The organism is Pseudomonas sp. P2S-1, from assembly GCF_057197725.1.
In genome coordinates this window covers 5,085,441-5,199,866 of record NZ_CM170068.1, presented here as the reverse complement: position 1 = coordinate 5,199,866, position 114,426 = coordinate 5,085,441, and the positions used below count along the sequence as shown (strand labels likewise).

At 64.5% G+C, this 114,426-nt stretch carries 97 protein-coding genes and 2 tRNA genes (1 of these 99 cut by a window edge); 44 read left to right on the top strand and 55 right to left on the bottom strand.

What is annotated here, in order from left to right:
* From AC2CQI_RS23295 to AC2CQI_RS23245, 11 genes are all read left to right on the top strand, one after another.
* Positions 1 to 199, top strand: partial view of a copper chaperone PCu(A)C gene (locus tag AC2CQI_RS23295; protein ID WP_484578009.1) — the 3' portion only. Its footprint begins 275 nt before the window's first position; the window shows 199 of its 474 coding nt (coding positions 276-474); its start codon lies off the left edge, out of view; its stop codon occupies positions 197 to 199.
* A 19-nt stretch (positions 200 to 218) separates the two neighbouring features.
* Complete coding sequence (locus AC2CQI_RS23290) at positions 219 to 650, top strand: DUF2946 domain-containing protein (protein WP_075804705.1); 432 nt, start codon at positions 219 to 221, stop codon at positions 648 to 650.
* An 82-nt stretch (positions 651 to 732) separates the two neighbouring features.
* On the top strand, positions 733 to 2,811 hold the full coding sequence (locus AC2CQI_RS23285) for a TonB-dependent copper receptor (protein WP_484578008.1): 2,079 nt from the start codon (positions 733 to 735) through the stop codon (positions 2,809 to 2,811).
* Positions 2,812 to 2,860: 49 nt separating this feature from the next.
* Entirely contained in the window at positions 2,861 to 4,228 is a 1,368-nt protein-coding gene (locus tag AC2CQI_RS23280; RefSeq protein WP_484578007.1) for a PepSY-associated TM helix domain-containing protein, read from the top strand.
* A gap of 297 nt (positions 4,229 to 4,525) precedes the next feature.
* A complete protein-coding gene (gene cycA / locus AC2CQI_RS23275) occupies positions 4,526 to 5,938 on the top strand; it encodes a D-serine/D-alanine/glycine transporter (protein ID WP_075804708.1) in 1,413 nt (470 codons plus the stop codon).
* Positions 5,939 to 6,152: 214 nt separating this feature from the next.
* Complete coding sequence (urtA, locus tag AC2CQI_RS23270) at positions 6,153 to 7,418, top strand: urea ABC transporter substrate-binding protein (protein ID WP_075804709.1); 1,266 nt, start codon at positions 6,153 to 6,155, stop codon at positions 7,416 to 7,418.
* 149 nt (positions 7,419 to 7,567) lie between these two features.
* Positions 7,568 to 9,067, top strand: a complete 1,500-nt coding sequence (urtB, locus tag AC2CQI_RS23265; RefSeq protein WP_484578006.1) for an urea ABC transporter permease subunit UrtB — start codon at positions 7,568 to 7,570, stop codon at positions 9,065 to 9,067.
* Positions 9,067 to 10,146, top strand: a complete 1,080-nt coding sequence (gene urtC / locus AC2CQI_RS23260; protein WP_484578005.1) for an urea ABC transporter permease subunit UrtC — start codon at positions 9,067 to 9,069, stop codon at positions 10,144 to 10,146. Before urtB ends, urtC begins: the two co-directional genes overlap by 1 nt.
* Positions 10,143 to 10,994: an urea ABC transporter ATP-binding protein UrtD gene (urtD, locus tag AC2CQI_RS23255; RefSeq protein ID WP_484578004.1), complete on the top strand. Its 852-nt coding sequence runs from the start codon at positions 10,143 to 10,145 to the stop codon at positions 10,992 to 10,994. The genes urtC and urtD overlap by 4 nt, the downstream gene beginning before the upstream one ends.
* Positions 10,995 to 11,004: 10 nt before the next feature.
* Complete coding sequence (gene urtE / locus AC2CQI_RS23250) at positions 11,005 to 11,703, top strand: urea ABC transporter ATP-binding subunit UrtE (protein ID WP_075804713.1); 699 nt, start codon at positions 11,005 to 11,007, stop codon at positions 11,701 to 11,703.
* Positions 11,704 to 11,737: 34 nt separating this feature from the next.
* A complete protein-coding gene (locus AC2CQI_RS23245) occupies positions 11,738 to 12,259 on the top strand; it encodes a GNAT family N-acetyltransferase (RefSeq protein ID WP_484578003.1) in 522 nt (173 codons plus the stop codon).
* A 103-nt stretch (positions 12,260 to 12,362) separates the two neighbouring features.
* On the opposite strand, the gene AC2CQI_RS23240 is transcribed toward AC2CQI_RS23245, so the two are convergent.
* Complete coding sequence (locus AC2CQI_RS23240; protein WP_075804715.1) at positions 12,363 to 12,665, bottom strand: chaperone modulator CbpM; 303 nt, start codon at positions 12,663 to 12,665, stop codon at positions 12,363 to 12,365.
* Between the two features lie 2 nt (positions 12,666 to 12,667).
* On the bottom strand, positions 12,668 to 13,636 hold the full coding sequence (gene cbpA, locus AC2CQI_RS23235) for a curved DNA-binding protein (RefSeq protein WP_075804716.1): 969 nt from the start codon (positions 13,634 to 13,636) through the stop codon (positions 12,668 to 12,670).
* A gap of 159 nt (positions 13,637 to 13,795) precedes the next feature.
* Here cbpA and AC2CQI_RS23230 point away from each other — a divergent pair, with 159 nt between their 5' ends.
* Positions 13,796 to 15,064, top strand: coding sequence for an Hsp70 family protein (locus tag AC2CQI_RS23230; protein WP_075804717.1), 1,269 nt, complete (start codon positions 13,796 to 13,798; stop codon positions 15,062 to 15,064).
* 109 nt (positions 15,065 to 15,173) lie between these two features.
* Here the strand turns inward: AC2CQI_RS23230 and AC2CQI_RS23225 are convergent, their stop codons facing one another.
* The 3 genes from AC2CQI_RS23225 to AC2CQI_RS23215 all read right to left on the bottom strand — a co-directional run bounded on the left by AC2CQI_RS23225 (position 15,174) and on the right by AC2CQI_RS23215 (position 17,563).
* Positions 15,174 to 16,181 (bottom strand): AI-2E family transporter, encoded by a 1,008-nt coding sequence (locus AC2CQI_RS23225; protein WP_075804718.1) that lies wholly within the window; start codon positions 16,179 to 16,181, stop codon positions 15,174 to 15,176.
* A gap of 127 nt (positions 16,182 to 16,308) precedes the next feature.
* The gene (locus tag AC2CQI_RS23220) at positions 16,309 to 16,593 is read right to left on the bottom strand and encodes a PsiF family protein (protein WP_075804719.1); all 285 of its coding nucleotides are present in this window, start codon (positions 16,591 to 16,593) and stop codon (positions 16,309 to 16,311) included.
* A 79-nt stretch (positions 16,594 to 16,672) separates the two neighbouring features.
* Positions 16,673 to 17,563, bottom strand: coding sequence for an esterase/lipase family protein (locus tag AC2CQI_RS23215; RefSeq protein ID WP_484578002.1), 891 nt, complete (start codon positions 17,561 to 17,563; stop codon positions 16,673 to 16,675).
* Positions 17,564 to 17,697: 134 nt separating this feature from the next.
* Here AC2CQI_RS23215 and osmE point away from each other — a divergent pair, with 134 nt between their 5' ends.
* Both osmE and AC2CQI_RS23205 read left to right on the top strand, forming a co-directional pair.
* Positions 17,698 to 18,036, top strand: a complete 339-nt coding sequence (gene osmE, locus AC2CQI_RS23210; protein ID WP_484578001.1) for an osmotically-inducible lipoprotein OsmE — start codon at positions 17,698 to 17,700, stop codon at positions 18,034 to 18,036.
* A gap of 91 nt (positions 18,037 to 18,127) precedes the next feature.
* The gene (locus tag AC2CQI_RS23205) at positions 18,128 to 18,658 is read left to right on the top strand and encodes a ferritin-like domain-containing protein (protein WP_075804722.1); all 531 of its coding nucleotides are present in this window, start codon (positions 18,128 to 18,130) and stop codon (positions 18,656 to 18,658) included.
* 165 nt (positions 18,659 to 18,823) lie between these two features.
* Here AC2CQI_RS23205 and AC2CQI_RS23200 read toward each other — a convergent pair whose 3' ends face one another.
* Entirely contained in the window at positions 18,824 to 20,893 is a 2,070-nt protein-coding gene (locus AC2CQI_RS23200; RefSeq protein ID WP_484578000.1) for an AsmA family protein, read from the bottom strand.
* Positions 20,894 to 21,159: 266 nt separating this feature from the next.
* On the opposite strand from AC2CQI_RS23200, the gene AC2CQI_RS23195 reads away from it, so the two are divergent.
* From AC2CQI_RS23195 to AC2CQI_RS23185, 3 genes are all read left to right on the top strand, one after another.
* Entirely contained in the window at positions 21,160 to 21,618 is a 459-nt protein-coding gene (locus tag AC2CQI_RS23195; protein WP_484577999.1) for a phage infection protein, read from the top strand.
* Between the two features lie 132 nt (positions 21,619 to 21,750).
* On the top strand, positions 21,751 to 22,383 hold the full coding sequence (locus AC2CQI_RS23190) for a TetR family transcriptional regulator (RefSeq protein ID WP_484577998.1): 633 nt from the start codon (positions 21,751 to 21,753) through the stop codon (positions 22,381 to 22,383).
* Between the two features lie 68 nt (positions 22,384 to 22,451).
* On the top strand, positions 22,452 to 23,552 hold the full coding sequence (locus AC2CQI_RS23185; protein ID WP_484577997.1) for an AGE family epimerase/isomerase: 1,101 nt from the start codon (positions 22,452 to 22,454) through the stop codon (positions 23,550 to 23,552).
* 104 nt (positions 23,553 to 23,656) lie between these two features.
* On the opposite strand, the gene AC2CQI_RS23180 is transcribed toward AC2CQI_RS23185, so the two are convergent.
* The 7 genes from AC2CQI_RS23180 to AC2CQI_RS23150 all read right to left on the bottom strand — a co-directional run bounded on the left by AC2CQI_RS23180 (position 23,657) and on the right by AC2CQI_RS23150 (position 30,725).
* Positions 23,657 to 24,418: an SDR family oxidoreductase gene (locus tag AC2CQI_RS23180; RefSeq protein ID WP_075804727.1), complete on the bottom strand. Its 762-nt coding sequence runs from the start codon at positions 24,416 to 24,418 to the stop codon at positions 23,657 to 23,659.
* 655 nt (positions 24,419 to 25,073) lie between these two features.
* Positions 25,074 to 25,403 carry a hypothetical protein gene (locus AC2CQI_RS23175; protein ID WP_075804728.1) on the bottom strand — a complete coding sequence of 110 codons (330 nt, stop codon included), beginning with the start codon at positions 25,401 to 25,403 and terminating at the stop codon, positions 25,074 to 25,076.
* Between the two features lie 230 nt (positions 25,404 to 25,633).
* The gene (locus AC2CQI_RS23170) at positions 25,634 to 26,350 is read right to left on the bottom strand and encodes an ABC transporter ATP-binding protein (RefSeq protein ID WP_075804729.1); all 717 of its coding nucleotides are present in this window, start codon (positions 26,348 to 26,350) and stop codon (positions 25,634 to 25,636) included.
* The gene (locus tag AC2CQI_RS23165; protein ID WP_484577996.1) at positions 26,347 to 27,222 is read right to left on the bottom strand and encodes an ATP-binding cassette domain-containing protein; all 876 of its coding nucleotides are present in this window, start codon (positions 27,220 to 27,222) and stop codon (positions 26,347 to 26,349) included. Before AC2CQI_RS23165 ends, AC2CQI_RS23170 begins: the two co-directional genes overlap by 4 nt.
* Entirely contained in the window at positions 27,219 to 28,508 is a 1,290-nt protein-coding gene (gene livM, locus AC2CQI_RS23160; RefSeq protein ID WP_075804731.1) for a high-affinity branched-chain amino acid ABC transporter permease LivM, read from the bottom strand. Before livM ends, AC2CQI_RS23165 begins: the two co-directional genes overlap by 4 nt.
* 2 nt (positions 28,509 to 28,510) lie before the next feature.
* On the bottom strand, positions 28,511 to 29,425 hold the full coding sequence (locus AC2CQI_RS23155; protein ID WP_009398626.1) for an ABC transporter permease subunit: 915 nt from the start codon (positions 29,423 to 29,425) through the stop codon (positions 28,511 to 28,513).
* 163 nt (positions 29,426 to 29,588) lie between these two features.
* On the bottom strand, positions 29,589 to 30,725 hold the full coding sequence (locus tag AC2CQI_RS23150) for a branched-chain amino acid ABC transporter substrate-binding protein (RefSeq protein ID WP_075804732.1): 1,137 nt from the start codon (positions 30,723 to 30,725) through the stop codon (positions 29,589 to 29,591).
* A gap of 463 nt (positions 30,726 to 31,188) precedes the next feature.
* On the opposite strand from AC2CQI_RS23150, the gene pncB reads away from it, so the two are divergent.
* Positions 31,189 to 32,394, top strand: coding sequence for a nicotinate phosphoribosyltransferase (gene pncB / locus AC2CQI_RS23145; RefSeq protein ID WP_484577995.1), 1,206 nt, complete (start codon positions 31,189 to 31,191; stop codon positions 32,392 to 32,394).
* 3 nt (positions 32,395 to 32,397) lie between these two features.
* Positions 32,398 to 33,225 carry an ammonia-dependent NAD(+) synthetase gene (gene nadE / locus AC2CQI_RS23140; RefSeq protein ID WP_484577994.1) on the top strand — a complete coding sequence of 276 codons (828 nt, stop codon included), beginning with the start codon at positions 32,398 to 32,400 and terminating at the stop codon, positions 33,223 to 33,225.
* 86 nt (positions 33,226 to 33,311) lie between these two features.
* On the opposite strand, the gene azu is transcribed toward nadE, so the two are convergent.
* Positions 33,312 to 33,758: an azurin gene (azu, locus tag AC2CQI_RS23135; RefSeq protein ID WP_075804735.1), complete on the bottom strand. Its 447-nt coding sequence runs from the start codon at positions 33,756 to 33,758 to the stop codon at positions 33,312 to 33,314.
* 351 nt (positions 33,759 to 34,109) lie between these two features.
* Between azu and AC2CQI_RS23130 the strand changes: the two genes are divergently transcribed.
* Positions 34,110 to 34,697 (top strand): cytokinin riboside 5'-monophosphate phosphoribohydrolase, encoded by a 588-nt coding sequence (locus AC2CQI_RS23130; RefSeq protein ID WP_484577993.1) that lies wholly within the window; start codon positions 34,110 to 34,112, stop codon positions 34,695 to 34,697.
* Here the strand turns inward: AC2CQI_RS23130 and AC2CQI_RS23125 are convergent.
* The 10 genes from AC2CQI_RS23125 to rnr all read right to left on the bottom strand — a co-directional run bounded on the left by AC2CQI_RS23125 (position 34,682) and on the right by rnr (position 48,030).
* Positions 34,682 to 35,587, bottom strand: coding sequence for a transglutaminase family protein (locus AC2CQI_RS23125; RefSeq protein ID WP_484577992.1), 906 nt, complete (start codon positions 35,585 to 35,587; stop codon positions 34,682 to 34,684). The genes AC2CQI_RS23130 and AC2CQI_RS23125 overlap by 16 nt on opposite strands.
* Entirely contained in the window at positions 35,587 to 38,052 is a 2,466-nt protein-coding gene (locus AC2CQI_RS23120) for a circularly permuted type 2 ATP-grasp protein (RefSeq protein WP_484577991.1), read from the bottom strand. Before AC2CQI_RS23120 ends, AC2CQI_RS23125 begins: the two co-directional genes overlap by 1 nt.
* Positions 38,053 to 38,295: 243 nt before the next feature.
* Positions 38,296 to 40,602: a YgiQ family radical SAM protein gene (locus AC2CQI_RS23115; protein ID WP_484577990.1), complete on the bottom strand. Its 2,307-nt coding sequence runs from the start codon at positions 40,600 to 40,602 to the stop codon at positions 38,296 to 38,298.
* 106 nt (positions 40,603 to 40,708) lie between these two features.
* Positions 40,709 to 42,106: a replicative DNA helicase gene (dnaB, locus tag AC2CQI_RS23110; protein WP_075804739.1), complete on the bottom strand. Its 1,398-nt coding sequence runs from the start codon at positions 42,104 to 42,106 to the stop codon at positions 40,709 to 40,711.
* Positions 42,107 to 42,216: 110 nt separating this feature from the next.
* On the bottom strand, positions 42,217 to 42,663 hold the full coding sequence (gene rplI / locus AC2CQI_RS23105) for a 50S ribosomal protein L9 (protein ID WP_075804740.1): 447 nt from the start codon (positions 42,661 to 42,663) through the stop codon (positions 42,217 to 42,219).
* A 21-nt stretch (positions 42,664 to 42,684) separates the two neighbouring features.
* Positions 42,685 to 43,581, bottom strand: a complete 897-nt coding sequence (locus AC2CQI_RS23100) for a hypothetical protein (protein ID WP_484577989.1) — start codon at positions 43,579 to 43,581, stop codon at positions 42,685 to 42,687.
* A gap of 36 nt (positions 43,582 to 43,617) precedes the next feature.
* Complete coding sequence (rpsR, locus tag AC2CQI_RS23095; RefSeq protein WP_009403887.1) at positions 43,618 to 43,848, bottom strand: 30S ribosomal protein S18; 231 nt, start codon at positions 43,846 to 43,848, stop codon at positions 43,618 to 43,620.
* 28 nt (positions 43,849 to 43,876) lie between these two features.
* Positions 43,877 to 44,302 carry a 30S ribosomal protein S6 gene (gene rpsF / locus AC2CQI_RS23090; protein WP_009403888.1) on the bottom strand — a complete coding sequence of 142 codons (426 nt, stop codon included), beginning with the start codon at positions 44,300 to 44,302 and terminating at the stop codon, positions 43,877 to 43,879.
* A gap of 354 nt (positions 44,303 to 44,656) precedes the next feature.
* Positions 44,657 to 45,403 (bottom strand): 23S rRNA (guanosine(2251)-2'-O)-methyltransferase RlmB, encoded by a 747-nt coding sequence (gene rlmB / locus AC2CQI_RS23085; protein ID WP_484577988.1) that lies wholly within the window; start codon positions 45,401 to 45,403, stop codon positions 44,657 to 44,659.
* Positions 45,400 to 48,030, bottom strand: a complete 2,631-nt coding sequence (gene rnr, locus AC2CQI_RS23080) for a ribonuclease R (protein WP_484577987.1) — start codon at positions 48,028 to 48,030, stop codon at positions 45,400 to 45,402. The genes rlmB and rnr overlap by 4 nt, the downstream gene beginning before the upstream one ends.
* Before the next feature lie 275 nt (positions 48,031 to 48,305).
* Between rnr and AC2CQI_RS23075 the strand changes: the two genes are divergently transcribed.
* A tRNA-Leu gene (locus AC2CQI_RS23075) sits at positions 48,306 to 48,392 on the top strand.
* Positions 48,393 to 48,474: 82 nt separating this feature from the next.
* Positions 48,475 to 48,561: transfer RNA gene (locus AC2CQI_RS23070), tRNA-Leu, on the top strand.
* Between the two features lie 73 nt (positions 48,562 to 48,634).
* Here the strand turns inward: AC2CQI_RS23070 and AC2CQI_RS23065 are convergent.
* From AC2CQI_RS23065 to AC2CQI_RS23055, 3 genes are all read right to left on the bottom strand, one after another.
* On the bottom strand, positions 48,635 to 50,128 hold the full coding sequence (locus tag AC2CQI_RS23065; protein WP_484577986.1) for a surface lipoprotein assembly modifier: 1,494 nt from the start codon (positions 50,126 to 50,128) through the stop codon (positions 48,635 to 48,637).
* A gap of 78 nt (positions 50,129 to 50,206) precedes the next feature.
* Positions 50,207 to 51,031 carry a Slam-dependent surface lipoprotein gene (locus tag AC2CQI_RS23060; RefSeq protein ID WP_484577985.1) on the bottom strand — a complete coding sequence of 275 codons (825 nt, stop codon included), beginning with the start codon at positions 51,029 to 51,031 and terminating at the stop codon, positions 50,207 to 50,209.
* Positions 51,032 to 51,088: 57 nt separating this feature from the next.
* Positions 51,089 to 54,202 carry a TonB-dependent receptor domain-containing protein gene (locus AC2CQI_RS23055; protein WP_484577984.1) on the bottom strand — a complete coding sequence of 1,038 codons (3,114 nt, stop codon included), beginning with the start codon at positions 54,200 to 54,202 and terminating at the stop codon, positions 51,089 to 51,091.
* Positions 54,203 to 54,452: 250 nt separating this feature from the next.
* Here AC2CQI_RS23055 and AC2CQI_RS23050 point away from each other — a divergent pair, with 250 nt between their 5' ends.
* The gene (locus tag AC2CQI_RS23050) at positions 54,453 to 56,399 is read left to right on the top strand and encodes a M66 family metalloprotease (protein WP_484577983.1); all 1,947 of its coding nucleotides are present in this window, start codon (positions 54,453 to 54,455) and stop codon (positions 56,397 to 56,399) included.
* 39 nt (positions 56,400 to 56,438) lie between these two features.
* On the opposite strand, the gene AC2CQI_RS23045 is transcribed toward AC2CQI_RS23050, so the two are convergent.
* Positions 56,439 to 57,401: a helix-turn-helix domain-containing protein gene (locus AC2CQI_RS23045; protein WP_484577982.1), complete on the bottom strand. Its 963-nt coding sequence runs from the start codon at positions 57,399 to 57,401 to the stop codon at positions 56,439 to 56,441.
* 159 nt (positions 57,402 to 57,560) lie between these two features.
* On the opposite strand from AC2CQI_RS23045, the gene AC2CQI_RS23040 reads away from it, so the two are divergent.
* The 14 genes from AC2CQI_RS23040 to AC2CQI_RS22975 all read left to right on the top strand — a co-directional run bounded on the left by AC2CQI_RS23040 (position 57,561) and on the right by AC2CQI_RS22975 (position 77,401).
* Entirely contained in the window at positions 57,561 to 58,610 is a 1,050-nt protein-coding gene (locus tag AC2CQI_RS23040; protein WP_484577981.1) for a class I SAM-dependent methyltransferase, read from the top strand.
* A 4-nt stretch (positions 58,611 to 58,614) separates the two neighbouring features.
* Positions 58,615 to 59,895 carry an MFS transporter gene (locus AC2CQI_RS23035; RefSeq protein ID WP_484577980.1) on the top strand — a complete coding sequence of 427 codons (1,281 nt, stop codon included), beginning with the start codon at positions 58,615 to 58,617 and terminating at the stop codon, positions 59,893 to 59,895.
* Positions 59,892 to 62,264: a decarboxylase gene (locus tag AC2CQI_RS23030; RefSeq protein WP_484577979.1), complete on the top strand. Its 2,373-nt coding sequence runs from the start codon at positions 59,892 to 59,894 to the stop codon at positions 62,262 to 62,264. The genes AC2CQI_RS23035 and AC2CQI_RS23030 overlap by 4 nt, the downstream gene beginning before the upstream one ends.
* Complete coding sequence (pigE, locus tag AC2CQI_RS23025; protein WP_484577978.1) at positions 62,264 to 64,783, top strand: prodigiosin MAP biosynthesis aminotransferase PigE; 2,520 nt, start codon at positions 62,264 to 62,266, stop codon at positions 64,781 to 64,783. Before AC2CQI_RS23030 ends, pigE begins: the two co-directional genes overlap by 1 nt.
* Positions 64,784 to 64,958: 175 nt before the next feature.
* Positions 64,959 to 66,131, top strand: a complete 1,173-nt coding sequence (moeB, locus tag AC2CQI_RS23020) for a molybdopterin-synthase adenylyltransferase MoeB (RefSeq protein ID WP_484577977.1) — start codon at positions 64,959 to 64,961, stop codon at positions 66,129 to 66,131.
* A gap of 10 nt (positions 66,132 to 66,141) precedes the next feature.
* Positions 66,142 to 66,552 (top strand): M67 family metallopeptidase, encoded by a 411-nt coding sequence (locus tag AC2CQI_RS23015; RefSeq protein ID WP_075804752.1) that lies wholly within the window; start codon positions 66,142 to 66,144, stop codon positions 66,550 to 66,552.
* Between the two features lie 23 nt (positions 66,553 to 66,575).
* Positions 66,576 to 66,848 (top strand): MoaD/ThiS family protein, encoded by a 273-nt coding sequence (locus AC2CQI_RS23010; RefSeq protein WP_075804753.1) that lies wholly within the window; start codon positions 66,576 to 66,578, stop codon positions 66,846 to 66,848.
* An 83-nt stretch (positions 66,849 to 66,931) separates the two neighbouring features.
* Complete coding sequence (locus tag AC2CQI_RS23005) at positions 66,932 to 68,722, top strand: CoA transferase (RefSeq protein ID WP_484577976.1); 1,791 nt, start codon at positions 66,932 to 66,934, stop codon at positions 68,720 to 68,722.
* Positions 68,719 to 70,368 carry a class I adenylate-forming enzyme family protein gene (locus tag AC2CQI_RS23000; RefSeq protein ID WP_484577975.1) on the top strand — a complete coding sequence of 550 codons (1,650 nt, stop codon included), beginning with the start codon at positions 68,719 to 68,721 and terminating at the stop codon, positions 70,366 to 70,368. The genes AC2CQI_RS23005 and AC2CQI_RS23000 overlap by 4 nt, the downstream gene beginning before the upstream one ends.
* Positions 70,369 to 70,371: 3 nt before the next feature.
* On the top strand, positions 70,372 to 71,535 hold the full coding sequence (locus tag AC2CQI_RS22995; protein WP_484577974.1) for an acyl-CoA dehydrogenase family protein: 1,164 nt from the start codon (positions 70,372 to 70,374) through the stop codon (positions 71,533 to 71,535).
* Positions 71,532 to 72,710 (top strand): MFS transporter, encoded by a 1,179-nt coding sequence (locus AC2CQI_RS22990; protein WP_484577973.1) that lies wholly within the window; start codon positions 71,532 to 71,534, stop codon positions 72,708 to 72,710. Before AC2CQI_RS22995 ends, AC2CQI_RS22990 begins: the two co-directional genes overlap by 4 nt.
* A complete protein-coding gene (locus tag AC2CQI_RS22985) occupies positions 72,694 to 73,725 on the top strand; it encodes a glucuronyl hydrolase (protein WP_484577972.1) in 1,032 nt (343 codons plus the stop codon). The genes AC2CQI_RS22990 and AC2CQI_RS22985 overlap by 17 nt, the downstream gene beginning before the upstream one ends.
* Positions 73,726 to 74,822: 1,097 nt before the next feature.
* Positions 74,823 to 75,836 (top strand): extracellular solute-binding protein, encoded by a 1,014-nt coding sequence (locus AC2CQI_RS22980; protein ID WP_075804759.1) that lies wholly within the window; start codon positions 74,823 to 74,825, stop codon positions 75,834 to 75,836.
* Positions 75,836 to 77,401: an ABC transporter permease gene (locus tag AC2CQI_RS22975; RefSeq protein ID WP_484577971.1), complete on the top strand. Its 1,566-nt coding sequence runs from the start codon at positions 75,836 to 75,838 to the stop codon at positions 77,399 to 77,401. Before AC2CQI_RS22980 ends, AC2CQI_RS22975 begins: the two co-directional genes overlap by 1 nt.
* On the opposite strand, the gene AC2CQI_RS22970 is transcribed toward AC2CQI_RS22975, so the two are convergent.
* The 12 genes from AC2CQI_RS22970 to AC2CQI_RS22915 form a co-directional block, all read right to left on the bottom strand.
* The gene (locus tag AC2CQI_RS22970; protein WP_484577970.1) at positions 77,402 to 79,336 is read right to left on the bottom strand and encodes a methyl-accepting chemotaxis protein; all 1,935 of its coding nucleotides are present in this window, start codon (positions 79,334 to 79,336) and stop codon (positions 77,402 to 77,404) included.
* A 141-nt stretch (positions 79,337 to 79,477) separates the two neighbouring features.
* The gene (locus AC2CQI_RS22965; RefSeq protein WP_075804762.1) at positions 79,478 to 80,770 is read right to left on the bottom strand and encodes an adenylosuccinate synthase; all 1,293 of its coding nucleotides are present in this window, start codon (positions 80,768 to 80,770) and stop codon (positions 79,478 to 79,480) included.
* Between the two features lie 56 nt (positions 80,771 to 80,826).
* The gene (locus AC2CQI_RS22960) at positions 80,827 to 82,014 is read right to left on the bottom strand and encodes an ATP phosphoribosyltransferase regulatory subunit (protein ID WP_075804763.1); all 1,188 of its coding nucleotides are present in this window, start codon (positions 82,012 to 82,014) and stop codon (positions 80,827 to 80,829) included.
* Positions 82,015 to 82,292: 278 nt separating this feature from the next.
* Positions 82,293 to 83,162 (bottom strand): protease modulator HflC, encoded by an 870-nt coding sequence (hflC, locus tag AC2CQI_RS22955; RefSeq protein ID WP_075804764.1) that lies wholly within the window; start codon positions 83,160 to 83,162, stop codon positions 82,293 to 82,295.
* Complete coding sequence (gene hflK, locus AC2CQI_RS22950) at positions 83,162 to 84,334, bottom strand: FtsH protease activity modulator HflK (protein WP_075804765.1); 1,173 nt, start codon at positions 84,332 to 84,334, stop codon at positions 83,162 to 83,164. The genes hflC and hflK overlap by 1 nt, the downstream gene beginning before the upstream one ends.
* A gap of 97 nt (positions 84,335 to 84,431) precedes the next feature.
* Positions 84,432 to 85,733: a ribosome rescue GTPase HflX gene (gene hflX, locus AC2CQI_RS22945; RefSeq protein WP_075804766.1), complete on the bottom strand. Its 1,302-nt coding sequence runs from the start codon at positions 85,731 to 85,733 to the stop codon at positions 84,432 to 84,434.
* A gap of 12 nt (positions 85,734 to 85,745) precedes the next feature.
* The gene (gene hfq / locus AC2CQI_RS22940) at positions 85,746 to 86,006 is read right to left on the bottom strand and encodes an RNA chaperone Hfq (protein ID WP_065758756.1); all 261 of its coding nucleotides are present in this window, start codon (positions 86,004 to 86,006) and stop codon (positions 85,746 to 85,748) included.
* A 93-nt stretch (positions 86,007 to 86,099) separates the two neighbouring features.
* On the bottom strand, positions 86,100 to 87,074 hold the full coding sequence (miaA, locus tag AC2CQI_RS22935; protein WP_484577969.1) for a tRNA (adenosine(37)-N6)-dimethylallyltransferase MiaA: 975 nt from the start codon (positions 87,072 to 87,074) through the stop codon (positions 86,100 to 86,102).
* 4 nt (positions 87,075 to 87,078) lie between these two features.
* Positions 87,079 to 88,965, bottom strand: a complete 1,887-nt coding sequence (gene mutL / locus AC2CQI_RS22930) for a DNA mismatch repair endonuclease MutL (protein WP_484577968.1) — start codon at positions 88,963 to 88,965, stop codon at positions 87,079 to 87,081.
* Complete coding sequence (locus tag AC2CQI_RS22925) at positions 88,962 to 90,407, bottom strand: N-acetylmuramoyl-L-alanine amidase (RefSeq protein ID WP_178392028.1); 1,446 nt, start codon at positions 90,405 to 90,407, stop codon at positions 88,962 to 88,964. The genes mutL and AC2CQI_RS22925 overlap by 4 nt, the downstream gene beginning before the upstream one ends.
* Positions 90,408 to 90,409: 2 nt before the next feature.
* Positions 90,410 to 90,880 carry a tRNA (adenosine(37)-N6)-threonylcarbamoyltransferase complex ATPase subunit type 1 TsaE gene (tsaE, locus tag AC2CQI_RS22920; RefSeq protein ID WP_484577967.1) on the bottom strand — a complete coding sequence of 157 codons (471 nt, stop codon included), beginning with the start codon at positions 90,878 to 90,880 and terminating at the stop codon, positions 90,410 to 90,412.
* The gene (locus AC2CQI_RS22915; protein WP_484577966.1) at positions 90,868 to 91,728 is read right to left on the bottom strand and encodes an NAD(P)H-hydrate dehydratase; all 861 of its coding nucleotides are present in this window, start codon (positions 91,726 to 91,728) and stop codon (positions 90,868 to 90,870) included. The genes tsaE and AC2CQI_RS22915 overlap by 13 nt, the downstream gene beginning before the upstream one ends.
* Before the next feature lie 64 nt (positions 91,729 to 91,792).
* Between AC2CQI_RS22915 and queG the strand changes: the two genes are divergently transcribed.
* Entirely contained in the window at positions 91,793 to 92,872 is a 1,080-nt protein-coding gene (gene queG, locus AC2CQI_RS22910; protein WP_484577965.1) for a tRNA epoxyqueuosine(34) reductase QueG, read from the top strand.
* Here queG and AC2CQI_RS22905 read toward each other — a convergent pair.
* A complete protein-coding gene (locus tag AC2CQI_RS22905; protein WP_075804772.1) occupies positions 92,854 to 93,465 on the bottom strand; it encodes a trimeric intracellular cation channel family protein in 612 nt (203 codons plus the stop codon). The genes queG and AC2CQI_RS22905 overlap by 19 nt on opposite strands.
* Before the next feature lie 181 nt (positions 93,466 to 93,646).
* Complete coding sequence (orn, locus tag AC2CQI_RS22900) at positions 93,647 to 94,189, bottom strand: oligoribonuclease (protein ID WP_484577964.1); 543 nt, start codon at positions 94,187 to 94,189, stop codon at positions 93,647 to 93,649.
* Between the two features lie 96 nt (positions 94,190 to 94,285).
* On the opposite strand from orn, the gene rsgA reads away from it, so the two are divergent.
* Positions 94,286 to 95,317 (top strand): small ribosomal subunit biogenesis GTPase RsgA, encoded by a 1,032-nt coding sequence (gene rsgA, locus AC2CQI_RS22895; RefSeq protein ID WP_484577963.1) that lies wholly within the window; start codon positions 94,286 to 94,288, stop codon positions 95,315 to 95,317.
* A 128-nt stretch (positions 95,318 to 95,445) separates the two neighbouring features.
* A complete protein-coding gene (locus AC2CQI_RS22890; protein WP_075804775.1) occupies positions 95,446 to 95,916 on the top strand; it encodes a toll/interleukin-1 receptor domain-containing protein in 471 nt (156 codons plus the stop codon).
* 141 nt (positions 95,917 to 96,057) lie between these two features.
* On the opposite strand, the gene motB is transcribed toward AC2CQI_RS22890, so the two are convergent.
* The gene (gene motB / locus AC2CQI_RS22885; RefSeq protein WP_484577962.1) at positions 96,058 to 97,083 is read right to left on the bottom strand and encodes a flagellar motor protein MotB; all 1,026 of its coding nucleotides are present in this window, start codon (positions 97,081 to 97,083) and stop codon (positions 96,058 to 96,060) included.
* A 3-nt stretch (positions 97,084 to 97,086) separates the two neighbouring features.
* A complete protein-coding gene (gene motA / locus AC2CQI_RS22880) occupies positions 97,087 to 97,938 on the bottom strand; it encodes a flagellar motor stator protein MotA (RefSeq protein WP_075804777.1) in 852 nt (283 codons plus the stop codon).
* 131 nt (positions 97,939 to 98,069) lie between these two features.
* Here motA and AC2CQI_RS22875 point away from each other — a divergent pair, with 131 nt between their 5' ends.
* Genes AC2CQI_RS22875 through asd form a run of 3 tightly spaced genes read left to right on the top strand, consistent with a single transcriptional unit; the run spans position 98,070 to position 101,343 of the window.
* Positions 98,070 to 99,608, top strand: a complete 1,539-nt coding sequence (locus AC2CQI_RS22875) for an HDOD domain-containing protein (RefSeq protein ID WP_484577961.1) — start codon at positions 98,070 to 98,072, stop codon at positions 99,606 to 99,608.
* Positions 99,609 to 99,654: 46 nt separating this feature from the next.
* The gene (locus AC2CQI_RS22870; protein ID WP_484577960.1) at positions 99,655 to 100,464 is read left to right on the top strand and encodes a rhodanese-like domain-containing protein; all 810 of its coding nucleotides are present in this window, start codon (positions 99,655 to 99,657) and stop codon (positions 100,462 to 100,464) included.
* Between the two features lie 9 nt (positions 100,465 to 100,473).
* Positions 100,474 to 101,343: an archaetidylserine decarboxylase gene (asd, locus tag AC2CQI_RS22865; protein WP_484577959.1), complete on the top strand. Its 870-nt coding sequence runs from the start codon at positions 100,474 to 100,476 to the stop codon at positions 101,341 to 101,343.
* 93 nt (positions 101,344 to 101,436) lie between these two features.
* On the opposite strand, the gene AC2CQI_RS22860 is transcribed toward asd, so the two are convergent.
* On the bottom strand, positions 101,437 to 101,844 hold the full coding sequence (locus AC2CQI_RS22860; protein WP_178392029.1) for a lectin OAA family protein: 408 nt from the start codon (positions 101,842 to 101,844) through the stop codon (positions 101,437 to 101,439).
* Positions 101,845 to 101,995: 151 nt separating this feature from the next.
* Complete coding sequence (serB, locus tag AC2CQI_RS22855) at positions 101,996 to 103,207, bottom strand: phosphoserine phosphatase SerB (RefSeq protein ID WP_075804782.1); 1,212 nt, start codon at positions 103,205 to 103,207, stop codon at positions 101,996 to 101,998.
* A 135-nt stretch (positions 103,208 to 103,342) separates the two neighbouring features.
* Here serB and AC2CQI_RS22850 point away from each other — a divergent pair, with 135 nt between their 5' ends.
* Positions 103,343 to 104,851, top strand: a complete 1,509-nt coding sequence (locus AC2CQI_RS22850) for a histidine kinase (protein WP_484577958.1) — start codon at positions 103,343 to 103,345, stop codon at positions 104,849 to 104,851.
* Between the two features lie 194 nt (positions 104,852 to 105,045).
* Here the strand turns inward: AC2CQI_RS22850 and AC2CQI_RS22845 are convergent, their stop codons facing one another.
* From AC2CQI_RS22845 to AC2CQI_RS22805, 9 genes are all read right to left on the bottom strand, one after another.
* Complete coding sequence (locus tag AC2CQI_RS22845) at positions 105,046 to 105,759, bottom strand: PqiC family protein (RefSeq protein ID WP_484577957.1); 714 nt, start codon at positions 105,757 to 105,759, stop codon at positions 105,046 to 105,048.
* A 171-nt stretch (positions 105,760 to 105,930) separates the two neighbouring features.
* On the bottom strand, positions 105,931 to 108,189 hold the full coding sequence (gene parC, locus AC2CQI_RS22840) for a DNA topoisomerase IV subunit A (RefSeq protein ID WP_484577956.1): 2,259 nt from the start codon (positions 108,187 to 108,189) through the stop codon (positions 105,931 to 105,933).
* Between the two features lie 10 nt (positions 108,190 to 108,199).
* Positions 108,200 to 108,718, bottom strand: coding sequence for a retropepsin-like aspartic protease family protein (locus AC2CQI_RS22835; RefSeq protein ID WP_484577955.1), 519 nt, complete (start codon positions 108,716 to 108,718; stop codon positions 108,200 to 108,202).
* A complete protein-coding gene (locus AC2CQI_RS22830) occupies positions 108,715 to 109,701 on the bottom strand; it encodes an esterase-like activity of phytase family protein (RefSeq protein ID WP_075804787.1) in 987 nt (328 codons plus the stop codon). Before AC2CQI_RS22830 ends, AC2CQI_RS22835 begins: the two co-directional genes overlap by 4 nt.
* Positions 109,698 to 111,602, bottom strand: coding sequence for a DNA topoisomerase IV subunit B (parE, locus tag AC2CQI_RS22825; RefSeq protein ID WP_075804788.1), 1,905 nt, complete (start codon positions 111,600 to 111,602; stop codon positions 109,698 to 109,700). Before parE ends, AC2CQI_RS22830 begins: the two co-directional genes overlap by 4 nt.
* A 36-nt stretch (positions 111,603 to 111,638) precedes the next feature.
* Positions 111,639 to 112,247 (bottom strand): YqiA/YcfP family alpha/beta fold hydrolase, encoded by a 609-nt coding sequence (locus AC2CQI_RS22820; protein ID WP_484577954.1) that lies wholly within the window; start codon positions 112,245 to 112,247, stop codon positions 111,639 to 111,641.
* A gap of 105 nt (positions 112,248 to 112,352) precedes the next feature.
* A complete protein-coding gene (gene cpdA / locus AC2CQI_RS22815; RefSeq protein WP_484577953.1) occupies positions 112,353 to 113,165 on the bottom strand; it encodes a 3',5'-cyclic-AMP phosphodiesterase in 813 nt (270 codons plus the stop codon).
* 85 nt (positions 113,166 to 113,250) lie between these two features.
* Positions 113,251 to 113,703 (bottom strand): DUF1249 domain-containing protein, encoded by a 453-nt coding sequence (locus AC2CQI_RS22810; RefSeq protein ID WP_075804791.1) that lies wholly within the window; start codon positions 113,701 to 113,703, stop codon positions 113,251 to 113,253.
* On the bottom strand, positions 113,694 to 114,311 hold the full coding sequence (locus AC2CQI_RS22805) for an NUDIX domain-containing protein (protein WP_075804792.1): 618 nt from the start codon (positions 114,309 to 114,311) through the stop codon (positions 113,694 to 113,696). The genes AC2CQI_RS22810 and AC2CQI_RS22805 overlap by 10 nt, the downstream gene beginning before the upstream one ends.
* Positions 114,312 to 114,426: the final 115 nt, after the last annotated feature.

Here is a 114,426-nt window from a genome sequence, read left to right as displayed (position 1 = left end):
CGCCGTGCCGGCCCACGGCCAAGTGACCTTCAGCCCCAGCGCTTACCACGTGATGATCATGCAGCCCAAGGACCGCAGCCTGCTGACCGACGGCAAGCGCTTCCCGCTGACCCTGCACTTCGAGAAGGCCGGTGACGTCACCGTGGAAGTCGCGGTGCAGAAGCAGCCACCTGAAGGGACCTCCGCCCACCAGCACTGATCGCTGAACGCTGCTCGCCATGAGCCTCGCCCGGACCGAACGGCACCGGCCACCGCGCCCTGATACCAGGAGCAAACGCGCTGGCTGGCTGAGCCTGTTCGCCATGCTGATGATGTTCATCGGACCGCTGGTTTCCCAGTCGATGCCGATGCAGCACGGCTCTTCCATGCCCATGGACATGGACATGGCCGCGGGCATGCACATGGACGGCGGGCACCACGGCGACGGCCACCACGGCGGCGATGCCTCGCTGCATGTGATGTGGGAGAAGTGCGGCTATTGCAGCCTGTTCTTCCACTGCCCGGCCCTGCCGCAGCAACTCAGCCCGCTCAACAGCGAAATCCTCGCGACCAGCAACCGCCTGGTCATCCAGCCCCGCCACGGCCACCCGCGCCAGGCCTTCTTCCCCGGCGCCCGCAGCCGCGCCCCGCCTTCCCCATCGATCGCCTGACCACCTGACAACAACGTGCTTCGCGGACGGCAGCCTGCCGTGCCCGCGTGCACCTTCATGACCGATCGATGTTGGAAACCCTATGTCCAGCTCCACCCCTGTCTATCGTTTGTCCCTGCGCGGGACCATTGCACTGCTTTGCGGCAGCCTGCTGGCCCCGGTCGCCCTGGCCGCGGAACCCGGCCACGAAGGCCATGAGCATGACCCAGCCGAACTCAGCCCGACGGTGATCACCGCCGTCGCGCCCAGCTCGCCACTGACCATCGTCACCAACCCCAAGGACCCGCGCCAGCCGATCCCGGCCAGTGATGGCGCCGATTACCTGAAAACCATCCCCGGTTTCTCGGCGATCCGCTCCGGCGGCACCAACGGCGACCCGGTGCTGCGCGGCATGTTCGGCTCGCGCCTGAACATCCTCACCAATGGCGGCGTGATGCTCGGCGCCTGCCCGAACCGCATGGACGCGCCGACCTCCTATATCTCCCCGGAAACCTACGACCGCCTCACCGTGATCAAGGGCCCGCAAACCGTGCAATGGGGCCCGGGCGCATCGGCCGGGACCATCCTTTTCGAGCGCGAGCCGGAGAAGTTCGGCGAGTTCGGCACACGGGTCAACGCCAGCCTGCTGGCCGGTTCCAACGGGCGCTTCGACAAGGTGCTGGATGCGGCGGCAGGTGGCCAGGAAGGCTATATGCGCTTCGTCGGCAACCAGTCGCGTTCCGATGATTACAAGGACGGCAACGGCGACACCGTGCCGTCGAAGTGGGACAAGTGGAACGGCGATGTCGCCATCGGCTGGACCCCGGACAGCGACACCCTGCTGGAACTCACCGCTGGCCGTGGCGACGGCGAGGCTCGTTACGCCGGGCGCGGCATGGACGGCTCGCAGTTCAAGCGCGAAAGCCTCGGCCTGCGCTTCGAGAAATCCAATATCGGCGAGGTCTTCGACAAGCTCGAGGCTCAGGTCTACTACAACTACGCCGACCACGTGATGGACAACTACAGCCTGCGCACGCCGTCCGGCACCGGGATGATGGCCGGCCCCATGGCCAGCAACGTCGACCGCCGCACCCTGGGGGCGCGAATCAAGGGCACCTGGCGCTGGGAAGATGTGACCCTGGTCAGCGGCATCGACGCGCAAACCAATGAACACCGCCAGCGCATGGGCATGGGCGTCAACACCTACGGCAACCAGCCCTGGACCAAGGACGCCGACTTCCACAACTACGGCGTGTTCGGCGAACTGACCTGGGAGCTGGACAGCCAGGACCGCCTCATCAGCGGTGCTCGCCTGGATCGCGCCTCGGCCAAGGATTTTCGCCAGCGCATCGGCTCGGGCATGATGAGCATGCCCAACCCCACCGCCGGCGAGACCCGCGCCGACACCCTGCCCAGCGGCTTCGTGCGCTACGAGCACGACCTGGTCGACATCCCCGCTACCACCTACGTCGGCCTGGGTCACGCCCAGCGCTTCCCGGACTACTGGGAGCTGTTCTCGCCGAGCTCAGGCCCGCTGGGCTCGGTCAACGCCTTCGACTCGATCAAGCCGGAGAAGACCACCCAGCTGGACTTCGGCATCCAGTACAAGACCGAGACCCTGGAAGCCTGGGCCTCGGGCTACGTCGGCCAGGTTCGCGACTACATTCTTTATGACTACCGTGGCGGCGCCAATGTGTCCCGCGCCGACAATATCGACGCGCGGATCATGGGTGGCGAGATGGGCGTGGCCTACCAGCTGACCTCCAACTGGAAGGCCGACGCCACCCTCGCCTATGCCTGGGGCAAGAACAGCAGCGACGGTTCGGCCTTGCCGCAGATGCCGCCGCTGGAAAGCCGCCTCGGCCTGACCTACAGCGAAAGCGACTGGAGCGCCGGCGCCTTGTGGCGCCTGGTCTCGGCGCAGAACCGGGTGTCGGAGAACTACGGCAACATCGTCGGCAAGGACTTCGACAAGTCCGCCGGCTTCGGCGTGTTCTCGCTCAACGGCGCGTACCGCGTGAGCAAGCACCTCAAGCTCAGTGCCGGCGTCGACAACCTGTTCGACAAGGCCTACGCCGAGCACCTGAACCTGGCGGGCAACGCCGGCTTCGGCTACTCCGGCACGGAAACGGTGAACGAGCCGGGACGCACCTTCTGGACCAAGGTCGACCTGAGTTTCTGATCCAGCCCGGGCGCGGCCGCGTGCCGCGCCCCTCATTCGGGAGCGCTCCATGAGCAAGCCATCGTTTTCCTTCTACAACCTGGCGTGGCGCTGGCACTTCTATGCCGGGCTGTTCGTCGCGCCAGTCATGATCCTGCTGGCGGTCACCGGGATCATCTACCTGTTCAAGCCGCAGCTGGACCCGCTGATGTACCGCTCGCTGATGGTGGTCGAGGCCGGGCATCACAAGCACCCGGCGGACCACCTGATGCACCTGGTGCAGGAGGCGTATCCGGGCGGACAGGTCAGCCAGTACCTGCCGGCGCCGGCGGCGGACCGCAGCGCGCAGTTCGTGGTCAAGCGCGACGGGCAGGAGCTGAACGTGTTCGTCGACCCGTACAACGGCAAGTTGCTGGGCGACCAGGATGCCAAGAGCAACCTGCAAGCCGTGGCCCGGGCCCTGCACGGCGAATTGATGGTCGGCACCGTCGGTGACCGCGTGGTGGAACTGGCGGCGGGCTGGGGCATCGTCCTGGTGGTGTCCGGCCTGTATCTCTGGTGGCCGCGGGGCGGGCGTTTCGCCGGGGTGTTCTGGCCGCGGATGACTGCCCGCGGGCGGGTGCTGTGGCGGGATCTGCATGCGGTCAGTGGCTTCTGGGGATCGCTGGTCCTGTTGCTGATGCTGCTCAGCGGAATGACCTGGACCGGGTTCTGGGGCAAGCAGTACGCCGACCTGTGGAACCGCTTCCCGGCGGCGATGTGGAATGACGTGCCCACCTCCGACCAGGAAGCCCGCACGCTCAATACCGCTGCGCGGCAGACCGTGCCGTGGGCGGTGGAAAACACCCCGATGCCGCAGTCCAGCGGCGCCCACGCCGAGCACCAGGGCCATATGCACATGGACAGCGGCCCGGCGGCGCCGGAGGTCAGCCTTCAGAAAGTCGAGGACATCGCCACCGGGCGCAGCGTCGAACCGGGCTACAGCATCACCCTGCCGACCAGCGCCAGCGGCGTGTTCACCATCGCCGTGTTCGCCGATGATCCGCGTAACGATGCGACCCTGCATATCGACCAGTACACCGGGAAGGTCCTGGTGGATGTGCGCTGGCAGGACTACAGCACGGTAGCGCGGGCCACGGAGCTGGGGGTGATGCTGCATGAGGGCAAGATGTTCGGTTGGCTGAACCAGATGCTGATTCTGCTGATCTGCCTGATGGTGCTGCTCGGCTCGGTGAGCGGGCTGGTCATGTGGTGGAAGCGTCGGCCCGAGGGTGGCCTGGGTGTTCCGCCGTTGCGCCATGACCTGCCGCGCTGGAAGACGGCGACGGTGGTGATGATTGTGCTGGGCGTGGCGTTCCCGCTGGTGGGGCTGTCGATGCTGGTGGTGTGGGGGCTGGACCGGGTGTTCGGCAAGCGCCTGCTGGTAGCCAGGGCCTGATCTCTTGAAAGCGACACCGACCCTGTGGGAGCTGGCTTGCCAGCGATAGCTATGGTGAATTCACTGCTGCAATCGCTGGCAAGCCAGCTCCCACAGGGTGCGCGGCGCTCTTCAGTGCGGCGGCCTGTCCAGCACTATCCAAGCGAAAACTAAAGCCTCACATGTAGTCCCTTTCGCCTTTCCTGGCAGGCATCCCCCTAAAGTCGAGTCATCTTGTCGCGTCTACCCCGCAAGCGAGCGTGGTAGCCTAGCCGCCGCTTCACATACAAGAAGACTGCGATTTATGGAATGCATGCAATGAATCAAGACATTACTAAGGACGGGCAGGAACATCACCTGCAACGCAACCTGACCAATCGACACATCCAGTTGATTGCCATCGGCGGGGCCATCGGGACCGGTCTGTTCATGGGCTCGGGCAAGACCATCAGTCTGGCCGGGCCTTCGATCATCTTCGTCTACATGATCATCGGCTTCATGCTGTTCTTCGTCATGCGGGCGATGGGCGAGCTGCTGCTGTCGAACCTCAACTACAAATCCTTCATCGATTTCTCCGCCGACCTGCTCGGGCCCTGGGCCGGGTATTTCACCGGCTGGACCTACTGGTTCTGCTGGATCGTCACCGGCATCGCCGATGTGATCGCCATCGCCGGCTATTCGCAGTTCTGGTTCCCCGACCTGCCGCAGTGGGTGCCAGCGATCATGTGCGTCGGGGTGCTGCTGTCGCTGAACCTGATCACCGTGAAGCTGTTCGGCGAGATCGAGTTCTGGTTCGCGATGATCAAGATCGTCGCCATCGTCGGCCTGATCGGCACCGGCCTGTACATGATGACCACCGGCTTCCAGTCGCCCAATGGCGATACCGCCAGCCTGGGCAACCTGTGGAATGACGGGGGCATGTTCCCCCATGGCCTGATGGGCTTCTTCGCCGGCTTCCAGATCGCCGTGTTCGCCTTCGTCGGCATCGAGCTGGTCGGTACCACCGCTGCCGAAGCCAAGGACCCGGAACGCACCCTGCCGCGGGCGATCAACTCGATCCCGCTGCGCATCATCATGTTCTACGTGTTCGCCCTGATCGCGATCATGGCCGTCACCCCATGGCGCGACGTGGTGCCGAACAAGAGCCCGTTCGTGGAACTGTTCATCCTCGCCGGCCTGCCGGCAGCGGCCGCGGTGATCAACTTCGTGGTACTGACCTCGGCCGCCTCGTCGGCCAACAGCGGCGTGTTCTCCACCAGCCGCATGCTCTTCGGCCTGGCCCAGGAAGGCGATGCACCGAAGGCCTTCGAGAAGCTGTCGAACCGCGACGTACCCGCCAACGGCCTGTACTTCTCCTGCACCTGCCTGCTGCTGGGCGCGGCGCTGATGTACCTGATCCCGGACCTGATGGAGGCCTTCACCCTGGTCACCACGGTGTCGGCGGTGCTGTTCATGTTCGTCTGGTCGCTGATCCTGCTGTCGTGGCTGAACTACCGCAAGCAACGCCCCGAACTGCACGCCAGGTCGAAGTACAAGATGCCCGGCGGACGCTTCATGTGCTGGGCCTGCCTGGTGTTCTTCGCCTTCATCCTGGTGCTGCTGAGCTTCGAGACCGACACCCGCCAGGCGCTGATGGTCACCCCGATCTGGTTCCTGATCCTCACCGTGACCTACCAGTTCGTCCGTAGCCGCCGCCATCCACGCGGCCAGGTCAACGCTCCCCGCGGTTGATCCTTCCCTTGCTGGCTATTGCGCACCATCTGGGCGCAATGGCCTGCACCGTGCCACCGCCTTGGGCTCCAGGGCGGTGCATCTTGCCCGCACAATCCGCTGAAACCCTTGTTCCAGAGCCTGTACACAATCCGGCATAGCCCTTGCTATCGCTCTATCCGCGCAGTCGCCATTTGCCTTATCGCCAAATACGAACTCAACGGAGAGAGCACCCATGAAGCGTCGCAGTCTGATCAAGGCCTTTACCCTCAGTGCATCCATCGCCGCGATGGGCCTGAGCTGGACCATCCAGGCCGCCGAGACCATCAAGGTCGGCATCCTGCACTCCCTGTCCGGGACCATGGCGATTTCCGAGACCTCGCTGAAAGACATGGCGCTGATGACCATCGACCAGATCAACGCCAAGGGCGGGGTCAATGGCAAGCTGCTGGAGCCGGTGGTGGTCGACCCGGCCTCGAACTGGCCGCTGTTCGCCGAGAAGAGCCGCCAGTTGCTGACCCAGGACAAGGTCGCGGTGGTGTTCGGCTGCTGGACCTCGGTATCGCGCAAATCCGTGCTGCCGGTGTTCGAGGAGCTCAACGGCCTGCTGTTCTACCCGGTGCAGTACGAAGGTGAAGAGATGTCGCCGAACGTGTTCTACACCGGTGCGGCGCCGAACCAGCAGGCGATTCCGGCGGTGGAATACCTGATGAGCGAAGAAGGCGGCGCGGCCAAGCGCTACTTCCTGCTGGGCACCGACTACGTCTACCCGCGCACCACCAACAAGATCCTGCGCGCCTTCCTGCACTCCAAGGGCGTGGCCGACAAGGATATCGAAGAGGTCTACACGCCGTTCGGCCATGCCGATTACCAGACCATCGTCGCCAACATCAAGAAGTTCTCCGCCGGCGGCAAGACCGCGGTCATCTCCACGGTCAACGGCGACTCCAACGTGCCCTTCTACAAGGAACTCGCCAACCAGGGCCTGAAGGCTACCGACGTGCCGGTGGTGGCGTTCTCGGTGGGTGAAGAGGAACTGCGGGGCATCGACACCAAGCCGCTGGTGGGCCACCTGGCCGCGTGGAACTACTTCGAGTCGGTGGAGAACCCGGTGAACACCCAGTTCGTCTCCGACTGGAAGGCCTACGCCAAGGCGAAGAACCTGCCGGGCGCCGACAAGGCGGTGACCAACGACCCGATGGAAGCCACCTACGTCGGCATCCACATGTGGGCGCAGGCCGTGGAGAAGGCCGGCAGCACCGATGTCGACAAGGTCCGCGAAGCGCTGGCCGGGCAGAGCTTCAAGGCACCGTCGGGCTTCACCCTGACCATGGACAAGACCAACCACCACCTGCACAAGCCGGTGATGATCGGCGAGATCCAGGATGACGGGCAGTTCAACGTGGTCTGGGAAACCGAGCAGCCACTGCGGGCCCAGCCGTGGAGCCCGTTCATTCCGGGGAATGACAAGCGGCCGGATTATGCCGTGAAAGGCAACTGATCCAGCACCGTCGGGGACCGCTTTGCGGTCCTTCGCGGGCAAGCCACGCTCCTACGAGGGCACCGCGTACTCCTGTAGGAGCGTGGCTTGCCCGCGAAGGGCCGCAAAGCGGCCCCAAAATTCCGAACCATTCGAAGGGACCCCGCTCCATGCCCAAGGCCCTCTACCGATTGCTGCTTTCCCTGTGCCTGCTGCTGCCCTTCGCCGCGCACGCCAGCGAAGCCGAATACTTCGCCGCCGCCAAGCCCAACGATCAGGCCCGCCTGCTCCAGGACTGGGCGGCGCAACCGGATCCTGCCCGGCTGACCCTGCTCGTGTCCTTGCAGCAAGGCCGCCTCAGCCCCGACGACAGCCGCAAACTGCGCCTGAACAACCGCCTGCGCGGCCTGGTGGACAACGCCCTGGCCAGCCATCAACTGCTCAGCGCCGAGCCGGCCACCCGCCTGCAAGCCGCCCAGCAACTGCAAAAGAGCGCGCAACCGGCCCAGGTCGCCTTCCTCGACCGCCAGTACGCCCAGGAAAAGGACGACAACGTCCACGCCGCCCTCGGCCTGGCCCTGGCCAACCTGCAACTGGCCGCCAGCGAACCCTCGGTTCGCCTCGCCGCCGTGCGCCTGCTCGGCGAAACCGGCGACCCCATGGCCCGCACCCGCCTCGAAGCGCTGCTCGACCCGGCCGTGGAAAGCGACGCCGGGGTACGCACCGCAGCGGAAACCAGCCTGGCCCAGGTCAAGCGCAAACTGCTGGTCGGCGAGATCCTCGGCCAGGCCTTCAGCGGCCTGTCCCTCGGTTCGATCCTGCTGCTCGCCGCCCTGGGCCTGGCCATCACCTTCGGCCTGCTCGGGGTGATCAACATGGCCCACGGCGAAATGCTGATGCTCGGTGCCTACACCACCTACGTGGTGCAGATCATGGTCCAGCGCTACGCCCCCGGCGCCCTGGAGTTCTATCCGCTATTGGCCCTGCCGGTGGCCTTCGCGGTGAGTGCCGGGGTCGGCATGGCCCTGGAGCGCACGGTGATCCGCCATCTCTATGGCCGCCCCCTGGAAACCCTGCTCGCCACCTGGGGCATCAGCCTGATCCTGATCCAGGCCATCCGCCTGGTGTTCGGTGCGCAGAACGTCGAGGTGGCCAACCCGGCCTGGCTGTCCGGCGGCATCCAGGTGCTGCCGAACCTGGTCCTGCCGTGGAGCCGCATCGTGATCATCGGCTTCGCCCTGTTCGTGGTGCTGCTGACCTGGCTGCTGCTCAACCGCACGCGCCTGGGCCTGAACGTGCGCGCCGTGACCCAGAACCGCAACATGGCCGCCTGCTGCGGCGTGCCTACCGGCCGGGTCGACATGCTCGCCTTCGGCCTCGGCTCCGGTATCGCAGGCCTCGGCGGCGTGGCCCTGAGCCAGATCGGCAACGTCGGCCCGGACCTGGGCCAGAGCTACATCATCGACTCGTTCCTGGTGGTGGTGCTCGGCGGCGTCGGGCAACTGGCCGGGAGCCTCTGGGCCGCCTTCGGCCTGGGCATCGCCAACAAGCTGCTGGAACCGCAGATCGGTGCGGTGCTCGGCAAGATCCTCATCCTTGCGCTGATCATTCTGTTCATCCAGAAGCGTCCGCAAGGCCTGTTCGCCCTCAAGGGACGGGTAATCGACTGATGAACCAGCCACTGCTTGTCACCGCCGCGCAAAAGGCCGGACCGAAACTGTCCCTGGCCATCGGCGCCGTCGTCCTGCTGGTCCTGCTCGCCCTGCCGCTGCTTTCGCTGCTGCCGGACGGCCATGCCCTGCAGGTCTCGGCCTACACCCTGACCCTGGTCGGCAAGATCCTCTGCTACGCCATCGTCGCCCTGGCCCTCGACCTGGTCTGGGGCTACGCCGGCCTGCTGTCCCTCGGCCACGGCCTGTTCTTCGCCCTCGGCGGCTATGCCATGGGCATGTACCTGATGCGCGAAGCTGCGGGCGACGGCCTGCCGGCGTTCATGAGTTTCCTGTCGTGGAGCGAGCTGCCCTGGTACTGGGCCGGCACCCAGCATTTCGCCTGGGCCATGTGCCTGGTGGTCCTGGCCCCGGGGCTGCTGGCCCTGGTGTTCGGCTACTTCGCCTTCCGCTCGCGGATCAAGGGCGTGTATTTCTCGATCATGACCCAGGCCCTGACCTTCGCCGGGATGCTCCTGTTCTTCCGCAACGAGACCGGCTTCGGCGGCAACAACGGCTTCACCAACTTCCGCACCCTGCTGGGCTTCGACATCACTGCCCAGGGCACCCGGGCGGTGCTGTTCCTGCTGACCGTGGCGCTGCTGACGGGCAGCCTGTTGCTGGGCTGGCGCCTGGCGCAGAGCAAGTTCGGCCGGGTCCTGACCGCGCTGCGTGACGCCGAGAACCGCCTGATGTTCTGCGGCTACGACCCGCGTGGCTTCAAGCTGTTCATCTGGGTCTTGAGCGCCGTGCTCTGCGGCCTGGCCGGGGCGCTGTACGTGCCGCAGGTGGGCATCATCAACCCCAGCGAGATGTCGCCGACCAACTCCATCGAAGCCGCCGTATGGGTCGCCCTTGGCGGGCGCGGCACGCTGATCGGCCCGCTGCTCGGCGCCGGCCTGGTCAATGGCATGAAGAGCTGGTTCACCGTGGCGTTCCCGGAGTTCTGGCTGTTCTTCCTCGGCGCACTGTTCATCCTGGTCACCCTGTACCTGCCCAAGGGCGTGGTCGGCCTGCTGAAGAAAAGGGGCGAACAATGAGATTCCCGTCGATCCATCCCGAATTCATGCTGGAGCCGATCATCGACGAAGGCAGTGGCCGCGACGCCATCGGTCTCGGCCAGGTGGCTTCCCCGGGCCTCGATGCCCGCCACGGCACGGTGCTGACCCTGGAAGACATCAACGTCAGCTTCGACGGGTTCAAGGCCATCAACGGCCTGAACCTGTACATCGGCGTCGGCGAGCTGCGCTGCATCATCGGCCCCAATGGCGCCGGCAAGACCACCATGATGGACGTGATCACCGGCAAGACCCGCCCCACCAGCGGCAAGGCCTGGTTCGGCGACACCCTCGACCTGACCCGCATGAGCGAAGTGCAGATCGCCCAGGCCGGGATCGGCCGCAAGTTCCAGAAGCCCACGGTGTTCGAGGCGCTGACGGTGTTCGAGAACCTGGAGCTGGCGCAGAAGACCGACAAGTCGGTGTGGGCCTGCCTCGGTGCGCGGCTCAGCGGCGAGCAGCGCACGCGGATCGATGAAGTGCTGAACACCATTCGCCTGGAAGCCTCGCGCAATCGCCCGGCGGGGTTGCTGTCCCACGGGCAGAAGCAGTTTCTAGAAATCGGCATGCTGCTGATGCAGGACCCGCAATTGCTGTTGCTCGACGAGCCCGTGGCGGGCATGACCGATGCCGAGACCGAGTTCACCGCCGAACTGTTCAAGAGCCTGGCCGGCAAGCACTCGCTGATGGTGGTGGAGCATGACATGGGCTTCGTCGGCAGCATTGCCGACCATGTCACCGTGCTGCACCAGGGCAGTGTGCTGGCGGAAGGTTCGCTGGCGCAGGTGCAGGCGGATGATCGGGTGATCGAGGTTTATCTGGGGCGATGAGGAAAACACCATGCTGAAAATCGATTCCCTGCACCAGTACTACGGCGGCAGCCATATCCTCCGCGGCCTGTCCTTCGAGGCCAAGGTTGGCGAAGTCACCTGCCTGCTCGGCCGCAACGGCGTGGGCAAGACCACCCTGCTGCGCTGCCTGATGGGCCTGGTGCCAGCCCGGGAAGGCAGTGTCAGTTGGGAAGGCCAGTCCATTACCCAACTGAAACCGCATCAGCGGGTCCACGCCGGTATCGCCTATGTGCCCCAGGGCCGCGAGATCTTCCCGCGCCTGACCGTCGAGGAAAACCTGCTGATGGGCCTGTCGCGCTTCGGCGCCAGCGAGGCGAAGAAGGTGCCGGAGTTCATCTACGAGCTGTTCCCGGTGCTGTTGCAGATGAAGCACCGGCGTGGCGGCGACCTATCCGGCGGCCAGCAGCAACAGCTGGCCATCGGCCGGGCCCTGGCCAGCCGCCCGCGCCTGCTGATCCTCGACGAGCCCACCGAAGGCATCCAGCCCTCGGTGATCAAGGAAATCGGCGCGGTGATCAGCAAGCTCGCGGCCCGGGGCGATATGGCGATCCTGCTGGTGGAGCAGTTCTATGACTTCGCCGCCGAACTGGCCGACCAGTACCTGGTGATGTCCCGGGGCGAGATCGTCCAGCAGGGCCGTGGCGAAAACATGGAAGCCGAAGGTGTGCGCGGGCTGGTAACCATTTAATCTGGCGGCCTGCCCCAGCCTGTGGATAACCACCATGCCTCACATCCTCCGCGACGCCGTGCCTGCCGATCTGCCGGGCATCCGCGCTATTTACAACGACGCCGTGCTCAACACCACGGCGATCTGGAACGAACAGCCGGTGGACCTGGCCAACCGGCAGGTGTGGTTCGACGGGCGGCAGGCGCAAGGTTATCCGGTCATCGTTGCGGTGGACGACGCGGGAGACGTGGCCGGCTATGCCTCGTTCGGCGACTGGCGGGCCTTCGAAGGGTTTCGGCATACCGTGGAGCATTCGGTGTATATCCGGGCTGATCAGCGTGGGCATGGACTGGGGCCGAAGCTGATGGAGGCCCTGGTCGAGCGGGCTCGCCAGTGTGGCAAGCATGTGATGGTCGCGGCGATCGAGAGCGGGAATGCGGCTTCGATCAGGCTGCATGAGAGGTTGGGGTTCCGGGTGACCGGGGAGATGCCGCAGGTGGGGGTGAAGTTCGGGCGGTGGCTGGACCTGACCTTTATGCAGTTGGTGTTGAATCCGGGGGCTCAACCACCCAACTGATGGTGTTCTTCAGGGCCTCATCGCTGGCAAGCCAGCTCCCACAGGGATCGCGTGCACCGCAAAACCTGTGGGAGCTGGCTTGCCAGCGATGAGGCCCTGAAGGTCACTGCACAAACCGCCCCAGACGCTGGCGCAACATATCGTTCTCGCTCCGCAACTGCTGCACTTCCTCCAGCAGTTCAAGCGCCAGGGCCACTCCTTCCCATTCCAGCTCCAGCTCCGCATGCAGCCTCGCCGCACGCTTGGCCAGCACCGGCGAGCGGTCATCGAACAACCAGTCCTCCGGTGTTCGCCCTGACGGTTCAACGATGCCGTGTTCGACGATTTCCATCACGCAGTCCACCGTGAGATCGGCTTCCTGGCACAAGGTACGCATATCCAGCTGAACGATCAGGGTGCTACTCATGGTCACTTACTCCATTGAGCTCGCGGGTTGAACCCGGCCTTCTCCGACAGTTTGTTCCACAGTTCACGGGTGGCGGCATCCGACTGCGCCGGCATCACCACCTTCAGTTGTGCATACAGGTCACCACGCTGGCCCTGCTTGTTGGCCAGGCCCATGCCCTTGATCCGCAGGCGCTGGCCGCTCTGGCTGTCCGGGCGGATGGTCAGGTTGACCTTGCCGGTCAGGGTCGGCATTTCCACCTTGGTGCCCAGCGCCGCTTCCCACGGTGCCAGCGGCACGGTGATGATCAGGTCATGGCCTTCAACATCGAACAGCGGGTGCGGTGCGAAGCGGATGATCAGGTACAGGTCGCCATTCGCCCCGCCACCCACGCCCGGCGCGCCCTGGCCCTTGAGGCGGATGCGCTCGCCGTCGGTCACCCCGGCAGGGATCTTGACGTTGAGGGTCTTGGTGGTGTCGCCGGTGCGCTGGCCCATGGCGTTGTGCTGGGGCACCTGGAAGCTGATCTTCTTCGACTCGTTGGCCAGGGTTTCCTCGAGGAATACCGCCAGTTCCATTTCCACGTCCTGCCCCCGCCGACCGGCACTGCGCTGCTGTTGACCACGGCCAAACGGATTGCCGTTGCCACGACCGGCCGAGCCGAAGATCGAACTGAAGAAATCCGAGAAATCGCCACCACCGCCGAAGCCACCGCCACCGGCGCCGCCACGGCTTTCCCAGCCGGGCGGGGCCTGGAACGGCCGGCCGTGCTGGCCGCCGTACTTGCGGATCTCGTCGTACTCGGCGCGCTTTTCCGGGCTGCTCAGCACTTCGTAGGCCTCGTTGGCCTCCTTGAACTTGTCTTCGGCGTCACGCTCTTTGCTGACGTCCGGGTGATACTTGCGGGCCAGCTTGCGGTAGGCGGTCTTGATCGCCTTGTCGTCCGCCGTCGGCTCAACGCCCAGTATCTTGTAATAGTCTTTGAAATCCATCGAAGGAATCACCGTCGGTTAAATGCACTGCCTGTGAAGATTGGGGCCAAGCATAGCCTTTCAAGGCGCCCCGGGGTTGTCGCGCGGCAGATAATCGGTCTTGATTCTGCGCGCAACTGGCATAAACTGCGCGGCCGTTTTTCCCCCGGAACCGCCTCCATGACTCATGCATCCCCGGCCCGTGCCTGTGGTATCGACTTCGGCACGTCAAACTCCACCGTCGGTTGGCATCGCCCTGGCGAGGAGACGCTGATCGTCCTCGAAGACGGCAAGATCACCCTGCCTTCGGTGGTGTTCTTCAATATCGAGGAACGCCGCCCGGTCTACGGTCGCCTGGCCCTGCACGAGTACCTGGAGGGTTACGAGGGTCGTCTCATGAGATCGCTGAAGAGCCTGCTCGGTTCCAAGCTGATCAAGCACGACACCAGCGTGCTGGGCACCGCCCTGCCGTTCAAGGACCTGCTGGGGATGTTCATCGGCGAGCTGAAGAAGCGCGCCGAAGCCAATGCCGGCCGCGAGTTCGAGCAGGTGGTGCTGGGCCGTCCGGTGCATTTCGTCGACGATGACCAGGCCGCCGACCAGGAGGCCGAGGACACCCTGGCCGAGGTGGCGCGCAAGATCGGCTTCAAGGACGTGTCGTTCCAGTACGAGCCGATTGCTGCGGCCTACGACTACGAGTCGGGCATCGAGCGCGAGGAGCTGGTGCTGATCGTCGACATCGGCGGGGGTACCTCGGACTTCTCGCTGATCCGCCTGGCCCCCGAACGGCACATGCTCGACGACCGCCACAACGACATCCTCGCCACCGGCGGCGTGCATATCGGCGGGACCGACTTCGACAAGCAGCTCAGCCTGCAGGGCGTGATGCCGCTGTTCGGCTACGGCAGCCGCATGAAAAGCCAGGCGCTGATGCCCACCAGCTACCACCTCAACCTGGCCACCTGGCACACCATCAACTCGGTGTACTCGCAGAAATCCCAGCTGGCCCTGGGCAGCATGCGCTACGACATCGAGGACACCCTCGGCATCGACCGCCTGTTCAAGCTGATCGAACAGCGCGCCGGGCACTGGCTGGCGATGGAAGTGGAAGCGACCAAGATCGAGCTGACCCACGCCGAGAACCGCCTGGTGGACCTGGGCCGGGTCGAGAAGGACCTGCAGGTGGACCTGACCCGGGCGCTGTTCGAGCAATCGATCGACAACCTGCTGGAGCGGGTGCGTGGCAGCGTCGATGAGTTGCTGCTCAAGGCGGGCGTGGGGGTGGAGCAGGTGGATACGGTGTTCTTCACCGGTGGTTCCAGCGGCATCCCGGCGCTACGCCAGAGCGTGGCGGCGATGCTGCCGAATGCGCGGCATGTGGAAGGGAATATCTTCGGCAGCATCGGCAGCGGGCTGGCGATCGAGGCGCGCAAACGCTACGGCGCCTGACTCCAGGGCCCTATCGCTGGCAAGCCAGCTCCCACAGGTTTAGCGGTGCACGCAATACCTGTGGGAGCTGGCTTGCCAGCGATGAGGCCGGATCAGACACCACAAGGCTTCAGACCAGCTCCACCCGCTTCAACTCACTCTTCAGGTAGGCATAGTAGATCGGCCCCGCCACCACCCCCGGCAAGCCGAAGGCCGCCTCGAACACCAGCATCGCCAGCAACAGTTCCCACGACTTGGCACTGATCTGCCCGCCCACGATCCGCGCGTTGAGGAAGTACTCGACCTTGTGGATAACGATCAGATACCCCAACGCCGCCATCGCCACCCAGATCGACAGCGACAAGCCGACGATGGTGATCAGGGTGTTCGACATCAGGTTGCCGATCACCGGCAGCAAGCCGAGCAGGAAGGTCAGCACGATCAGCGTCTTGGTCAGCGGCAAATGCACGCCGAACAGCGGCAGCACCACGGCCAGGAAGATCCCGGTGAACGCGGTGTTGAGCAGGGAAATCTTGATCTGCGCAAAGACGATGTTGCGAAACGCCTGGACCAGCAGCGACAAGCGCTCGAACAACGCCGCCGCCAGCGGTTTGCGCCGCGAGATATCAGGAATCCGCTGCAAGGCGACGATGGCCCCGAGGATCATGCCGATCAGCAAGGTAACGAACATGTGCGCGGCGCCCTTGCCCACCAGTTGCAGCTCGCCGAGGTGGGTCTTCAACCAGTCGCCGATGGCCACCTTGAACTCGGCGGCGCTGGCCGGCAGGTAGGCGTCGACGAACGGTGGCAACTGGCTTCGAGCCTGGTCCACCAGGAGCATGAAGCGGTCCAGCGAGGCTCCGGGGTTTTCCGCCTCATGCAGGAGGAAGCTGATGGCCCCGGCGAAGATCAGGGTCAGGGTGCTGACCACCAGGGTGCCGAGCAAGGCCACCGCCAGCCACCGTGCCCGCGGCCCGGCAATCACGTGCTGGAGTTTCGGCGTAAGCATGTTGACCAGCTCGAACACCAGCAAGCCGGCGAGCAGGCTCGGCAGCAGCTTGAGCGGCAATACCAGCAACAAGGCGGTGAATACGATGATCCAACTGGCCAGCACGACCTGACGCTGGGTAAAAGTCATACAACCTCAGAGACAGCCAAAGACGACGGAGGCGGCAGTCTGCCAGCCTTCGGTGAACAGGCATAGGGGCGGGCGACGGCGGACGATCAGGCATTGCCCCAGAGCAAGACCTGATCGTCCCGTCAGATCATTTTTTCTTCAGGCAGTCGCTCATGAAGGTCTTGCGCTCATCGCCCTTGAGCGCCTTGGTGGTGGCGTCGGCGTTGCAGGTCTTCATCTTGTCCTGCTGGGTGGCGGCCGGCTTGGCCTTAAGGCAGGTACTCATGAACGCCTTGCGCTCATCGCCCTTGAGCGCCTTGGCGGTGGCGTCGGCGTTGCAGGTCTTCATCTTTTCCTGCTGGGCGGTGGCAGCGAAACCCTGTGACGCCATCAGCAGGCCCAGCAACAGCAACGGCACACGCAGCATCTTCATGGTGACTCTCCTGATCGCCGCGAGGGAGGCGCGGCTGTCAGTGGAGTTTAGACAAGATTTCTTACATCCCTTGGGAGCGCTAGCAGCCGGCGGCCTTGAGGCGTTCGGCGTGCTCGACGAACAGCTTCACCGGCTGCGCGCCTTTGCCCACCGCGCCCAGGGACTGGTTGACGATATCCAGGTGGTCAAGGGGATAGTCGTCGCCGATCACTTGGCCCAGGTGCGAGCTGAAACGTCCAACCATGCCGTCGCACTGGCCGTTCTCGCGCACGAACGTCCGGGCGAACAGGCGGCAGAAGCGGTTGCTGCCGTCCAGGCGGTTCAGGCCGCGGTCGGTGATGCCCGGCTTGAGCACGCCGGACCATGAGTAATAACGCACGCCGTTGACCTCGGCCGGCCCTTCCCCGCCCCAGGTCTCGGGCAGGCCCTGTGGATAACTCTGGTTGAAGCGGGCCACGCCGCTGGAGGTCAGGGACAGGTGCGAGGCGTGCACGTCGATGGGCAGTCTCTCGCCTTTCCAGCCGGTTTCCAGCACTTCCATCAGCCACGCCAGGCCATGCAGCACCGCCTTGAGCAAACGTCCGCGGGGTGAATCGCCGGGGTACTCGCGCTCGAAGAAGTCGGCCAGTTCCGAACCGTGGTTGGGGCCGGCGATGGAGGTGACCGAGGCCACCCATTCCGGACGTTTCGCTGCCACGTAGCGGGCCGTCAGGGCGCCCTGGCTGTGGCCAAGCAGATTGACCTTGTCGATTCCGGTGCGCTGGCGCAATTCCTCGACGATGCGCAGCAACTGCTCGCCGCGCACCTCGGTGCTGTGCAGCGGCGAAACCTGTACCGGGTAGACCTGCGCCCCGCCCCGGCGCAGGGCCCTGACGATGCCGAACCAGTAGGGATAGGCCAGCAGCCGGACAAAGCCGAGCATGCCCGGCACCAGCACCAGTGGATAACGCGTGGCAAGCGCTTGCGACATGGCGACTCCGGTTTCAGGAGGTAATCGCTGCACCCTACAGGCGAAACGATGGCAATCGCAATCGAACTCCCGTCGCCGCTTGCGGTTCCAAATTCTTATCGGGCCATGACGGCCTAACACGAGGATGTACGACCATGTACAAGCACGCCCTGGCAGCACTTCTGGCAAGCGCCACCCTGATCGGTTGCAGCAGCCACCCGGAAAACCCGGTGGACCACGTGACCTTCCGCGACCAGCCCCTGGTCAAGCAGGTGGAAAACGGCATGACCATGCAAAAGGTCATCGCTATCGGCGGCAGCCCGTCCACGGTCATCGACCTGCCTAACGGCGGCACCTGCAACAACTACATCCTCAACCGCGAAGGTCATCAACAGCCTTACTTCGTGCGCTTCGACGCCACCGGGCATGTCGACGACAAGGGCTTCAAGACCTGCGAACAGCGTGATCAGGATCGCCGAGAAGGCCGTGGCTGATAAAACTTTTGCCGCTTCGCCGCACTCGTACCTGATGTAGCGACCGCGCCCGAGAGCGCGGCGCGCCCATTTTCCAGCCTGGAGAAACGTGATGAGCACCGTAGAACTGACCGATGTACAAACCCTGCGCGAACGTGCCCGCCAGCATGTGGAACAAGGCGCCGTGACCGAGGGCTACACTGCCGACCGCCAGACCATCCTGCGCCTGCTCAACGAGTCGCTGGCCACCGAGTGGGTCTGCACCCTGCGCTACAAGCGCCACTACTACATGGCCAGCGGGATCAAGGCGAGCGTGGCGGCGGCGGAGTTCCTGGAGCATGCGAACCAGGAGCAGGAGCACGCCGACAAACTGGCCGAGCGTATTGTGCAATTGGGCGGCGAGCCGGATCTGAACCCGGACAACCTGAGCAAGAATTCCCATGCGCAGTACGTGGCCGGGAAGAATCTGAAGGAGATGGTGCTGGAGGACCTGGTGGCTGAGCGGATCGCCATCGACAGCTATCGGGAGATCGTGCGCTTTATCGGCGATAGCGACCCGACTACCCGGCGCATCTTCGAGGACATCCTGGCTCAGGAAGAAGAGCATGCGGATGATATGGCGGACTTGCTGCAAGGCCTCTGATTCTCTATCGCCCTTCAGGGCCTCATCGCTGGCAAGCCAGCTCCCACAGGGACCGCGTACACCGCGAGGCCTTGTGGGAGTCCTTGATGCTCCCACAGCCAGCCACAAAATTTGTGTCCGCCTCGAACCCTGTGGGAGCTGGCTTGCCAGCGATGAGGCCCTCAGTTATTTCACAGTCTTGGGCGCCTTGCCGGCCCGCATCTGCTCCAGCAACGGCGTACAACGGTTCGGCTCATCCCCGCTGCTCGGCGCCACCAGCGCCAGCAATCCCGCCGCCGGCCCGGCCACCACCCCCAGCGCCACCATCCCCGCCCCACGCAACGCCAATGGCACCGCCTGCACCCCGGCCGACGGCTTGGCGAACGAACCGCGCACATACAACGGCGAACGCAGCGAGAACAGGCGCAGGCCCTTGGATTCCGGATTGATCTTCAAATCCAGCTGTTCGGTAGCGAAGTTCGCCGTACCGGTCACATATATCACCGCATTCTCGGTATCGAACACGAACAGCCGCGTGGTCGCCAGACCATCCTTGATCCCGACATCGGTCGCCGCACAGTTGATCTTCACCTCGTTGTCGCCAAACAGCTTGCCGACCACATAGTTGCCCACGTTGAGCCCGGCGATTTCCATCAGGCTGCGGCTGACTGCGCCATCGTTGACCAGCAGCTTCAGATCGCCATTGGACGTGCCCAGCAACGCCGCAATCGAATTACCCCGGCCACTGAGGTCCGCATCGCCATTGAGCGCACCGAAGCTGGTCTTCATCGGTTCGAAGGTCGGGAACAGCTGCTTGAGCTTGAGATTGCGCGCAGTGAACTTCACCCGCCCCTGCATCGGCGTGCTGCGCCCGTCGAGGCGCACCTGCATGCCCAGCTTGCCGCCCGCCACACCGAAGGACAGCGGCTCCAGACGCAGCAGGCCATCCTCGAGGACCACGTGACTATCAAGATCGGTGAACGGCAGTTCCTCGGTCTGCACGATGCGCTTGCCAGTGAAGGTGACATCGGCATCCATCGCCCGCCAGCGCTCTGTGCGGAACTCTTCCACCGGCAGGACCTTCTCCCCAGGCTGCTTCGCGGCACCACCACGGGCTTTCTGCTGAGCATTGGAGTCGGCGCCGATCAGCGGTGCGAGGTCCTTGAACAGCAACTGGTTGGACACCAGCTTGCCGGTCAGCCTGGGCCGCGGCTGGCTGGCGGCGAAGGCCAGGTCGCCATGGATATCGCTGTCGCCGATCTTGCCGTTGAAGCCTTCGTAGCGGAACAGCGCCCCGCCCGGCTCGTGCAGCTTGGCGATCAGGTGGCCGTCGGTCTGGTACGGCGGGGTGTCCGGCAGGGTCACGCCGGTCAGCGGATAGAGGTTGCCGAGGCTGGCACCGGAGAGTTTCAGGCGCAGGTCGAGGGCGCCGAGATTGCGCGGATCGGTCAGGGTGCCGGCGACGATGGCGCGGGTCTTGGCGATGCTCACGTCCACCTGCACCGGGAACGGCTGGGTCGCATCCTGCAAGGCCAGCAGGCCGCCAATCTTGCCTTCGCCTGTCAGCGCCTCGCCCTTGTAGGTGCCCTTGGCCTTGAAGCCGAAGGCGTAGTCCTGGGCGTTGCCGTGTTCCTTGGCGGTCTTCTCGGCGGTGCTCTTGCCGACGATATCGCTGAACGGGATCGGCTTGCCCAGCGGGTCGACCTGCACCTGGACATTGGTCTTCAGGGTGGCGTCATCGAACGCCACCTGGCCCTTGTCGAAGCCGATGGCGCCGATATCCAGTACCCATTTCGATGGCTCGGCGTTTTCGTCCTTGGGCCCGAAATCGAAGGTCCAGTTGGCCCGGCCATCGGCCAGGCGCTTGAGGCTGGCGGTGGGCAGCTTGAGGTCGATGCGCGGGATGACGATGCGCTGGGCCAACAGCGGCAGCGGCGAGAGGCGGAAATCCACCTGCTGCAGCCCGACCATCTGCGGTTCCTTGAGCCACTCCGGGTTGCCCAGGGTCAGGTCCTGGGCAGTGAACACCGGCCACGGCACCCAGGCCCGCCAGCCACCTTCCTCGGGCTCGCGGCGCCAGTGCACGGAGAGGTCGCCATTGATGGCGAAAGGTCGGTGCAAGGCTTCGGAGACCTTGTCGTTGAGCAGCGGCTTGACCCGGTTCCAGTCGAAGGTGGCGATGAAGATCACCAGCACCACCAGGATCAGCGCAAGGCTGGCCAGGGTCCAGGTGATGATTTTGGCGGGGCGCGTCATTGCACGGTTCTCCAGTGACAGCTAGGCAGACAGCGTGCGTTGACCACGCACTTGTACTTGGGACTGACGAAACGCCAAGGGGTTTCGCCGGATACGCCGGCCAATTCCTACTGCGGCACTCAGGAAAGCCGCGACCTAGAGCGGCCGGTGGAATGTATCAATCCCGTTGATTGTTACCATTACCTTTATGAACTTTTCTATCCAATTTCCAAGAGTAGCATTGGCTCCGTACCCACTTACTTGTCCTCCCCCAGGAGATCCAAAACATGAAACGCCAATTGCTGCTCAGCCTTGCCCTCTCAGTCCTGGCCACCAGTGCCTTCGCCGTACCGGCCGCCGACCAACACCTGTCCGCCGAAGCCCGCGACAGCTCGGCCACGGTCTCCCAGCCGCTGAACACCCTGGCTGAAGGCGGTTCGGATCGTGTGATCGAACGCGCCAACCGTGTGGCCGAAGGTGGTGGTGACCGTGTGATCGAACGCAACAACCGCGTTGCCGAAGGCGGTGGTGACCGTGTGATCGAGCGCAACAACCGAGTTGCCGAAGGCGGTGGTGACCGTGTGATCGAGCGCAACAACCGAGTTGCCGAAGGCGGTGGTGACCGCGTGATCGAACGCAATAACCGCGTTGCCGAAGGCGGTGGTGACCGCGTGATCGAACGCAATAACCGTGTGGCCGAAGGCGGTGGTGACCGTGTAATCGAACGCAACAACCGGGTGAGCTGATGCCTATGCGCGAAAACAACAGCTACCCGCGCGCAGTCCTCTCCCCTCCGAGGCCCGGTCAACTGACCGGGCTTTGTTTTTCCGGCCCCGGCCTTTAGAGTGCAGGGCCCGTTTCACACGAACGAACCCGCCATGCTGCCGCGCGCCGAACAGAAGCAACAGACCCGCCACGCCCTGCTGGACGCCGCCCGTCAACTGATGGAGAGCGGTCGCGGATTCGGCAGCCTGAGCCTGCGTGAAGTGGCCCGCACGGCCGGCATCGTGCCCACCGGTTTCTACCGGCATTTCGATGACATGGACCAACTGGGCCTGGCCCTGGTCCGCGAAGTCAACGAAACCTTCCGCCAGACCATCCGCAGGGTCCGCCACAACGAAATCGAACTGGGCGGCATCACCGACGCCTCGGTACGTATCTTTCTCGACGTGGTCGCGGCCAACCGTGCGCAATTCCTGTTTCTTGCCCGCGAGCAATACGGCGGCTCGCAGCCGGTGCGCCAGGCCATCGCCCGCCTGCGCGAGGGCATCAGTTCCGACCTCGCCGCCGACCTGGGCAGCATGCGCCGTTGGCAGCACCTCGATGCACCGGCACTCGGCGTGATCGCCGACCTGGTGGTGAAAACCGTATTCGCCACCCTGCCGGAGCTGATCGATCCGCCGACCAACCTGGCCGAGGGCCAGCTCAGCGCCGAAGCCAAGATCATCCAGCAACTGCGCTTCATCTTCGTCGGCGCACGGCACTGGCAGGGCCTGGGCAACCCGGCCTGATCCCGGCGCCACGGGGAAATTTCCTGCTACCATGCGCGCCAACGCAATGACGGCGACGAACCTTTTCCATGTCCGAACTTTCCCCTGCCCAGACCTCCCTGCTCGCTGACGTCCAGCAACACTTCGACCGGCGCATCGTGCCGCTCTGGGAAGGCCCGGGCTGGAACCCGGACATGGCCCTGCCCTTCGAGGCCCTCGACCCCGCCCACCAGCCAATGCCGGTGCAGCGCTACCGGGCCATGGCCTGTGCCCGCCAGCTCTACCTGTTCAGCAGCCGCATCGACCAGCCCGGCGCCAGCGAACGCGCCGCCGCGCTGTTCCGCTCGCTGAACCGGCACTTCCACGATGCCGAGCATGGCGGCTGGTTCTACAGCGTCGATGCCCAGGGCAAGCCACTGGACCGGCGCAAGGACCTGTACACCCACGCCTTCATCGTCTTCGCCTGCGCCCACTACTGGGACAAGAGCCGCGACAGCCTGGTGGAATCGACCCTGAATGCCGCGCTCAGCGTGGTGGCCGAGCGCTTCGCCAATGACGACGGGTTGTACGAGGCAAGCCTTGGCGAAGACTGGTCGGACCTGGGCAGCGGCCCGTTGCAGAACCCGTTGATGCACCTGGCCGAAGCCTTCCTTGCCACCCTGGCCGTGCGTGAGGATGACGAGGTGCAGGCGGCTCTGCTGGCTCTGACCGAGGGCATGCAGGCGCAGTTCATCGACCCGCAGCATGGGGTGATGCTGGAGAAACCGCGCGGGGCTGTGGATAACTGGTTCGAGCCGGGGCATCAGTTCGAATGGTTCTGGCTGTTGGAGACTTCGCCGCTGCTCAAGGGCACGGCGTTGCATGCGTCGCTGGAGCGGGCCTTTGCCTTTGCCGAGGAGCGCGGGGTGAAGGACGGTGCGGTACTGGCGATGCTTGATGCCGATGGCCAGGTGCGTGATGCCACCCAGCGCATCTGGGCCCAGGCCGAGTACCTGCGGGCGCTGGCCTTGCGCGCGGATGGCGGGGAGAAGCTGGTGGGGCAGCTTGAGGTGCTGCGCCAGCGGTTCCTGCATGAGGGGGGGTGGTATGAGTGTCGGGATGCCAAGGGTGAGGTGAGTCGGGAGGATATGCCTTCTACTACGCCGTATCACCTGGTGACCTGTCTGCAAGGGCTGCAGCGCAGCAGCTGACGCCATCGCTGGCAAGCCAGCTCCCACAGGGTTCGCGCCGCCCGCGAGAACACCGCTGTACCTGTGGGAGCTGGCTTGCCAGCGATGAGGGCCTCAAGGGCGACTCAGTCCTTGCGGGTAATCGAGAACCCGGCCCAATCCTGGCTCACCGGCATCAACTCAAGGTTGTTGATGTTGATATGCGCCGGCTGGTTGAGAATCCAGAACACGGTCTCGGCGATGTCCTGCGGCTGGATCGCTTCGGCGCCCGCGTAGGTGGCGTCGTAACGGCTCTGGTCGCCGCCGAAACGCACCAGCGAGAACTCGCTCTCGCACAGCCCCGGCTCGATATTGGTCACCCGCACGCCAGTGCCGCGCAGGTCGCAGCGCAGGCTCAGGGAGAACTGGCCGACGAAGGCCTTGGTGCCGCCATACACATGGCTGCCCGGATACGGGTAGTTGCCCGCCACCGAACCGACGTTGAGGATGGTCGCACCCCGACCGTGGGCGATCAGCCGCGGCAGCAGCAGGCGGGTGCTGTACATCAGGCCCTTGATGTTGGTGTCGACCATGGTTTCCCAATCATCCAGGTCGCACTGCGGCGCCGGGTCCGCGCCCAGGGCCAGGCCAGCGTTGTTGATCAGCCCGCGCAGCTTGGCGAAGGCCGGTGGCAGGCTGGCGATCGCCTCCTCCATGGCCTTGCGGTCACGTACATCCACGACCAGGCCATGCACCTGGGTTTGTTGCGAAAGCTCTGCACACAGGGCGTCGAGGCGCTCCTGGCGGCGACCGGTCAGCACCAGCGACCAGCCGGCCTCGGCGAAACGGCGGGCGCAGGCTTCGCCGAAGCCGGAAGTGGCACCGGTGATGAATACGGTGGAAGTCATGAGGGTATCTCCTTGGATCACGGCAAGAGGACGGCAGGCCCTGAAGCATGCCCGGCCATCGACCATGCGGCAAGCCGTTCCTCCCCTGTGCAAAAAACGATCAATCGGCGCAAAGCCTTGTGGCATAAGGCTCCGCCGTGGGTATGCGCACCTTATCCACAGGCCCTTCCACACAGATTGGGGGCAACTGTATAACCTTGCCGCAGCGCTAACGGCCAAGTAATCCACAGGCTGGCGCGCCCTTTTTCACTTGACTCCGGTGTCAGCTTAAGCACCCTGCCCCGTTACCGTGCACGGTGGAAAACCGTGCTGATGGCGCAACGCCTTTAACCTCGCGGGCCAGCGGCGTCTTTCCAAGGCTTGTTCACAGAGTTATCCACAGGCTTTCATTGATGTTTTCAGGCTGTTTTAAATGCTGATCAGCAACTTGACAAATACCCCGACAGGGGCTTCCTAAGTTACTGATCAAAAAATGAACATCTCCTTGCAAGCCACGTGATTCAAGGCTTTCAGCCACTCATCACCAAGTTACCCACAATCGCTTCCACATTAATCGTGGACAACTTCAATTACATGGAAAACAACTGCTTACAGCGACTTTATGGCGCATAGCCATCAACTTGCCCAGGTACTTTTCCACATTCCTGTGGACAACCTATTGCACCTTGCGGTTGGTGTCTTCCAGGCGCCGTTGCAGTTCACCGATCTGCCGGGTCTGCTCGTCCACGGTGCGGCGCAGGTCCTGCAGGTCGCTGGCGTTCTGGTTGAGGGTGTCGCGCATCTTCTTCAGGTCGGCCACGCTGACCCCGGAGTCATGCAGGGAGTGGCTCATGCCGGATTCGCGGTGGATCGCGGCGAGGTTGTCGGAAGAGGACGCAGAGGACTCGATCTGGACCTTGGCCGCTTCCTCGGCGTGCACTGTCAGGCCGCCGAACAGCAGGCCGCAGGCGAGGATCGCGGGGGTGAGCAGGGAGCGTCGGGACATCGTAGGGGTTCCTTGTGCAGCGTCGAAACGGTACACGGGGTACGACTGCCCGGGTTTGCCTTGAGTTCCTGAAAATCCAGGACGACGCAGCGGCTTGTAGGAGCGTGGCTTGCCCGCGAAGGACCGCACAGCGGTCCCAAAAATGTTACTGGCCACACTATTTTGGGACCGCTACGCGGTCCTTCGCGGGCAAGCCACGCTCCTACAAAGGTTGAGCAATACACCAGGTATCAGTGCCCGCCGAGATAGGCGTTCCTCACCTCCTCATTGACCAGCAGCTCCTGCCCCGTACCACTCAGGCGGATCTGCCCGTTGACCATCACATAGGCCCGGTCCGACAGCTTCAGCGCATGGTTGGCGTTCTGCTCGACGAGGAAGATGGTCATGCCGCTCTTCGCCAGTTCGCGCAAGGTCGAGAAGATCTGCTTGACCACGATCGGCGCCAGCCCCAGCGAAGGTTCGTCCAGCAGCAAGAGCTTCGGCCGGCTCATCAACGCCCGGGCGATGGCGAGCATCTGCTGCTCGCCACCGGACATGGTCATCGCCCGCTGGCTACGCCGCTCCTTGAGCCGCGGGAACAGCTCGTACATGCGCTGCATGTCTTCGTCGGCATGTTTGTCGCCAATGGGGATGGTGCCCATCATCAGGTTTTCCTCGACGGTCATGTCGGGGAACACCCGCCGCCCTTCCGGCGACTGGGCGATGCCGTTGGAAGCGATGTAGTGCGACGACTTGTGGGTGATGTCGGTACCGCGATAGAGGATCTTGCCCCCCGCCGCCCGCGGCTGGCCGAAGATCGACATCAGCAGGGTCGACTTGCCGGCACCGTTGGAGCCGATCAGGCTGACCGTCTCGCCCTCGTTGATGTGCATCGAGACCTTTTTCAGGGCCTGGATCGGCCCGTAGAACACGTCCAGGTCCTGCAGTTCGAGAATGGGTGCACTCATACCAGCTCCTCTTCGTCAGCACCCAGGTAGGCGGCGATCACGGTCGGGTTGTTGCGGATGTCCTGCGGCTTGCCTTCGGCGATCACGTTGCCGTGGTCGAGCACGACGATATGGTCGGAAATGCTCATGACCATGCCCATGTCGTGTTCGATCAGCACCACGGTAATGTCGTGCTCGTCACGCAACACCCGGATCATCCGGCTCAGGGCCTCGGTTTCCTGCGGGTTGAGGCCGGCAGCCGGTTCGTCCAGGCAGATGATCTTCGGCCGCGTGCACATGGCCCGGGCGATTTCCAGGCGGCGCTGCTGGCCATAGGAAAGCTCACCGGCGAGGCGGTTGGCGCAGTCCACCAGGTCCACCACTTCCAGCCAGTAGAAGGCATGGTCGAGGGCGTCGCTTTCCGCCTTGCGATAGGCCGGAGTGTTGAGCACGCCAGCCAGCAGGTTGCGGTTGACCCACATGTGTTGGGCCACCAGGAGGTTTTCCACCACCGACATTTCCCGGAACAGGCGGATGTTCTGGAAGGTCCGCGCCAGACCGGCGCGGTTGACCAGGTGGGTGCCGCCGAACATCTTGTAGCGCACGCGGGTCATGAAGCGGCTCGGCGACACGAAGTCGCCCATCTGGAAGCGCTCGCCGAGCAACTGGATCACGTTGGTGTGCGAGCCGCGCACGTTCAGTTCGATCTTGCCGCCACTGGCCTTGTAGAAACCGGTGAGGCAGTTGAACACCGTGGTCTTGCCCGCACCGTTGGGGCCGATCAGGGCGAAGATGTCGTTGCGCTTGACCTTCAGGCTGACGTCGCTCAGCGCCTTGATCCCGCCGAACTGCATCATCAGGTTATCGACCGAGAGGATTACGTCGTCGCTCATGGCGCCACTCCTTTACGCGGGACCACACCGGCACGGCTGATACGGATCAGCCCGCGCGGTCGCCAGATCATCATCAGCACCATCAGCACGCCGAACAGCAGCACGCGGTATTCGGAGAAGCTGCGCAGCAGTTCCGGGGCCACGGTCAGGACGAACGCGGCGATCACCACGCCGACCGTCGAGCCCATTCCGCCGAGCACTACGATGGCAAGGATCAGCGCCGACTCGAAGAAGGTGAACGACGACGGGTTGACGAAGCCTTGGTAACTGGCGAAGAACACCCCGGCCAGACCGGCGGTGGACGCCCCCAGGGTGAAGGCCGAGAGCTTGACCAGCACATGGTTCAGGCCCATGGAACGGCAGGCGATCTCGTCTTCGCGCAGGGCTTCCCAGGCCCGGCCGACCGGCATGCGGGTCAGGCGGTGCTTGATGTACAGCACGGCCAGCACGACCATGAACAGCACGGCGTAGATGAAGATGAACTTGAGGTTGGCGTTGTATTCGAAGCCGAAGAACTCGTGGATCGGTACCCCGCCATCCTTGGCCCGGCGCCCGAACTCCAGGCCGAGGAAGGTCGGCGACGGTACCGGCATGCCGTTCGGACCGCCGGTGAACGACAGCCAGTTGTTCAGCACCAGGCGAATGATTTCACCGAAGCCCAGGGTCACGATCGCCAAATAGTCGCCGTGCATCCTCAGTACCGGGAAGCCCAATATGCAGCCCGCCAGCGCCGCGGCGATGGCCGCCAGCGGCAGCACGCTCCAGAAGCCCAGGCCGAGGTACTGGTAGCCCAGGGCCAGGCCATAGGCGCCGATGGCGTAGAAGGCCACGTAACCCAGGTCGAGCAGGCCGGCCAGGCCCACCACGATGTTCAACCCGAGCCCCAGCAGCACGTAGATCAGGCCGAGGATGACCACGGTCAGCAGGTACTTGTTGGCGAAAATCGGGAAGACGATGGCGATAACGATCAGCGCCGGGATGATGTAGCGCAGGCGCGACTTGTAGTCCGGCGCCAGCACATGCACCCCCGAGCCACCGCTTTCGAAGCCGTGGGCCATGCGCTTGCCGGCGTCGGTCTGGAGGAACAGGCTGATCAGCAGGCGCCCCACCATCACCCCTCCCACCAGCCAGGCCACGCGGCTCGGTTCGGCGTTGAAGCTGTAGCCGTCGAGGACCACGCCCACCACCGGACCGAAGACGATCAGGGCGAGCAGGCCGGCGACGACGGTGTCAATCAAGGTGCGTTTGATATCGAAACCGGAAGAAGCAGTCTTGGCAGTGGACATGTTCACACCTTAGCCACGAGCGGGCGACCCAGCAGGCCCTGGGGACGGAAGATCAGGATCAGCACCAGCAGGGAGAAGCTGAACACGTCCTTGTAGTCGGAGTTGACCAGGCCGGCGAACAGCGATTCCGAGATACCCAGCACGATCCCCCCGAGCATGGCCCCGGGCAACGAGCCGATGCCGCCGAGTACCGCGGCGGTGAACGCCTTGATGCCGATGATGAAGCCGGCATAGAAGTCGAAGGTGCCGTAGTTCATGGTGATCAGCACCCCGGCGAGGGCCGCCATCACCGCGCCGATGACGAACACGTAGGAGATCACCCGATCGGTGTTGATCCCCAGGATCGAGGCCATCTTGCGGTCCTGCTGGGTGGCCCGGCACATGCGGCCGAGCTTGGTGTACTTGATCACGTAGGTGAGCAGGGCCATGCCGGCGAAGGCGGCGATGAGGATGAAGATCTTGGTGTAGGTCAGTTGTACGAAGCCGGTACCGACGTCGAAGCGCCAGGCGCCTTCGAGCAGGGTCGGCACGCCTTGCTGGCGGGCGCCCTGGCTGATCTGCGCGTAGTTCTGCAGGATCAGCGAGATACCGATGGCGCTGATCAGCGGCGCCAGGCGGGTGGAGTTGCGCAGGGGTTTGTAGGCGATGCGTTCGATGGTGAAGCCGTAGACCCCGGTGACGACGATGGTGAACAACAGGGTTCCCAGCATCAGCAACGGAAAGGACTCGATACCGAAATAGGCCAGCAATGCCAGGCTGATTGCCGCCAGGTAGGCGGAAATCATATACACCTCGCCGTGCGCGAAGTTGATCATGCCGATGATGCCATAGACCATTGTGTAGCCGATGGCGATCAGACCATAGACGGACCCGAGGGTCAGCCCATTGATCAGTTGCTGCAGGAAAATTCCATCCATAACGCAATCTCACGTATTTGAGATTGCACAAGCGCCGACTACGGCGAACCGCGGATGACACGGCCCTCGCAGCGCAGGTTTGTGCAGATCTACGGGAAAAGACAGGTACGGCGCAGAACCGGAAACCGGCCCGGGCGTTGGCAGCCCGGGCCGGTCGCGCTTGTTATTTTTGTTTTTCGAGCTGGTGGTATTTGCCGTTGGCGTCCCACTGGTAGACCACGTAGTCGGAGACGGTCAGGTCGCCCTTGCTGTCCCACTTCTTCTCGCCCATCACGGTTTTCACCGGATTGGCCTTGAGCCACTTGGCGGCGTCTTCGCCCTTCTTCGACTTGGCGCCTTCGAAGCCGGCGGCCAGGGCCTGGATCGAGGCGTAGGCGTACAGGGTGTAGCCTTCCGGCTCGGTGCCGCCCTTGCGGAACTGCTCCACGACTTCCTTGCTGTCCGGCAGCAGGCGCGGGTCGGCGCCGAAGGTCATGTACACGCCGTTGGTGTATTGCGCGCCGCCGGCGGTGGCGACCAGTTCGTCGGTGACGATGCCGTCGTCGGACATGAACGCCACGTCTTTCAGACCCTGCTCACGCAGTTGGCGGACCAGCGGACCGGCTTCCGGGTGCAGGCCACCGAAGTAGACGACATCGGCACCGGCGGCGCGGATCTTGGTGACCACGGCGCTGAAGTCCTTCTCGCCACGGGTCAGGCCTTCGTACAGCACCGGGGTCACGCCGCGCTTGGTCAGCTGTGCCTTGGTGGCGTCGGCAAGGCCCTGGCCGTAGGTGTCCTTGTCGTGCAGGACCACGACTTTCTTGCCCTTGAGCACATCGACGATGTAGTCGCCGGCGACGATGCCCTGCTGGTCGTCACGCCCGCACATGCGGAACATGGCGCCGAGGCCGCGCTCGGTGACCTGCGGGTTGGTCGAGCCCGGGGTGATGGCGATCACGCCGGCTTCGTCGTAGACCTCGGAGGCCGGGATGGTCGAGGAGGAGCAGAAGTGGCCGACCACGCCGGCGACCTTGTCCTGGTCCACCAGGCGGTTGGCCACGGCCACGGCCTGCTTCGGTTCGCAGGCGTCGTCGCCCTTGACCAGGACGATCTTCTCGCCGTTCACGCCGCCCTTGGCATTGATCGCATCGGCCGCAGCCTGGGCACCTTTCATGTACTGCTCGCCGAAGGCTGCGTTGGCGCCGGTCATGGGACCTGCGACACCAATCTTCAGATCGGCCTGGACATACGAAGAAACGCCCAGCGCCGTGGCCACGGCGAGAGCAAGAAAGCCTTTCTTGTAAAACGTCTGCGACATGTGGTGGTGCTCCTGATGTTTTTTTGATTTGGCACGACTACTTCAGCAACTTGTTTCAGCCCATTGCTCTGAGCAAGGGCCGTGCCATCGGTTTTTTATTCGAAAAAAACACGCACCGCAGTTTTCCAGCAGAGACTTCCGGGCTTTCTTTTCAGGTCGTGCAACCGCTTGCCAGACACAAAGAGCAACCTTCCGAAGAGGGAAAGCGCAACCCGCCGATGCCATCATTGCAACCTTGACGCGTGTTTACGTGCAACCGCCCTGTAACAGGATGCGTAACGGAACTGCACATCCGCGGTGCGCGACTGCTACAACAAGCACCATAAGAGGCTAGACCGCCCCGGGAAAATCGCCGCTATCGGTAGTCTGCTACCGAACGACCCGTGAATCGGCCTGACCCCGGGCGGAGTACACTGGCACAATGGGCAGCCTTGATGGCACCCGCCGGAACTGGAGCGACCTAATGAGCGAAAGCGCCTTCGCAGACCGCATCGTGCAAAGCCTGCTGGACACCGATTTCTACAAGCTGACGATGATGCAGGCGGTGCTGCACAACTACCCCAACGTCGACGTCGAGTGGGAGTTCCGCTGCCGCAATGGCGAGGACCTGCGCCCCTGGCTGGGGCAGATCCGTGCACAGATCGAGCGCCTCAGCGACCTGAGCATCAGTGACGAGCAACTGGGCTTCCTCGAACAGATCAGCTTCATGAAGCCGGATTTCCTGCGTTTCCTCGGCCTGTTCCGCTTCAACCTGCGTTACCTCGACATGGGCATCGAGAACGACCAGTTCTACCTGCGCATCAAGGGCCCCTGGCTGCACGTGATCCTCTTCGAAGTGCCGCTGCTGGCGATCGTCAGCGAGGTGCGCAACCGCAACCGTTATCCACAGGTGGTGCTGGGCGACGCCCGCGACCAACTGCTGCGCAAGTTCGACTGGCTGCGGGCCAATGCCAGCGAAGACGAGCTGGCCGGGCTGCAGGTCGCCGATTTCGGCACCCGCCGGCGCTTCTCCTATGGCGTCCAGGAAGAAGTGGTGAAGGTGCTGAAGAGCGAGTTCCCGGCGCGCTTCGTCGGCACCAGCAACGTGCACCTGGCATGGAAACTGGATATCAAGCCGCTGGGCACCATGGCCCATGAATGGATCATGGCCCACCAGCAGCTCGGCCCGCGCCTGATCGACAGCCAGATCGCCCCCCTCGACTGCTGGGTCCGCGAGTACCGCGGCCTGCTCGGCATCGCCCTGACCGACTGCATCACCATGGATGCCTTCCTGCGCGATTTCGACCTGTACTTCGCCAAGCTGTTCGACGGCCTGCGCCACGACTCCGGGGATCCGGTGCTCTGGGCGGAAAAGGCCATCGCCCACTACCGCAAGCTCGGGATCGACCCGATGACCAAGACCCTGGTGTTTTCCGATGGCCTCAACCTGCCGCGCTCCCTGGAAATATTCCGGGCGCTGCGCGGGCGGATCAATGTCAGCTTCGGCATCGGCACCAACCTGACCTGCGACATCCCCGGCGTGGCGCCGATGAGCATCGTGCTTAAAATGACCGACTGCAACGGCCAGCCGGTGGCGAAGATCTCCGATGAGGCCGCCAAGACCCAGTGCCGCGACGCCAATTTCGTCTCTTACCTGCGTCACGTTTTCCAAGTTCCCAGCGAGGAGTAACCCATGCAAGCCGTCCAGCGAGAAATCGCCCAGCAGCTCAAGGTCCAGCCGCCATTCGCCGACCGCGCCGCCCTCGACGCCGAAGTCGCCCGGCGCGTCGCCTTTATCCAGCAATGCCTGAAGAATGCCGGGTTGAAGGTCCTGGTCCTGGGCATCAGCGGTGGCGTCGATTCGCTCACCGCCGCCCTGCTCGCCCAGCGCGCGGTCAATGAACTGCGCGAGCAGACCGGCGACCAGGCCTACCGCTTCATCGCCGTGCGCCTGCCGTACCACGTGCAGCACGACGAGCACGACGCCCAGGCCTGCATCGACTTTATCAAGCCTGATGAACTGCACACGGTGAACATTGCCCCGGCGGTGCGCGCCCTGGCCACCGAGGTCAAGGCCCTGGACGGCGGCAAGCCGGCCATGGTGGATTTCGTCGTCGGCAATACCAAGGCGCGGATGCGCATGGTGGCCCAGTACACCATCGCCGGTGCCCGCGCCGGCCTGGTGATCGGTACCGACCACGCTGCCGAGGCGGTGATGGGCTTCTTTACCAAGTTCGGTGACGGGTCCTGCGACCTGGCGCCGCTGAGTGGCCTGGTGAAGAACCAGGTGCGCTCGATCGCCCGCAGCTTCGGAGCGCCGGAGTCACTGGTGGAGAAGGTGCCGACCGCCGACCTGGAGGATCTGGAGCCGGGCAAGCCGGACGAAGCGTCCCATGGCGTGACCTACGCACAGATCGACGCCTTCCTGCACGGCGAGCCGGTGAGCGAGGAAGCGTTCGGGATCATCAAGCGGACGTACGAGAAGACGCAGCACAAGCGGGAGATGCCGTTCGCGCCGTGAGAACAGCATCGCTGGCAAGCCAGCTCCCCAACGGACCTGTGGGAGCTGGCTTGCCAGCGATGAGGCCCTGAAGGCCCCTGAAGGAATTACTTCAGTACGACAGCGCCCTTCATCATGCTGATGTGGCCCGGGAAGGTGCAGAAGAACTGGTAGTCCTGACCCGCTTCCAGCTTGGACACATCGAAGGTCACGGAGCTGGTTTCACCCGCGCCGATCAGCTTGGTGTGGGCAACGATGCGCGCATCGCTCTCATCCAGGTAACCGCCGTCCAGGCCCTTGCCCATGCTGGCAGTGGCGATGGCAGGGGCGTCGGCAGCCTTGGCGATCACCAGGTTATGGCCCATGACGTTCTTCGGCAGGGTACCGGAGTGGGTCAGATCGACAGTGAACTGCTTGCAGCTCTTGTCGATCACGATTTCCTTGGTGTTGTAGGACATCTGGTCGGTGGAGTCGACGGTGACCTTGCAATCAGCCGCCATTACCTGGGCACTGGCAAGGGTCAGCAGGGATACGGCAACAAACTTGGCAAACATTGTGAATCTCCATGGCAGGTTTTTTATTGAAATCAGACTGCCCCATCCAGCGCAGCGGACTGGTGACATGGGTCAAGGGTTAAGACCCTGAATCGGCAGTGAAATTCTCTATGGTGTCCATCAAGACAATCAACGTGCGCCATCATGCCCCTATGACCGAGGATGGGACAACCTCTCATTTAGGAGTAGTACGACATGACCCTCGGCAATTTCATGCAAAGCCTCCTGGCCGCCTACGCCTGCGGTGCCACCGGCGCTGCCTGCGAGTTCTCCCGTCCGGAGTGAAATACAAGACTTGGAACCAACGCCCCATGACCGTACCCTGTGGCCGTTTTCGACCCGGAGGAAGTCATGTCCCTACGTTCCGTTTGTGTTTTCTGTGGCGCCAGCACCGGGGCCAGCCCGGTCTACCGTGAAGCCGCCATCGCCCTCGGCCAGGCCATCGCCAAACGCGGCCTGACCCTGGTCTACGGCGGTGGTGCCGTGGGCCTGATGGGTATCGTCGCCGATGCGGCCATGGCGGCCGGTGGCGAAGTGGTCGGGATCATCCCGGTCAGCCTGCAACGCGCCGAAATCGCCCACCCGGGCCTGACCCGCCTGGAAGTGGTCGACGGCATGCACGCCCGCAAGGCGCGCATGGCCGAACTGAGCGATGCCTTTATCGCCCTGCCCGGCGGCCTGGGAACATTCGAAGAGCTGTTCGAAGTCTGGACCTGGGGCCAGCTCGGTTACCACGGCAAGCCGCTGGGCCTGCTGGAAGTCAACGACTTCTACGAGAAACTCAGCGGCTTCCTCGACCATGTGGTCGCGGAAGGCTTCGTGCGCCCGCAACACCGCTCGATGCTGCAGATGAACGAACAGCCCGATGCCCTGCTCGACGCCCTGTCCGCCTGGGAGCCGGTGGTGCAGCCAAAGTGGGTCGATCAGCCGCCGACCTGATCCTCCAGCGGCAGCACCGTCACCCGCACCTCGGGGTCGTGGCTGCCGCCGCCGAGGATCACCCCGCGCAGGGGTGAGACATCGGCGAAATCACGGCCCCAACCGAGGGTGATGTGCTCCAGCGCCGGCAGCAGGTTGTTGGTGGGATCGAAGTCCACCCAGCCATGCCGGGGGCAGAACACCGAGACCCAGGCATGGGAGGCGTCGGCGCCGATCAGCCTGGCCTGCCCGGGCGGCGGCTGGGTCAGCAGGTAGCCGCTGACATAACGCGCCGCCAGCCCCCGCGAACGCAGGCAAGCGAGCATCAGGTGGGCGAAGTCCTGGCAGACCCCGCGACGTCGCTCCAGCACCTCCACCAGCGGCGTGGCGACCTGGGTCGCGGCGGCATCGAAGGTGAACTCGCGGAAAATCCTGTCCATCAGCGCCCGCACCGCCTCCAGCAACGGCACACCGGGGCCGAAGCAAGGCTCGGAGAACGCCACGAAACGTTTTTTCAGACGCACGAAGGGCGATTCGAAACGGTAGCGGCTGGCCTCCAGAACGACCGGGGACAACGCCTGCCGCGAATAGGCCAGGGCCTCCCGCGCCTGCTCCCAGGCCGGCGAGGCGGCAAGGACTGGCTGCCGGCGCGGCAGGACTTCGATGCGCACGCGGGTGCTGACCTTCAGCTCATCGTGCTGGTACTCCAGGCCCAGGCGGGTCAGCGGGTTGCCGAAAACATCCTGCTCATCGCGGCGCCGGGTCGGCAGCGGACTCACCTCCAGCACCCGCTCCTCGCAACGCTGCCAGGCACACTCCCGCGGCCACAGGTGCACCAACTGCTGAGCCAGGGACACCGGGCTGGCGTAGCGGTAATGGGTGTCGTGAAGAATCTGGTAACGCGCACTCATCAGGAGGACACCGTCTGCTGGCTGATATCGACATGGGCGAAATGGCGCAGGGCCAGGCGCTCGGCGGCGGCTTCGGCGCCCGAGGCGATCCGTTCGAGCATCGCGGCCAGCCCCTCCAGCACCGCCTGCAGGCTGGCCTCGCCAAACAACGGGTCTTCCAGGCTGCGCAGGTCGAAACGCTTCAAGCGCTCGGCCAGCTCGCTCAGCTCGGCCTCCGCCGGGCTGCGCAGGCGCTCCAGCGAACGCAATAGCGAGCGCAACTGGAACAGCACGCCGTGGGGGTTCTGCTCGTCCAGCAGCAGCAGGTCCAATGCCGGAACCAGTTGCGCCACCGCCAGGTAACGGGAGCGGTAGGTGATGCTGCTGTTGGCCAGTTCCAGCAGCCATTCCAGACCGGCCTGGTCGGTCGCTGCCGGACCACGCAAGAAGCCGGCGAGGCTGCCGCTCAGGGCGTACAGGCGCTCGATCCGCCGCCCGGTCAGGAGGAAGCGCCAGCCTTCGTCGCGGGTCATGTCGTCCAGCGCAAAACCCGACAGCGCCGCCATCGACAGGATCAGGCGGTTGAGGAAATCCAGCAGTTCGGTGAAGTCGGCGGAGAGGTCGTCAAGGCGCTGGGCCTCCCGTTGCAGCTCGCTCAGCGCCTGCCAGTTCTCCCGCGACAGCTTGCCCCGCACCTGCCCCGCCGCCCATTGCAGGCGCTGCAGGTTGGCGCGCAGGCTGAAGCCCCAGTTCGGGTCGAGCAGGGCTGTGCGCAAGCGGGTGTCGAGGGTCCCCTCCTCGGGCAGCAGTTCGAGCTGTTCGGCCAGTTGCACCGCCGCCTCCAGCGCTTGCGGTGAGTCGCCGTCGAGGTAACGCCCAAGCAGGATCCGCAGCAGCCGGGCACTGGCATCGCAGCGCTCGCAATAGCGGCCGAACCAGAACAGGTTTTCCACCACCCGCGAGGGCAAGTAGGGATCCGCACGCACCAGGTCGGCCACACCAAGACTGCGACTGACCTGCCACTGTTCGCCCCGGGCCGGGCGTTCGCCCAGGACCCAGGTGTCCTTGCTGGCGCCGCCGCGCTGCATCGAGACCACTTCAGCATCGGCCTGCGCCGCCACCCGGGTCAGGCCGCCCGGCAGGACCCGCCAACCCTCGGCGTCGGCCACGGCGTAGACGCGCATGCCCACCGGACGATCCTCCAGGCCAGCGCCCTGCCAGACCGGCGCCTGGGACAGTTGCGCCAGTTCCTGGGCGACATAGGCGTAAGGACGCGCCCGCAGGCGTTCGGCCAGGGCCTGGCGCTGGGCCGCGTCCAGATCCCGCCCCAGCAGTGGCTGGAAGCTTTGCGAGGGGAAGGCGGGCTTGAACAGCAGGTCCGGCATCTTCTCCAGGGCCTGCTCCAGCGCCGCCGGCTCGCCGCACCACCAACTGGCGATGGACGGCAGGATCAGTTCTTCACCCAGCAGGCGCTGGCTGATCCCCGGCAGGAAGCCCGGCAGTCCGGGTGACTCCAGCACACCGCTGCCCAGGGCATTGGCCACCAGCACGCGGCCCTGGCGCACCGCGTCTAGCAGGCCGGGCACGCCGAGAGCGGAGTCGGTACGCAGTTCCAGGGGATCGCAGAAATCGTCGTCGAGCCGACGCAGGATCGCGTGGACCCGGCGCAAGCCGCTGAGGGTCTTGAGGTAGACGGTGCCATCGCGCACGGTCAGGTCGCTGCCTTCGACCAGTGGATAACCCAGCTGGCGGGCGAGGAAGAGATGTTCGAACCAGCTTTCGTTGAAGCGGCCCGGGGTCAGGAGTACCACCAGGGGTGTTTCCCGTCCGCAAGGAGCCTGGCGTGCCAGGGTCTGTTGCAGGGTGCGGAAGAAGCCGGCCAGATGCTGCACGTGCAGGTCGCGGTACAGCTCGGGGAAGGCCCGGGAAACCACGGTGCGGTTTTCCAGGGCGTAGCCGGCGCCGGAGGGGGCCTGGGTGCGGTCGGCGGTGACCCACCAGCGTCCGTCGGGACCGCGGGCCAGGTCGGCGGCGTAGATATGCAGCCAGGTCTGCCCGGGGACCTCGATGCCCTGGCAGGGCCAGAGGAAGTTGTTGTGGCCAAAGACCAGCTCGGCGGGCAGCAAACCCTCGGCGATCAGTTGCTGCGGCCCGTAGATATCCGCGAGTACGCCATTGAGCACCTGCGCACGCTGGGCGATGCCCCGAGCCAGTTCGTCCCATTCGGCGGCGGGGATGACCTGGGGCAGCAGGTCCAGTTCCCAAGGGCGGTCGGCGCCGTCCGGGTCGGCGTAGATGTTGTAGGTGACGCCGTTTTCCCGCAGTTGCCGGTTGAGCAGGGACTGGCGCTGGGTCAGTTGCTGCGTGCCGCTGCGTTGCAGGTGGGCGAGCAGCTCCTGCCAGTGCGGACGCACGCTGCCGTCGACGGCCAGCATTTCATGCCAGGTCGCGGGGCTTGGGGTCAGGGCATCCAGCAGGTCGGGCATCGGGGCGCTCACAGGGGAGTTGTGGGCGGGATGCGGCAAGAGTTATGCCAGTGGCTTTTCCGGTGTCTGGTCTGGCCTCATCGCTGGCAAGCCAGCTCCCACAGGGTTCCATGCCAGCCACAAAATGCGGGCCCGGCGCGATCCTTGTGGGTGCTGGCTTGCCAGCGATGAGGCTCTCGGCACCTTGCACCGGATAGGTGCAATGAGGGGCTTCATGACGGGGCGCTGGCCCCGTCATGGGGCTTAGCGCGGCAGGACCGGCTGACGCTTGGTCTTGCCCTTGCCGCCTTTGCCACCTTTGGCCGCATCCTTGCGCGCCTTGGCCGCTTCCTGGTTGCGGGCGAACGCGGCGGCCTTGGCCTCTTCGCGCTTGTCCCACGGCTTGGCGCCATCGCTGGCACGCGGCGGCAGGCCGGTGTGCTGGGTGAGGATCTTCTGTTCCTTGCCCACCTTGTGGCTGCCCGCCGGGGTGGAGTTCTTGCGTCGGGCACTCTGGTAGCTGTCGGTCGCCGGCTGGTGCGCCGGGATCAACTGGTGCTTGCCCGAGCCGATCAGGTCGGCACGGCCCATGCGCTCCAGGGCCTCGCGCAGCATCGGCCAGCCCTTCGGATCGTGATAACGCAGGAAGGCCTTGTGCAGGCGGCGCTGCTCCTCGCTCTTGACGATGGTCACGCCTTCGCTCTTGTAGGTGACCTTGCGCAGCGGGTTCTTGCCCGAGTGGTACATGGCGGTGGCCGAGGCCATCGGCGACGGGTAGAACGCCTGCACCTGGTCGGCACGGAAGCCGTTGCCCTTGAGCCACAGCGCCAGGTTCATCATGTCTTCGTCGGTGGTGCCCGGGTGCGCGGCGATGAAGTACGGGATCAGGTACTGCTCCTTGCCCGCCTCCTTCGAGTACTTCTCGAACATGCGCTTGAAGCGGTCGTAGCTGCCGATACCAGGCTTCATCATCTGGTTCAGCGGGCCTTCCTCGGTGTGCTCCGGGGCGATCTTCAGGTAGCCACCAACGTGGTGGGTGACCAGCTCGCGCACGTATTCCGGCGACTCCACGGCGAGGTCGTAGCGCAGGCCCGAGGCGATCAGGATCTTCTTCACCCCCGGCAGGGCGCGGGCGCTGCGGTACAGCTTGATCAGCGACGAGTGGTCGGTGTTCAGGTTCGGGCAGATCCCCGGGAACACGCAGGACGGCTTGCGGCAGTGAGTCTCGATCTCGGTGCTCTTGCAGGCGATCCGGTACATGTTGGCGGTCGGGCCGCCAAGGTCGGAGATCACCCCGGTAAAGCCCGGGACCTTGTCGCGGATCTCTTCGATCTCACGAATGATCGACTCGTGGGACCGGTTCTGGATGATCCGCCCTTCGTGCTCGGTGATGGAGCAGAAGGTGCAGCCACCGAAGCAGCCACGCATGATGTTCACCGAGAAACGGATCATTTCATACGCCGGGATACGCTCCTTGCCGTAGGCCGGGTGCGGGATCCGCGCGTAGGGCATGCCGAACACGTAGTCCATTTCCTCGGTGGTCATCGGAATGGGCGGCGGGTTGAACCAGACGTCGACTTCGCCGTGCTTCTGCACCATGGCCCGGGCGTTGCCGGGGTTGGTTTCCAGGTGCAGCACGCGGTTGGCGTGGGCGTAGAGCACCGCGTCGTTGCGCACCTTCTCGAAGGAAGGCAGGCGGATCACGCTCTTTTCGCGGGTCATGCGCGGGCTGTCGAGCAGTTGCACGACCTTCGGCTCGTTCGGGTCCTCTACGTTGCCCTTCTCCTGCTCGATGGCGCAGGCCTGGGTGTCCTGGGTGTTGACGTAGGGGTTGATGATCTTGTCGACCTTGCCCGGACGGTCGATACGGGTCGAGTCGATCTCGTACCAGCCCTGCGGGGTGTCACGGCGGATGAACGCGGTGCCGCGGATGTCGGTGATCTGCTCGATGCGCTCGCCGGCCGACAGGCGCTGAGCGATATCGACCACGGCGCGCTCGGCGTTGCCGTACAGCAGGATGTCGGCGCAGGCGTCGATCAGGATCGAGTGGCGGACCTTGTCCTGCCAGTAGTCGTAGTGCGCGATACGGCGCAGCGAGGCCTCGATGCCGCCGAGGACGATCGGCACGTGCTTGTAGGCTTCCTTGCAGCGCTGGCTGTAGACCAGGCTGGCGCGGTCAGGGCGCTTGCCGGCCAGGCCGCCCGGGGTGTAGGCGTCGTCGGAACGGATCTTCTTGTCCGCGGTGTAGCGGTTGATCATCGAGTCCATGTTGCCGGCGGCGACGCCGAAGAACAGGTTGGGCTCGCCGAGCTTCATGAAGTCGTCTTTCGACTGCCAGTTGGGCTGGGCGATGATCCCGACGCGGAAGCCCTGGGCTTCCAGCAGACGGCCGATGATCGCCATGCCGAACGACGGATGGTCGACGTAGGCGTCGCCGGTCACGATGATGATGTCGCAGGAATCCCAGCCGAGCTGATCCATCTCCTCCCTGCTCATCGGCAGGAACGGCGCTGGCCCGAAGCATTCGGCCCAGTACTTGGGATAGTCGAAGAGTGGTTTGGCTGCTTGCATGTCAGTGACCGGTTTTTTTGGAAGGCGGGAAAATCACGGGCGCGGAGAATAGCACAAAAATTGACCAATTCCGACGCTGAAGGTCGGAATTGGTCAGGCGACGCTCTTACTCGTCGTCGTCGAAGTTGTAGCTGCCCGGGGCGAGGTTCTCGAAGCGGGTGTACTTGCCGATGAAGGCCAGGCGGATAAAGCCGATCGGACCGTTCCGCTGCTTGCCGATGATGATCTCGGCGATGCCCTTGTGCTCGGTCTCGGGGTGATACACCTCGTCACGGTAGACGAACATGATCACGTCGGCGTCCTGCTCGATCGCTCCGGATTCCCGCAAGTCGGAGTTCACCGGGCGCTTGTTGGGCCGTTGCTCCAGGGAGCGGTTGAGCTGCGACAGGGCGATGACCGGGCAGTTGAATTCCTTGGCCAGGGCCTTGAGGGACCGGGAGATCTCGGAAATCTCGTTGGTCCGGTTGTCGCCGCTGGAACCGGGGATCTGCATCAGCTGCAGGTAGTCGATCATGATCATGGCGATATCGCCATGCTCGCGAACAAGGCGACGGGTCCGCGCACGCATTTCCGACGGGCTGATGCCGGCGGTATCGTCGATGAACAGCTTGCGGTCGTTGAGCAGGTTGACCGCCGAGGTCAGCCGCGGCCAGTCGTCGTCGTCCAGTTGGCCGGAACGCACCTTGGTCTGGTCGATGCGGCCGAGGGACGAGAGCATACGCATGATCAGCGATTCGCCTGGCATCTCCAGGGAGTACACCAGCACCGCCTTGTCGCTGCGCAGCACGGCGTTTTCCACCAGGTTCATGGCGAAGGTAGTCTTGCCCATCGACGGACGGCCGGCGACGATGATCAGGTCGGCCGGCTGCAGGCCGCTGGTCTTCTCGTCGAGGTCGGTGTAGCCGGTGGACAGGCCGGTGATCTCGCTGTCGGAGTTGAACAGCGTGTCGATGCGGTCGATGGCCTTGGTCAGCAGTTCGTTGACGCCCACCGGGCCGCCGGTCTTCGGACGCGCCTCGGCGATCTGGAAGATCTGCCGCTCGGCTTCGTCGAGGATCTCTTCGGCGTTGCGCCCTTGCGGGTTGAAGGCGCTGTCGGCGATGTCGTTGCTGATGCTGATCAGTTGGCGCAGGGTCGAGCGCTCGCGAATGATCTGCGCATAGGCCTTGATGTTGGCCACCGACGGGGTGTTCTTCGCCAGCTCGCCGAGGTAGCCGAGGCCGCCGACCTGGGTGCTCAGGCCTTCCTTGTCCAGTTGCTCGTGCAGGGTGACCACGTCGAACGGGACGTTCTGATCCACCAGCTTGTGGATGGCGCGGAAGATCAGGCGGTGGTCATGCCGGTAGAAGTCGCCATCGGAGACTTGATCGAGCACGCGCTCCCAGGCGTTGTTGTCCAGCATCAGGCCACCGAGCACGGCCTGTTCGGCCTCGATGGAATGCGGCGGCACCTTCAGCGCGGCGGTTTGCAGATCATATTGCTCTGGGGCGGTTATCTCGTTCATGGCCACCTGGAAATCTGGGGGGTGAAAAAGACAAAGGGCACGACCTGCAATGCAGGATCGTGCCCGATGTTAACCGGCTGCTCCCGAAGGAACCAGCCGATCGATACAGCTTAGGCTGCTACGACGACCACGCGTACGGTGGCTTCGACGTCGCTGTGCAGGTGCACGGCTACGTCGTATTCGCCAACCTGACGGATGGTGCCGTTCGGCAGACGAACTTCAGCCTTGGCCACTTCAACGCCGGAGGCGGTCAGGGCGTCAGCGATGTCGTGGGTGCCGATCGAACCGAACAGTTTGCCTTCATCGCCCGCGGTAGCGGTGATGGTGACTTCCAGTTCAGCCAGTTGGGCTGCACGGCTTTCAGCCGAAGTTTTCTTGTCGGCAGCTGCTTTTTCCAGCTCGGCGCGACGCTCTTCGAACGCAGCCAGGTTGGCAGCGTTAGCGACGGTGGCCTTGCCGAATGGCAGCAGGAAGTTACGACCGTAACCAGCCTTGACTTTAACTTTGTCGCCCAGGTTGCCCAGGTTGGCGACTTTTTCCAGCAGGATCAGTTCCATTTGGTATAAACCTCTTAACTTTTAACCTTCACCGTTCGCGGAGCCGTTACCGGCGTCCTTGGACGCCCCGCGTCCGCGAAAATCAATCAGGCTGTCGACAATGGCCAGGACCACGAGCAACGGATAAATCAGCTGCATGAACAGCAGCAGCGTTACGTACAACCCGACCAGCCAGAACTTCGCCAGTCGCTTCTGCGCCACCAGGCCGTGAATCACGGCCAGTCCGGCGAAGACCAGCGGCACGGTGCACAGCGGTGTCAGCATGCCCAGCTGGGTACCGAAATTCGGACCCACCAGCATCAACACCAGCAGCACCAGCGCCGCCGCCAGCGGCAGTCTTACGGCTCGAAACTCGATGCCGAAGCCTCCCGGGTTATACAAGGCTGCCTGCCAGTAGCGACCCAACATCAGGGCCATCACACTGACCGCTTGCAGCAAGGCCGCAATCAGGCCGGTAAGCACCGGTGCGATCAGCCCTTCGAGTCGGCCCCGCTCTTCTACCGACAGTTGTTGGTAGATCCCGTCGAGCATCTGCGGAAGGATCTTGGCGATCTCTTGCGCGAGGGTGTCGATCGGTTCGCGGAACACCGAACCCAGAACGGCGCCATACACCAGGCCCAGGGCGATGCTGGACAACAGCACCCGGTTCCAGGACTGCCCGGCGCGCAACAGCGCTGCCAGACCCAGCGTCCCCAGCAACACCATCAAGGTGCGCGGCTCGCCGAAGTACCACCAGGCCAACGCCGGCAGTACAGCCCAGGCAAGAACGCCGGAGGCGTCCTTGAAACCGCGCCGCAGGAACACCAGGCTCCCGGCGGCGGCACTCAACCAGAACAGCAGCGGCAATGCCGCACAACCCACCACTACCAGAGTGGCCTGCACGCGACCGCGCATGATGAAATCAGCCAGGGCCCGCATGCACTTTATCCTTTGCTACTTGTCGACGACCCGGTCTCAGCGGCCGTGGCTGTCGGTGTAGGGCAGCAGGGCCAGGAAGCGGGCGCGCTTGATAGCGGTAGCCAGCTGACGCTGATAACGAGCTTTGGTACCAGTGATACGGCTTGGAACGATCTTGCCGGTTTCGGATACGTAAGCTTTCAGGGTGTTGAGATCTTTGTAATCGATCTCTTTCACGTCTTCAGCAGTGAAGCGGCAGAATTTACGACGACGGAAGAAACGTGCCATGTAATAGGCTCCTCAAAAGATCCGTGGATTACTCGTCAGCGTTATCGCTGTTGTCGCTGTCATTGCTGTCGTCGCCTTCGGCGCTGTCAGCATGCTCAGGACGGTCACGACGCTCACGGCGCTCGCTGCGGTTTTCTTCAGCCTTGAGCATCTCGGACTGGCCGGTAACGGCTTCGTCGCGACGGATGACCAGGTTACGGATCACGGCATCGTTGTAGCGGAAGTTGTCTTCCAGCTCGGCCAGGGCCTTGCCGGTGCACTCAACGTTCAGCATCACGTAGTGAGCCTTGTGAACATTGTTGATTGCGTAGGCCAGTTGACGACGGCCCCAGTCTTCCAGACGGTGGATCTTGCCGCCGTCTTCTTCGATCAGCTTGGTGTAACGCTCAACCATGCCGCCGACTTGCTCGCTCTGGTCCGGGTGAACCAGGAAGATGATTTCGTAATGACGCATGAATGCTCCTTACGGGTTGTAGTCTGCCGACAATGCGGTCAGACAAGGAGTGAATGACACTGTATGTCTTGTCCTGAACCAGGCACGCATGCCCGGGACAAGGCGCGCAATTGTAGAGAAGCGCGGTGGGACAAGCAAGGTGATTGGTGAAATATTGAGCAAACCCCTGTAGGAGCTGGCTTGCCTGCGATGGAGTGCGAAGCGCTCCTGAAACCATCCAGCACGAGCTGCCGGTGGATGAGGTTCTGGATTCACAGGGCCTGCAAGACCCGGTGCATCCAGAAAGGCAGGAGTGGCAGGTTTGGGGCCGCTTTGCGGCCCATCGCAGGCAAGCCAGCTCCTACAGGGGGCGTACTATTTGGGAATGGAACGCTGCCGCACAACCTCGAACAGACAAACCCCTGTAGCCACCGAGACGTTCAGGCTGCTGACGCTCCCCGCCATCGGCAATTTCACCAGGAAATCGCAGTGTTCGCGGGTCAGGCGGCGCATGCCCTTGCCTTCGGCGCCCATGACCAGCACGGTCGGCCCGGTCATGTCCTGCTGGTACAGCTCCTGCTCGGCTTCGCCGGCAGTACCGACCACCCACAGGCCACGCTGCTGCAGCTTTTCCAGGGTCCGCGACAGGTTGGTCACGGCCACCAGAGGGATGACCTCGGCGGCGCCGCAGGCGACTTTACGCACCGCAGCGGTGAGGGTCGCCGACTTGTCCTTGGGCACGATCACCGCCAGCGCACCCGCCGCATCGGCGGTACGCAGGCAGGCCCCGAGGTTGTGCGGGTCGGTGACGCCATCCAGAACCAGCAGCAGCGGAACCTTTTCGGTGCGCTCCAGCAGTTCTTCGAGCATCGCCTCGCCCCACACCTGGCTCGGGCTGACTTCGGCCACCACGCCTTGGTGCACGCCTTCGACCCAGGCGTCCATTTCGCGACGCTCAGCCTGGCCGACGCTGACCCGGTATTCCGCCGCCAGCGCCAGCAGCGCCTGCAGGCGCGGCTCGCTACGGCCTTCCGACAGCCAGATCTGCTTAACCCGCTTCGGGTGAAAGCGCAACAGGGCTTCCACGGCATGCACGCCGTAGATCTTTTCCAACTGACTCATGACTTGCCTTTCGGTTTACGCGAAGTGGAACCGGACTTGGGCGGCCCCTTGCGGTGTTTGGTCTTCTCCGGCTTGCCCGACGAGGACTTGCCCGCCGGCTTGCCGCTGGCGTGGGCGTGCCGTGCTTCGGAAAGCAGGGCTTTCTTCATTTCCCGGCTCTTGCGCACTTCGGCGTTGTTCGTCGCGGCGTGGGAGGAGAAATAGGCTTCGGAGGTTTCGTCCTTCTTGCTGCGACGAGCCGGACGCTCTTCCTTGGCCGGAGCCGCTGCAGGCTCTGCAGCCTTGCCCTTGCCCTTGGCATTCGGGCCGACGCCGATCTTCGCAGCGGTCGCCGCTGCTGGCTCGGCCGAACGCTGCTTGCGCCCGATCGGTGCCTTGAGGGCGTTCTCGGACATTTCGAAGTCGATCTTGCGCTGTTCCAGGTCGACGCGCATCACCCGCACTTCGACGGTGTCGCCCAGGCGGAAGCTGCGCCCGGTGCGCTCGCCGGTCAGGCGGTGGTGCACCGGGTCGAAGTGGTAGTAGTCACCCGGCAGCGCGCTGACATGGACCATGCCCTCGACATAGATGTCGGTCAGCTCGACGAACAGGCCGAAGCCGGTCACCGCGGTGATCACACCCGGGAAGGATTCGCCGACGCGGTCCTTCATGTACTCGCACTTGAGCCAGTTGACCACGTCGCGGGTCGCCTCGTCGGCGCGCCGCTCGCTCATCGAGCACTGTTCGCCCAGTTGCTCAAGAGTGTTCTCGTCGTACGGGTAGATCCGCGCCTTGGGAATGCTCATCGCCCCGGCGCGCTTGACGTGCGGGGTTTCCTGGCGGGAAAGGATCACGCTGCGAATGGCGCGGTGCACCAGCAGGTCCGGGTAACGGCGGATCGGCGAGGTGAAGTGGGTGTACGCCTCGTAGTTCAGGCCGAAGTGGCCATTGTTCTCGGCGCTGTACACCGCCTGGCTCAGGGAGCGCAGCATCACGGTCTGGATCAGGTGGAAGTCCGGGCGCCCGGCGATGCTCGCCAGCAGGGCCTGGTAATCCTTCGGCGACGGGTCCTTGCCCTTGTGCAGCGACAGGCCCAGCTCGCCGAGGAAGGCACGGAGTTTTTCCAGGCGCTCCGGCGGCGGACCGTCGTGGACCCGGTACAAGGCCGGAACCTCATGCTTCTTGAGGAATTCGGCAGTGGCGACGTTGGCCGCCAGCATGCATTCCTCGATCAGCTTGTGCGCGTCGTTGCGCACGGTCGGGCGGATTTCCGCGATCTTGCGCTCGGCGCCGAAGATGATGCGGGTTTCCTGGGTCTCGAAGTCGATCGCGCCACGGGTGTGACGGGCATCGAGCAGCACCTTGTACAGCGCATAGAGCTGTTTCAGGTGCGGCAGCACTTCGCTGTATTCCTCGCGCAGGGCACGGCCTTCGCGGGTGCGGGCGTGCTCGAGCATGCTGCTGACCTTGTTGTAGGTCAGGCGCGCGTGGGAGTGGATCACCGCTTCGTAGAACTGGTAGTCGACCATCTGGCCGGACTTGTTCATGGTCATTTCGCAGACCATGGCCAGGCGATCGACGTGCGGGTTCAGCGAGCACAGGCCGTTGGACAGCTCCTCCGGCAGCATCGGGATCACCCGCTCGGGGAAGTACACCGAGTTGCCGCGGACCTGGGCTTCGGCGTCCAGCGCCGAACCGAGACGGACATAGCTGGAAACGTCGGCGATGGCCACGTACAGGCGCCAGCCACCGGAGAACAGGCGCAGCTTGCCGAGGCTTTCGCAGTAGACGGCGTCGTCGAAGTCGCGGGCGTCTTCACCGTCGATGGTGACGAACGGCAGGTGGCGCAGGTCGATGCGCTTTTCCTTGTCCTTCTCTTCCACGTCCGGCTTGAGCTTGCGGGCTTCCTTGATGACCGCTTCGGGCCATACATGAGGGATGTCGTAGCTGCGCAGCGCCACGTCGATTTCCATGCCCGGCGCCATGTAGTTGCCGATCACTTCGATCACATCGCCTTGCGGCTGGAAGCGCGGGGTCGGCCAATGGGTGATCTTCACCTCGACGAACTGGCCGATCTTGGCCCCGGCGTTGCGGCCCGGGGTCACCAGCACTTCCTGCTGGATCTTCGGGTTGTCGGCGGTGACGAAGCCGATGCCGCCTTCCTCGAAGTAGCGGCCGACGATGCTTTCGTGGGCGCGGGAGATGATTTCCACCAGCACGCCTTCACGGCGGCCACGCCGGTCGACACCGGAGACCCGGGCCAGGGCGCGGTCGCCGTCGAACACCAGGCGCATCTGCGACGGGCTGAGGAACAGGTCCTCGGTGCCATCATCCGGGATCAGGAAACCGAAACCATCGCGGTGGCCGGAAACGCGGCCGAGGATCAGGTCCAGCTTGTCCACCGGGGCATAGGTGCCACGCCGGGTGTAGATCAGCTGACCGTCGCGCTCCATCGCCCGCAGGCGGCGGCGCAGGGCCTCGATCTGATCCTCGGTGTGCAAACCGAATTCCTCAACCAGTTGCTCGCGCGCAGCCGGCGAGCCTCGTTCGGCGAGGTGCTGGAGGATCAGCTCACGGCTAGGGATGGGGTTTTCGTATTTTTCCGCTTCACGAGCGGCCTCGGGATCGAGGGACTGCCAATCGGCCATTAGGAGGGGTTCACCTTGTCTATATAAGGGTTAGTTTGGCATAGCCGTATTGAAACCGGAAATTTCAACCTTGGACAGCCCCGCCCGGGGCGGCCTGTAAACGGGTTCTGTGCATCGGTCGATCAACGGCTTGAATTTTTTAAGATTTTTTTCGAACGGGGGGTTTACAGCCCCTGGGGCCGTCCGTATAGTGCGCACCACAGCGACGGACACCGTCGTTATAGTTGAGAAGCGGCACGATGTAAAACACTACGTCGAAGCGCAATCAGCGAAATGCCCAGATGGTGAAATTGGTAGACACGCCAGCTTCAGGTGCTGGTGACCTTACGGTCGTGGAAGTTCGAGTCTTCTTCTGGGCACCAATTTCAAATTTCAGATAACGCGCTGCGCATCTGGAATTTACGCGACACGCTACACCGCTTTTGTTTCAAATGCTGCACATTTGCCCAGATGGTGAAATTGGTAGACACGCCAGCTTCAGGTGCTGGTGACCTTACGGTCGTGGAAGTTCGAGTCTTCTTCTGGGCACCATATTTCTAAAGAAACCCGCGAAAGCGGGTTTTTTTATGCCTGTGATTCAGGAAAGGGCTTTCGCCCTGCCCCCCTAGAAAGTCTTCTCGAACTTCAACGCCACCTCGGTCTGTCGGTACGAGTAAGCCCAGTCGATGGTGCTGTCGGTCACCGTGCGCTTGGCATACAGACTTGGCACGATGCCGGCGAAGGCCAGGCGCGGCACGCTCAGGTTGGCGATGTAGATCTGCTGGCGATCCTTGCGCAGGCCACCGAGGAAAGCGTCCGGTTCGTCATAGCGAGTGCTGCGGTACAGGCCAATCAGGCTCAGGTTCACCCCCGCATCGAAGCTGTGGTACGCCCCGAGACTGCCCATGTACTCGCGATTGCTGGCGGTATCGGCGTCCTGGCTGCGCCGGGTGTAGGTGACCCCGCCGAACACCAGGGTCTGTGGATCGAGCAGGTAGGACAGCGACGTGCCGACCTGACGCTCGTCATAGTCATCGAAGTAATCACGCTGCTCGCCCTGGAAGCGGAAATGCTTGTGCTGCGCCTGCAAACCGATCTGCAAACGGTTGCTCAGGTTGTGCTTCCACTCCCCGCGCACGCCGCTGGCCTGGTACTTGGTGTGGTGGTCGCTGTAGTAGTTCTCGAACAGCGGCGTCAGCGACACATCGTTGAGCGCGCTCTGGAAGCTGTAGCCGGCGTACAGCACGCTGGTGTTGTCGTCATACCAGGTCTCGACGTCATCCTCCTCGCTGTGCCGGTTGTAGTTGTTGCCATAACTGAGGCCCCGCACCAGCACATTGTGGTTGCCGGAGATCTGGAAACGCCGCTCGGCCGCGACGTCGTAGACCAGGCTTGAGGCGCTGATCTTTTTCGGCATCTGCCGCGTGTAGTCGAAGCAATCGAAGAACACCGAGCAGACCTGGGTGACCGTGGTCATGCCGTTGGCCTGGTTGATATTGCTGTTGTAGCCGAAGCCCAGGGAGGCCGAGCCATGCCACTGGCGGCGCACATCGATTGCGTTGTGATATTCGCCCAGCACGCTCAGCACCTGCTCGGGCACATCGCTGGCGGCCACCTCGCGGAACAGCGTCTCGGCCTCGCGGGTCTGGTTGTCTTCGAACAGGGTCCGCGCCAGCTCCAGGCGCGCACGCACGAAGCCCGGTTGCAGCTCGTCGGCCCGCCGCAGATGAGCGATCGCCGGCTTGTAGCGGCGCTCGCTGCGGTCGATCAGGCCCTCGGCCATTTCCACCAGCGCCGGCTCATGCCCGGGCAACTGCCGGTAGCGCTCGACGAACTGGCGCACCTTGCCCCACTGCTGCAGGTTGATGGACACATAGATCGCCGGCCCGAGGTCTTCGAGGGTGTTCTGCACGTTGTAGGTCTGCCCCTGGATGGTGATCAGCCCGTCATTGTTTTCGGCCGGGTCCGGCGCGCCCAGGTTGGCCCGCTCGCGCGCTTCGGCGCCGCGCTCGATCTTGTTCAAGAGCAGGCGGGTGTCGTCATCGTCGGCCAGCGCGGCAGTGGACAACAGGGTCGAGACACACAGCAGGGCGACGCGCACCCGCAAGGACGGCAGCATGGTGATCGGTCCGGGACAGAAAGGAATAGGGGGTCGGAAGGGAGCGCCGAAGCGCCCTCCTCCAATGACGCGTGGGTGTTACTGCTTGGCGCCGCCGAAGGCGACCTTGGTGGTGCTGGTGGTGTAGATACCCGCCAGGGCCTCGGCGTTGGTGCCGTAGAACTGACCCTGGATGTTGGTGCCGCGAGCGAAGGAGCCGTTCGAAGCGATGGTGGTACCGGCGAAGCTCAGCGAACCGACCGAACCAGTCAGGGTGCCGCTGCCGGAACCGTAGTTGGCGGTCAGCACGCCCGAGGTCACGCCGGCAGCAGTGCCCGGGTTGTACTGGTTGACACCGACGACGTTGTACTTGGCGTTGACCAGGGTCGGCATGCTGGCAGTCGGGTTTTCGCCGACGAACCAGACGGTGCGATCCGAGCTGGCCAGGTTCAGGTCGGTGCTGTTGGTGGGTTGGGTCCCGGTCTTGGCCGGAGCCCACTCACCAAAGTACACCTCAGCGCCCGAGACCTTGGCGATCACCTCGCCACCGAATTGCGGATAGCCGGTGGACGGCGCCGCGATCTGGCGATAGGCATAGATCTCGGTGTTGTAGGCCACCTTGTTCTTCCAGGTTTCGGAAGTGACAGTGCCATTGAGCGGGTTGGTGATATGCGCAGAAGTAGTGCCATAGCCACTCAGTACAGCATTGGTCTGGGCAATCGGGCCCGCCTGGAAGCTGACTACAGCCGCAGGGTTGGCAGTCCCGCCGGCAACGGTCGGCATCGCAATACCAGCAGTGCCGCTCGCCAGCATGGTCGAAGGCGCCGCCGCGACGAAGGTGGACGAAGAACCGCCGCTGACGGTAGCCGCGAAGGCACCGGAAGTGGCCAGGGACAAAGCAGTCACTACAAACAGTTTTTTCACAACAATCTCCTTGTCATAATTTTGAACAACACTGTTTTTACGAAAACAGTAAAAAATCTAGAATCGTGCGGTCAGTCCCAACTTGAGGGTACGGCCAGGCGCCGGCATGACCGTGCGGGACAATGGGTCGAGGTAATAGCGGTTGGTGATGTTGTTCACACCGAAATCGACATCCAGGTTTTCAGTCACGTGAAGGGTCGCGTAACTGTCGAATACCCAGATCGGATGCCACTCGTAGGGTTGATTCACGCCCTGAACGAAGTTGAGCCCCTGGTCGATCCACTTCTGCTCTTCCTTGTTCTTGGCGCTGCTGTGATAGACCATGCGCCCGCCAATCTCGAGCCTCTCGTCGAACAACCGCACGCCTCCGTCCAGGTTGATGGAGTACTGCGGCTGCAGGCTGGTACGCGAGAACGTCGTGGGGAAGCCGCCAGTCACGCACTCATCCACAGCTTTCCCGTAATAAGGGTCAAGCGTGTTGGCCATGTCCTTGTCGCAAAGTTTCTGGTCGAGCCGATAGCTCACACCGAAGTTTGAGTAATAACGACCGGTATCGAAGCGTGTCTGCAATTCGATGCCCGAAAGAGTTTTCTTGTCGTACTGAATGATGTTGTAGGCAAAGTCACGATCGATATAGTCGTGGATTTCATTCTTGTAGTAGTTGATGCGGAAATCCGCATGCCGCCACTCCGGAACGAAAGCGCGCAAGTCATGGACATAGCCGAATTCCCAGTTGTAGGCATGTTCCGGTTTGGATGCACTGCCGCCGAGATTCACCGCGTTTGCCGAGTAGCTTTGCGTGTCTTCATAAATGGTCGGGAAGCGCACGAACTCGGTATAACGCGCATAGACCCGCGCGTTGTCGGTTACCCGTACGGTAACTCCAGCCATCGGGGCCCAGGCGCTACCCTTGCGTTTCTCGGGCTTGGCCCAGCGCTGCTCTTCAGTGGCCTGCTGGTGGATAGGCAAGCCACTCGCATTATAGGGGATGTAGCGCGGCGCACTCAGCCCGGTACCTTGAGCATTCTCGACCACCTCTCCCATGTTGATCGTGCCGTTGGTGAAGGGGTTTGCCGCACTGACCAGACGCTGTCCGTTGACCGGGATATCGACACTTTCTTGAACGTAGCGAACACCGTTGACCAACCCTTCAAGCAGATACTCGCCGATGAGTACCTCCGTCGTCTCCTCATCCAGGCCCCAGCTTTCCACCTCGGTCCTGGCTGTCGCCACATAGGCCTGGTTTTCCGCATCGGTCATCATCCGCGAATAACTAAAGCGCTTCGCTATTATCGTGGACTGGGCATCCCAGCCCTTGGTCTGCGACTTGCGGTATTCGTCCAGCGTGGTGTCGAACGAGTTGTAGTCGCTGTAGCGAGCCCCGGCGTTGAAGGTCAGCCACGACGTGGCCGCCCACTCGTTGTTGAAGGTGAAGTTGTACTGCTCACGGCGACCGCCACGAGGCCCCAGGTAGTTGGAGGCGAAGATGTAAGCACTGCCGATATCGTCGCTGGCGTTGTCGGTCTGCTTGAGCTTTTCCTTGCTGAAGTCACCGGAGAGGGTCAGCGCCCAGACATCGCTCAGTTCCATGCGGTTGGACAGGTTCACCCCCCAGCGATCGTGATCGGTCATCTGCAGGGCGCGGGAGAACAGGTTGAAGCGACCGTCAGTGTTGGGCAGCTTGTCCGGCATCGCCGTGTTGCCATTGCACTGGCCGACGTTGTACTTGCAGCGGACATAGTTGTCCCAGGCCTTGTCGCTCAAGCTGGCGTCTTCGATGGAGAAGACCTGCTCGCCATTCTGGTAGCGCTTGGCGTCACTCTGGGTCATCCAGAACCCGGCCTGCATGTCGATCCAGCGGTTGTCTTCCGGGTTCCAGTTGTAGGTCAGCGACAGCGTGTCCTGGTCGACTTCGCTGTAGGGCAGCTGGAAGCCGATATTGCTGCCTGCGGCCACCAGCTTTGTGGTTTCGTTGATCAGGTACGGCATGGTTTCGCCGAACTCGAGATCGCTGTGCATGTAGCTCACCTTCAGGCTCTGGTCGTCCGCCAGGTAGAAGGTGCCCTTGAGCAGCGTGGTGCGCATTTCGTTGGAGGTGCCGGACACCTCGGCTCCTGGCTTGTAGAAACTGGCCAGGTAGTTGCCGCTGGTGTCGCCGATGGTCGGCGAGTTCACTTCCGCCGCCTGGGCCTTGTCGTACCAGCTCTCGGTCTCGTAGCGCTCGCTACCGTTCTTGCCGCTGTAGTAGTTGCCTTTCTTGCGGTAGCTGTAGGCGGCCAACAGGTCGAAGTTCTCCTGGCGGGTCGCCGCTGCGATACGAAAAGCGTTGTCCTCGAAGTCGAAATCGTTGGAGCGGGAGGATTCGTGAGGGGTGTACATCACCCCGCCGCCGTTGGCGAAATAGACGTACTGACCCGCGACGTAGGCCCCCTCGATATCCCGATAGTCGCGACCCATGTTGTTCATGCCGTCTTCATTGGGCGCCACCGCGTTGCTGGCGGTCTCGGTCTTGATCTCCAGGCCGTAGCTCTCGCCCGGCTTGACGATGTCCTCGGCGTCCAGGGTGCGGATCTCCACCGAGCCGCCGATGCCGCTCTTGACCCCCGGGGTCATGGACGGCCCCTTTTCCACCGAGATGCTGCCAATCATGTTGGGGTCGACATAGTTGCGGTTGGACACCCCGGCGGACCCCAGCCAGACCGAAGTGGACTGCTCGGTACCGTCGACGGTCACCGGGATCCGGCCTTCCCCTTGGATACCGCGGATATTCGGATCGAGCGCGCCACTGTTGCGCGACTCACCGCTGTAGACGCCATTCATGCCCTTGAACAGGTCGGCCGCGTTGGCGCCTTTGTAGCGTTCGATATCGTCCTTGCCGGCATAGACGTTGGACACGTCCTTGCGATAGACGTCACTGCGTCCCTTGTCGTCCTTCTCTTCCCACTCTTCTGCCGTGATCTCCTGGGCCTGCAGTTCCTGCGGCTGGTTGCCCGTCTTTTCCTCATAACCCGCCGGCAGTTCGATCTCCAGCGGTTCCATGTTCGGCGTTGAAGACTGCCGCGCCGGGCTTTTGTCCCCGGCCGGAGCGGCGGAGCTGAACAGCGCCAGCAGAATCGACCAGGCCAGCGGCTTGAGGCGCATCGGCGTGGGAGGGGTGATGAAGAAGGACATGGCGAGACTCGTATTTATCGGTGCATGACAGTTTCATACCGCTCTGCGGCGGCGGAGTGATACTACCGATAAAAGCGAATGAATCTCGTTTAGATTGATATGCAAGAAGCTGAAATATCTATGCGCGGGGAGCACCTGATATTTTTGTCAGTTGTGGGCTTGGACTGCACATGCTCGAATTCAGCTCAAGTGGCAAGGACGCTGCGACAGCCTTGAACAACAGCCCCACTTCCCTCGGGAGGTCACCAGCATGTCTGCGAACCTGTCCAACCTGTACTTCAACCAGCGCGTCCTGAACAACAACCTGGAGGGCGACCTCAGCGGCACCCTGATGATGGCCCAGTCCTCGGTCTTGCCCGCCCGGCTGTCCGAGATCGAAGGCGATATCCAGCCGCACCTGGTGGGATTGCGCGATACCTTGGTGCTGTTCAAGCCGATAGCACCCGCCGCGCCCGGCGGCGTGCAACTCGAAGTCGACGGTTTTGTGATGCAGATGTCGCCACCAGGACAACTGCCGCCCGTGGCCGAGCGCGATAGCGACGGCGAATACGGCCGAATCGCCTACGGCGACGATTTCTGGAGCGTGATCGTTCCAGCGCGGTACTGGAAGCGGTGGGCACGGCTGACGGTCACGGCGGATGGCAAGACGGGCCAGTACGTAGCATCGGATGTCGGCGCCCCTACCGACCTGCTGCTCAACACCATCGACATCGGCATGCTCACCCCCTACCGGAGCCTGTTCATCGATACCTTCACTGCGGAGCGGCAGCGCGAATTCTTCCAGACCACGCCGTGCAGCCGCCTGATCGTCAATCAGTACGAGCCTGTGTATTGCTGGCCCGTCAGGCTGCCCGACGGCACCCACTACAACGACCACTCGGCGCAAAAGGGTACCTGGCACGAGGGCGACCTGCGCCAGCGGATCGGCAAGGAGCTGATCTCCCTGGGCATCAACAATGCCAACCTGGGCATTCACAGTTCGCCCGGCAGCGGCGAGAACGGCCTGAACAAGCACATGGTCGTCGCCCAGCTCACGGCCCACAGCTCCGTCGGCAACTACACCAATGGCCGGGTGATTCATGGCGGCTCGGGCGGCGGCACCATCGTCACCCTGGAGGAATGCACCGGCAACGAGTTCAGTCACGAGATCGGTCACAACTTTGGCATCAACCACGATCCCGGCGGTTTCAAAGGTTCGGTCCATCGCACTGCCGATTCCCTCAATTCGGCCTGGGGCTGGGACAGCGACCTCAACGTGTTCATGCCTAACTTCATGAAATCGCGCACCAACGAGAACACCTGCCATGACGGTGTGTGCCAACCGCCGTTCCACGGCCATACCTTCGGTCGCGATACGATGAGTAGCGGCTTCCCTCTCTATCCACAGACCAACCAGTACACCCAACTGACGCCGTTCAGCCTGCACACCGCGCAGACCTTCCTTGAGGGGATGGCGATGTTCAGCAAGACCTCGTCAACCGGCTACGTGAAGTGGAACCCGACGATGACCAGGATGGAGGAATGGGGCGAAATGAGCCGCCCCCACATCTCCAGCATGGGCGCCCCGTCATTGGCGTCGGAGCTGAAGAAATACAGTCGGGTCGAGCTGGATCTGTTCAACGGGCACTGGGTGGACAAGATCGAGCTGCCACAGGCCGGCTCGCTCGAAAAAGGCAAGAGCGTGCGCATCATCCACCAGGCCAGCTTCGACACCACGCTGCACATCAACGGCACCACCCGTGTGCTGAAATGGGGCGACGTGTTGAACTACGAGGTGAATGGCACCACCTGGGTCGAGGTCGAGGACTTCTCCACCAACGTCGCCGCCAAGCCAGAGCAGGTCGGCGTGCCGGTCACCACGCTGGTGGGTTACTACGACCCGACGGGGAAGGATTACGGCATCATCTATCCGGCCCTGCATTGCGCCCATGGGGTTACCTACAAGCCGTCCAGCAAAGCGGAAGTGGACACTGCGGGATGCTATGCGGTGGTCAATGACGGCGGTAACCAGGAAATGAGATTCATCCTGCGCAGGAGTCGGGTGAACGCGTCCGAGCTCAACCGTTTCCATCTCAACGTCCCGCAGTCGCTGGGGGCGAAATACGTTCGTATCATTGCCGGGGGCACGGTCAACGCCGAGCTCGGGATCGACCCGCCGAAAGGCACGGCGCGGGTAACCATCACCGGTGGGCCCTGAGCCGCCAGAGGCCCGGGCCGCCGCACACGGCCCGGGCCCTCAGCGCTTCTTGCCAAAGATCGACTTCGGCGCCCGCCCGAAATACCGGGTAAAGGCCACGGTGAAGTTGTTCGGGTACTTGTATCCCACCTGCCACGCCGCCTGGGCGACCTGCTGGCCGGACTCGAGCAGGGTCATGGCCTTGCGCATCCGCAGGTCGAGCAGCATCCGCGCCGGGGTCGTGTCGAACAGATAACGGAAGCCTTCCTTGAGCTTGTGCTCATTCATACCAACGCTGGTGGCCAGGTATTCCACGGTCAACGGCGTATGCAACTGCTCGCAGAGAATGTTGCGCGCCCGCTCGATCCGTTCGATCTCGCTGGTGCTCAAGGGCGACGCACTGCCGTCCTGGGGCGCCAGCAGGTTGAACTGCTCGGACAGCAGACTGAGGGTATGGATATGCAGGTCCAGGCGATTCGACGGATTCAGCACCCCCGGCTGCAGATAGCGCACCAGCGCCGCGGCATGGGCCTGCGCCGCCTTTGAGCTGGCGCGAAAATCGATGCGCTGCAAACGCCCGCTGCCCAGCACCTGGGCCGCGCGTTCTTCGCCGACGTACTTGCACAGGGTCGGCTGGTCGATCACCACCCTGAGTTGCGAAGCCGTTTCATTGGCCTGGTAACGCCGCTCGCCCGGCGTGGCGCGAAACGCAGTGATGGTGGTCTGCCCGGCCTCGAAGGCGAGGTTGCTGCCGTCCTTGCCGAGGAAGCCCGATTTGCCCTGCAAACCGATGGTCACCACCATCACATGGCCGTCATGGGGCCCGCAGGTTTCCTCGATCAGCGTGCGCGTCGGGTGGTAGTGCAAACGCCCCAGCGATAGCCCCTGCTCCAGCTGCAACAGCTCGGAATAACAGTTGCCGACATCCTCGGCCAGTTGCATGCGCAGACGCCCGTCAGCCTGCACCGACCGCTGTCGGGGGTGATCGAGGCCAAGACGGCAGCTCCCTTTCATTGTGCTCATGACGACATCCCTGCGTGTGCGCGCCGTGCTTCGCATAGGAACGGCTCCGGCTCGCATACTTAACATAAATGATTCTCATTTAATATATATCACTCTTTTCAGTGATTCGGCCACGGCTTGTTTCGTTAAGAACAAGGCGGCCAAGTACAGGGAGTTACCGTGCCTCAACGTGAAAACCTCAAGGAGCTGACCAGCACCCACCCCCTGCAAGCCTGCTGGGACCTGCAACTGGCCGGACTTGGCGCCGATGCCTTGCAGGTCGCCCTCGAATGCGCGCTGTTCGATCATCTCGCGGTGCCAGTGAGTGCGCCTGACCTCGCCCGCGCCCTACAACTGGATGCCGCCAGCACCGGCTACCTGCTGGAACTGCTGTGGAGCCTCGGCCTGCTCGACCGCGATCAGCAGCAACCGCCGCACTACCGCAACCTGCCCCTGGCCGACCTTTATCTGCGCGCCGAAGCCAGCGCCTATTGCGGCGATGCCCTGCTGTTCCGCCACAAGGTGATGCGCCAGACCGGTACCCAGCTCGGCGACTACCTGCGCAACGGCGTGCCGCGCCCGCCCATGGCCACCGCCTCGATCGCCGCCGCCTGGGCCAACGCCGCACGCCTGCAGATCGCCCAGGAGCAACGCGCCGTGACCCGTGAAGTCGCCTGCGCCCTGATCGATCGCCTGCCCGAGGCGCCGCACCTGCAACGCATCCTCGATCTCGGCGGCGGCCCCGGCCTGGTCGCCATCGCCCTGGCCGAGCACCTGCCTGCGGTGGAAGGCACCGTCTTCGAATACCCCCTGGCCGCCGACGTGGCCCGCGAGAACATCGCCGCCGCCGGGCTGGGCAAACGCCTGCAAGCCATCGGTGGCGACCTCAACGACGACGATATCGGCAGCGACTACGACCTGATCTGGTGTTCCTCGGTCCTGCATTTCGTCCACGACCTGCCCGCCACCCTGCATCGCCTCTACGCCGCTCTGCGTCCCGGCGGCGTGCTGCTGGTGTGCCAGGCCGAAGTGCCGGACGAGCGCCCGGCCGCCGCCCAGGTCCTGCCTTATTACCTGCACATGCGCCTGCAAGGTCGCCACGTCCTGGCCCAGGGCGAACTCGCCGCCAGGCTCGAAGACCTCGGCTTCCGCGCCGTGGAGCAGATCAACGGACTGCGCTTCCCGGTGACCCCGGTCAACGCCGTCATCGCCCGCAAACCCAAGGGATAACTCGATGGACCGCACGCGGATCGCCGGCCTGCAAATGCTGTTCGGCTGGCTCAACCTGGTGCTGGCGGTGCCCAGCATCTACCTGATGTTCGGCATGCCGCTGGTGATGCGCCAGTACGGCTGGAGCGGCACCGAGATCGGCCTGTTCCAGCTCGCCGGGTTGCCGGCGGTGTTCAAGTTCCTGCTCGCCGTGCCGGTTCAGCGGGTACGCCTGGGCCGCGGGCATCTGGTGCACTGGATGCTCCTGCTGAGCGCCGCGCTGCTGGTCCTGTACTGGCTGATCGGCCGGCAGAACCTGATCGAACAGCGTCTGCCGCTGTTCGCCATGACCTTCGCCATCAGCATCATCGCCACCTGGATGGACATCCCGCTCAACGCCCTCGCCGTGCAGTGGCTGCCGCGCAGCCAGCAACTGCGCGCCGGCAGCATTCGCTCGGCGGCGCTGTTCCTCGGCGCCATCGTCGGTGGCGGTGCCATGCTGCTGATCCAGGCACGCCTGGGCTGGCAGGCGCCGTTCCTGATCATGGGCGCCGGCCTGCTGCTCGGCGTGCTGCCGCTGCTGGCCCTGCGTCGCAAGGCGTTGCCGGTCGAGAGCGAGCAGGCTGCGCCGAGCGGCTTCGTCGCCGACTGGATGAGCTTCTTCAACCAGCCAGCCGCCCGCCAGTGGACCTGGCTGCTGCTCACCGCCTTCCCCTTCATTGGCGCCGCCTGGCTGTACCTCAAGCCGCTGCTGCTCGACCAGGGCATGCCGATGCAGGAAGTGGCGTGGATCGTCGGCATCGCCGGTGGCGTCACCGGGGTGATCTTCAGCCTGATTGGCGGGCGCCTGATCGGCGTACTCGGCACTGCCCGGGCGATCCTCGTCTACCTGCTCGCCGCGCTGCTGGCGCTGCTCCTGCTGACCGTCAGCGTCTGGCTGGACCTCGGCACCCGCTGGTTGATCGCCAGCGCCCTGTGCCTGGCCGCGAGCATGGGTGCGGTGTCGGCGCTGATGTTCGGCCTGACCCTGTTCTTCAGCCGCCGCCAGCGCACCGCCAGCGACTACGGCCTGCAATCCAGCCTCTTCGTCATCACCCGCCTGGCCGCCCCGGTGGCCGCCGGGCTGCTGCTCGACCGCCTCGGCCAGGCCGGCATGCTCGCCTGCCTCAGCGCCGGCCTGCTGCTGGCTTTGCTCCTGGCCTGGCGGGTGCGCCACAGCATCGCCGGCAGTGCCGAGGCCCTGCTGACCCACGAACGTCACGCCGCTGCCGGGGTGACCTCCATCGCTACCGAGGGCAAAGCATGAAGCCACGTACCGTCGGCATCTGCCTGGTCAGCCGCGACAGCGCGCTGCAGGAGGATGTGCAAGCAGTGCTCGACCGGCTCAATCACTGGTTGGGCCATGAAACCGCGATCGCCAGCCAGCACTGGCCGGACAGCGACTCGCGCTGCCTGTACCGGCAGGTCGCCGGACAGGCCGAAGCCTATGTCCGCGAGCATGCCGGCAATCACGGCCTGTACCTGGACCTGCGCTGTTTCGATGATGCCGCCGAAGCACGCGAGGCCTTGGCCACGGCCGACAGCGAAAGCGACTACGTGCTGTTCGACACCCGCCACCTGGCCGAGCAGCCCGACAGCGACCCGCTGGTGGAACTGCTGGCCGCACAACCCGAAGCCAAGCGCTCACCCAGCTCGGCCCTGCTGCTTTGCGACCAGGAACACCTGCAACACTGGCTGGGCCGCCTCGGCGGCAACCGCCTGGTGCGGGTGCCCCACAAGCGCCAGCCGCTGCGCCGCGCCGACCTGCTGCGGCTGTTCATCGATCATCTGGAACACGCCTACTTCAACCGACTGCTGGCCCGCACCACCCTGCAATCCAGCGAGCCGGTGGCCCTGGCCCGGGACATCGAGCAGCGCATGAACGCGCGCTGGGGCGAGCAGTGGGACTGTCACTTCTTCACAGGTTCCATGGTCGCCGGCTTCCTCGACTCCATGGGCGCCCTGCTGCGCGACAGCGGCCGCGGCTTCCACACCGCCAGCAACGAACACGCCCTGGCGGTCAGCGCCCTGGCCGGCTGGCAGCTGTATCGCCGGGCCTATGTGATCGTGATGACCTCGGGGATGCTCGACGAACTGCGCGGCACCCTGGCCAACCTCAAGCGCGCCGGCGCGCCGGGCCTGGTGATCTGCGCCGACTCGCCGGAGTCGGTGTGGTTCGCCTTCCAGGGCAGCCTCGACTGCGACAACGACGGCCACCAGGTGATCGCCGCCCGCGGGCTCTGGCAGCACTTCATCCGCCGCCCGGAGGAGTCCCGCGCCAGCGTCGAATCGGCCTTCGCCGCGCTGGACGCAAGCCCGGCGCCGACCTTCCTGTTCGCCACCCAGGCGGTCCTCGAATCCCGGGTGCAAAGTGACGCTCCGGGCACCGTGGAACCGGCGGCCACCCCCGAGAGCGACCTCGACGACAGCCAGCGCGCCGCCCTCGACACCGTGGTCCAGGTGCTCAACAGCGAGCCGTCGCGGATCCTCTGGCAATGCGGCCGCCTCAGCGAGGAAGAACGCCTGCGCGTGCTGGCCCTGGCCCGGCGCACCGGCATCGCCCTGGCCGACAGCATCATCGCCCCGGGCAGCGTCTGCGCCTACCAGGACCAGGAGCCGGTGCTCAACTACCTCGGCCCGCTGTCCATGTACGGTTTCAGCCGGCGCATCCACGCCTTCCTCGAGCAGCCGGACGCCGATGAAGGCAAGCCCTGGCTGTTCTTCCTCAAGAGCAAGATCGACCAGTCGGCCACGCCCTATTCCGAGGGCCGTCTCAAGCGCCTGTTCCACATCGTCCAGGTCAACCGCCAGCGCGCGCATATCTCGCCGTTCACCGAAGTGGCGGTGGAGCTGCCGCTGGGCCGGGTGCTGGATTACCTGGAGCCGCGCCTGAACGTGCCGGCGACCCTGCTGCAAGCCCGCCGCGAACGCCTGCAACGCCTGCAGCGCACCCGCGAGGCGCTGCCCAGCGACCAGATCGAAACCCTGCCGATGACCCCGAACTTCTTCTTCCATCGCCTTGGCCAGTTGCTCGGCGAGCTGATCGAGGGCGACGGTTATCGCTACACCGGGGTCTACGACGTGGGCCGTTGCAGCATCTCGGCGATGCGCAACCTGCCGCGCACCGATGCCGGTTTCTCCGGCTGGTATGGCCGGGCACTGATGGGGGACGCGCTGATGTCGCTGCCCTACATCGCCCTGAACAACTGCCGCCATGTGCTGGCCTTTATCGGTGACGGCGCGCGGGCGCTGGTCCCGGATATCGAGCAGCGCCTGGCCATGAGCCTGGCCAGCGCCAGCGATGCCGCCGAGCGCAACGTCACCGTGCTGTACCTCTCCAACGGCGTGCTGTCGATGATCCAGACCTACCTGGACAAGCGCTACGCCTGCCACGGTGCGGCCCAGGTCAACGTGCCGCTGAACGACCGGCCACAGCATGCAGAACAGCGCTTCGGCCCGATCAGCATCTGCCGCGCGCGCCTGCTCGCCTTCTGCCCCGACACCCTGCGCCAGGCCCTCACCGCCCCTGGCCGCCTCAACTTCTTCGACGTCTGGCTGGGCCACAACTCGGAGGGCGACGGCTTGAGCCTGGTCTCCGAAACGGCCTGGAGCCGCCTCAACGCAGAGAACCACTGATGAAATTCGGATTCATTGCCCACCCCACCTCCACCGGCCTGCTGCACCAGGTCAAGCTGATCGACCTGCTCGACCGCACCCTGGAAGAACAGGCCTGGGGCTACGACAGCGAGCGCTGGCGCCAGCGCAACCTGGTGCCCTTCGTCGATTTCGGGCGCATCGTCAGCGCCAGCGGCGCCGAGTGCTCGGGCATCCTGCAGTTCATGCCGCTGACCGCCGAACAGATGCTGCGCCAGCCACGGGCCATCGCCGAGCGCGTGCTGCAGGGCGTCAATGCGCTCAAGGCCGAAGGTGCCGAACTGGTCGGCCTCGGTGGCTTCACCGCCATCGTCGGCAACCGCGGGCTGGCGACCATGGAGCAGGCCGACGTCGCCGTGACCACCGGCAACTCCCTGACCGCCTACGCCGCCTACGTCAACCTGCTGGACAGCCTCAGCCTGCTTGGCGTGGCCCCGGAAAACGCCGAAGTCGCCGTGCTCGGCTACCCCGGCTCGATCGCCCTGGCCGTCGCCCGCCTGCTCGCCGAGCAGGGCTGCCGGCTGCGCCTGGTGCATCGCGGCAACCAGCGCCAGGCCGAGGCGCAACTGGAATACCTGCCGGCGCAGTACCACCGCCAGGTCAGCCTGCACGACAACATCGAGGACTGTTACGCCAGCGTGCGTTTCTACGTCGCCGCCACCTCCAGCGGCGGCCTGATCGACCCGCGTCGCCTGCTGCCCGGCAGTGTGGTGATCGACGCCGCGCTGCCCAAGGACGTGATGGACGTACCGCATACCCGCCGCGACATCCTGCTGGTGGACGGCGGCCTGGTCTCGGCCAGCCCGGCGGTGCACCTGGGCATGCGCACCATGGGCCTGGAGCCCAAGCGCAGCATGAACGGCTGCCTCGCCGAAACCATGATCCTGGCCCTGGAAGGCCGCGCCGAGCCTTTCTCCATCGGCCGCGAACTGCCGGCGGACAAGGTCCTGGAAATCGGCGCCATCGCCGCCCGCCACGGCTTCACCCCGTCGCCCATGGCCAGCGCCGGTGAAGCCCTGGGCAGCGACGACTTCGGCCGCCTGCACCGGCACCACCACGGCCAGCGCCCGGTGCAGGCCAGCGATGCGAAAAAGGCCCCGCAGGACCTGCGCCGCGAAGTGCTCAACAGCTTCGGCGAGCACATCAACCCGGTGCTGCGCGAGTTCTACCAGTTCAACCATATCGAGCGGGTCTTCAGCCATGGCGAAGGCTGCTGGCTGACCGACCTCGACGGGCGCCGCTACCTGGACTTCGTCGCCGGCTACGGCTGCCTTAACACCGGGCACAACCACCCGGCGATCAGCCAGGCCCTGCAACGCTATCTGCAGGAGCAGTTCCCGACCTTCATCCAGTACCTCTCCGCACCGCTGCACGCCAGCCTGCTGGCCAAGCGCCTGGCGGACCTGGCGCCGGGGGGATTGTCGCGGGTGTTCTTCAGCAACTCCGGGACCGAGGCAGTGGAGGCGGCGCTCAAGCTGGCCCTGGCCGCCAGCGACAAGACCACCGTGCTGTATTGCGACAACGGCTATCACGGCAAGACCCTCGGCGCCCTCTCGGTGACCGGCCGGGCCAAGCACCGCAAGCCGTTCGAACCGCTGCTGCCGCGTTGCGACAGCCTGCCCTTCGGCGATCTCGACGCCTTGCGCCAGCGCCTGGAAAAGGACGATGTGGCGGCGTTGATCATCGAGCCGATCCAGGGCGAAGGCGGGGTGATCCTGCCGCCTCCGGGTTACCTCGCGGGCGTGCGGGCGTTGTGCGACGAGTTCGACTGCCTGTGGATCCTCGACGAGATCCAGACCGGCCTGGGCCGTACCGGCAAGCTGTTCGCCTGCGAATGGGACGACACCGCGCCGGACATCATGGTCCTGTCCAAATCGCTCTCCGGCGGGCTGGTGCCGATTGGCGCGACCCTGTCCAAGGAAGCCGTGTGGCACCGCGCCTATGGCGATATCGACAGCTTCGCCCTGCACACCTCGACCTTCGGCGGCGGCAACTTCGCTGCTGCGGCGGCTTTGGCGGCGCTGGACGTGCTGGAGCAGGACGGCTTGATGGACAACGCGGCGCGGGTCGGTGCGCATTTGCAGGAAGGCTTGCAGGCGATTGCCGGGCGCTACCCATTCATCAAGGCGGTGCGCGGGCGCGGGCTGATGCTGGCGATCGAGTTCAGCAACAGCATGGCCGGGGGTATCGAGGCGCTGGTGCGGGAGATGGCCGGGCGCATTCCGGGGCAGGCGGCAGCGACCTGGCGGATGTTGTCGGGCAAGGCGCGGCGGCATCTTGAGGCGGCCATGGAAGAGCTGGAGCAGAGCCTGGAGGACATGTTCGTGCTGCGGTTGATGACCAAGCTGTCGGAGGAGCACGGGATCCTGACGTTCGTGACGGCCAACAATAATCGGGTGATGCGGATTCAGCCGCCGTTGGTGCTGGGGATCGAGGAGGCGGATCGGTTCCTCGGGGCGTTTGCGGCGGTCTGTGAGGATCTGGCGACCTTCGAGTCCTGATTGACAGTTCCGGCCTCATCGCTGGCAAGCCAGCGATGAGGCCGGTACAGCCACAACAGATCTCATACCTTTTCCACGCTTTCCCATACGAATCCCCTCCCCCACCCCATTGAATCCTCGCCTGTCACATTTGAAAATAATTCCAGTTCGTATCTACTGAATGGAAGAAAGCGATATGACCTTACCGCCGCTGGTAGAACCCGGTGCCGAGCTGAGTCGCGAGGAAGTGAACCGCTACAGCCGCCACCTGCTGATCCCCAATATGGGCGTGACCGGACAACGCCGCCTGAAGAACGCCAGGGTGCTGGTGATCGGCGCCGGCGGCCTCGGTTCGCCGACCCTGCTCTACCTCGCCGCCGCCGGTGTCGGCACCCTCGGGGTGATCGACTTCGACCGGGTCGACGAGTCCAACCTGCAACGCCAGGTGATCCACACCGTCGACAGCATCGGCGAGCTGAAAGTGGAAAGCGCCCGCCAGGCCATCGCCCGCCTCAACCCGTTGGTGAAAGTGATCGCCCACAGCGACCGCCTGGAACCGGACATGGCCGTCGAGCTGTTCTCGCGCTATGACCTGATCCTCGACGGCACCGACAATTTCGCCACCCGCTACCTGGTCAACGACGCCTGCATCCTGGCGAACAAGCCCTACGTCTGGGGCTCGATCTTCCGCTTCGAAGGCCAGGCCTCGGTGTTCTGGGAAAGCGCCCCGGACGGACGCGGCCTCAACTACCGCGACCTCTACCCCGAGCCGCCACCGCCGGAACTGGCGCCGTCCTGCGCCGAAGGCGGCGTGCTCGGCGTGCTCTGCGCCGCCATCGCGTCGATCATGGCCACCGAGGCGATCAAGCTGCTGGTCGGTATCGGCGACCCACTGCTGGGCCGCCTGATGGTCTACGACGCCCTGGACATGAGCTACCGCGAACTGCCGATCCGCCGCCTGCCGCAACGCGCGACGGTCACCGCGCTGTCCGACTACCAGAGCTTCTGCGGCCTGAACCGTCCTTCGCCGGCCAACGACAACAGCGTGCCGCTGATCAGCGCGCTGCAACTGAAGTCGCTCAAGGATGGCGGCAAGGCCCCGGTGATCATCGACGTCCGCGAGCAGACCGAATGGGACATCGTGCGCATCGAAGGCGCGCTGCTGATGCCCAAGTCCGCCGAGGTCGCGCAGCAGATCCTCGAGCGCTTTGGCCACGACACAGAGCTGGTCATTACCTGCAAGTCGGGCATGCGCTCCCAGGCGGTGTCCAGCGACCTGCGCAAGCTCGGCCTGGACAAGGTGCGCAACCTCGAAGGCGGTGTGCTGGCCTGGGTTCGCGACGTCGAGCCGGCCCTGCCGACCTACTGAGGACACGGCCATGGCCCTGCGCATCACCCGCGCGGCGCTGGAGCAGATCCAGCGCCAGGCGGCCCGGGAGCATCCCCTCGAAGCCTGCGGCGTGATCGCCGCACCCTGCGCGGAAACGCTCGCCAGCCGGGTGATCCCGATGCGCAACCAGGCCGCCTCGGAAATCTGGTTCAGCTTCGATCCCCGCGAGCAACTGAAGGTGTGGAACGAACTGGACGAACGCGACGAGGAGTGCCGCGTGCTCTACCACTCGCACACCGCGAGCGAGGCCTGGCCCAGTCGCGAAGACATCGCCCACGCCCAGGATCCGGACGTGCATTACCTGATCCTCTCGACCTGGCCCGAGGCCAGGCACCGGGCCCGCAGCTTCCGCATCGTCGAAGGCCGCGTGTTCGAAGAACAGCTGTCCATCCAGGAATGAGACATCAACCAAAGGAGATTCACATGTCGGTTTCAGTCATGGTTCCAACCCTGCTGCGTCCACTCACCGAGGGGCAGAAGAAGGTCGAGGCCCAGGGCGAGACGGTGCGCCACATCATCGACCACCTCGACAGCCGCTACCCGGGCATCAAGGCGCGGCTGGTGCACCAGGACGAGGTGCACCGCTTCGTCAATATCTACGTCAATGACGATGACATCCGCTTCGCCGCCGGCCTCGCCACCAGCGTTGCACCGGGCGCCAAGCTGACCGTCCTGCCGGCCGTCGCTGGCGGCTGAGTCCCGTTCACCGTGTCGCAGGCAGGCCTGCGACACCGCTTCACCGGCTTTCCGACTCACCGTTCCACCCAAGGTGCTTCCCCATGTCCCGACTCCTGGATGCCGCCGGCCTGAGCTGGCGCAGCGGCCCCTGCCTGCCCGCCTGGCAGAGCCTGAGCGCCGCCCTGCAACGCCAGGGCGAGTGCCTCGGCCTGCGCCACGCCGATGGCGCGCCCGACGGTCCGACGCTGCAACTGATGCACCCCGATTTGCAACCGCTCCAGACCCGCTTCACCGGCTTGCCGGCGCTGCCCCTGGAGCTGTCCACCGAATTCACGCTCCAGGCCGCCTGCGGTCTCATGTCGGTGCACGGCCGCGCCAGTGGCAGGCTCCAGGCCCTGGGCGTGAATTATCTCGCCACCCTCAACGCCGCCCTGGCCTGGCAAGGCAGCTTTGCCGCTGCCGTCGGCCAGTTGCGCGGCGGGCGTTTCCATGAGGTGACCCTGCAACCCGCCGCCAGCGCGCTGCTGAGCATCGGCCAGTACCTCGCCGGGGCCACTGCGCCGGAAGACGCCGAGCAGTTGCTACCGGGCACCGACGATGCCCTGGCCCGGCCGCCGTTCCTGTCTGCCGATGGCGTGCTGTTCGAACTGGAAACCCTCGACAGTCACCCGTGGCGGCAATTCTGGAATGCCCTCGGGGTCAGCGACGCGATTGCCGGCAAGGCCTGGCAACGCTTCCTCCTGCGCTATGCCCGCGCTGTCGCGCCGATGCCGGCCGAGTGCCTGGACGCCCTGGCCGGCCTGCCGCTGGCGCGTATCCAGGCGGTTGCCGCCGAGTGTGGCGTGGCCCTGGTGCCGGTGCGTGATCCGGCGCAGCGCCACGCCGACAGCGACTACCCGGCCAGTGCCGCCAGCCCGTGGCAGATCCAGCGCGGCAGCGCCGCCCACGCGCCGCGCCGTACAGCGCCCGTGCGCCTGCCCCTGGAAGGCATCCGCGTGCTCGAATCCTGCCGGCGGATCCAAGGCCCGCTGGCCGGGCACCTGCTGTCGTTGCTCGGCGCCGAAGTCATCCGCCTCGAGCCGCCGGGCGGTGATCCGCTGCGCACTATGCCGCCGTGCGCCGATGGCTGCTCGGTGCGCTTCGATGCGCTGAATCATCTGAAGGACGTGCGCGAGGTGGATATCAAGTCCGTCGCCGGCCGTGCCGAGATCCATGCCCTGTGCCGCGACGCCGATGTGTTCCTGCACAACTGGGCACCGGGCAAGGCCGCCGAGCTGCAACTGGATGCGGCCGACCTGCATGCCACCCAGCCGGCACTGATCCACGCCTATGCCGGCGGTTGGGGCGATGCCCGGGTCGATGCACCGGGAACCGATTTCACCGTGCAGGCCTGGTCCGGTGTCGCCTCGCGCATCGCTGCTGCGTCCGGCACCCGCGGCGGCACCCTGTTCACTGCCCTCGACGTACTCGGCGGCGTGGTCAGCACCCAGGGCATCTGCGCCGCGCTGCTCGACCGCGAGCTGCACGGTCACGGCGCGGCGCTGCACAGCTCGCTGCTGAGCGCCGCCGACCTGCTGCTCGATCGCCGCTGCGACGAGCCTTCGCCGTCCCTGCTGCAAGGCCTGTTCAACACTGCCGACGGCGTGCTCGCCCTCGACTGCCAGACCCGCCAGCAGCACCAGGCGCTGACTCGCCTGCTGGGTGGCGATGCCCACCCCGGAAGCCTTGCCGGGCAAACCAGCGAGCGCTGGCTCGACGCCTGCCTCGCCGCTGGCATTCCCGCCAGCACCGCCCATGAAGACCTCGCCCTGCTCGCCGCCGATCCGCGCCTGGCCCCGAGCCTGTCCCAACGCGCCTACCGCGCTGTTCAATCTCCGTGGAGTTTCCTATGAATACTGCCGGCATCATTGATCTCGTCCCCCTGCACACCCGTCGTCGCTGGAGCGAAGACGGCAGCTATCCCAACCAGGACGTCTTCGGCCTGTTCCGCCAGCGCGCCGCCGAGGCGCCGGACAAGGCCGCGGTGCTGTCGCCGGAAGGCAACGTCAGCTATGCCGAACTGCTCGACGCCGCCCTGCGCATGGCCGCCAGCCTGCGCCAGGCCGGGATCGTCGCCGGCGACGTGGTGGCCTATCAGTTGAGCAACACCTGGCGCTGCTGCGCCATCGACCTGGCGGTGGCGGCCCTCGGCGCTATCGTCGCGCCCTTCCCGCCGGGTCGCGGCAAGCTGGATATCCAGTCGCTGGTGCGGCGCTGCGATGCCCGGGCGGTGATCGTGCCGCAGGAGTACGCCGGCATCGACCTGTGCGAAGTGATCGAGTCGCTGCGCCCGACCCTGCTGTCGCTGCGCATCCTGATCGTCGACGGCGAGCCTCGCGCCGGCTGGTCGACCCTCGATGGCCTGCTCGACGCCGCGCCCATCGATCTCGCCAGCCTGCCCAAAGTCTGCCCGGATTCGCCAGTACGCCTGCTGGTATCCTCCGGCACCGAGTCCGAGCCCAAGCTGGTGGCCTACTCGCACAACGCCCTGGTCGGCGGTCGCGGTCGCTTCCTGCAACGCATCAGCAGCGACGGCGCCGAATTCCGTGGCCTGTACCTGGTGCCGCTGGGCTCGTCGTTCGGCTCCACCGCCACCTTCGGCGTGCTGTGCTGGCTCGGCGGTTCGCTGGTGGTGCTGCCGCGCTTCGATGTGGGTGAGGCGATCAAGGCCATCGAGGCGCTGCGCCCGAGCTTCATCCTCGGCGTGCCGACCATGCTCCAGCGCATCGCCGCCGAGCCGGCCCTGGCCGAGATCGACAAGTCCAGCCTGCGCGGCCTGATCTGCGGTGGTTCGCTGATCGACGAAGCCACGGTGCTGCGCTGCACCGAGCACTTCGGTTGCGGCTTTATCAGCCTGTACGGTTCGGCTGATGGGGTGAACTGCCACAACACCCTCGACGACCCGCTCGACGTGGTGCTCAACAGCGTCGGCAAACCGAACCCGGCAGTGTGCGAGATCCGCATCGTCGACGATCTCGGCCGCGAGTTGCCTCACGGTGATGTCGGCGAGATCACCGCTCGCGGGCCGCTGAGCCCGATGCAGTACGTCAACGCACCGGAGCTGGACGAGCGCTATCGCGACGGCGAAGGCTGGGTGAAGACCGGCGACCTCGGTTTCATCGATCCGCAAGGCTACCTGGTCCTGGCCGGGCGCAAGAAGGACATCATCATTCGCGGCGGCGCCAACATCAGCCCGGTGCAGATCGAAGGCCTGGTGATGGGCCACCCGGACGTGGTCACCGTGGCCTGCGTACCGGTGCCGGATGCCGACCTCGGCCAGCGCGTGTGCCTGTGCGTAACCCTGCGCGAAGGCGCGGCGAAGTTCGCCCTGGCGGATATCACCGCGTTCCTGCGCGAGCAGGGCCTGGAGGTGAACAAGCTGCCGGAGTACCTGCGCTACTACCGTCACCTGCCGCTGACCCCGGCGGGCAAGATCGACAAGCGCGCCCTCGCCGCCGATGCCGCCGGCCTCGGTGAAGCCGTGCGCCAGGTGGGCTGAGCCATGAGCAACCCATCCCCTGAAGCAATCGACCTGGCGCGGCGGGTCCGCGCCTTCGTCGAGCAACATATCCTGCCCCGCGAGCTGGAGCTGGGTGCCTACGACCAGGCGGCCGCCGTGCTGGCCGCCGAGTTGCAGGTCAAGGCCCAGGCCATCGGGCTGTTCGGCAGTTTCTATCCGGGCAGCCCGATCACCCGCCTGAGCGACTACCTGGCAGTGGCCGCCGAGGAAGGCCGTAGCGAATTCGCCCCGGCGATCCTCGGCTGCGATGCCACCCTCGACACCTGGATGCTCGATCGCCATGCCAGCCCGGAGCAGCGCGAGACGTTCCTGCTACCGCTGCTGCGCGGCGAGTCGGTGCCTTGCTATGCCATGTCCGAGCCGGACAGCATCGGCTCGATCCCGGCAACCATGCAGTGCCGGGCCGACTGGCACGGCGATCACTGGCGGCTGAACGGCCGCAAGTGGTTTATCTGCCGCGCCGCCCGGGCCGACTTCGCCACGGTGATCACTCGCACCGGCGACGGCGCGGTCGGTGCAGCGCTGTCGATGCTGCTGGTGCCCAGCGACAGCCCCGGCTTCCGCTTCGTCCGGCCATTGGCCTTGCTGGGTCGCCAGCAGGGTCAGGGCGAACTGCATTTCGACAATGTGCGGGTCGAGGCGCGGCAGGTGCTCGGCGAGCCCGGACAGGGCATCGCCTTGATGCAGCGTCGCCTCGGCCTCGGCCGCCTGCTGCGCGCCGCGCACTGGCTGGGGCTGGCCCAGCGCTGCTTTGATGATCTCTGCGCGCGGGTGCATTCGCCGCGCGGCGAACTGGCGCGGCTGAGCGACAAGCAACTGGTGCGCGGGCGGATCTATCAGGTGTATCGCGATATCGCTTCCGCCCGTGGCCTGCTGCGGGACGCGGCGGAGAAGTTCGACGCGGGTCTGCCCAATGCCATCGAGGTCAACCTGGCCAAGCTGGCGGCGTCGGATGCGCTGTCCGCTGCGGTGGATTCGGCGATACAGATCATGGGCGCCGAGGGCCTGAGCGAGCTGTCGCCGCTGTCGGGCATCTACCGGCATGCGCGCACCACGCACATCCTCGACGGCACCGACGATGCGCTGATCAGCACCCTGGGCCGCGACCTGCTGGCCGCTACAGCACCCGGCAAGGTGAACCCATGAAAAAGCACGCCGCCCTGGCTGCCCTGCTGACCTGCGCCATGGGCCTGCCGATGATGATCTTCTACGCCCTCGGCGTGCTCGGCCCGCAACTGATCGCCGACCTCGGCATCGACCGCGAGCACCTCGGCTGGCTGACCACCAGCGCCTTCGGCCTGGCGGCGCTGCTGTCGCCCTGGGCCGGGGCGCTGGTGGCGCGGATCGGTTCGCGCAATGGGCTGCTGGCGTTGTTCCTGCTGGTGGCGCTGTCGTTCAGCCTGATGGCGGTGTTGCCCGGCTTCGTCGGCGTGGTGATCGCCCTGTCGTTCTGCGGGGTGGCCCAGGCCCTGGCCAATCCGGCGACCAACCAGGCGATCGCGCAGACGGCCGATGCGCCGAAGGCAGCGCTGGTCGGACTGAAGCAGGCCGGGGTGCAACTCTCTGCGCTGATTGCCGGGCTGGCGCTACCGGCCTTGAGTATGTGGCTGGGCTGGCGCCTGGCGTTGGCCTGCTGGGTGCCGGTGGCGTTGTTGCTGGCCTTGTGGGTACCACTGCGAATCGCCGCGCCAGCTGCGGGCGCCCGTCCGCCGTTGCGTTTGGCCTCGGCCAATGGCTGGCTGCTGCGGCTGATGGCGATCCAGGCCTGTGCCGGGTTGTGCTTGTCGTCGTTCATCACCTTCTTCGGCGTCTATGCCAGCAGCCTTGGCGTCAGCCCTTCCAGCATCGGCCTGATGGTCAGTTGCTTCGGCCTGATGGGCATCGCTTCGCGCCTGTTGCTGACGCCGTTGGGGGCACGCCTGAAGGATGAAACCGTACTGCTCGGCGGGCTGTTCCTGTTTGCCCTGGGCACCCTGCTGGTGATGCAGCAGGCGTCGGGCAACAACCATCTGCCGCTGTGGCTGGGAGTGATCGGCATGGGCCTGAGCCTGGTGGCGAGCAATGCCGTGGCCATGAGCATGCTGCTGCGTGATGCGCGCTTCGGTGGCGTCGCCAGCAGTGCGGGGATGTTGTCGCTGGGCTTCTTCGGCGGTATCGCCGTGGGCCCGCCGCTGTTCGGCATGTTGTTGCGCCAGCCGGGTGGGTTCGCCGCGGCGTGGACGCTGCTGCTGTTCGCCCTGTGTGTCGGCGCCATCCTGTGCCGCAACCTGTACCGCGCCCGTCGCACCGAGGAGAGCCGCCCCCATGCCGGCACAGCGTAAACGTCAGGCGGTGGTCAACGCCCTGTTCAAGCAACTCGACAGCATTTCCCGGCAGTGCGGCGAGCAGTTCCCGCTGTATCGTCTGCCCCGGGAGCGCAAATGGAAACTCTCGCGGCGCGGCTCGTGGCTGGGTGGTTTCTGGGCCGGGCTGTGGTGGCGGCGGGCGGCGTACACCGAGCTCAGCGAGGACCTGGATCAGGCCGCGTTCTGGAGTCGCCAGTTGGTGGCGCAACTGGACGAACCGAGCCTGAACCGCAGTTTCGTGTTCTGGTACGGCGCCGCCTTTGGCGGGCGCCTGGCCCAGGATCAATCGGCACGGGAGCTGGCCTTGCGTGCCGCCGACACCCTGGCTCGGGATTATCGCCCGGATATCGGCGGCTGGCCGCTGGGCCCCGGCATGGGTGGTGGCGACAACGGGCATGCGACCCTGAATATCGATGCCCTGGCACCGACCCTGGCGCTGATGCATCTGCAGGCGGACCAGCGCGAGATGGGCCGCAGTCATCTGGAGCTATGCCTGCGCACCTTGCGTGGGGAAGGTGGTGCTTGGGCGAGCCATGCGCAGCTTGATGAGAACGGCCGCGTCAGTCGTGGCCCGGCCGGTGAATGGGCGCGTGGGCAGGCCTGGGCGATGCTCGGGCTGGCTGAAGCGGTGGGGTTGTATGGCGGCGCCTATGCGGCGCCGGCGCGGGAGGCGTGTGCCTATTGGTTGAAACGCTGGGGCAAGGGCACGGGGGATGCCGACCCTTGCGCCGTGGCCATCGCCTCCCTGGCGCTGCTGCGGCTGTGGCAGTGCCTGCCGGGGATGAATGAATGGCGGGAGCTGGCGTTCAAGCAGCTTGAGGGGTTGATGTCGTTTGAGGTGCAGCAAGGGTGCTTTGTCGGGCACTACTACCGGACCGGGGCGGATCAGGAGCAGATGGTGGAATCGGCCTGTGCGACGTTCTTTCTGGTGGAGGCATTGTTGACCCAGGATCAGGTGATGGCGGCGCAGGGTGGGATCGCAGGGTGGTAACACTCCCCGAGACACCACAAAACCCTGTGGGAGCTGGCTTGCCAGCGATGAGGCCGGCAGGGACAAAAGGGTTGTCAGATCCGGCCAAATCGCTGGCAAGCCAGCTCCCACAGGGTATTGGGCCAGCCCATGACACCTGGGCTTGTCCCCTGCAGATTCTCAGCCTGCCACTGAACCCAGTCCTGACCCGGACACTGTGGGAGCTGGCTTGCCAGCGATGAGGTCAGCAGGGGCAAAAGGGTTGTCAGATCCGGCCAAATCGCTGGCAAGCCAGCTCCCACAGGGTATTGGGTCAGCCCATGACACCTGGGCTTGTCCCCAGCAGAACCTCAGCCTGTCACTGAACCCAGGCCTGACCCGGACATTGTGGGAGCTGGCTTGCCAGCGATGAGGCCGGCAGGGACAAAAGGGTTGTCAGATCCGGCCAAATCGCTGGCAAGCCAGCTCCCACAGGGTATTGGGCCAGCCCATGACACCTGGGCTTGTCCCCTGCAGATTCTCAGCCTGCCACTGAACCCAGTCCTGACCCGGACACTGTGGGAGCTGGCTTGCCAGCGATGAGGTCAGCAGGGGCAAAAGGGTTGTCAGATCCGGCCAAATCGCTGGCAAGCCAGCTCCCACAGGGTATTGGGTCAGCCCATGACACCTGGGCTTGTCCCCAGCAGAACCTCAGCCTGTCACTGAACCCAGGCCTGACCCGGACATTGTGGGAGCTGGCTTGCCAGCGATGAGGCCAGCAGGGGCAAAAGGGTTGCCAGATCCGGCCAAATCGCTGGCAAGTCAGCTCCCACAGGTTATTGGGCCAGCCCATGAGACCTGGGCTTGTCCCCAGCAGAGTCTCAGCCTGTCACTGAGCCCAGGCATGACCTGGACCCTGTGGGAGCTGGCTTGCCAGCGATGAGGCCGGCAGGGGCAAAAGGATTGCCAGATCCGGCCAAATCGCTGGCAAGCCAGCTCCCACAAGGTGCGGCGGTGTCCTTTCGATCGAGCAGAAATCCGATAGTTAGCTTATGAAATTCCCGCCATGGGGCCACTTGAGAAACAATTTCGTTTACCATTGTTTCTAAATATGTAGCCGCAAGCGAGGATTGACCCGCATGACGATTCGCAGTAACCCGATTTTGCGCGGCCTGGCCGTTTCCCTTCTCGGCCTGGTGCTCGGCGCACCCGCCGCGCTGGCCGCCGATCCGGTGACCCTGACGCTCTACAACGGCCAGCACAAGGAAATCGGCGAGGCCATCGCCAAGGCCTACGAGGCCAAGACCGGTATCCATATCAATATCCGCAAGGGCAGCAGCAACCAGCTGGCCAGCCAGATCATCGAGGAAGGCGAGCGTTCCCCCGCCGACGTGATCTACACCGAGGAATCGCCACCGCTGAACAACCTCGGCGAACTGGGCCTGCTGGCAACCATCGACCAATCCACCCTGGACGTCCTGCCCAAGGAATTCGTCGCCGCCAACGGCAGCTGGATGGGTGTGACCGCCCGTACCCGCGTGGTCGCCTTCAACCCGAAGAAGATCGACGAGAAAGACCTGCCGCAATCGGTCATGGACTTCGCCGACCCCGAGTGGGACGGCAAGATCGGCTTCGTCCCCACCAGCGGTGCCTTCCAGGAACAGGCCGTGGCGATCCTCAAACTCCACGGCCGCGAAGCCGCCGAGGAATGGCTGACCGGCCTGAAGGCCTTCGGCAAGACCTACACCAACAACATGGTCGCCCTGAAGGCCGTGGAAAACGGTGAAGTCGCCGCCGTACTGGTGAACAACTACTACTGGTACGCCCTGAAGAAGGAACGCGGCCAGCTCGATTCCAAACTCTACTACCTGGCGGACGGCGATGTCGGCGGCCTGATGACCATCTCCAGCGCCGCTGCGGTGAAGGCCAGCAAGCATCCGAAGGAAGCCCAGGCCCTGCTTGCCTGGATGGCCAGCGAAGAAGGCCAGCGCGTGATCACCCAGACCACCGCCGAGTACCCGCTGCACAAGGGCATGGTCTCCGACCAGGGCCTGAAGCCATTCGAGGACCTGCGTCCGCCGAAGATCACCCCGGCCGACCTGGGTAATGCCGAGGAAGCGCTGGAACTCGAACGCGAAGTCGGCCTGCTCTGATGAGCGCCGCGCTTCCCGCTGGTTTGAACACCGGCTTCGTCCCGCGACGCAAGCGCCCGTCGGTGTGGGTGGTGCTGCCGGTCCTGCTGCTGGTGGGGCTGAGCCTGCTGCCGCTGCTGTACGTGGCGATGAAGACCTGGGAAGCCGGCTGGCACGAGGCCCTGCGCCTGATCTGGCGGCCCTTCGTCTGGGGCCTGATGCGCAACACCCTGCTGCTGATGGTCGGGGTCACGGTCGCCTGTGCGGTGGTCGGCCTGTCCCTGGCCTGGCTGCTGGAACGCAGCGACCTGCCGGGGCGGCGCCTGTGGGGCGTGATCCTCTGTCTGCCGTTCGCCGTGCCGTCCTTCGTCAGCGGCTTTACCTGGGTCTCCCTGAGTCCGAAGTTCGAAGGGCTGTGGGGGGCGATCCTGGTGATGAGCCTGTCCAAGTACCCGCTGGTGTTCCTGCCGGTGGCGGCGACCCTGCGCAACCTCGACAGCTCCCTGGAGGAGTCGGCGCGGACCATGGGCTGCAACCGCTGGGCGGTGTTCCGCCGGGTCACCCTGCCGCTGCTGTGGCCGTCGATCCTCGGCGGCAGCCTGCTGATCGCCCTGCATATGCTGGTGGAGTTCGGCGCCCTGTCGATCCTCAACCTGCAGACCTTCACCACGGCGATCTACCAGCAGTTCGAACTGGAATTCAGCAACGCCAATGCGGCGATGCTCTCCGCCGTGCTGCTGCTGATGTGCCTGCTGATGCTCTGGCTGGAACTGCGGGTGCGCGGCAAGGCACGGCATGTGCGCATCGGCCAGGGCGTGGCCCGGCGCGGTGCGCCGATCCGCCTGCGTGGCTGGATGCCGGTGGGCCAGGTGTATTGCCTGGGCCTGGCGATTCTCGGCAGCGGCATTCCCCTGGGGATGCTGGCGTACTGGTTGAGCGTGGGCTCGTCGGCGGCCTTCCCGGTGGCGGAAATCAGCCGGGCGCTGCTGTCGTCGCTGTCGATCTCGCTGGGCGGTGCCGGCGTGAGCCTGTTGCTGGCCTTGCCGGTGAGCTTCCTGGTGGTGCGCTACAAGGGCCGGCTGGCGATCTGGGCCGAGCGCCTGCCGTACCTGCTGCACGCCCTGCCGGGATTGGTGATCGCCCTGACCCTGGTGTATTTCGCCCTGCACTACGTGCCGGCGATGTACCAGACCACGGGGTTGTTGCTGCTGGCCTATGCGCTGCTGTTCCTGCCACTGGCGCAGGCGCCGGTGCGCACGGCGCTGACCAAGGCCGCGCCGCAGCTGGAAGAAGCGGCACGGACCCTCGGCGCGACGCCTTTCACAGCGTTCTGCCGGGTCACCCTGCCGATCATCTTCCCGGCCCTGGCCGCAGCCTTCGCCCTGGTGTTCCTCGACGCCATGAAGGAGCTGACCGCCACCCTGCTGCTCAGCCCCACCGGCATGACCACCCTGGCCACCGAGGTCTGGGCGCATACCGCCAACGTCGAGTTCGCCGCCGCAGCGCCGTATGCGGCGCTGCTGATCCTGGTGTCCGGGTTGCCGGTGTACCTGCTGACCACCCGGATGTACCTGAACCGCGCCTGATCAGGCGCGGAACTGGCCCAGGCTGGCCTTGAGCTGGGCTGCCAGGTCGTCGAGCACCTTGCTGCTGGCGGTGGTCTGCATGACCACCTCGGCAGCGCGCTCGGCCTGGGCATGGATATTCTCCACCCGTCCTCGTACTGCCTGCGCACCTTGGGCCTGTTGCTCGGCTGCGCGGGTGGCAAGGCCGATGGCGGCGTGCACCTGTTCCACCGAGACCTGAACCGACTGTTGCAGACGGGCGTTGTCACGCAGCACCAGCAAGCCTTCGCTGGCCTGACGCCCGGCCTGGCTGATCGCTGCCACCGCTTCCTTGGCACCCTGTTGCAGTGCGCCGATATGGGCCTGGATATCGCCAGTGGAGCTTTGCGTCTTGCTCGCCAGTGCCCGTACTTCGTCGGCCACCACGGCAAAGCCGCGCCCGGTCTCCCCGGCCCGCGCCGCCTCGATCGCCGCGTTCAGCGCCAGCAGGTTGGTCTGCTCGGCGATGCCGTGGATCACGGTCAGCACCACCTCGATCTGCTCGCTCTGTTCGGCCAGGCGCTCGATTACCTTGGAACCGGTATCCACCTGCCCCGCCAGCGCTTCGATCAGCTTGGCAACCTGGGCCGAGGTGCGGCTGTTCTCGTCGGTGGCCTGACGGATATCCACCACCTGTTGCAGGGCTTCCTGCATCGCGCGGCTTTCCGCCTGGGCTTCATCGGCCATGCTCGACAGGGCGCGCAGGCTCTCGGCGACTTCGTCACGCTGGGTTGCCGCCGCCGAATCGGCACCGGCATTGCGCTGGGCCATGCTGCTGATCTCGACACCGGTACGCTGGGCCACTTCACCGGCCTCGCGAACGATCGGCTGCAGCTTGTCGACGAAGCGGTTGACTGCCGCGGCCATGTCGCCGATCTCGTCGCGGCTGTCGATGGCCACGCGCTTGGTCAGGTCGCCTTCGCCGGCAGCCAGGTCGTTGAGCGCGGCGATCAGCAGGCGCAGCTTGTTGACCACGCGACGACCGAGGACCACGGCGACCACCAGCAGCACGCCACAGCCGACCAGGGCCAGACCGGCGCCAATCCTCCAGCGCAGGGTCGACGCAGCATCTTGAACGCTTTGCGAAGTATTGGCCTTCATCTGCAGGGCGCTGCCCTGGGCGGTTTGCAGGCGGGCTTGCAGGGTCTTGGTGCTGTCGGCAGCGGCGCTGGTCAGGCTGTCGCCCACCAACTGGTCGCCACTGGCGATCAGGGCCGCGAAACGCTTGTCCAGGGCCGTCAGCTCGGCGTCCACCGAAGCTGTGGAAACGCCCATCAGGACCTTGCCGATCTCGACGCCATTGGGGTTGATCGAAGCCTCGACGAAGTACACCGCAGGATCAGTGCGTGCGGCATCCAGCACCTTGTCGAGGGCGCGTTCGCCCTTGCCCTTGTCGAGCAGGGCCTGGTTGATCGGGTTCTGGCGGTTGAGGTAGCGGGTCAGGTGTTCGCCCTGGGCGTCGTCATAGACGACGAAGAGCACGTTGGGATTGCGCTGGGCACGGCGGGCGAACTCCGACAGGGTCGGTACGTCCACGTCCCAGATGGCCCGGGGCGCCACCGAGGCGAGCAGTTCGGCCATGTCGTTGGCCGAGTCGCGCAGGTTCTTCTCCAGGGTGGTGCGCAGTTGCGCCTGTTCCTCTTCCAGGCGTGACGACAAACCGGCGGTCAGGCGCTGGCGGGTGCTTTCGGAAAGGCTGCTCAGGCCCGAGCTGACTTCCTTGGCGGCCTGGTCCAGTTCCGTCGCCAGTTTCTGGCTGTCGGCGCCCAGACTCTTGCCCAGATCGGCTTCCAGTGCCGTGACCGTGCTGCGGGTCAGCACCACAGCAACCACCACCTGCACCAAAAGAGCGATACCAAGTGCCACAAAGACAGGCCGCAAAAGGCGGCTTCGTAACAATGAGATAACGGCAGACACAATAAATCCCTCTGCTTTTCGGAGCCATTACAGTGATGGCATCCCTGAAGGCAATTTCACAGCAAAGCTTGTGCCGTGAGGGAGGGGCAAAAACGCCAAAGGCCCCTAAAAAGGGGCCTTTGGTTTTAACGCATGACTAAATCAGGCGAAAGGGTGACGCAGGACAATAGTCTCGTTGCGGTCAGGACCGGTCGAGATGATGTCGATCGGCGCACCGACCAGCTCTTCCACGCGCTTGATGTAGGCACGGGCGTTGGCTGGCAGTTCTTCCAGGGTCTTGGCGCCCACGGTCGATTCGGTCCAGCCCGGCATCTCTTCGTACACCGGCTCCAGGCCGATGTAGCTGTCGGCGTCGGTCGGAGCGTCGATGACGGCGCCGTTTTCGTTCTTGTAGCCCACGCAGATGCGGATGGTTTCCAGGCCGTCCAGCACGTCCAGCTTGGTCAGGCACAGGCCCGAGATGCTGTTGACGTCGATGGCGCGACGCAGGATGACGGCGTCGAACCAGCCGCAACGACGGGCACGGCCAGTGGTAGCACCGAACTCGTGGCCACGCTTGGCCAGGTAGGCACCGACGTCATCGAACAGTTCGGTCGGGAACGGACCGGAACCAACGCGGGTGGTGTAGGCCTTGGTGATGCCGAGGATGTAGTCGATGTACATCGGGCCAACGCCGGAACCGGTGGCGATACCGCCGGCGGTGGTGTTGGAGCTGGTGACGTACGGGTAGGTACCGTGGTCGATGTCCAGCAGCGAGCCCTGGGCGCCTTCGAACATGATGTCCTTGCCGGCGCGACGCAGGGCGTGCAGCTCGGCGGTGACGTCGAGCATCATCGGCTTCAGTTCTTCGGCGTAGGCCATGCACTGGTCCAGGGTTTCCTGGAAGTCGATGGCCGGCTCCTTGTAGTAATTGACCAGCTGGAAGTTGTGATAGTCCAGCAGCTCACCCAGCTTGGCGGCGAAACGCTCGCGGTGGAACAGGTCACCGATGCGCAGGCCGCGACGGGCGACCTTGTCTTCGTAGGCCGGGCCGATGCCGCGACCGGTGGTGCCGATCTTCTGCTCGCCACGGGCCTTCTCGCGCGCCTGGTCGAGGGCGACGTGGTAGGAGAGGATCAGCGGGCAGGCCGGGCTGATGCGCAGGCGATCGCGAACCGGGACGCCCTTCTCTTCCAGCTTGGTGATCTCACGCAGCAGGGCGTCGGGAGCGACGACCACGCCGTTGCCGATCAGGCACTGCACGCCTTCGCGCAGGACGCCCGACGGGATCAGGTGCAGCACGGTTTTCTCACCGTCGATCACCAGGGTGTGGCCGGCGTTGTGGCCACCCTGGTAGCGCACTACGGCGGCGGCATGTTCGGTCAGCAGATCGACGATCTTGCCTTTGCCCTCATCACCCCACTGGGTGCCCAGGACTACGACATTCTTACCCATAACACTTGTCCTCATTCGCGCAAACTTGGCGCCGGCGAGAGGGCCGGCGACTAATCTCAGATGGCCAGTGGCAGAACCTGCCAGAGCCCGTTTTGCAGAATCAATTGCCGGTCGCAGTCCGCCTCGATGGCGGCAGCCAGTGGTTGGCCAGGCAATGCCTGCACAACCCGCTGACCGTCACTGCGCAACTGGCAGACCAACTGCCACAGAGCCGCGTCCACGCTGTCGGGCATCCAGATCCCGCCAGTGGGCAACACGACCTCTGCCCGCCCCAGTGTGACCAGGGTCTTCAAATCCGTGGAGAAACCGGTGGCCGGGCGTGCCCGGCCAAAGTCAGCTCCGATGTCGTCGTAGCGACCGCCCTGGGCGATCGACTGGCCGACACCCGGGACGAACGCGGCGAACACCACACCGGTGTGGTAGTGGTAGCCACGCAACTCGCCCAGGTCGAAATACAGCGGCAGATCCGGATAACGCGCGGTCAACCGGTCGGCGATGCTCATCAGGTCATCCAGCGCTGCCAGCACGGCGGCCGGGGCACGGCCCAGGCGCACGCGGGCGGCTTCCAGCACTTCACGGCCGCCGCACAGTTCGGTCAGGGCGCGCAGCATGCCGGCCAGGTCCGCCGGGAGGTTGGCGGTCAGGGCGATGACTTCGTCGATGGCCTTGCGTTGCAGGGCATCGAACAGCTGCTGCTCGACCGCACCGGACAGGCCGGCGGCACGGGCCAGGCCGCGGTAGATACCGACATGGCCGAGGTCCATGTGCACATCCGGCACATCGGCCAGTTGCAGCATGGCCAGCATCAGGCTGATGACTTCCACGTCGCTGACCGGGCTGGCGTCGCCGTACAGCTCGGCACCGAGCTGGATCGGGCTGCGCGAGGTCGACAGTGCGCGCGGCTGGGCGTGCAGGACGCTGCCGGCGTAGCACAGGCGGCTCGGGCCTTCGCGGCGCAGGGTGTGCGCATCGATGCGCGCCACCTGCGGCGTGATGTCGGCGCGGAAGCCCATCTGCCGGCCGGACTGTGGATCGACCACCTTGAAGGTCCGCAGGTCCAGGTCCTGACCGGCACCGGTGAGCAGCGATTCCAGGTACTCGATATGGGGAGTCACGACGAACTCGTAACCCCAGCTCTGGAACAGATCCAACACCTGACGACGCGCGATCTCGATGCGTGTCGCTTCAGGTGGCAGTACTTCTTCGATGCCATCTGGCAGCAGCCAGCGGTCTACCGTTGCCATTACGCCATTTCCCCTGTGGTCCGGGCGGCCAGCCCGCGGGCCCAGCCGTGAGTGAAGCAGGCCTCGGCAAATCACCCGCGCAGCGCCGATTCCAGCGTTGCCGCAGTGCCGATACCCTCGTGAATCCTGAGTCGCGCCGCTGATCGCGACCGCATGTGGTCATTCGATCTTGCAGACGCAAAAAAGCCGGGAATTTCCCGGCTGCCGCATCATACACCCGTTGTCTTGCATAAATCACCCCGCCGAACGTTTTAGCCGCCCGACGGGGTGTTTCGACTTCAGGGTTTCGCTTTGTTCATGAAGCGGAAGAACTCGCTGCTCGGGTCGAGGACCAGAACATCGTTCTTGCTGCTGAAGCTTTCACGGTAGGCATTCAGGCTACGGTAGAACGCGTAGAAGTCCTGGTCCTGGCCGTAAGCCTTGGCGTAGATCGCCGCTGCCTGGGCATCACCGTCACCGCGGGTCTCTTCCGACTCGCGATAGGCTTCCGCCAGCAATACGCGGCGTTGACGATCGGCGTCGGCACGGATGCCTTCGGCCAGCTCGTTACCCTTGGCGCGGTGCTCGCGGGCTTCACGTTCACGCTCGGTGCTCATCCGCTCGAACACGCTGCGGTTGACTTCCTTCGGCAGGTCGATGGCCTTGACGCGAACGTCGACCACCTCGATGCCCAGCTCCTTCTCCGCCATGCGGTTCAGGGAAGCGGTGATATCGGCCATCAGCGCATCGCGCTCACCGGATACCACTTCATGCAGGGTACGTTTACCGAACTGGTCACGCAGGCCGCTTTCCAGACGACGGGACAGACGCTCGTCGGCGATCTGCTTCATGCCGGAAGTCGCGGTGTAGAAGCGCTCGGCGTCCTTCACCCGCCATTTGGCGTAGGCATCGACCATCACCGCTTTCTTCTCCAGGGTCAGGAACCGCTGGGTCGGGGCGTCGAGGGTCATCAGCCGGGCGTCGAACTTGCGCACCTGGTTGACGTACGGGATCTTCAGTTGCAGGCCCGGCTGGACATCCGCCTGGACCACCTTACCGAAGCGCAGCAGTACCGCACGCTCGGTCTGGGACACGATGTAGAAGCTGTTCCAGGCCACGATGGCCAGGACCACGCCGACAATCAGGGCGATCAGCGATTTATTGCTCATCAGCGGCTCTCCCTGGTGCGCACTTGCTGTTGCTGTTGATCCACGGCACGGGCGGCGTCATTGACCGAAGTCGCTGGCACGCTGTTCACCGACGGACTGGCGTTGCGGCTGCTGTCGACCATCTTGTCCAGCGGCAGGTAGAGCAGGTTGTTCTGCCCGTCCTTGCCGGTGACGAGCACCTTGCTGGTGTTGCTGTAGACGGCTTGCATGGTCTCCAGGTACAGGCGCTCGCGGGTGACCTCGGGCGCTTTGCGGTACTCGGTGACCAGCTTGGTGAAGCGATCGGCCTCACCCTTGGCGCGGGAGATGACTTCATCGCGGTAGCCGTTGGCGTCCTCGATGATGCGCTGCGCCTGACCACGGGCTTCCGGCACCACGCCGTTGGCGTAGGACTCGGCCTGGTTGCGGGCACGCTGCTCGTCTTCACGGGCACGGATCACGTCGTCGAAGGCTTCCTGTACTTCACGCGGGGCTGCCGCGCTCTGCACGTTGACCTGGGTGACGGTGATGCCGGTACGGTAGGTGTCGAGGAAGCGTTGCAGACGCTCCTTGATCTCCACGGCCATCTGCTCGCGGCCTTCGGTCAGCACCTTGTCCATCGCGGTCGAACCGACCACGTGACGCAGGGCACTGTCGGTCGCGTGCTGCAGACTGACTTCAGGCTGGTCGACGTTGAGGACGAAGTCCTGCAGGTTGCTGATCTTGTACTGCACGGTCAGCGGGACCTCGACGATGTTCTCGTCCTCGGTCAGCATCTGCCCCTGCTTGGTGTACGCCCGCTCACGCGTGACGTTTTCCATGTACTTGCGGTCCATCGGCGGGAAGTAGATGTTCAGGCCCGGCCCGACGGTCTCGTAGTACTTGCCGAAGCGCAGCACCACGGCCTGCTCCTGCTCGTCCACGACGTAGACCGCGCTGTACAGCCAGATGGCCAGCAGCACGAGCAGGCCAATGCCGAGCAGGCCGAAGCCGCCACCTTTCGGGAGGCTGTCGCCGCCACCACGTTTCTTGCCGCTGCCAAACATGCCGTTCAGGCTGTCCTGCAACTTGCGGAAGGCCTCGTCGAGATCCGGAGGGCCTTTCTTGTCGCCGCCGCCGCCACCATTACCGCCGCGACGCCCACCCCAGGGATCCTGATTGTTCGAGTTGCCACCCGGCTCATTCCAAGCCATAGCGCTCTCCATCTGATAAAGCAAAGACGCGCCAAACGGCGCGCCGTCCAATGCTACAGAATGCCTGTCACGGCTGCCTGACCGCGTCGTCAGGCTTTTATTGCAAAGTGTGTTGTTCGAGGAACTCGACCGGCTCCAGCCCTTCGCGCGCCACCAGGCGGTTGACGTCGGCCCGTGGCAAACGCACGGCCAACAGGCTGCTGCCTTCTTCGTCGTGCTCCTCGTTCTGCACGGCCCCCGCCGCAAAGAATTGCGCACGCAAACGCGCGTAGCGCTGTTCCAGGCGAAGGGTACCGACGAACAGGTCATCCCCCAGCAATTCGGCTATCGCCTGCCCCACCAGCTCAAGACCGCGACCCTCACGGGCCGAGACCCAGACCCGCTCAGGCTTGCCGTCGGCATTGCGCTGAATATGTGGCTCAATGCCTTCAAGCAGGTCGAGTTTGTTATACACCTCGAGGATCGGCAAGCCTTCGGCACCGATCTCGCCCAGCACCGCCATCACCTGTTCGATCTGCGCCATGCGCTCGGGCTCGTGGGCGTCGATCACATGCAGCAGCAGGTCGGAGTTGCTCGACTCTTCGAGCGTAGCCCGAAAAGCCTCGACCAGCTTGTGCGGCAGGTGACGAATGAAGCCCACGGTGTCCGCCAGCACGATCGGCCCGATGTCGCTCAGTTCGAGACGGCGCAGGGTCGGGTCGAGGGTGGCGAAGAGCTGGTCGGCCGCATAGACATCGGACGAGGTCAGGGCATTGAAGAGGGTCGATTTGCCGGCGTTGGTATAACCCACCAGTGAAACCGAGGGTACATCGGCCCGCTTGCGCCCGCGCCGCGCCTGTTCGCGCTGGCTGCGCACCTTGTCCAGGCGCGCCTTGATCTGGCGCAGGCGCACACGCAGCAGGCGGCGGTCGGTTTCGAGCTGGGTTTCACCCGGGCCGCGCAGACCGATACCGCCTTTCTGCCGCTCAAGGTGAGTCCAGCCGCGAACCAGGCGCGTGCTCATGTGTTCGAGCTGCGCCAGCTCGACCTGCAGCTTGCCCTCATGGGTCCGGGCGCGCTGGGCGAAGATGTCGAGGATCAGCCCCGTGCGGTCAAGCACACGACACTCGAAGACACGTTCGAGGTTGCGTTCCTGACTGGGCGTGAGGGTGTGGTTGAAGATGACCAGGTCGGCCTCTTCGGCCTTGACCAGGTCACGCAGTTCCTCGACCTTGCCGCTGCCAATCAGAAACTTGGCAGTGGGCTGGTGTCGCGCCACATTGGCGAGCGCAACGATATCGGCGCCGGCCGACAAGGCCAGCTCCTGGAACTCCTGCGGGTCTTCGCGCGCCTCAGGGCTCTGACCTTCCAGATGAACGAGAACGGCTCGTTCACCACCACCGTGGCGCTCAAAGAACAAAGCAGGCTCCTATCAGGCGTTACCTGGCTCAGCGTCGCCGTGTTCGGCATCAGCTGCGCTAGGCAGACGGATTGGACGTACTGGAACGACGGTCGAGATCGCGTGCTTGTAGACCATCTGGCTGACGGTGTTCTTCAGCAGGATGACGAACTGGTCGAAGGACTCGATGGTGCCTTGCAGCTTGATGCCGTTGACCAGGTAAATCGAAACCCCGACTTTCTCTTTTCTCAAAGTATTCAAGTAAGGGTCTTGTAGCGAATGCCCTTTTGACATATGCCGCACTCCTGTAAGGATCAATAGTAAAAAAACAATAAAAATGATGGCTCAGGCCGCCCCACCCCCAAGGATAGACGGCAATTGCGGGATTCAGCCCAATATGGAGACGCTCCCGAGGTATTTCAAGGTGCGAGACAGATTGTCGCAAGCCAGGCTGTCCAACCAATGGAGATCGGCCCAACTGCGCAACCAGGTAAATTGCCGCTTCGCCAACTGGCGGGTGGCAATGATGCCGCGCTCCTGCATTTCAACTGAAGTCAGCTTGCCATCAAGATGATCCCAGACCTGGCGATAACCAACTGCCCGTATAGACGGCAGTCCCGCGTGCAAGTCACTTCTCGCGCGCAGCAATCGGACCTCGTCAATGAAGCCCTGTTCCAGCATTTGCGTGAATCTTAGTGCAATTCGCTCATGCAGCACCTGCCGGTCCTGCGGGGCGATGGCCAGGCTGGCGACAGTATAGGGCAATTGCCCCGGCCCAGAAGGGTCGGAGCCATTACTTTGCTCAGCTTGACGCAAACGATGTGAAGTCATCGTTAAACCGCTCACCCGATACACTTCGAGTGCGCGGATCAGACGCTGCGGATCATTCGGATGAATACGCGCCGCCGAGACCGGATCGACCGCGGCCAGCTCGTCGTGCAGTGCCTGCCAGCCGTGCTGCTGCGCCTGGGCTTCCAGTTCGGCACGAACCTGCGGGTCAGCCGCCGGCATGTCCGCCAGGCCTTCGAGCAGCGCCTTGTAATACAGCATGGTGCCTCCCACCAGCAGCGGAATCTTGCCCCGCGCGGTGATATCGGCCATGGCTTCGAGGGCATCGCGACGGAAATCCGCAGCGGAATAGCTTTCGGCCGGGTCGAGGATGTCGATCAGCCGATGGGGATGGGCCGCGAGAGTCTCCTTCGACGGCTTGGCCGTGCCGATGTCCATGCCGCGATAGATCAGCGCCGAGTCGACGCTGATCAGCTCGCAGGGCAGCACCTTGGTCAGTTCGATGGCCAGGTCGGTCTTGCCCGCCGCGGTCGGGCCCATCAGGAATATCGCGGGAGGTTTCGACAACGCCATGCTTTCAACGACCGCGCAGGAACAGTTTGTCCAGGTCGTCCAGGCCCATCTGGGTCCAGGTCGGGCGACCGTGGTTGCATTGGCCGCTGCGCTCGGTGTTTTCCATGTCGCGCAGCAGGCCGTTCATTTCCGGGATGGCCAGGCGCCGGTTGGCGCGCACCGCACCGTGGCAGGCCATGGTCCCGAGCAGCTCGTTCAGGTGTGCCTGGATGCGGTCGCTGGTGCCGTATTCCATCAGGTCGGCGAGCACATCCTGCACCAGGCGATTGGCCTCGGCCTGCTTGAGCAGCGCCGGGATCTGCCGGATCGCCAGGCTTTCCGGGCCCAGGCGCTGCAATTCGAAGCCCAGGCGCTGGAACCACTGCGCATGTTCTTCCGCGCAATCCGCCTCGCGCTGGCTCAGGGCCAGTGACTCCGGCACCAGCAGCGGCTGGCCGCTCAGGCCTTCGCTGGCCATGGCGATCTTCAGGCGCTCGTACATGATCCGCTCATGGGCCGCATGCATGTCCACCAGCACCAGGCCATGGGCATTCTCGGCAAGGATATAGATGCCTTTCAATTGCGCCAGGGCGTAGCCCAGCGGCGGAATGTCGCGCTCGCTTTCCGGCAGTGGCGCCGGTTGTGCGCTGGCCAGCGGGGCATAGAACTCGCGATAGGCCTCGCGGGCTTCCTGGACGGGAACGCCCGCCGTGGGTCGCGGCGTGTAGTTGTACTGGTAGCCAGCGCCGGCAGGAGTGGAAACCGAGGGCGCGGCAACCGGCTGTTCCAGCACCGCGGCGGACAGACGCATCTCGCCCTGCGGCCCGAATTCCCCGGCCTGAAGGCCGCTTGGCCGGATGAGTTCCTCGGTCGCCGCCGGTGCCGCGACCTGGTCGTCCGGCCGCACATCCGCCAGCGCCCGGTGCAGGGTGCCGTAGAGGAAGTCGTGGACCATGCGCCCGTCACGGAAGCGGACTTCGTGCTTGGTCGGGTGGACGTTGACGTCGACCCCGGTCGGATCGAGTTCGAGGAACAGCACGAAGGTCGGGTGCCGACCGTTGAACAGCACATCGCGATAGGCCTGGCGCACCGCGTGGGCAACCAGCTTGTCGCGCACTGCGCGGCCATTCACGAAGAAATACTGGAGATCCGCCTGGCTGCGCGAGAAGGTCGGCAAGCCGACCCAGCCCCAGAGGCGCAGGCCATTGCGTTCGATCTCGATCGGCAGCGCCTGCTCAAGAAAGCCCGGACCGCAGATCGCCCCGACCCGCCGCGCCCGGGACAGGTCGTCCGGCGCTTCGTGAAGGCTGAGGATGCTCTTGCCGTTATGACGCAGATGGAAGCCGACATCGAAGCGCGCCAGCGCCAGGCGCCGGATCACTTCCTGGAGATGGTCGAACTCGGTCTTCTCGGTCTTGAGGAACTTGCGCCGCGCCGGGGTATTGAAGAACAGGTCGCGCACTTCCACCGACGTACCGACCGGGTGGGCGGCGGGCTGGACCCGGGGCGCCATGTCGCGGCCTTCGGTTTCCACCTGCCAGGCCTGCTGGGCATCGCGGGTACGCGAGGTCAGGGTCAGGCGTGCCACCGAGCTGATCGACGCCAGTGCCTCGCCGCGGAAACCCAGGCTCATCACCCGTTCCAGGTCCTCGAGGTCACGGATCTTGCTGGTGGCGTGACGGGCAAGGGCCAGCGGCAGGTCATCGGAGGCGATACCGCTGCCATCGTCACGCACCTTGAGCAGCTTGACCCCGCCCTGCTCCACTTCCACGTCGATGCGCCGGGCACCCGAGTCGAGGCTGTTTTCCAGCAGTTCCTTGATCACCGAGGCCGGCCGCTCGACCACCTCGCCGGCGGCGATCTGGTTGGCGAGACGGGGGCTGAGCAGTTCGATGCGCGAAGCCGAACTCATGGCTGGCCCGCCAGGGTGGTGGCGGGGATGTCGAGGTTCTGGCCTACTTTCAGCTCATCGCTTTTCAGGCTGTTGCTGCTGCGCAGGCTGGCGACGCTGACCTGGTAGCGCACGGCGATCATCGCCAGGGTCTCGCCCGGACGCACCGTGTGCTCGCGCGGGCCCTGGGCAATCTTGCCGGTGTCACGCAACCAGGCGATATAGGTGCCCGGCGGCGGGTTCTGCTGGAAGAACTGCTTCACGCCACTGTGGATCGAGCGCGCCAGGGATTGCTGGTGGCTCGCCGTGGCCAGCTTGGCAGCCTCGTTGGCGTTGGAGATGAAGCCGGTTTCCACCAGGATCGACGGGATATCCGGCGACTTCAGCACCATGAACCCGGCCTGTTCCACACGGCGCTTGTGCAGCGAGGTGACCCGGCCGATATTGCCCAGCACCTTCTGCCCGACGTTCAGGCTGGAACTGAGGGACGCGGTCATCGACAGGTCGAGCAGCACGCCAGCGAGCATGCGGTCCTTGTCGTCGAGGCTGACGTTGCCGGCACCACCGATCAGGTCGGAACGGTTTTCACTGTCTGCCAGCCAGCGTGCAGTCTCGGAGGTGGCGCCACGATCGGACAGGGCGAACACCGAGGCACCGAAGGCGGCCTTGGACGGCGCAGCGTCGGCGTGGATCGAAATGAACAGGTCGGCGCCCTTCTTGCGGGCGATCTCGGTGCGTTTGCGCAGCGGGATGAAGTAGTCGCCAGTGCGGGTCAGCTCGGCGCGGAAGCCCTTCTCGGTATTGATCTGGCGCTGCAGCTCCTTGGCGATCTGCAGGACGATGTCTTTCTCGTGCTGGCCGCGGGAGCCCGAGGCACCCGGGTCCTCACCGCCGTGACCGGCGTCGATGGCGATGACGATATCGCGCTTGCCATTCGGCACCGGCGGCAGCTTGATCGCCGGTTGCGCCGGGGTGACCGGTACGGCAGGCGGCGTAGCGGCGGTAGCGGCCGGGGTCGGCGGGGTGGCGGGCGCAGAGGCGGCGATGGCGTCGGCTTCCTGGTCGTACAGGTCGACCACCAGGCGGTTGCCGTACTGGGCGTTGGGCGCCAGGGTGAAACTCTTCGGGGTGACCGACTTGTTCAGGTCGATCACCACGCGCAGGTCGTTAGGCGTGCGCTGCGCCGAGCGCACCGCAGTGATCGGGGTATTTGAAGTGGACGCGGTCAGCGGCGCAGCCAGGGTGGCGCCATTGATATCGATGACCAGGCGATCCGGTGCGGTCAGGGTGAAGACGCTGTGCTCCACCGGGCCGGACAGGTCGAAGACCAGCCGGGTGTTGTCCGGCGCGCGCCACAGACGCATGCTCTTGACCTGCGAGGCCGCGAAGGCCTCGACGGTCACTGCCGTAAGCAGCAGTCCTACGACGGCAACCAGTGCGCGAAAGCGCATACCTTTCCCCATTTCTATTTGAATTCCACGGCCAGAGCGGCACACCAGGCTTCACCGCGAGCACCTTGCGGCGACAGGCTCAACGACCGGCCGCCCGCCTGGGGGCTTATGGTAATGGTCAGGTCCGGCTTTGGCAAAATGCCCTCACCCTTGTCCGGCCACTCGAAGAGACACAGTGCGTCGCCTTCGAAATAGTCGCGAATCCCCATGAATTCCAGCTCTTCCGGATCGACCAGGCGATAAAGGTCGAAGTGAAAAGCTCGGACTTCACCAATCTCGTAGGGTTCCACAACAGTAAATGTAGGACTTTTCACAGCACCGGTATGCCCGAGGCCGCGAATGATGCCTCGGGACAGGGTGGTCTTGCCGGCGCCGAGGTCGCCTTCAAGAAAGATCACACCATGGCCTTGGGTGACCTGGGCGACCCGGGTACCGAAGTCGACCATGGCCTGCTCGTCGGCCAGAAACAGGGTTATGCCTGACACGCTGAATGCTCCTCCAACAACTGACGAATAGACGGGACCAGATCATGGGCCGCCAGGCCGCGCCCCTGGTCACCCAGGCGTTCACCGGCGCAGGCGTGCAGCCAGACGCCGAGGCAGGCGGCATCCCAGGCGCTCATGTCCTGGGCCAGCAAGGCGCCGAGCACACCGCTCAACACATCGCCCAGGCCGGCCCCCGCCATGGCCGGATGCCCACGCTTGCACAGCGCCAACTGGCCATGGGGATCGGCAACCAGGGTCCCGGCGCCCTTGAGCACGCACACCGCCGCATATTTGCGCGCCAGCTTGCGTGCCGCGCCGGGGCGATCGGCCTGCACTGCCTCGGTGGAAATCCCCAGCAACCGTGCGGCCTCGCCGGGATGCGGGGTAATGATGCTGCCGCGCACCAGCGCCATGGGCGCCGAGGCCAGCAGGTTCAGGGCATCGGCATCCCAGATCTGCGGCAGGGCCGAACTGGCCACCGCCGACAGCAGGCTGCGGCCCCAGGCGGCCTGGCCCAGTCCGGGCCCGACCACCAGCACCGAAGCGCGCTCGATCGGCGCCATCAGTTGGTTGGCCGAGTGCACGCCAAGGCCCATGACCTCGGGAAGCCGGGCCAGGGCGGCGGTTACATGCTCGGGACGCGTGGCGACGGACACCAGCCCCGCGCCACAGCGCAAGGCGGCCTCGGCACCCAGCAGGACGGCGCCGCCGGTGCCGCGATCACCACCCACGATCAGGACATGGCCGAACTGCCCCTTGTGGGCATTGAATGGCCGCGCCGGCAGGCTCGCCAGGGCGTCACGGGTGAGCACCAGCGGCTCGTGTGAAGGGTGTTTGGTCTGAGGCATGCGTCGTTGGGCTCCGATGTCTGGCAGAATTATACGCACCTGTCCTTTTATTGCCCTATTTCGCATGTCCGTCTCTTCCATCGACCTCCCCGCCCTCGCCCAATCCATCAAGGAATGGGGGCGCGAACTGGGTTTTGCCCACGTCGGCATCGCCGGCGTGGAGCTGGCCGAGCACGAACAGCACCTGGAACGCTGGCTGGCAGCCGGCTACCACGGCGAGATGGACTATATGGGCGCCCACGGCAGCAAGCGCTCCCATCCCGACGAACTGGTGCCCGGCACCGTGCGCGTGGTCTCGCTGCGCATGGACTACCTGCCCGGCGACACCCAGATGGCCCAGCGCCTGGCCCAGCCGGAACAGGCCTATATCTCCCGCTACGCCCTCGGCCGCGACTACCACAAACTGGTGCGCAAGCGCGTGCAGCACCTGGCCGAGCGCATCCAGAAGGAAATCGGCCCGTTCGGCTTCCGCGCCTTCGTCGACAGCGCCCCGGTGCTGGAAAAGGCCATTGCCGAACAGGCCGGCCTCGGCTGGATCGGCAAGAACACCTTGCTGCTCAACCGCAAGGCCGGTAGCTATTTCTTCCTCAGCGAGCTGTTCGTCGACCTGCCGCTGCCGGTGGACGAAGCCCAGGCCACCGAGCATTGCGGCCGGTGCAGCGCCTGCCTGGATATCTGCCCAACCAAGGCCTTCGTCGGGCCTTACGTGCTGGATGCGCGGCGCTGCATTTCCTACCTGACCATTGAACTGAAGAACGCGATTCCCGAGGAACTGCGCTCGATGATCGGCAACCGGGTGTTCGGCTGCGATGACTGCCAGATCGTCTGTCCGTGGAACCGCTTCGCCAAGGAGACGGCGGAAAACGACTTCAAGCCGCGCCATGGCCTGGACAATGCCGGCCTGGCGGAGCTGTTCATGTGGGATGAGGAGCGTTTCCTCGCCAGCACCGAGGGTTCGCCACTGAGGCGTGCCGGCTATGAGCGCTGGCTACGCAACCTGGCGGTCGGTCTGGGCAATGCGCCGTCGACCATCCCGGTGCTGGACGCCCTCAATGCCCGCCGCGACTACCCGTCCGAGCTGGTCCGCGAGCATGTGGAATGGGCACTCAGGCAGCACGCCGAGCGTCAGTGCTCGTCGTTGTAGTGGAACTTGGGCATTTCCCAGTGGAAGCGGATCGCCAGCAACCGCAGCAGGAAGCCGCCGAACAGGGTGATCAGGATCGACTGCTCGGCCGGTAGCTTGAGGTACACGCAGCCCATGTAGCACCAGGCGGCGGCGAAGGACACGCTGGCATACAGTTCGCGGCGGAACACCAGCGGGATGTCGTTGCAGAAGATGTCCCGGAGGATGCCGCCAAAGACCCCGGTGACCACGCCACTGATGGACGCTACCAGCATGCCGTGGCCCAGTTCCAGGGCGGTCATGCAGCCGATCAGGGTGAAGGCCACCAGGCCCAGGGCGTCGAGCACCAGGAACAGCGAGCGCAGATGGCGCATCAGCGGCGCGATGAAGATGGTCAGCAGCGCGGCGACGCTGGTCAGCACCAGGTATTCCGGGTGCTTGACCCAGGTGAGCGGGTAGTGGCCCAGCAGCACGTCGCGCACCGAACCGCCGCCCAGTGCGGTGACGCAGGCGATCAGCACCACCCCGAACCAGTCCATGCCGCGGCGGCCGGCGGACAGCGCACCGGTCATGGCTTCGGCGGTGATCGCGATGAGGTAGAGCATCAACAGCATGGCGCGGGGTCCTGGCAGAAAGGCGCGCAGTCTAACCAGTTGCTGCTGGCACCAAAAGGGGGCACAAGACTTCTAGTGATGCTGATGGCCTCATCGCTGGCAAGCCAGCTCCCACAGTGTCCGAGGCGCTGCCGAACCCTGTGGGAGCTGGCTTGCCAGCGATAGGGCCAGTGGCCACGACTCAGAACTTGATGAAATGCTTGCGGTAGTGCTGCAACTCGGCAATCGACTCACGAATATCATCCAGCGCCAGGTGCGTGCTGCCCTTCTTGAACCCGTCCTTCACCTCAGGCGCCCAGCGGCCGGCCAGCTCTTTCAGGGTCGAGACGTCCAGGTTGCGGTAGTGGAAGTAGTTTTCCAACCCGCGCATATGGCGATACAGGAAGCGGCGGTCCTGGCAGATGCTGTTGCCGCAGATCGGCGACTTGCCCTTCGGCACCCATTGCTCGAGGAAGGCAATGGTCTGCGCCTCGGCCTCGGCCATGTCGATGGTGCTTTCGCGCACGCGCTGGGTCAGGCCGGACGCACCATGGGTACGGGTGTTCCAGTCGTCCATGCGGGCGAGGATTTCGTCGCTGTGATGGATCGCGATCACCGGGCCTTCGGCCAGAGTGTTCAGGTTGCTGTCGGTAACGATGGTCGCCATCTCGATGATGACGTCGTGATCAGGGTCCAGACCGGTCATTTCCAGGTCGATCCAGATCAGATTCTGTGGGTTTTGCATAAGTCGGACTCCTCGGTAGCTGCGCAGTTTAGCCTAGTGGAGCGTGCTAAACTCGACGCCGTTTCAACATCCCCGCTTTAAATCGACGAGACATTCATGGCCAAACGCCAGCTCAACCGCCGCCAGAACTGGCGCATCGAAAAAATCCAGGAAGAACGCGCCGCCCGTGCGGCCAAACGCGAGGAGCGCGCCCTGGAGGTGCTCGAAGGCGGCGACCTGGGGCCTGAACAGACCGGCCTGGTGATCGCCCACTTTGGCGTGCAGGTCGAGGTCGAGGCCGATGACGGCGAGGAAGCCGGCCAGGTTTTCCGCTGCCACCTGCGCGCCAACCTGCCGGCGCTGGTGACCGGCGACCGCGTGGTCTGGCGCGCCGGCAACCAGGGTATCGGCGTGATCGTCGCGCAACTGCCGCGCAGCACCGAGCTGTGTCGGCCCGATAGCCGTGGCCAGCTCAAGCCGGTGGCGGCCAACGTCGACCTGATCGTGATTGTCTTCGCCCCGGCACCCGAGCCCCACGCCAACCTGATCGACCGCTACCTGGTGGCGGCCGAGCACGCCGGCATCCGTCCGCTGCTGTTGCTGAACAAGGCCGACCTGATCGACGAGCAGAACGCCCCGGCACTGAATGCGTTGCTGGCGGTTTACAGGCAACTGGGCTATCCGCTGCTGGAAGTCTCGGCGCACCAGGGCGATGGCATGGAGCAACTGAAGAAGATGCTCGACGGCCACATCAGCGTGTTCGTCGGCCAGTCCGGGGTCGGCAAGTCGTCGCTGGTCAACAGCCTGCTGCCGGATGTGCAGACCCGGGTCGGCGCGCTGTCGGAGTGGTCCGGCCAGGGCCAGCACACCACCACCACCGCGCGCCTGTACCACTTCCCCGGTGGCGGCGAGCTGATCGACTCCCCGGGTATCCGCGAATTCGGCCTGGTGCATGTCAGCCGTGACGACGTCGAAGCCGGCTTCATCGAGTTCACCGACCTGCTCGGTACTTGCCGCTTCCGCGACTGCAAGCATGACCGCGAGCCCGGCTGCGCCCTGCTCAAGGCCCTCGAAGACGGGCGGATCCAGCAGCAACGGATGAACAGCTACCGCTCGATCATCGCCAGCCTGCCGCAGGACACTTACTGATCCTGTAGTCCATTTCTGTAGGACCGTTCATACGGCAACGTAGGACGGTTCTTTGTTTCTAGCCATCTATTGCCGGGTTGAAGGAATTCACTGATCGTCGCCGCTTTCACCAGAAAGGACGCCTCGTGATGCCTGTATTCATCAGCTACCGCCACCCAGACCGCCTCGACGCGTTCGTAATCAACGAACGACTCAAGCTCGAAGGCATCAACACCTGCCTCGAATTGTTCGACCCGCAGGCCCGGCAGACCACCGACGACATCTGCACCCTGTTCAACACCAACATCAATGCCTGCACGCACATGATCACCGTGCTTGGCCAGGGTGGCGGGGATGAGTGGTGGATACCCTTCAGCCTCGGCAGCGCGACCCAGCTCAACCGTCGCCTGGCGTTCTACCAGTGCGAAGGCAGCCAGCCCGGCTATCTGGAGCGCTGGCCGACCCTGACCCGGCGCGAGCATATCGACCTGTTCGTCAGTGCCTACCACGATGAGCAGACCTTCCGCCGGGCGATCAGCAAGGATGCGGCGGAGACCAATCGTAATAATGCGGAGTTTTTCCACACGGACCTGAAGGCCCGCCTGCGCCGGGGCTTCTGAAAGCAGCAAGCTATAAGCCTTAAGTGGCAAGAAAGAGCAGTCTGCGGCGCGGCGGCTTTTTCTTGCAGCTTGCGGCTTAAAGCTTGAGGCTCAAAAAAGCCCGCCGGGATCGCTCCGGGCGGGCTTTTCATTGCGGCTCGCTTACTGCTGCTTGCCTGGCTCGTCCATCTTCAAGGTACCGTCCTCGAAGATATTCAGCTTCTGGCGCAACTCCTGCGGCTGCATCGGTTCTGGCACCGGCTCGGCGGGCGCCGCAGCACCCGGTGCCGCCGGAGTGACATCCGAGTTGGTCGCAGGGGCCTGCTGACCGTCCGTTGGCGACTGCTCGCCCTCGATCGCCCGCTGCGCCTTCTTGGTCAGCACCACGATATCGATGCGCCGGTTCACCGGGTTCTGCGGATGCTCGCGGTCGAACAGCGACGAGGAGGCATAACCCACCACCCGCGCCACCTGCCCGTCCGGATAACCACCGGCGACCAGCGCACGCCGCGCGGCGTTGGCGCGGTTGGCCGAGAGTTCCCAGTTGCCGAACTCGCCGCTGCCGGAATACGGCTTGGCATCGGTATGGCCACTGACGCTGATCTTGTTCGGCACCGTCTTGATGGTGTCGGCCATGGCCAGCAGGATGTCTTCGAAATACGGCTTCAGCCGCGCACTGCCGAGGTCGAACATCGGCCGGTTCTCGGCATCGACGATCTGGATGCGCAGGCCGTCCTGGGTGATCTCGAAGAGAATCTGGTCCTTGAACTTCTGTAGCTCCGGACTCTGCTCGACCTTGTTCTGCAGTTCCTGCAGGACCAGCTCAAGGCGCTCGCGCTCGACCTGCTCGGCCAGGCTCTCGGCCTGCTCCGGGCTGACCACGCTGCTTTCCGGTGTCGGCGCCGCCTGCTGTTCCGGGTTGATGGTCTTTTCCGGTGCCAGCTCGGGCGAGCCACCGAGGTCGATGATGTACGGCGTGCCACTTTCCGAGAACCCGATCGGGTCCTTGAAATAGCCGGCGATGGCGATCTTCTGTTCCGGCGTGGCCGTGGACAGCAGCCAGAGCACGAGGAAGAACGCCATCATCGCCGTGGCGAAGTCGGCGAAGGCGATCTTCCACGCACCACCATGATGGCCGCCGCCGAAGCGCTTGACGCGCTTGATGATAATCGGCTGATTATTTTCCATGGATCAGCGACCGCGGACTGCTTGTTCCAGCTCGGCGAAGCTCGGACGGTGCTTCGGATAGAGCACCTTGCGTCCGAATTCCACGGCCAGCGAAGGCGGCATGCCGGAGGCCGACGCCACCAGGGAGGCCTTGATCGCTTCGTAGGTGTTCAGCTCTTCCTTGGCATCGTGGGCCAGGGAGGTCGCCAGCGGGCCGAAGAAGCCGTAGGCCGCGAGAATACCGAAGAAGGTACCCACCAGCGCCGCACCTACGTGCATGCCGATGGCCGCCTGGTCACCCTCGCCCAGCGAGGCCATGGTCACCACGATACCCAGTACCGCTGCGACGATACCGAAACCGGGCATGCCGTCGGCGATACCGGTCACCGCGTGGGACGGGTGCTCCAGCTCTTCCTTCATGCTCAGCAGTTCCATGTCGAACAGGCCTTCCAGCTCATGGGGAGCCATGTTGCCGGTGGACATGATGCGCAGGTAGTCACAGACGTACGCGGTCATGCGCTCGTCCTTCAGCACCGCCGGGTATTTGGCGAAGATGGGGCTCGCCGCGGCATCCTCGATGTCGCCCTCGATCGCCATCATGCCTTCGCGGCGGCTCTTGTTGAGGATCTCGTAGACCAGGCCGAGCACTTCTATATAGAAGGCGTGGGAAAAGCGGCTGCTGAACATGCTCAGCGACTTTTTCACCACATGCATGGTCATATAGCCAGGGTTGGCCTGCAGGAACGCACCGAAAGCGGCACCGCCGATGATCAGCACCTCGAAAGGCTGGATCAGGGCTGCGATCTTGCCGTGGGAGAGTACGTATCCGCCTAGCACGCTCGCGAATACGACAATGATGCCGATAATTTTAGCCATAGATAGAAAGCACTTACTGTCGGGGTCTTGGGTGAGGACGGAAGTTAGTAAATCTCTTCTTCTACTTATCGGCAGTTCTGCGCCAGACTATAGCCAGTCAAGGCGAAAAGCCAGCTTGGCCCACTTCCAGCATGCTTAGTGAAACCATCGTGCCAACTACGAATCCGAAGACTCTAGACGCCTGGATCAAACTACTGGACGGTACCCCTCTACCGGTCCCGTGCCATAGCCACGACCGCGTGAAAGAAGCGCTCGCGGACAGCCGCCGTTCGCTGCGCGACATTGCCGAAGTGATGCAGGATAGTCCGGCTTTGGTGCTTGGGGTAATGCGCGAAGCGAATCGGCATACCCACGCCACCATCGCCGAGCCGGCAGAGAATCTCGAGGTCGCGCTCAACCGTCTCGGCCTGGCCCGCGTCGATGCCTTGATGCAGCGCCTGCCGACCGCGCCCGTCGAACAGATCCCCCTGGCCCTGCGCCAATTGCAGATGATCAGCCAGCACGCCAGCCAGCAGGCCAGCGGCCTGTTCGCCAGCCGCCTGGCGCGGCTCTGGCAGGACATCCACTGGGGCAGCCTGCTGTTTCTTTCGCCCCTCTGGCCGCTGGCCCTGACCCATCCGCAACTGCTGGAAGAATGGGAAGTGCGCGTGGTCCATCGCGGCGAGCCGGCCCCCAAGGTCGAGCGCGAGCTGTTCGGCGTGCGCCTGCTCAGCCTCTGCCAGGCCCTCGCCGAGTTCTGGCACCTGCCGACCTGGGTCACCCAGGGCTATCACCTGTTGCAGGAAGAGCGCCGCTCGCTGGCCAAGGTCATGCACATCGCCCGCCTGCACAAAAGCTCGCTGCGCCAGCAACAGAAGCTGGATGCCGACCCGGAACTGCGGCGCTGGCTGAACCATCCGGCCAACACCGTGATGCTGGCCAACGGCGTGGCCCTGGCCGCGCAGCATGCCTGGACCGGCGCCCATATCCGCCGCTGGCAACAGCTGATCAGCCTGTACCTGCAGGCAGCGCTCGAAGACGTCCAGGTGCAGAACCACCAGCAGGCGGCGGCCAGTGCGCGCAAGCATGGGCTGCAAGGCGTATTCCATCCGGCGCAGATGCTGCTCTGGCCCGTCGATGCCCGCTACATCCCGCGCGGCATGCAGCAGGCGAGCACCCCGGACACCAAGGCCCTCGGCGACTGGCGCAAATACTGCGCCGACCTGCTCGCCGAGCCGAGCCCGTTCTCCAACGCCATGCACCTGACCACCTACGCCCGCGAAGCCCTGCAGGCCTGCGGGATGAAACGGGTGCTGCTGTTGATGTGCGACAAGACCCAAAGCTACCTGCGCGTCCACCAGTTGGCGGGCCTGCCGCAACAGGCCGCCAGCCTCACGGTACCGGTGGAACAGAGCAAATTGCTGCAACGCCTGCTTACACAATCGGCACAACTTCGCCTCACCCCGCAGAACCACGCGCAGTTCTCCGCCCTGCTTCCAGGCAGCCTGCGCGTGCTGTTCCGTGGCGAACACCTGCTGCTGCGTTCGCTGTCGAACAACGGCAAGGTGATCATGCTGCTGATGGCCGACCAGGGCGGCGGCCCGTTCTCCGAAGTCAGCGTCCAGGCCTTCGCCAGGACGGCCCAGTGCCTGGAGCGCGCCCTCGCCACCTTCAGCAACCGCGGCGCCTGACCCTGCGCTACAATCGCCACCCTCTGTTCCGCTCTGGAGTTTCTGGATGACTGACTTTTCCGGCTTGCCCCTGGTGATCGAACCGGCAGACCTGCAGCCGCGCCTCGCTTCGCCGGAGTTGATCCTGGTCGACCTGACCAGCGTCAACCGCTACGGCAGCGGCCATCTTCCCGGTGCCCGCTTCGTCGATCCCAAGCGCACGCAACTGGGTCAGCCGCCAGCACCCGGCCTGGCCCCGGCCAAGGCCGAACTGGAAAAACTCTTCAGTGAACTGGGCCATCGCGCCGACGCCACCTACGTGGTCTACGACGACGAAGGCGGCGGCTGGGCCGGACGCTTCATCTGGCTGCTGGATGTGATCGGCCACCAGCGCTACCACTACCTCAACGGTGGCGTACAGGCCTGGCCGGCCAACCTGCTGAGCACCGAGGTCCCGGCCAGCGCTACGGCGCCGGTCAGCCTGGTGCTGCATGACGAGCCCACCGCCACCCGCGAATACCTGCAAAGCCGTCTCGGCGCCGCCGACCTGGCGATCTGGGACGCGCGCAGCCCCGGCGAATACCGTGGCGAAAAAGTCCTCGCCGCCAAGGGCGGACACATCCCCGGCGCGGTCAACTTCGAGTGGACCGCCGGCATGGACCTGAACGACGCCCTGCGCATCCGCAAGGACATGCCGCAGATCCTCGAACAGCTGGGCATCAGCAAGGACAAGGAAGTCGTCACCCACTGCCAGACTCACCACCGCTCGGGCTTCACCTACCTGGTGGCCAAGCACCTGGGCTACCCACGGGTCAAGGCGTACGCCGGCTCCTGGGGCGAATGGGGCAACCATCCGGACACGCCCGTCGAAGTTTAAGGAAACCCAATGAAATCCCGTTTGTTCATCATCAGCCAGTACCTGCTGCCCCATCACCTGCTCTCGCGCCTGGCCGGCTGCGTGGCCGAGTGCCGCGTGCGCTGGTTCAAGAACGCCTTCACCGCCTGGTTCGCCAAGCGCTACCAGGTCGACATGTCCCAGGCCCTGGTCGAAGACCTGACCGCCTACGAGCACTTCAACGACTTCTTCACCCGGGCCCTGAAGCCGGGCGCCCGCCCGCTGGATGACACCCCGGGCGCGATCCTCTGCCCGGCCGACGGCGCCATCAGCCAGCTGGGTCCGATCGAGCACGGCCGCATCTTCCAGGCCAAGGGCCACAGCTACAGCGCCCAGGAACTGCTCGGCGGCGATCCGGCCAATGCCGCGCCGTTCATGGGCGGCGAGTTCGCCACCGTGTACCTGTCGCCGAAGGACTACCACCGCGTGCACATGCCGCTGGCCGGTACCCTGCGGGAGATGATCTACGTGCCGGGCCGCCTGTTCTCGGTGAACCAGACCACCGCGGAAAACGTCCCGGAGCTGTTCGCCCGCAACGAGCGCGTGGTCTGCCTGTTCGATACCGAACGCGGGCCGATGGCCGTGGTGCTGGTGGGTGCGATGATCGTCGCCTCGATCGAGACGGTCTGGGCCGGCCTGGTCACCCCGCCGAAGCGCGAGCTGAAGACCTTCCGCTACGATGAAGCCTCCCGTGCGCCGATCCATCTGGAGAAAGGTGCCGAACTGGGTCGCTTCAAGCTGGGTTCGACCGCCATCGTGCTGTTCGGCCCCGAGCAGGTGAAGTGGGCCGAAAGCCTCGGCGCCGGCTCGCCGGTCACCATGGGCCAGGGCATGGCCCTGCCGGTCGCCCCGCAAGCCTGATCCCTGAGGCAGCTGCAAGCTACAAGCTGCAAGCCATAAGAAAAAGCAGACCGATGCGCTGGCTGCTTTTCCTTACAGCTTGCGGCTTAAAGCTTACAGCTCGATATGACTGCGGAAGCCGATCGGGCCTTCGTTGTCATAGGTGTTGGTGCCATCGAGGCTCTTGCCTCCGTCGTTCGACTTGACGCTCAGGGCAACCACGCTCTGGTTGTCGCGCCCGCCGATGACCCATTCGCCACCCGGATGCCAAGGGGCATCGTTGCCGCCCCACTGGTTCTGGACTTCGTAGCGGTTGTGGGCGATGCGCTTGGCCTTGAAGCCGATCGGACCTTCGCCCGAGTAGGTCATCTGGCCCTTGAAGGTCACGCCACCGTCACCGGAACGGATATCGACGGCCACCACCTTCTGGTTGTCCCGCGCACCGAGCTGCCAGGTTCCACCCGGATGCCACGGTGCACTGTTACCGCCCCATTGGTTCTGAACTGCGTACTTGTTCGCCATGAACTTCATCTCCTTGAAGTTGCTGATGGGAGACCGGCCAGTGTCCCGACCGGCCGTGCGACCCTCGGTACGGGCCGCACGCGAGCAAGCCTAGTCGGCGCTCAAAGAACGCCAGGGAACAAGGGACGAATGGTTAGAACCATTCGCTCTATCATGCACCTTCGCGGTCGCGCATCCCCAGCAGGTAGAGCACGCCATCGAGGCCGAGGGTGGAGATCGCCTGCTTGGCCGACTGGCGCACCAGCGGTTTGGCACGGAAAGCCACGCCGAGGCCGGCGATAGCCAGCATCGGCAGGTCGTTGGCGCCGTCACCGACCGCGATGGTCTGCTCCATCTGCAGGCCTTCCTTGCGCGCCAGCTCGGTGAGCAGGTCGGCCTTGCGCTGGGCGTCGACGATCGGCTCGATGGCCACGCCGGTCACCTTGCCGTCGACCACTTCCAGTTCGTTGGCGAACACGTAGTCGATGCCCAGCTTGGCTTGCAGTTGCTTGGCGAAATAGGTGAAGCCGCCGGAGAGGATGGCGGTCTTGTAGCCGAGGCGCTTGAGTTCGGCGAACAGGGTTTCCGCGCCCTCGGTCAGGCGCAGCGAGGCGCCGATATCGTCGAGCACGTTGACGTCCAGGCCCTTGAGCAGTGCCAGGCGCTCCTTGAAGCTGGCGCGGAAGTCCAACTCGCCGCGCATGGCGCGCTCGGTGATTTCCGAGACCTGCTCGCCGACGCCGGCGGCCTTGGCCAGTTCGTCGATCACTTCGGCCTCGATCAGCGTCGAGTCCATGTCGAACACCGCCAGGCGACGGTTGCGGCGGAACAGCGAATCCTGCTGGAAGGCGATATCGACGCTCAGTTCCTGGCCGACACTGAGGAATTCGGCACGCAGGGCCTGGGGATCGGCCGGTTCGCCGCGCACGGAGAACTCGATGCAGCCCTTGCCCTGCTCCACCGGGGTGTCCAGCGCCACGCGACCGGACAGGCGGTCGATATGGTCGATGTTCAGCCCGTACTTGGCGGTGATGGAGCTGACGCGCTGCAACTGCTCGGCGGTGACCTTGCGGGTCAGCAGGGTCACGATGTGGCGTGGCTTGCCCTGGTTGGACACCCAGTTGCGGTAGTCTTCTTCCGAGACCGGGGTGAAACGCACTTGCTGGTTCAGTTCGTAGCCGGTGAACAGCAGGTCCTTGAGTACCGAGGAGCCCTGCTCGGTGCCGGGAATCTCGACGAGGATGCCGAACGACAGGGTGTCGTGGATCACCGCCTGGCCAATATCGAGGATGTTCACACCGCCACGGGCGAGAACGCCGGTAATGGCCGCGGTCAGACCCGGACGGTCCTCACCGGTGATGTTGATCAAGACGATTTCGCGCAAGACGGGCTCCAGGACGTGCAAAAAATGCGCATTCTACCGCCTTTTGCGGACCATCGGGCGCAGTCGATGCTTTGCCGCCCGAAGGGCGCTCGCTATACTGCGCAGCAATTTCTCCGTCATAAAGAGCCGCGCTCAGTGAACCGGCCCACGCCCGTCAAAACCGACAACTTCTTCCTGCTGATCTTCCGTGCCCTGCGTCAGCGTCGCGTGCCACTGGCACTGCGCATCGCCTGCCACAACATTTTCCTGGTTGCCCTGGCGCTGGTGATCTACGCCTGCGTGATGGGTTTGCAGTTCAAGGAAGCCATGCACGAACAGGCCGACGCCCTCGGGCAGAGCCTGACCACCCAGACCGCGACCTCGGCCACCGAGCTGCTGGTGTCCAACGACATCCTCAGCCTCAACGTGTTGCTCGGCAACCTGGTGAAGAACCCGCTGGTGGCCCATGCCGCGATCTACAGCGTGGACAACCGGATTCTTGCCGAAGCCGGCCAGCGCCCGAAGAACAGCCTTCTTGGCGAGGCCGAGGGCCTGTATCAGACCAAGATCACCTTCCAGGACGTCACTGCCGGGCAACTGCGCATCAGCCTCGACATGAGCCAGTTCCAGCAGCCGATGACCATCAGCATGCAGAGCATGGGCATCCTGGCCGGGATCCTGCTGGCCTTGGCGCTGACCATGAGCCTGCGCCTCGGGCGCTACGTCTCCACACCGTTGCTGCAACTGCGGGTGTGGCTGCGCGACCTGGACGAATACACCCCGGCCACCGAGCGCCAGGACGAGATCGGCGACCTCGCGCGCCAGTTGCATGCACGCTTCGCCCCGCCGCCGAAGCCGGTCGAGCCCGAGCCGGAAATCGAGGACGAGTTCGAGGAAGACGCCGAGCCGTTCGAAGTGCGTGATCTGCGCGATCCGGACTTCGACGAAGCGCCCGCGGTGGTGCGTCCGGTCAAGCGCGTGGTGGAAGCTGAAGAAGACGAAGATGACGACGCCTTCGCCGACCTGCGTGACGACGCCGTGCCGACTGCCGCGCCGGTCGCCGCCAAGCCGGTCGCTCCACGTGAACCGACGAAAAGCGCCGTGCTGGCCGTGCAACTGGGTTCCCAGGAGCAACTGCGCCGCCTGCCCCGCGCCCGCCTGACCGAGCTTCTGGAGCGCTACCGCGACTGCCTGGACCAGGCGGCGTCGCTGTATGAAGGTGAAGTGCAGACGCTCAACGATGGCAGCACCCTGTTGCTGTTCCACAGCCAGGACAGTGGCGAGGATTACCTGACCAATGCCATCTGCTGTGGTGAGCTGCTGCGGGCGTTGGGTCATGCCTTGCTGGTGGAAGTGGCCGACAGCGGCATCACCTTGCAACTGCAGCTGGGCCTGGCGCTGGGTGAAAACCTGAACGGCCTGAGCCAGATCGACCTGCTGCTGACCGAAAAGGCCCAGGATGCCCTGGCCCTGTCGCAGCACAGCCGTAATCTGCTGCTGGTGGAACGCAAGATCAGTGATGACGCGCTGATTCGCCAGCGTGCGCGGATCCGCCCGATTGCCAGCCCCGAGGGCGCCTGCTGTGTGGAGCGCTTGATGGAGCCTTATCCGTCGATGCTGGAACGGCAACTGGCGCGGATGCATGAGCGGCAGGTGAAGAACTGATATTTGCGGTGCTGCTGATGGCCTCATCGCTGGCAAGCCAGCTCCCACAGTGTCTGCGTCGAGCACAAATCTTGTGGCAGACCACAGAACCTGTGGGAGCTGGCTTGCCAGCGATGAGGCCAGAACAGACTATGCAGTTTCCAGCCCCCAATAAAAAAGCCCGCATCACTGCGGGCTTTTTTATTGGGTTCTGATCAGAACCGGAACACTTCCATATCAGTACGAATCGGCGAAGCCATCGGGATCTTCGGCTTCTCCGGCTCCTTGCGCACCTGCACCGGTGCCGCCGGTTTCTTCGCCGGGGCCTCTTCCGCCAGCGCTGGCTGGTTGGCCAGCGGCTTGAGCGCAGTGCTCAGCTGTTCCGCCAGCTTCTGCAGCAACTGGCCCTGGGCCTGAACCTGTGCCGCCGAACTACCCGCATGGGGCTGCTCAAGGTGGACGATGCGGTTGTCCCGCACCTGGCCACGACGGTCCAGCAAGCGCCATTGCGCATCGAGGATCGCCGGCTGGTTAGCCCCGGAATCCAGGCGGGTGATCGACAGCAACACCTGCACATCCGGATTGAAGCCGGTATTGGCCGGCGCCAGGACCACACGCTGGCTGTCCAGGCGCCAAGCCAGCTGACGCACCAGCAACTGATCGATATCCGCCGACAGACTGCCCGCCCAGCGACCGTCCGTCGCCGCAGTCAGGCTGCCGTCGGTCTGACGCTGCAGCAAAGTCTCGCGTTGCAGGTAGTCGGCAACCGATACCGGCCCCAACACCACCGACATGCCGGCCGCCTGCTTTGGCTGGCCCGGCTCGCCACTGTCGAGCTGATACAGCGCGACCGGCTGGTGCATGCTGCACCCTGCCAGGCCGAGAACGCCGGTCAGCAGAAGAACAAATGGAAGGCGCAGAAAAGTCATCATCCCATCCAGGCGGCCACCACACGGCACCGCAGTGATACACATGAATTCAGTCGGGCACCCGGCCACGCCGGCGCCACAGGGGGGCTATCATCCGCGAAAATACGGCCTGACTCCAGTATTTACGCCCGGAACGTGTAGGAAATTACCGTTTCCGGGCGTGTATTTGCCTTACTCGGGAGCGTCGACCAGCAACGCATCGACCCGCTGGAAGCCCCGTGGCAGCTTGTTGCCCCGGCGCCCGCGCTCGCCCTTGTAGTGCTCCAGGTCTTCACCCTTGAGTGACAGGGTACGCTTGCCGGCCTGCAATACAAGGGTCGCCCCGTCGGAGAGTACGGCCATGTCCGTGACATATTCTTCACGACTGGCTACCCGATCCCCGGGAATACCGATGATCTTGTTGCCCTTGCCTTTGCCCAGTTGCGGCAGGTCGCTGATCTTGAACACCAGCAGGCGACCTTCGGTGGTGACCGCCGCCAGCCAGTTCTGCTCGCGGTCCGCCACCGGCCGTGGTGCCAGCACCTTGGCCCCATTGGGCAGGCTGAGCAGGGCTTTACCGGCCTTGTTCTTGGCCTGCAGGTCCTCGCCCTTGACCACGAAGCCATAACCCGCGTCGGACGCGATCACATACAGGGCGTCGTCATCCGGTAGCAGCACGCATTCGAAGGCCGCGCCCGGCGGCGGCGTCAGACGACCGGTCAAGGGTTCGCCCTGACCCCGTGCCGAAGGCAGGGTGTGGGCCGCCACCGAATAACTGCGCCCGGTGGAGTCGATGAACACGGCGAACTGGTTGGAACGCCCCGCCGCCGCCACCTTGAAACCGTCACCGGCCTTGTAGGACAGCCCGGTGGCATCGATATCGTGCCCCTTGGCGCAACGCACCCAGCCTTTTTCCGACAGAACGACCGTCACCGGCTCGGTCGGCATCAGCTCGTTTTCCGACAGGGCCTTGGCCTCGGCACGGGCAACGATTGGCGACCGGCGGTCGTCGCCGTAGGTTTCCGCATCCTTGATCAGCTCGGTGCGCACCAGCTTGCGCAGTTTGGTGTCGCTGCCCAGCAGAGCCAGCAGCTTGGCCTGCTCTTTCAGCAGTTCTTCCTGCTCGCCGCGGATCTTCATCTCTTCCAGTCGCGCCAACTGGCGCAGACGGGTTTCGAGGATGTAGTCGGCCTGGATCTCGGTCAGTTCGAAACGGGCAATCAGCGCCTGCTTGGGCTGGTCCTCGGTGCGGATGATGTGGATCACTTCGTCGAGATTGAGGAAGGCGACCAGCAAGCCGTCCAGCAGGTGCAGGCGGCGCTCGACCTTGTCGAGGCGGAATTTCAGGCGCCGACGAACGGTAGCAATCCGGAACTCCAGCCACTCCAGCAGCAGTGCCCGCAGGTTTTTCAACTGCGGCCGGCCATCGAGGCCGATGATGTTGACGTTGACCCGGTAGCTCGACTCCAGGTCGGTCGTGGCGAACAGATGCTGCATCAGTTCATCGAGGTCGACCCGGTTGGAGCGGGCGATGATCACGATGCGGCACGGGTTCTCGTGGTCGGACTCGTCACGTAGGTCGGCGACCATCGGCAGCTTCTTGGCCTGCATCTGCGCGGCGATCTGTTCCAGCACCTTGGCCCCGGAGACCTGGTGCGGCAGCGCGGTGACAACGATATCGCCGTCTTCGATGCGATAGACGGCGCGCATGCGGATCGAGCCGCGACCGCTTTCGTAGATTTTCAGCAGTTCGGCACGCGGGGTGATGATTTCCGCTTCGGTCGGATAGTCCGGGCCCTGGATATGCTCGCAAAGCTGCTCGATGGTGGCTTTCGGCTCGTCCAGCAGGCGCACGCAGGCGCTGGCGACTTCCCGCAGGTTGTGCGGCGGTACGTCGGTGGCCATGCCCACGGCGATACCGGTGGTGCCGTTGAGGAGAATATTCGGCAAACGTGCCGGCAACACGGCAGGTTCGTCGAGGGTACCGTCGAAGTTCGGCACCCAGTCCGCCGTGCCCTGGCCCAGTTCGCTGAGCAGCACTTCGGAATAACGGGAAAGCCGTGCCTCGGTGTAACGCATGGCCGCGAAGGACTTCGGATCGTCCGGCGCACCCCAGTTGCCCTGGCCGTCAACCAGGGTGTAGCGGTAGCTGAACGGCTGCGCCATCAGCACCATGGCTTCATAGCAGGCCGAGTCGCCATGGGGGTGGAATTTACCGAGCACGTCACCGACGGTACGCGCCGATTTCTTGTGCTTGGAGTCGGCATCCAGGCCCAGTTCGCTCATGGCATAGACGATGCGCCGTTGCACCGGCTTCAGGCCGTCGCCGATATGCGGCAAGGCGCGGTCCATGATCACGTACATGGAGTAGTTGAGGTAGGCCTGTTCGGTGAAGTCGGCCAGTGACCGGCGCTCTACGCCATCGAGGCTCAGATCAAGGGAGTCGCTCATGCGGGCCTCATCAGTTCAAGGTCTGGCGCAGCAGCAAGGTGCCGCCGCGCTGGGTGAATTCAAGTTGTTTCAGGGCACTCATGCCCAGCAATACCTGGCTGCCGTCGAGCCCGGGGACCACCAGGGCGCGCACGTCGCGCAGCAGGATATCGCCCAGTTGCACGCTGTCCAGGCGGGTGCGATAACCCTCTGCGCGGCCGTTGGCGGTGCTGACCGTGACCGGCGCACCGCGCTCGAGGCCGAAGTCCCGGGCCACGGCCTCGGGAATCGCCACATCGGTGGCCCCGGTATCCAGCAGGAAATGCACGGCCTGGCCGTTGATCAGGCCATCGGCGACGAAATGCCCCTGGCCGTTGCCGAGCAGGCGCACTTCGACGAAGCCGTCACCGTGTTGCGAGGTGACCTGGCCGTTGGGGTTGGCCTGCTTGTCTTCCCACGCGCCGAAAAAGCGCGTGGCCAAAAACAGTCCGGCCGCCCAGGCCAGAACCATGAACACCCGCCCGATCCGCTGGCCCGGGGTCTGGCTCATTTCTTCGCGCTCCAGCCGCCTTTCGGCGCAGCGAAGCGCCAGACAATCGGGCGATCCTCGCCATCGGCGCGGGTGCCGTTGTTGTTGTCGATGCCGATCCAGGCGCCTTCGGCGTCGATCACCAGGGCTTCGGCCAGGCCGTAGGGCTGGCTGTATTGTCGCTGTTCGGTCAGCGCTTCGCCGGCAAAGGACCAGCAACGCTCCACCTGCGCACTCTGGGCGTCACGCCGGCAAATGCGGTAGGCATTGCGCTCGAGGGTGAACAGCTTGCCCTCGAACAGCGCCAGGTCGGAGAAGTCCCGGGACACCTCGCGGGCCTTGGGGAACTGGTCCGGCTGCATTTCCGTGCCGGCTTCGCTGAGCAGGACGCAGGCGTCGCCGCAGGTCCAGGTGCTTTGCTTGCGGTTGACCAGTAGCAGCCCGCGACGCTCGCGCTCGGCCGCCAGCCACAGGCGGTCGCCCGCCGGACTGACGGCCAGGCCTTCGAACAAGGCATTGAAATGCAGGAGCATGCCGCTGGCCCGGGCCTGGCGAATCATCGCCGGATCGATCTTCAGCCAGTTCGGCTCGCCTTCCACGGGTACTTCCAGTACGGCGGCATGGGCTTCGCTGACGATGTACTTGTTGCCGGCCGCGTCACAGCTGATGCCTTCGAAATCCAGATCGCCGCCGCGCACCAGCGAAGCCGCCCACTGCCGCGAGCGCAGGCCCAGCGGGAAGCCGGGGTCCGGCACCGCCGGCGCCGCCAGCGGCTGGCCGAGCGCCTGCCACACGTGGCTGGCGGTATCGAGCTTGTAGATCAGGTCGTCGTCGCGGTCGGAAACGGTCCACAGGGCGCCATTGCACTGCGCCAGACCCGACAGGTTGCCGCCGCGCATGCCTTCGACCGGGTGCTCCGAAAGCATGGTCAGTTCCGGCCACGGATCGGCCATGGCCGGCACCGCGACCAGGGTCAGCAGTGCCGCCAGCAAACCACGGATCAAGCCATGACCTCGGCCAGGTTGCCGTTGCTTTCCAGCCAGGACTTGCGGTCGCCCGCGCGTTTCTTGGCCAGGAGCATGTCCATCATCTCGCGGGTTTTCTCGAAGTCATCAAGGGTCAGCTGGACCAGGCGCCGGGTATTCGGGTCCATGGTGGTTTCGCGCAGTTGCGGCGGGTTCATCTCGCCGAGCCCCTTGAATCGGGTGACCTGCGGCTTGCCGCGCTTCTTCTCGGCCACCAGGCGGTCGAGGATGCCGTCACGCTCGGCTTCGTCGAGGGCGTAGTAGATTTCCTTGCCCAGGTCGATACGGTACAGCGGCGGCATCGCCACGTAGACGTGACCGGCCTCGACCAGCGGACGGAAATGCTGGACGAACAGGGCGCACAGCAGGGTCGCGATGTGCAGGCCGTCGGAGTCGGCGTCGGCGAGGATGCAGATCTTGCCGTAGCGCAACTGGGTCAGGTCGGCAGCGCCCGGATCGACGCCGATGGCCACGGCGATGTTGTGCACTTCCTGGCTGGCGAGGACTTCACCGCCATCCACTTCCCAGGTGTTGAGGATCTTGCCGCGCAGCGGCAGGATCGCCTGGAATTCCTTGTCCCGCGCCTGCTTGGCGGAACCGCCTGCGGAATCACCCTCGACCAGGAACAGTTCGGCGCGCATCGGATCCTGGCCCGCGCAGTCGGCCAGCTTGCCGGGCAGCGCCGGGCCCTGGGTGACGCGCTTGCGCTCGACCTTCTTGCTCGCCTTGAGGCGGCGACCGGCGTTGCTGATGGCCAGCTCGGCCAGTTGCATGCCCAGTTCAGGGTGCGCGTTGAGCCACAGGCTGAAGGCGTCCTTCACCACGCCGGAGACGAAGGCCGCGGCCTCGCGGGACGACAGGCGTTCCTTGGTCTGCCCGGAGAACTGCGGCTCCTGCATCTTCATCGAGAGGACGAAGGTGATGCGCTCCCAGACGTCTTCCGGCGCCAGCTTGACGCCACGGGGCAGCAGGTTGCGGAATTCGCAGAACTCGCGCATCGCATCCAGCAGGCCCTGGCGCAGGCCGTTGACGTGGGTACCGCCCTGGGCGGTGGGAATCAGGTTGACGTAGCTTTCCTGGACACTGTCGCCACCTTCCGGCAGCCACAGCAGGGCCCAGTCCACGGCTTCCTTGTTGCCGGCCAGGCTGCCGCAGAATGGCTCGTCCGGCAGGCGCAGGTACTCGCTGACCGAGTCGACCAGGTAGGAACGCAGGCCGTCCTCGTAATGCCACTCGACCTTCTCGCCGGTGCTCTTGTCCTCGAAGGTCACCGACAGGCCCGGGCACAGCACGGCCTTGGCCTTGAGCACGTGCTTGAGGCGGCTGACGGAGAATTTCGGCGAGTCGAAGTACTTCGGATCCGGGGCGAAATACACGCTGGTACCGGTGTTGCGCTTGCCGACGCTGCCGATGACTTCCAGCTCGCTGGCCTTGAAGCCGTCGGCGAAGGTCATCTGGTATTCGTTGCCATCGCGCTTGACCCGTACCCGCACCTGGGTCGACAAGGCGTTGACCACCGAGATGCCAACCCCGTGCAGACCACCGGAGAACTGGTAGTTCTTGTTGGAGAACTTGCCGCCGGCGTGCAGCTTGGTGAGGATCAGCTCGACCCCCGACACACCCTCTTCCGGGTGGATGTCCACCGGCATGCCGCGACCGTCGTCGCTGACCTCCAGGGAGTGGTCGGCGTGGAGGATCACCTGCACCGAACGGGCGTGGCCGGCCAGGGCTTCGTCGACACTGTTGTCGATGACTTCCTGGGCCAGGTGGTTGGGGCGGCTGGTGTCGGTGTACATGCCCGGACGCTTGCGTACCGGGTCAAGGCCCGAGAGGACTTCGATGGCGTCTGCGTTATAGGCGCTAGCGCTGGGATTGGCCATGGGTTCTCGTCGTCATTCGTGGGTGAAAATAGGCAATCAAAATACAGAAAAATCCAGGTCCTGATACGTCTTCGCATCAATACCCGCGTAACTCAGCAAGGCTGGCAGGTGCAGGGCAAAGCGCTGGAAGCTGTGGCCGCCACCGGCTTCGATGCGCAGGGCACAGGCCCGGTAGAAGCGCTCGGCGCGGCGGTAATCCAGGGTTTCGTCGCCGGTCTGCAACCACACCTGGTAACGCTCGGCGTCCATGGGCGGCGGGACTTCCAGCCCGGCCAGGGCCTCGACATGATCGGGGGTCAGTTCCCAGGTTTCGCCGGTGTAGTGGTTGGTCTGGGTGCCCAGGTAGCCGTCGAACAACTGGTGCGGATTGACCGCCGGGTTGATCAGCAACGCTTTCAGCCCGTGGCGCTCGGCCAGATGAGTCGCATAGTAGCCGCCAAGGGAACTACCGACCAGCAATGGCCGGCCCAGTTCGGCGATACCCGCCTCCAGTTGTGCGATGGCCTGGCGCGGATGGTGATGCAGGGCCGGCACGCGCAGTTGCCCGGCCAGGCCGATGCGCTCCATCACTGCCAGCAACTGGCTGGCCTTCATCGAGCTCGGCGCGCTGTTCAAACCATGGATGTAAAGGATCGAGCCCGACATTCCGCCCCCCGGAGTTCCTGGAGCGCCCGCCAGTGGCGGGCACAAAGACGCGCAGTTTAGCCTGATAAGCGGGAAATGATTCAGCTTTAGAGATTGCGCGATGCTTCAGTAGCCATTGCCGTAGTCAACGCTGAAGGCAAAATCGCTCAGGCGCGAGACACCGGTCTCCAGCCGGCCATCGCCATGCAGCGCCAGCCAGCGGTAACCGGGCGGGCGCTGCTCGTCAACCTTGAAGTCCGTGCTGCGCGGTTCGAACTGGATGCAGGTGGACGGCGACGCCAGCAGGCGCCGACCATCCAGGTGCTGGTCCCATTCCTGATGGATATGTCCCCAGAGCAAGGCCCGCGCCTGTGGATAAGGCTTGATCGTCTCGAACAGCGCTTCAGGATTGCGCAGGCCGATGGGCGCCATCCACGCACAGTCGATGGAAATCGGCTGATGGTGGAAGCACACCAGGCAATGACGGCCGCCGGCGCTGCTCAGGGCCTGGTCGAGCACGTGCAGCTGGTTTGCTTCGAGGCGCCCCGGCACGCTGCCGGGAATCGACGAGTCGAGCATGATCACCCGCCAGTTACCGATATCGGTGACCTGCTGCAGCAGGTCGGTGCCTGCCGCGACGCGTTCCATCGGCAGCGGCTCGTCGTGGTTGCCGGCCAGCCAGCGGGTTGGCGCGCCGAGCACGGCGGTCATATCACGGAAATGTCGGTAGGACGCTTCGGTACCGTCCTGGGACAGATCGCCGGTGGCCAGGATCAGGTCGATATGCGGTTGCTCGGCCAGCACCAGGTCGATGACCCGCTGCAGGCTGTCACGGGTATTCATGCCCAGCAGCGAACCCTCGCCATCGGCGAACAGATGACTGTCAGAAAGCTGCACCAGACGAACCGGGGCACTGGATGCGGGGTTGGCGTGCGGCAAGGGGCCGTCTCCTTGAGGAAATCCTGCACGATTATGGTGGGGAAGAATCGGCGGATCAAACCGGCACCACGACCGCCGTCACATTTCAGCGAACCGCTTCGAGTTCGTGACCGCAGGCCAGGCAATGGCTCAGCCATTCGCCCAGGAACAGATTGAGCTGGGCTTTCTCGTCCGGCTGGTGCATCGCCGCGTTGGGATAGGGGTAGATGCTACGGAAACGCCGGGCATGTTCGGCGCTGACCACTTCGGCCATGCGCGCATCGTGATAGACCTGCACTTCCAGTTGCGGCACCGGCAGCCAGGGCAGGCTGTGCTCCTGGCGCACCCGCAAGGTGGTGGTGTAGGGGCAGGCCAGCACCACTTCCAGGGTCAGTACGCCGAGCATCTGGTCGCCCTGGGTCATGCCGATGCGCCGCGAATCGAGGGAGGTGCGCATATCCGGGAGCAAGCGCATCAGGCGTGCATAGTTCGCCTCGCAGGCAGCCTGCAAGCCAACCAGATCGACCCGATAGCGTTCGCGCACAAGATTCACGACCACATCCCCCTGACTTCATCGCGGTTCAGGGCCAGCCACTGCAAGGCGATGATGGTCGCCGCATTGGCAATCTGCCCGTCGCGCACGGCTTGCAGGGCATCGTCGAAACCCCAGACCCGCACGCGGATATCTTCACCCTCTTCTTCCAGGCCATGCAGCCCGCCAGCCCCCTCGCTGCTGCAACGACCGAGGTACAGATGGACCAACTCGTCGCTGCCACCGGGAGACGGGAAATACCGGGTCATCGGCCACAGCGAGGAGAAACTCAGCCCAGCTTCCTCCTGCGCCTCGCGGTGCGCAACTTCTTCCGGTCGTTCGTCCTTGTCGATCAGACCGGCGACCAGCTCCACCAGCCAGGGGTTGCCGGTCTTGTCCATGGCGCCGACGCGAAACTGCTCGATCAGCACCACTTCGTCGCGCTGCGGGTCGTAGGGCAGGACGCACACCGCGTCGTGACGCACGAACAGCTCGCGCTTGATCTCGCGGCTCATGCCGCCGGCGAACAGCTCATGACGCACGCGGATCCGGTCGAGCCGATAGAAGCCCTGGAAACAGGTTTCGCGGTCGACGAGCTCGACGGCTGTTGGAACGGAATTCAGCTTGTCTGTCATGGAAGTCCTCGCTACCTCACTTGCAACTTCGCGCCATCCTACCCCGCGTACCCTCGGCTTTCACCCTCTTTCAAGTCAACCCAAGGACTGCGAGGATAGGCACCGCCCGTCTAAT

What these genes read in the sequence shown, in the direction of transcription:
- AC2CQI_RS23290 (WP_075804705.1), top strand. Translation starts at nt 219, where the DNA reads ATGAGCCTCGCCCGGACCGAACGGCACCGGCCACCGCGCCCTGATACC.
- AC2CQI_RS23285 (WP_484578008.1), top strand. Translation starts at nt 733, where the DNA reads ATGTCCAGCTCCACCCCTGTCTATCGTTTGTCCCTGCGCGGGACCATT.
- AC2CQI_RS23280 (WP_484578007.1), top strand. Translation starts at nt 2,861, where the DNA reads ATGAGCAAGCCATCGTTTTCCTTCTACAACCTGGCGTGGCGCTGGCAC.
- cycA (WP_075804708.1), top strand. Translation starts at nt 4,526, where the DNA reads ATGAATCAAGACATTACTAAGGACGGGCAGGAACATCACCTGCAACGC.
- urtA (WP_075804709.1), top strand. Translation starts at nt 6,153, where the DNA reads ATGAAGCGTCGCAGTCTGATCAAGGCCTTTACCCTCAGTGCATCCATC.
- urtB (WP_484578006.1), top strand. Translation starts at nt 7,568, where the DNA reads ATGCCCAAGGCCCTCTACCGATTGCTGCTTTCCCTGTGCCTGCTGCTG.
- urtC (WP_484578005.1), top strand. Translation starts at nt 9,067, where the DNA reads ATGAACCAGCCACTGCTTGTCACCGCCGCGCAAAAGGCCGGACCGAAA.
- urtD (WP_484578004.1), top strand. Translation starts at nt 10,143, where the DNA reads ATGAGATTCCCGTCGATCCATCCCGAATTCATGCTGGAGCCGATCATC.
- urtE (WP_075804713.1), top strand. Translation starts at nt 11,005, where the DNA reads ATGCTGAAAATCGATTCCCTGCACCAGTACTACGGCGGCAGCCATATC.
- AC2CQI_RS23245 (WP_484578003.1), top strand. Translation starts at nt 11,738, where the DNA reads ATGCCTCACATCCTCCGCGACGCCGTGCCTGCCGATCTGCCGGGCATC.
- AC2CQI_RS23240 (WP_075804715.1), bottom strand. Translation starts at nt 12,665, where the DNA reads ATGAGTAGCACCCTGATCGTTCAGCTGGATATGCGTACCTTGTGCCAG.
- cbpA (WP_075804716.1), bottom strand. Translation starts at nt 13,636, where the DNA reads ATGGATTTCAAAGACTATTACAAGATACTGGGCGTTGAGCCGACGGCG.
- AC2CQI_RS23230 (WP_075804717.1), top strand. Translation starts at nt 13,796, where the DNA reads ATGACTCATGCATCCCCGGCCCGTGCCTGTGGTATCGACTTCGGCACG.
- AC2CQI_RS23225 (WP_075804718.1), bottom strand. Translation starts at nt 16,181, where the DNA reads ATGACTTTTACCCAGCGTCAGGTCGTGCTGGCCAGTTGGATCATCGTA.
- AC2CQI_RS23220 (WP_075804719.1), bottom strand. Translation starts at nt 16,593, where the DNA reads ATGAAGATGCTGCGTGTGCCGTTGCTGTTGCTGGGCCTGCTGATGGCG.
- AC2CQI_RS23215 (WP_484578002.1), bottom strand. Translation starts at nt 17,563, where the DNA reads ATGTCGCAAGCGCTTGCCACGCGTTATCCACTGGTGCTGGTGCCGGGC.
- osmE (WP_484578001.1), top strand. Translation starts at nt 17,698, where the DNA reads ATGTACAAGCACGCCCTGGCAGCACTTCTGGCAAGCGCCACCCTGATC.
- AC2CQI_RS23205 (WP_075804722.1), top strand. Translation starts at nt 18,128, where the DNA reads ATGAGCACCGTAGAACTGACCGATGTACAAACCCTGCGCGAACGTGCC.
- AC2CQI_RS23200 (WP_484578000.1), bottom strand. Translation starts at nt 20,893, where the DNA reads ATGACGCGCCCCGCCAAAATCATCACCTGGACCCTGGCCAGCCTTGCG.
- AC2CQI_RS23195 (WP_484577999.1), top strand. Translation starts at nt 21,160, where the DNA reads ATGAAACGCCAATTGCTGCTCAGCCTTGCCCTCTCAGTCCTGGCCACC.
- AC2CQI_RS23190 (WP_484577998.1), top strand. Translation starts at nt 21,751, where the DNA reads ATGCTGCCGCGCGCCGAACAGAAGCAACAGACCCGCCACGCCCTGCTG.
- AC2CQI_RS23185 (WP_484577997.1), top strand. Translation starts at nt 22,452, where the DNA reads ATGTCCGAACTTTCCCCTGCCCAGACCTCCCTGCTCGCTGACGTCCAG.
- AC2CQI_RS23180 (WP_075804727.1), bottom strand. Translation starts at nt 24,418, where the DNA reads ATGACTTCCACCGTATTCATCACCGGTGCCACTTCCGGCTTCGGCGAA.
- AC2CQI_RS23175 (WP_075804728.1), bottom strand. Translation starts at nt 25,403, where the DNA reads ATGTCCCGACGCTCCCTGCTCACCCCCGCGATCCTCGCCTGCGGCCTG.
- AC2CQI_RS23170 (WP_075804729.1), bottom strand. Translation starts at nt 26,350, where the DNA reads ATGAGTGCACCCATTCTCGAACTGCAGGACCTGGACGTGTTCTACGGG.
- AC2CQI_RS23165 (WP_484577996.1), bottom strand. Translation starts at nt 27,222, where the DNA reads ATGAGCGACGACGTAATCCTCTCGGTCGATAACCTGATGATGCAGTTC.
- livM (WP_075804731.1), bottom strand. Translation starts at nt 28,508, where the DNA reads ATGTCCACTGCCAAGACTGCTTCTTCCGGTTTCGATATCAAACGCACC.
- AC2CQI_RS23155 (WP_009398626.1), bottom strand. Translation starts at nt 29,425, where the DNA reads ATGGATGGAATTTTCCTGCAGCAACTGATCAATGGGCTGACCCTCGGG.
- AC2CQI_RS23150 (WP_075804732.1), bottom strand. Translation starts at nt 30,725, where the DNA reads ATGTCGCAGACGTTTTACAAGAAAGGCTTTCTTGCTCTCGCCGTGGCC.
- pncB (WP_484577995.1), top strand. Translation starts at nt 31,189, where the DNA reads ATGAGCGAAAGCGCCTTCGCAGACCGCATCGTGCAAAGCCTGCTGGAC.
- nadE (WP_484577994.1), top strand. Translation starts at nt 32,398, where the DNA reads ATGCAAGCCGTCCAGCGAGAAATCGCCCAGCAGCTCAAGGTCCAGCCG.
- azu (WP_075804735.1), bottom strand. Translation starts at nt 33,758, where the DNA reads ATGTTTGCCAAGTTTGTTGCCGTATCCCTGCTGACCCTTGCCAGTGCC.
- AC2CQI_RS23130 (WP_484577993.1), top strand. Translation starts at nt 34,110, where the DNA reads ATGTCCCTACGTTCCGTTTGTGTTTTCTGTGGCGCCAGCACCGGGGCC.
- AC2CQI_RS23125 (WP_484577992.1), bottom strand. Translation starts at nt 35,587, where the DNA reads ATGAGTGCGCGTTACCAGATTCTTCACGACACCCATTACCGCTACGCC.
- AC2CQI_RS23120 (WP_484577991.1), bottom strand. Translation starts at nt 38,052, where the DNA reads ATGCCCGACCTGCTGGATGCCCTGACCCCAAGCCCCGCGACCTGGCAT.
- AC2CQI_RS23115 (WP_484577990.1), bottom strand. Translation starts at nt 40,602, where the DNA reads ATGCAAGCAGCCAAACCACTCTTCGACTATCCCAAGTACTGGGCCGAA.
- dnaB (WP_075804739.1), bottom strand. Translation starts at nt 42,106, where the DNA reads ATGAACGAGATAACCGCCCCAGAGCAATATGATCTGCAAACCGCCGCG.
- rplI (WP_075804740.1), bottom strand. Translation starts at nt 42,663, where the DNA reads ATGGAACTGATCCTGCTGGAAAAAGTCGCCAACCTGGGCAACCTGGGC.
- AC2CQI_RS23100 (WP_484577989.1), bottom strand. Translation starts at nt 43,581, where the DNA reads ATGCGGGCCCTGGCTGATTTCATCATGCGCGGTCGCGTGCAGGCCACT.
- rpsR (WP_009403887.1), bottom strand. Translation starts at nt 43,848, where the DNA reads ATGGCACGTTTCTTCCGTCGTCGTAAATTCTGCCGCTTCACTGCTGAA.
- rpsF (WP_009403888.1), bottom strand. Translation starts at nt 44,302, where the DNA reads ATGCGTCATTACGAAATCATCTTCCTGGTTCACCCGGACCAGAGCGAG.
- rlmB (WP_484577988.1), bottom strand. Translation starts at nt 45,403, where the DNA reads ATGAGTCAGTTGGAAAAGATCTACGGCGTGCATGCCGTGGAAGCCCTG.
- rnr (WP_484577987.1), bottom strand. Translation starts at nt 48,030, where the DNA reads ATGGCCGATTGGCAGTCCCTCGATCCCGAGGCCGCTCGTGAAGCGGAA.
- AC2CQI_RS23065 (WP_484577986.1), bottom strand. Translation starts at nt 50,128, where the DNA reads ATGCTGCCGTCCTTGCGGGTGCGCGTCGCCCTGCTGTGTGTCTCGACC.
- AC2CQI_RS23055 (WP_484577984.1), bottom strand. Translation starts at nt 54,202, where the DNA reads ATGTCCTTCTTCATCACCCCTCCCACGCCGATGCGCCTCAAGCCGCTG.
- AC2CQI_RS23050 (WP_484577983.1), top strand. Translation starts at nt 54,453, where the DNA reads ATGTCTGCGAACCTGTCCAACCTGTACTTCAACCAGCGCGTCCTGAAC.
- AC2CQI_RS23045 (WP_484577982.1), bottom strand. Translation starts at nt 57,401, where the DNA reads ATGAGCACAATGAAAGGGAGCTGCCGTCTTGGCCTCGATCACCCCCGA.
- AC2CQI_RS23035 (WP_484577980.1), top strand. Translation starts at nt 58,615, where the DNA reads ATGGACCGCACGCGGATCGCCGGCCTGCAAATGCTGTTCGGCTGGCTC.
- AC2CQI_RS23030 (WP_484577979.1), top strand. Translation starts at nt 59,892, where the DNA reads ATGAAGCCACGTACCGTCGGCATCTGCCTGGTCAGCCGCGACAGCGCG.
- pigE (WP_484577978.1), top strand. Translation starts at nt 62,264, where the DNA reads ATGAAATTCGGATTCATTGCCCACCCCACCTCCACCGGCCTGCTGCAC.
- moeB (WP_484577977.1), top strand. Translation starts at nt 64,959, where the DNA reads ATGACCTTACCGCCGCTGGTAGAACCCGGTGCCGAGCTGAGTCGCGAG.
- AC2CQI_RS23015 (WP_075804752.1), top strand. Translation starts at nt 66,142, where the DNA reads ATGGCCCTGCGCATCACCCGCGCGGCGCTGGAGCAGATCCAGCGCCAG.
- AC2CQI_RS23010 (WP_075804753.1), top strand. Translation starts at nt 66,576, where the DNA reads ATGTCGGTTTCAGTCATGGTTCCAACCCTGCTGCGTCCACTCACCGAG.
- AC2CQI_RS23005 (WP_484577976.1), top strand. Translation starts at nt 66,932, where the DNA reads ATGTCCCGACTCCTGGATGCCGCCGGCCTGAGCTGGCGCAGCGGCCCC.
- AC2CQI_RS23000 (WP_484577975.1), top strand. Translation starts at nt 68,719, where the DNA reads ATGAATACTGCCGGCATCATTGATCTCGTCCCCCTGCACACCCGTCGT.
- AC2CQI_RS22995 (WP_484577974.1), top strand. Translation starts at nt 70,372, where the DNA reads ATGAGCAACCCATCCCCTGAAGCAATCGACCTGGCGCGGCGGGTCCGC.
- AC2CQI_RS22990 (WP_484577973.1), top strand. Translation starts at nt 71,532, where the DNA reads ATGAAAAAGCACGCCGCCCTGGCTGCCCTGCTGACCTGCGCCATGGGC.
- AC2CQI_RS22985 (WP_484577972.1), top strand. Translation starts at nt 72,694, where the DNA reads ATGCCGGCACAGCGTAAACGTCAGGCGGTGGTCAACGCCCTGTTCAAG.
- AC2CQI_RS22980 (WP_075804759.1), top strand. Translation starts at nt 74,823, where the DNA reads ATGACGATTCGCAGTAACCCGATTTTGCGCGGCCTGGCCGTTTCCCTT.
- AC2CQI_RS22975 (WP_484577971.1), top strand. Translation starts at nt 75,836, where the DNA reads ATGAGCGCCGCGCTTCCCGCTGGTTTGAACACCGGCTTCGTCCCGCGA.
- AC2CQI_RS22965 (WP_075804762.1), bottom strand. Translation starts at nt 80,770, where the DNA reads ATGGGTAAGAATGTCGTAGTCCTGGGCACCCAGTGGGGTGATGAGGGC.
- AC2CQI_RS22960 (WP_075804763.1), bottom strand. Translation starts at nt 82,014, where the DNA reads ATGGCAACGGTAGACCGCTGGCTGCTGCCAGATGGCATCGAAGAAGTA.
- hflC (WP_075804764.1), bottom strand. Translation starts at nt 83,162, where the DNA reads ATGAGCAATAAATCGCTGATCGCCCTGATTGTCGGCGTGGTCCTGGCC.
- hflK (WP_075804765.1), bottom strand. Translation starts at nt 84,334, where the DNA reads ATGGCTTGGAATGAGCCGGGTGGCAACTCGAACAATCAGGATCCCTGG.
- hfq (WP_065758756.1), bottom strand. Translation starts at nt 86,006, where the DNA reads ATGTCAAAAGGGCATTCGCTACAAGACCCTTACTTGAATACTTTGAGA.
- miaA (WP_484577969.1), bottom strand. Translation starts at nt 87,074, where the DNA reads ATGGCGTTGTCGAAACCTCCCGCGATATTCCTGATGGGCCCGACCGCG.
- mutL (WP_484577968.1), bottom strand. Translation starts at nt 88,965, where the DNA reads ATGAGTTCGGCTTCGCGCATCGAACTGCTCAGCCCCCGTCTCGCCAAC.
- AC2CQI_RS22925 (WP_178392028.1), bottom strand. Translation starts at nt 90,407, where the DNA reads ATGGGGAAAGGTATGCGCTTTCGCGCACTGGTTGCCGTCGTAGGACTG.
- AC2CQI_RS22915 (WP_484577966.1), bottom strand. Translation starts at nt 91,728, where the DNA reads ATGCCTCAGACCAAACACCCTTCACACGAGCCGCTGGTGCTCACCCGT.
- queG (WP_484577965.1), top strand. Translation starts at nt 91,793, where the DNA reads ATGTCCGTCTCTTCCATCGACCTCCCCGCCCTCGCCCAATCCATCAAG.
- AC2CQI_RS22905 (WP_075804772.1), bottom strand. Translation starts at nt 93,465, where the DNA reads ATGCTGTTGATGCTCTACCTCATCGCGATCACCGCCGAAGCCATGACC.
- orn (WP_484577964.1), bottom strand. Translation starts at nt 94,189, where the DNA reads ATGCAAAACCCACAGAATCTGATCTGGATCGACCTGGAAATGACCGGT.
- rsgA (WP_484577963.1), top strand. Translation starts at nt 94,286, where the DNA reads ATGGCCAAACGCCAGCTCAACCGCCGCCAGAACTGGCGCATCGAAAAA.
- AC2CQI_RS22890 (WP_075804775.1), top strand. Translation starts at nt 95,446, where the DNA reads ATGCCTGTATTCATCAGCTACCGCCACCCAGACCGCCTCGACGCGTTC.
- motB (WP_484577962.1), bottom strand. Translation starts at nt 97,083, where the DNA reads ATGGAAAATAATCAGCCGATTATCATCAAGCGCGTCAAGCGCTTCGGC.
- motA (WP_075804777.1), bottom strand. Translation starts at nt 97,938, where the DNA reads ATGGCTAAAATTATCGGCATCATTGTCGTATTCGCGAGCGTGCTAGGC.
- AC2CQI_RS22875 (WP_484577961.1), top strand. Translation starts at nt 98,070, where the DNA reads ATGCTTAGTGAAACCATCGTGCCAACTACGAATCCGAAGACTCTAGAC.
- AC2CQI_RS22870 (WP_484577960.1), top strand. Translation starts at nt 99,655, where the DNA reads ATGACTGACTTTTCCGGCTTGCCCCTGGTGATCGAACCGGCAGACCTG.
- asd (WP_484577959.1), top strand. Translation starts at nt 100,474, where the DNA reads ATGAAATCCCGTTTGTTCATCATCAGCCAGTACCTGCTGCCCCATCAC.
- AC2CQI_RS22860 (WP_178392029.1), bottom strand. Translation starts at nt 101,844, where the DNA reads ATGGCGAACAAGTACGCAGTTCAGAACCAATGGGGCGGTAACAGTGCA.
- AC2CQI_RS22845 (WP_484577957.1), bottom strand. Translation starts at nt 105,759, where the DNA reads ATGACTTTTCTGCGCCTTCCATTTGTTCTTCTGCTGACCGGCGTTCTC.
- parC (WP_484577956.1), bottom strand. Translation starts at nt 108,189, where the DNA reads ATGAGCGACTCCCTTGATCTGAGCCTCGATGGCGTAGAGCGCCGGTCA.
- AC2CQI_RS22835 (WP_484577955.1), bottom strand. Translation starts at nt 108,718, where the DNA reads ATGAGCCAGACCCCGGGCCAGCGGATCGGGCGGGTGTTCATGGTTCTG.
- parE (WP_075804788.1), bottom strand. Translation starts at nt 111,602, where the DNA reads ATGGCCAATCCCAGCGCTAGCGCCTATAACGCAGACGCCATCGAAGTC.
- AC2CQI_RS22820 (WP_484577954.1), bottom strand. Translation starts at nt 112,247, where the DNA reads ATGTCGGGCTCGATCCTTTACATCCATGGTTTGAACAGCGCGCCGAGC.
- AC2CQI_RS22805 (WP_075804792.1), bottom strand. Translation starts at nt 114,311, where the DNA reads ATGACAGACAAGCTGAATTCCGTTCCAACAGCCGTCGAGCTCGTCGAC.